Source organism: Brevibacillus borstelensis, assembly GCF_037834415.1.
GTDB classification, from domain to species: domain Bacteria; phylum Bacillota; class Bacilli; order Brevibacillales; family Brevibacillaceae; genus Brevibacillus; species Brevibacillus borstelensis_A.
The window spans coordinates 172,327-257,207 of record NZ_JAUMSJ010000004.1 but is presented as its reverse complement, the minus strand read 5'-3'; the positions used below and the strand labels follow the sequence as shown (position 1 = coordinate 257,207).

General features: G+C 52.0%; 87 protein-coding genes and 1 other annotated feature (1 of these 88 running past the window's edge). Of the genes, 75 read left to right on the top strand and 12 right to left on the bottom strand.

All coding sequences use genetic code 11. The features are described from left to right. The first annotated feature begins 426 nt into the window (after positions 1-426). The 36 genes from Q3F21_RS06690 (at position 427) to Q3F21_RS06515 (ending at position 36,311) form a co-directional block, all read left to right on the top strand. Positions 427-2,079, top strand: a complete 1,653-nt coding sequence (locus Q3F21_RS06690; RefSeq protein WP_340250711.1) for an acyl-CoA mutase large subunit family protein — start codon at positions 427-429, stop codon at positions 2,077-2,079. A 40-nt stretch (positions 2,080-2,119) separates the two neighbouring features. Then, positions 2,120-2,971 carry a methylmalonyl-CoA epimerase gene (gene mce, locus Q3F21_RS06685; protein WP_340250710.1) on the top strand — a complete coding sequence of 284 codons (852 nt, stop codon included), beginning with the start codon at positions 2,120-2,122 and terminating at the stop codon, positions 2,969-2,971. Next, positions 2,964-4,520, top strand: a complete 1,557-nt coding sequence (locus tag Q3F21_RS06680; protein ID WP_340250709.1) for an acyl-CoA carboxylase subunit beta — start codon at positions 2,964-2,966, stop codon at positions 4,518-4,520. The genes mce and Q3F21_RS06680 overlap by 8 nt, the downstream gene beginning before the upstream one ends. Positions 4,521-4,667: 147 nt before the next feature. Continuing rightward, positions 4,668-5,789: a M20/M25/M40 family metallo-hydrolase gene (locus tag Q3F21_RS06675; protein ID WP_340250721.1), complete on the top strand. Its 1,122-nt coding sequence runs from the start codon at positions 4,668-4,670 to the stop codon at positions 5,787-5,789. Positions 5,790-5,951: 162 nt separating this feature from the next. Then, entirely contained in the window at positions 5,952-7,139 is a 1,188-nt protein-coding gene (locus Q3F21_RS06670) for a DUF3866 family protein (protein WP_340250708.1), read from the top strand. Positions 7,140-7,306: 167 nt separating this feature from the next. After that, positions 7,307-7,864, top strand: a complete 558-nt coding sequence (locus Q3F21_RS06665; protein ID WP_340250706.1) for an NUDIX domain-containing protein — start codon at positions 7,307-7,309, stop codon at positions 7,862-7,864. Beyond that, a complete protein-coding gene (locus tag Q3F21_RS06660) occupies positions 7,851-9,059 on the top strand; it encodes an endonuclease Q family protein (protein WP_340250705.1) in 1,209 nt (402 codons plus the stop codon). The genes Q3F21_RS06665 and Q3F21_RS06660 overlap by 14 nt, the downstream gene beginning before the upstream one ends. Before the next feature lie 57 nt (positions 9,060-9,116). Next, positions 9,117-9,746 (top strand): stage II sporulation protein M, encoded by a 630-nt coding sequence (gene spoIIM / locus Q3F21_RS06655; RefSeq protein ID WP_340250704.1) that lies wholly within the window; start codon positions 9,117-9,119, stop codon positions 9,744-9,746. Positions 9,747-9,837: 91 nt separating this feature from the next. Further along, entirely contained in the window at positions 9,838-10,302 is a 465-nt protein-coding gene (locus tag Q3F21_RS06650; protein WP_340250703.1) for a Fur family transcriptional regulator, read from the top strand. Between the two features lie 118 nt (positions 10,303-10,420). Continuing rightward, entirely contained in the window at positions 10,421-11,551 is a 1,131-nt protein-coding gene (ald, locus tag Q3F21_RS06645; RefSeq protein WP_340250701.1) for an alanine dehydrogenase, read from the top strand. A 66-nt stretch (positions 11,552-11,617) separates the two neighbouring features. Then, a complete protein-coding gene (locus Q3F21_RS06640; protein WP_340250700.1) occupies positions 11,618-11,857 on the top strand; it encodes a DUF4227 family protein in 240 nt (79 codons plus the stop codon). 86 nt (positions 11,858-11,943) lie between these two features. Beyond that, entirely contained in the window at positions 11,944-12,831 is an 888-nt protein-coding gene (gene xerD, locus Q3F21_RS06635) for a site-specific tyrosine recombinase XerD (RefSeq protein ID WP_340250699.1), read from the top strand. Positions 12,832-12,917: 86 nt separating this feature from the next. Further along, positions 12,918-14,093, top strand: coding sequence for a phosphopentomutase (deoB, locus tag Q3F21_RS06630; protein WP_340250698.1), 1,176 nt, complete (start codon positions 12,918-12,920; stop codon positions 14,091-14,093). Between the two features lie 57 nt (positions 14,094-14,150). Beyond that, complete coding sequence (locus Q3F21_RS06625) at positions 14,151-14,960, top strand: purine-nucleoside phosphorylase (RefSeq protein WP_340250697.1); 810 nt, start codon at positions 14,151-14,153, stop codon at positions 14,958-14,960. Positions 14,961-15,055: 95 nt separating this feature from the next. Next, a complete protein-coding gene (locus tag Q3F21_RS06620) occupies positions 15,056-16,363 on the top strand; it encodes a pyrimidine-nucleoside phosphorylase (protein WP_340250720.1) in 1,308 nt (435 codons plus the stop codon). Positions 16,364-16,798: 435 nt separating this feature from the next. Then, entirely contained in the window at positions 16,799-17,266 is a 468-nt protein-coding gene (locus Q3F21_RS06615; RefSeq protein WP_340250696.1) for an Lrp/AsnC family transcriptional regulator, read from the top strand. Between the two features lie 125 nt (positions 17,267-17,391). Continuing rightward, complete coding sequence (locus tag Q3F21_RS06610) at positions 17,392-19,047, top strand: peptide ABC transporter substrate-binding protein (protein ID WP_340250695.1); 1,656 nt, start codon at positions 17,392-17,394, stop codon at positions 19,045-19,047. A 254-nt stretch (positions 19,048-19,301) separates the two neighbouring features. After that, complete coding sequence (locus tag Q3F21_RS06605; protein ID WP_340250694.1) at positions 19,302-20,234, top strand: ABC transporter permease; 933 nt, start codon at positions 19,302-19,304, stop codon at positions 20,232-20,234. A gap of 6 nt (positions 20,235-20,240) precedes the next feature. Then, a complete protein-coding gene (locus Q3F21_RS06600; RefSeq protein WP_340250693.1) occupies positions 20,241-21,155 on the top strand; it encodes an ABC transporter permease in 915 nt (304 codons plus the stop codon). A 14-nt stretch (positions 21,156-21,169) separates the two neighbouring features. Beyond that, positions 21,170-22,168: an oligopeptide/dipeptide ABC transporter ATP-binding protein gene (locus Q3F21_RS06595; protein ID WP_340250692.1), complete on the top strand. Its 999-nt coding sequence runs from the start codon at positions 21,170-21,172 to the stop codon at positions 22,166-22,168. Between the two features lie 15 nt (positions 22,169-22,183). Next, complete coding sequence (locus tag Q3F21_RS06590) at positions 22,184-23,143, top strand: oligopeptide/dipeptide ABC transporter ATP-binding protein (protein ID WP_340250691.1); 960 nt, start codon at positions 22,184-22,186, stop codon at positions 23,141-23,143. Positions 23,144-23,316: 173 nt separating this feature from the next. After that, positions 23,317-25,383, top strand: coding sequence for a methyl-accepting chemotaxis protein (locus tag Q3F21_RS06585; RefSeq protein WP_340250690.1), 2,067 nt, complete (start codon positions 23,317-23,319; stop codon positions 25,381-25,383). A 119-nt stretch (positions 25,384-25,502) separates the two neighbouring features. After that, the gene (locus tag Q3F21_RS06580) at positions 25,503-26,690 is read left to right on the top strand and encodes a D-alanyl-D-alanine carboxypeptidase family protein (RefSeq protein ID WP_340250689.1); all 1,188 of its coding nucleotides are present in this window, start codon (positions 25,503-25,505) and stop codon (positions 26,688-26,690) included. 149 nt (positions 26,691-26,839) lie between these two features. Next, the gene (spoIIAA, locus tag Q3F21_RS06575) at positions 26,840-27,190 is read left to right on the top strand and encodes an anti-sigma F factor antagonist (RefSeq protein ID WP_003387189.1); all 351 of its coding nucleotides are present in this window, start codon (positions 26,840-26,842) and stop codon (positions 27,188-27,190) included. A 2-nt stretch (positions 27,191-27,192) separates the two neighbouring features. Beyond that, entirely contained in the window at positions 27,193-27,639 is a 447-nt protein-coding gene (gene spoIIAB, locus Q3F21_RS06570; protein ID WP_340250688.1) for an anti-sigma F factor, read from the top strand. An 11-nt stretch (positions 27,640-27,650) separates the two neighbouring features. After that, the gene (gene sigF / locus Q3F21_RS06565) at positions 27,651-28,406 is read left to right on the top strand and encodes an RNA polymerase sporulation sigma factor SigF (protein ID WP_340250687.1); all 756 of its coding nucleotides are present in this window, start codon (positions 27,651-27,653) and stop codon (positions 28,404-28,406) included. 91 nt (positions 28,407-28,497) lie between these two features. Continuing rightward, positions 28,498-29,112, top strand: coding sequence for a stage V sporulation protein AA (locus Q3F21_RS06560; protein WP_340250686.1), 615 nt, complete (start codon positions 28,498-28,500; stop codon positions 29,110-29,112). Continuing rightward, positions 29,109-29,528: a stage V sporulation protein AB gene (locus Q3F21_RS06555; RefSeq protein ID WP_340250685.1), complete on the top strand. Its 420-nt coding sequence runs from the start codon at positions 29,109-29,111 to the stop codon at positions 29,526-29,528. The genes Q3F21_RS06560 and Q3F21_RS06555 overlap by 4 nt, the downstream gene beginning before the upstream one ends. Positions 29,529-29,630: 102 nt before the next feature. Beyond that, positions 29,631-30,110 (top strand): stage V sporulation protein AC, encoded by a 480-nt coding sequence (gene spoVAC / locus Q3F21_RS06550; protein WP_340250684.1) that lies wholly within the window; start codon positions 29,631-29,633, stop codon positions 30,108-30,110. A 12-nt stretch (positions 30,111-30,122) separates the two neighbouring features. Further along, positions 30,123-31,151, top strand: a complete 1,029-nt coding sequence (spoVAD, locus tag Q3F21_RS06545; RefSeq protein ID WP_340250683.1) for a stage V sporulation protein AD — start codon at positions 30,123-30,125, stop codon at positions 31,149-31,151. Next, positions 31,151-31,501, top strand: coding sequence for a stage V sporulation protein AE (spoVAE, locus tag Q3F21_RS06540; RefSeq protein ID WP_340250682.1), 351 nt, complete (start codon positions 31,151-31,153; stop codon positions 31,499-31,501). The genes spoVAD and spoVAE overlap by 1 nt, the downstream gene beginning before the upstream one ends. A gap of 36 nt (positions 31,502-31,537) precedes the next feature. Beyond that, positions 31,538-32,125: a stage V sporulation protein AE gene (locus tag Q3F21_RS06535; protein ID WP_340250681.1), complete on the top strand. Its 588-nt coding sequence runs from the start codon at positions 31,538-31,540 to the stop codon at positions 32,123-32,125. Then, complete coding sequence (locus Q3F21_RS06530; protein WP_340250680.1) at positions 32,106-33,578, top strand: spore germination protein; 1,473 nt, start codon at positions 32,106-32,108, stop codon at positions 33,576-33,578. Before Q3F21_RS06535 ends, Q3F21_RS06530 begins: the two co-directional genes overlap by 20 nt. 175 nt (positions 33,579-33,753) lie before the next feature. Next, positions 33,754-35,076: a diaminopimelate decarboxylase gene (gene lysA / locus Q3F21_RS06525; RefSeq protein ID WP_340250679.1), complete on the top strand. Its 1,323-nt coding sequence runs from the start codon at positions 33,754-33,756 to the stop codon at positions 35,074-35,076. Positions 35,077-35,254: 178 nt separating this feature from the next. Beyond that, positions 35,255-35,746 (top strand): hypothetical protein, encoded by a 492-nt coding sequence (locus tag Q3F21_RS06520; protein ID WP_340250678.1) that lies wholly within the window; start codon positions 35,255-35,257, stop codon positions 35,744-35,746. A gap of 127 nt (positions 35,747-35,873) precedes the next feature. Further along, on the top strand, positions 35,874-36,311 hold the full coding sequence (locus tag Q3F21_RS06515) for a peptidylprolyl isomerase (protein ID WP_340250677.1): 438 nt from the start codon (positions 35,874-35,876) through the stop codon (positions 36,309-36,311). A 278-nt stretch (positions 36,312-36,589) separates the two neighbouring features. Here the strand turns inward: Q3F21_RS06515 and Q3F21_RS06510 are convergent, their stop codons facing one another. Beyond that, positions 36,590-37,843, bottom strand: a complete 1,254-nt coding sequence (locus Q3F21_RS06510; protein ID WP_340250676.1) for a helix-turn-helix domain-containing protein — start codon at positions 37,841-37,843, stop codon at positions 36,590-36,592. A gap of 300 nt (positions 37,844-38,143) precedes the next feature. On the opposite strand from Q3F21_RS06510, the gene Q3F21_RS06505 reads away from it, so the two are divergent. The 10 genes from Q3F21_RS06505 (at position 38,144) to Q3F21_RS06460 (ending at position 45,317) form a co-directional block, all read left to right on the top strand. Then, positions 38,144-38,959, top strand: a complete 816-nt coding sequence (locus tag Q3F21_RS06505) for a TrmB family transcriptional regulator (RefSeq protein WP_340250675.1) — start codon at positions 38,144-38,146, stop codon at positions 38,957-38,959. A gap of 65 nt (positions 38,960-39,024) precedes the next feature. Beyond that, positions 39,025-39,756, top strand: a complete 732-nt coding sequence (locus tag Q3F21_RS06500) for an alanyl-tRNA editing protein (RefSeq protein WP_340250674.1) — start codon at positions 39,025-39,027, stop codon at positions 39,754-39,756. After that, positions 39,756-40,484 carry an AzlC family ABC transporter permease gene (locus Q3F21_RS06495; RefSeq protein WP_340250672.1) on the top strand — a complete coding sequence of 243 codons (729 nt, stop codon included), beginning with the start codon at positions 39,756-39,758 and terminating at the stop codon, positions 40,482-40,484. The genes Q3F21_RS06500 and Q3F21_RS06495 overlap by 1 nt, the downstream gene beginning before the upstream one ends. Beyond that, the gene (locus Q3F21_RS06490) at positions 40,481-40,804 is read left to right on the top strand and encodes an AzlD domain-containing protein (RefSeq protein WP_340250670.1); all 324 of its coding nucleotides are present in this window, start codon (positions 40,481-40,483) and stop codon (positions 40,802-40,804) included. Before Q3F21_RS06495 ends, Q3F21_RS06490 begins: the two co-directional genes overlap by 4 nt. Before the next feature lie 91 nt (positions 40,805-40,895). Further along, a complete protein-coding gene (locus tag Q3F21_RS06485; protein WP_340250669.1) occupies positions 40,896-41,570 on the top strand; it encodes a site-2 protease family protein in 675 nt (224 codons plus the stop codon). Between the two features lie 21 nt (positions 41,571-41,591). Further along, positions 41,592-42,347 (top strand): segregation and condensation protein A, encoded by a 756-nt coding sequence (locus tag Q3F21_RS06480; RefSeq protein WP_340250668.1) that lies wholly within the window; start codon positions 41,592-41,594, stop codon positions 42,345-42,347. A gap of 3 nt (positions 42,348-42,350) precedes the next feature. Further along, positions 42,351-42,935, top strand: coding sequence for an SMC-Scp complex subunit ScpB (scpB, locus tag Q3F21_RS06475; RefSeq protein ID WP_340250667.1), 585 nt, complete (start codon positions 42,351-42,353; stop codon positions 42,933-42,935). Positions 42,936-43,021: 86 nt separating this feature from the next. Next, positions 43,022-44,188 (top strand): D-alanyl-D-alanine carboxypeptidase family protein, encoded by a 1,167-nt coding sequence (locus Q3F21_RS06470; protein ID WP_340250666.1) that lies wholly within the window; start codon positions 43,022-43,024, stop codon positions 44,186-44,188. Further along, positions 44,181-44,771, top strand: a complete 591-nt coding sequence (locus Q3F21_RS06465; protein ID WP_340250665.1) for a nucleoside recognition domain-containing protein — start codon at positions 44,181-44,183, stop codon at positions 44,769-44,771. The genes Q3F21_RS06470 and Q3F21_RS06465 overlap by 8 nt, the downstream gene beginning before the upstream one ends. Before the next feature lie 12 nt (positions 44,772-44,783). Then, complete coding sequence (locus tag Q3F21_RS06460; RefSeq protein ID WP_340250664.1) at positions 44,784-45,317, top strand: spore maturation protein; 534 nt, start codon at positions 44,784-44,786, stop codon at positions 45,315-45,317. Between the two features lie 135 nt (positions 45,318-45,452). On the opposite strand, the gene Q3F21_RS06455 is transcribed toward Q3F21_RS06460, so the two are convergent. Then, positions 45,453-45,902 carry a MarR family winged helix-turn-helix transcriptional regulator gene (locus Q3F21_RS06455; RefSeq protein WP_340250663.1) on the bottom strand — a complete coding sequence of 150 codons (450 nt, stop codon included), beginning with the start codon at positions 45,900-45,902 and terminating at the stop codon, positions 45,453-45,455. A gap of 140 nt (positions 45,903-46,042) precedes the next feature. Further along, entirely contained in the window at positions 46,043-47,410 is a 1,368-nt protein-coding gene (locus tag Q3F21_RS06450; protein ID WP_340250662.1) for an MATE family efflux transporter, read from the bottom strand. A gap of 167 nt (positions 47,411-47,577) precedes the next feature. Between Q3F21_RS06450 and Q3F21_RS06445 the strand changes: the two genes are divergently transcribed. The 7 genes from Q3F21_RS06445 to Q3F21_RS06415 all read left to right on the top strand — a co-directional run bounded on the left by Q3F21_RS06445 (position 47,578) and on the right by Q3F21_RS06415 (position 55,661). Further along, on the top strand, positions 47,578-48,327 hold the full coding sequence (locus Q3F21_RS06445; RefSeq protein WP_340250661.1) for a pseudouridine synthase: 750 nt from the start codon (positions 47,578-47,580) through the stop codon (positions 48,325-48,327). A 160-nt stretch (positions 48,328-48,487) separates the two neighbouring features. Then, positions 48,488-49,015, top strand: a complete 528-nt coding sequence (gene resA, locus Q3F21_RS06440; RefSeq protein ID WP_340250660.1) for a thiol-disulfide oxidoreductase ResA — start codon at positions 48,488-48,490, stop codon at positions 49,013-49,015. An 8-nt stretch (positions 49,016-49,023) separates the two neighbouring features. Then, positions 49,024-50,652, top strand: a complete 1,629-nt coding sequence (gene resB, locus Q3F21_RS06435) for a cytochrome c biogenesis protein ResB (RefSeq protein ID WP_340250659.1) — start codon at positions 49,024-49,026, stop codon at positions 50,650-50,652. A gap of 24 nt (positions 50,653-50,676) precedes the next feature. Beyond that, positions 50,677-51,906: a c-type cytochrome biogenesis protein CcsB gene (ccsB, locus tag Q3F21_RS06430; RefSeq protein ID WP_340250658.1), complete on the top strand. Its 1,230-nt coding sequence runs from the start codon at positions 50,677-50,679 to the stop codon at positions 51,904-51,906. A 104-nt stretch (positions 51,907-52,010) separates the two neighbouring features. Continuing rightward, positions 52,011-52,727, top strand: a complete 717-nt coding sequence (locus Q3F21_RS06425; RefSeq protein WP_340250657.1) for a response regulator transcription factor — start codon at positions 52,011-52,013, stop codon at positions 52,725-52,727. Beyond that, complete coding sequence (locus Q3F21_RS06420) at positions 52,728-54,506, top strand: ATP-binding protein (protein ID WP_340250656.1); 1,779 nt, start codon at positions 52,728-52,730, stop codon at positions 54,504-54,506. 18 nt (positions 54,507-54,524) lie between these two features. Beyond that, a complete protein-coding gene (locus tag Q3F21_RS06415; protein WP_340250655.1) occupies positions 54,525-55,661 on the top strand; it encodes an HAD family hydrolase in 1,137 nt (378 codons plus the stop codon). Positions 55,662-55,881: 220 nt separating this feature from the next. On the opposite strand, the gene Q3F21_RS06410 is transcribed toward Q3F21_RS06415, so the two are convergent. The 7 genes from Q3F21_RS06410 to Q3F21_RS06380 form a co-directional block, all read right to left on the bottom strand. Continuing rightward, positions 55,882-56,157, bottom strand: a complete 276-nt coding sequence (locus tag Q3F21_RS06410; RefSeq protein ID WP_340250654.1) for a hypothetical protein — start codon at positions 56,155-56,157, stop codon at positions 55,882-55,884. 15 nt (positions 56,158-56,172) lie between these two features. Next, positions 56,173-57,453 carry an ArsB/NhaD family transporter gene (locus Q3F21_RS06405; RefSeq protein WP_340250653.1) on the bottom strand — a complete coding sequence of 427 codons (1,281 nt, stop codon included), beginning with the start codon at positions 57,451-57,453 and terminating at the stop codon, positions 56,173-56,175. Between the two features lie 120 nt (positions 57,454-57,573). After that, positions 57,574-59,157: a phosphoglycerate dehydrogenase gene (gene serA, locus Q3F21_RS06400; protein ID WP_340250652.1), complete on the bottom strand. Its 1,584-nt coding sequence runs from the start codon at positions 59,155-59,157 to the stop codon at positions 57,574-57,576. Next, positions 59,150-60,304, bottom strand: a complete 1,155-nt coding sequence (locus Q3F21_RS06395; RefSeq protein WP_340250651.1) for a pyridoxal-phosphate-dependent aminotransferase family protein — start codon at positions 60,302-60,304, stop codon at positions 59,150-59,152. Before Q3F21_RS06395 ends, serA begins: the two co-directional genes overlap by 8 nt. 160 nt (positions 60,305-60,464) lie before the next feature. After that, positions 60,465-60,711: a binding site (T-box leader), on the bottom strand. A gap of 327 nt (positions 60,712-61,038) precedes the next feature. After that, the gene (locus tag Q3F21_RS06390) at positions 61,039-61,971 is read right to left on the bottom strand and encodes a manganese-dependent inorganic pyrophosphatase (RefSeq protein WP_340250650.1); all 933 of its coding nucleotides are present in this window, start codon (positions 61,969-61,971) and stop codon (positions 61,039-61,041) included. A gap of 125 nt (positions 61,972-62,096) precedes the next feature. Further along, complete coding sequence (locus Q3F21_RS06385; RefSeq protein ID WP_340250649.1) at positions 62,097-62,306, bottom strand: ferredoxin; 210 nt, start codon at positions 62,304-62,306, stop codon at positions 62,097-62,099. Positions 62,307-62,409: 103 nt separating this feature from the next. Next, complete coding sequence (locus Q3F21_RS06380) at positions 62,410-63,321, bottom strand: hypothetical protein (protein ID WP_340250648.1); 912 nt, start codon at positions 63,319-63,321, stop codon at positions 62,410-62,412. A gap of 87 nt (positions 63,322-63,408) precedes the next feature. On the opposite strand from Q3F21_RS06380, the gene Q3F21_RS06375 reads away from it, so the two are divergent. The 7 genes from Q3F21_RS06375 (at position 63,409) to Q3F21_RS06345 (ending at position 69,835) form a co-directional block, all read left to right on the top strand. Beyond that, complete coding sequence (locus Q3F21_RS06375) at positions 63,409-64,542, top strand: helix-turn-helix domain-containing protein (RefSeq protein ID WP_340250647.1); 1,134 nt, start codon at positions 63,409-63,411, stop codon at positions 64,540-64,542. Further along, entirely contained in the window at positions 64,523-66,106 is a 1,584-nt protein-coding gene (locus Q3F21_RS06370; RefSeq protein ID WP_340250646.1) for a RecQ family ATP-dependent DNA helicase, read from the top strand. The genes Q3F21_RS06375 and Q3F21_RS06370 overlap by 20 nt, the downstream gene beginning before the upstream one ends. Beyond that, complete coding sequence (locus Q3F21_RS06365) at positions 66,103-66,699, top strand: CPBP family intramembrane glutamic endopeptidase (RefSeq protein ID WP_340250644.1); 597 nt, start codon at positions 66,103-66,105, stop codon at positions 66,697-66,699. The genes Q3F21_RS06370 and Q3F21_RS06365 overlap by 4 nt, the downstream gene beginning before the upstream one ends. Positions 66,700-66,802: 103 nt before the next feature. Next, a complete protein-coding gene (locus Q3F21_RS06360; RefSeq protein WP_340250642.1) occupies positions 66,803-67,453 on the top strand; it encodes a LysM peptidoglycan-binding domain-containing protein in 651 nt (216 codons plus the stop codon). A gap of 60 nt (positions 67,454-67,513) precedes the next feature. Then, entirely contained in the window at positions 67,514-68,422 is a 909-nt protein-coding gene (locus Q3F21_RS06355; RefSeq protein WP_340250641.1) for an NAD(P)/FAD-dependent oxidoreductase, read from the top strand. A gap of 111 nt (positions 68,423-68,533) precedes the next feature. Continuing rightward, positions 68,534-68,956 (top strand): hypothetical protein, encoded by a 423-nt coding sequence (locus Q3F21_RS06350; protein ID WP_340250639.1) that lies wholly within the window; start codon positions 68,534-68,536, stop codon positions 68,954-68,956. Positions 68,957-69,232: 276 nt separating this feature from the next. After that, positions 69,233-69,835: a genetic competence negative regulator gene (locus tag Q3F21_RS06345; protein ID WP_340250637.1), complete on the top strand. Its 603-nt coding sequence runs from the start codon at positions 69,233-69,235 to the stop codon at positions 69,833-69,835. Between the two features lie 93 nt (positions 69,836-69,928). Here the strand turns inward: Q3F21_RS06345 and Q3F21_RS06340 are convergent, their stop codons facing one another. After that, positions 69,929-70,675, bottom strand: coding sequence for a PIG-L deacetylase family protein (locus Q3F21_RS06340; RefSeq protein ID WP_340250636.1), 747 nt, complete (start codon positions 70,673-70,675; stop codon positions 69,929-69,931). A gap of 394 nt (positions 70,676-71,069) precedes the next feature. On the opposite strand from Q3F21_RS06340, the gene Q3F21_RS06335 reads away from it, so the two are divergent. Then, the gene (locus Q3F21_RS06335; RefSeq protein WP_425341219.1) at positions 71,070-72,302 is read left to right on the top strand and encodes a Glu/Leu/Phe/Val family dehydrogenase; all 1,233 of its coding nucleotides are present in this window, start codon (positions 71,070-71,072) and stop codon (positions 72,300-72,302) included. A 54-nt stretch (positions 72,303-72,356) separates the two neighbouring features. Here the strand turns inward: Q3F21_RS06335 and Q3F21_RS06330 are convergent, their stop codons facing one another. Then, positions 72,357-73,328, bottom strand: a complete 972-nt coding sequence (locus Q3F21_RS06330; RefSeq protein WP_340250634.1) for an asparaginase — start codon at positions 73,326-73,328, stop codon at positions 72,357-72,359. Between the two features lie 85 nt (positions 73,329-73,413). On the opposite strand from Q3F21_RS06330, the gene prsW reads away from it, so the two are divergent. From prsW to Q3F21_RS06260, 14 genes are all read left to right on the top strand, one after another. Then, entirely contained in the window at positions 73,414-74,088 is a 675-nt protein-coding gene (prsW, locus tag Q3F21_RS06325) for a glutamic-type intramembrane protease PrsW (protein ID WP_340250633.1), read from the top strand. Positions 74,089-74,495: 407 nt separating this feature from the next. After that, entirely contained in the window at positions 74,496-75,863 is a 1,368-nt protein-coding gene (ypeB, locus tag Q3F21_RS06320) for a germination protein YpeB (protein WP_340250632.1), read from the top strand. 110 nt (positions 75,864-75,973) lie between these two features. Further along, a complete protein-coding gene (locus Q3F21_RS06315) occupies positions 75,974-76,657 on the top strand; it encodes a flagellar brake protein (protein ID WP_340250631.1) in 684 nt (227 codons plus the stop codon). 23 nt (positions 76,658-76,680) lie between these two features. Next, positions 76,681-76,863: a hypothetical protein gene (locus Q3F21_RS06310; RefSeq protein ID WP_340250630.1), complete on the top strand. Its 183-nt coding sequence runs from the start codon at positions 76,681-76,683 to the stop codon at positions 76,861-76,863. 136 nt (positions 76,864-76,999) lie between these two features. Then, positions 77,000-77,662, top strand: coding sequence for a (d)CMP kinase (gene cmk, locus Q3F21_RS06305; protein WP_340250629.1), 663 nt, complete (start codon positions 77,000-77,002; stop codon positions 77,660-77,662). A 4-nt stretch (positions 77,663-77,666) separates the two neighbouring features. Next, on the top strand, positions 77,667-78,263 hold the full coding sequence (locus Q3F21_RS06300; RefSeq protein ID WP_340250628.1) for a lysophospholipid acyltransferase family protein: 597 nt from the start codon (positions 77,667-77,669) through the stop codon (positions 78,261-78,263). Between the two features lie 259 nt (positions 78,264-78,522). Next, entirely contained in the window at positions 78,523-79,695 is a 1,173-nt protein-coding gene (rpsA, locus tag Q3F21_RS06295; protein ID WP_340250627.1) for a 30S ribosomal protein S1, read from the top strand. Between the two features lie 55 nt (positions 79,696-79,750). Further along, the gene (gene fni / locus Q3F21_RS06290) at positions 79,751-80,821 is read left to right on the top strand and encodes a type 2 isopentenyl-diphosphate Delta-isomerase (protein WP_340250626.1); all 1,071 of its coding nucleotides are present in this window, start codon (positions 79,751-79,753) and stop codon (positions 80,819-80,821) included. A gap of 64 nt (positions 80,822-80,885) precedes the next feature. After that, complete coding sequence (locus Q3F21_RS06285) at positions 80,886-81,524, top strand: YphA family membrane protein (protein WP_340250624.1); 639 nt, start codon at positions 80,886-80,888, stop codon at positions 81,522-81,524. Between the two features lie 6 nt (positions 81,525-81,530). Next, positions 81,531-82,448 carry a YIEGIA family protein gene (locus Q3F21_RS06280; RefSeq protein ID WP_340250622.1) on the top strand — a complete coding sequence of 306 codons (918 nt, stop codon included), beginning with the start codon at positions 81,531-81,533 and terminating at the stop codon, positions 82,446-82,448. Further along, positions 82,438-82,620 (top strand): capping complex subunit for YIEGIA, encoded by a 183-nt coding sequence (locus Q3F21_RS06275; protein ID WP_340250620.1) that lies wholly within the window; start codon positions 82,438-82,440, stop codon positions 82,618-82,620. Before Q3F21_RS06280 ends, Q3F21_RS06275 begins: the two co-directional genes overlap by 11 nt. 54 nt (positions 82,621-82,674) lie before the next feature. Then, the gene (der, locus tag Q3F21_RS06270; RefSeq protein WP_340250618.1) at positions 82,675-83,988 is read left to right on the top strand and encodes a ribosome biogenesis GTPase Der; all 1,314 of its coding nucleotides are present in this window, start codon (positions 82,675-82,677) and stop codon (positions 83,986-83,988) included. 15 nt (positions 83,989-84,003) lie between these two features. Next, positions 84,004-84,609 carry a glycerol-3-phosphate 1-O-acyltransferase PlsY gene (plsY, locus tag Q3F21_RS06265; protein ID WP_340250617.1) on the top strand — a complete coding sequence of 202 codons (606 nt, stop codon included), beginning with the start codon at positions 84,004-84,006 and terminating at the stop codon, positions 84,607-84,609. A 35-nt stretch (positions 84,610-84,644) separates the two neighbouring features. Continuing rightward, positions 84,645-84,881, top strand: the 5' end (the start) of a protein-coding gene (locus Q3F21_RS06260; protein ID WP_340250616.1) for an NAD(P)H-dependent glycerol-3-phosphate dehydrogenase. Its footprint extends 792 nt past the window's final position; 237 of the gene's 1,029 nt are visible here — the first part of the coding sequence; it begins with the start codon at positions 84,645-84,647; the stop codon falls past the right edge of the window.

Sequence of the window (84,881 nt, the reverse complement as noted above, 5' to 3'; positions counted from 1 at the left end):
AAGCAAAAACCCTTCCCGATTGGGAAGGGTTTTTCTTGTCGCGCAGCAAAGGTTAACCACTTTACGATGTTGCACCTTTCCGGAAACGCATAAAAAGCTTTTCTGCCAAAGAGCCAGCTTGTTTCGAAAGAGCTGCCATTCCAGCTTTTTTATGGATGGCGGCCTGCTTGCCCTCCTATCATCGGAAGTAAAAGAACGTAGGAACCACGAGGGCGGCGATCATAATAAAAACCATAATTTTTACCAGTGTCGATTGTTTCGGCATACCGAACCTCCTGAATAGCGCGATTGAAAAATTTACTGAACGAAAAGTGGAAATTGTCGCGTTATTGTGTAACCCGCTGTGCTAGAATTATTGGAAGGGGGAGAAGTTCCTTCCTTCGTTTCAACAATCGGTCATTACCATGGAAAACGGGGTGTTCGCAGGTGACTACTAAAGATTGTACCGAACTGTACCGAAAGTGGCAACAAGAGCTGAATGAACGGCTGGCCAAGTCGCCCGAAAGAAAGCAGCAGTTTGCCACCTCGTCCGCTATCGAGATCGATCCGCTGTACATGCCGGATCAAATCGATGATGCTTATATGGAGAAAGTAGGATTTCCGGGTGCGTATCCTTTTACGCGGGGCGTTCAGCCCAACATGTATCGAGGCAGGCTGTGGACGATGCGGCAATATGCCGGCTTTGGTTCCGCGGAAGAAACCAACAAACGGTTTCGCTATCTCCTCGAACAAGGACAGACAGGGTTGAGTGTCGCCTTTGACCTGCCGACGCAGATCGGCTACGACTCGGATGACCCGATGGCTACGGGAGAAGTCGGGAAGGTCGGTGTGGCGATCGATTCCCTGGAAGACATGGAAGTGCTGCTCGACAAGATCCCGCTCGACAAGGTGAGCACTTCGATGACCATTAATGCACCGGCATCCGTATTGCTCGCCATGTATATCGTAGTGGGAGAAAAACAGGGAGTACCGGCGGAGAAGCTGTCAGGAACGATTCAAAACGACATTTTGAAGGAATACATTGCCCGGGGCACGTACATTTTTCCGCCTCAGCCTTCGATGCGGCTGATTACCGATATCTTCGCCTACTGTGCGGAAAATGTGCCCAAGTGGAATACGATTTCCATCAGCGGCTATCACATTCGGGAAGCCGGATCGACCGCGGTGCAGGAAGTGGCGTTCACGATTGCGGACGGCATTGCATATGTGGAGGCTGCGCTCAAGGCCGGTCTTGACATTGACCGTTTTGCTCCGCAGCTGTCGTTCTTCTTCAACGGACACAATCATTTTTTTGAAGAAATCGCCAAATTCCGCGCGGCCAGGAGAATGTGGGCCCGCTTGATGAAGGAGAAATACGGAGCGAAAAATCCGAAGTCCTGGCAGTTCCGGGTGCATACGCAAACGGGCGGTTCTACGCTGACGGCGCAGCAGCCAGACAATAATATCGTCCGAGTAACCTTGCAGGCATTGGCCGCAGTCCTTGGCGGTACGCAAAGCTTGCATACGAATTCACGCGACGAGGCACTGGCGCTGCCGACGGAAGAATCAGCCCGCATCGCGCTGCGCACGCAGCAGATCATCGCCTTTGAAAGCGGCGTGACGGATACGGTCGACCCGCTGGCAGGCTCCTACTTTGTTGAGTATTTGACGGACCAGGTGGAGGCCAAGGCCCTTGCCTATTTGGAAAAAATCGAGCAAATCGGCGGCGCGGTAGCTGCCGTGGAAGCGGGCTATATGCAGCGGGAAATTCACAAGCAGGCCTATGAAACGCAGCGAAAAATCGAATCCGGCGAGGAAAAGGTAGTGGGAATGAACTGTTTTCAGCTCGACAACGAGCCTCAGCCTGAGCTTCTTCGCGTGGATCCCGAGCTTGGCAGGAAGCAGAAAGAGCGGCTGGACCTACTCCGTGCAAAGCGGGATCAACAGCAAATTGAACAAACGCTCAATCAGTTGCGGGCTGCGGCTCAAGGGACTGACAACCTGATGCCGTACATTATCGAGTGCGTACGGCACTACGCCACGATCGGAGAAATCTGCGGGGTATTGCGAAGCGTATTTGGCGAGTACCGAGCAGTGTAGCGAAGAGCAGGAAGGTTCAAATGACAAGGGGGAGCTATTGATGGAACAGAGAATTCGCGTGCTGGTTGCCAAACCGGGACTCGACGGGCATGATCGGGGGGCCTTGGTTGTGGCGCAGGCGCTTCGCGATGAGGGGATGGAAGTGGTATACACGGGACTCCGTCAGACGCCGGCGCAGATTGCGGCGGCAGCGGTTCAGGAAGACGTGGACTGCGTGGGCCTCTCTTGTCTGTCAGGGGCCCACAATGAGCTGTTTCCGGAGGTTGTCCGCCTGCTGAAGGAACAGGGAGCGGATGACATATTGGTCGTCGGGGGAGGCGTAATCCCTCAGGAAGACATTCCCTTTTTAAAAGAACATGGAGTTGCGGAAGTTTTCACTCCGGGGACGCCTACCAGCATCACCGCCGACTTTATCCGCGCCCACGTAAAAAGAAAGCGCATGACCTTTCAGAAGGCGCCAAAAAAGATTGCCCATATCGGTATAGCAGTCAAAAATCTGGAGGCGGCCCTGCCCTTTTACATCCAGCATCTGGGGCTGACCCTGCTCGGGACGGAAACGGTAGAAAGCGAGCAGGTGCGCGTCGCTTTCCTTGGAATCGGAGGAAGCCGGATCGAATTGCTGGAGCCGACGAGTGCAGACAGCCCGATTGCCAAATTCATTGACAAGCGCGGAGAAGGGATTCACCATATTGCGCTTGATGTGGAGGACGTGGAGGAGCGTCTGCGGAGCTTGCAAACAAATGGCATTCCGCTGATCAACGAGACGCCCAAACCGGGAGCGCACGGCTCGCAAATCGGCTTTATCCATCCGAGGGCAGCAGGGGGAGTCCTGTTCGAATTGTGTCAATATCCGGATGCAGCTGCGGGCAAGGAGGAAGGCAAGCATGAGTGAAGCGATGTTCGAAAAAATCGATGAGATGTACGAGCGCAAGCGGAAGGTGGAGCTGGGCGGCGGAGACGAGCGGATCGCTGCCCAGCACAATCGCGGAAAGCTGACAGCGCGGGAACGGATTTCCCTTCTGCTCGACCCTGATACATTTGTCGAGCTGCAGCCCTTTGTCAAACACCGGGCGAGCAACTTCGGCATGGACAAATTGGACGCGCCGGGCGAAGGGGTCGTGACGGGATACGGCAAAATCAAAGGCCGGCTGGTCTACCTCTTTGCACAGGACTTTACGGTCTTTGGCGGAGCCCTTGGCGAGATGCACGCCAAAAAGATCGCCAACATCATGGATCTGGCGGCCAAAAACGGCGCTCCTGTCATTGGTCTGAACGACTCCGGCGGAGCGCGGATTCAGGAGGGGGTCGTTTCCCTCGACGGATACGGGCACATCTTTTACCGCAACTCGATCTATTCGGGCGTGATTCCGCAAATCTCGGTGATTCTGGGCCCTTGCGCAGGCGGAGCGGTTTATTCCCCGGCGATTACCGATTTCGTGTTTATGGTGGAAAAGACCTCGCAGATGTTTATTACGGGACCGAAAGTGATTGAAACCGTGACCGGCGAAAAAATTTCCAGCGAAGATTTGGGCGGCGCTTCTGTCCATTCGGCGATCAGCGGAAACGCGCATTTTACTGCCGCTACTGAGGAGGAGGTCCTGCTGCAGGTACGCAACCTGCTGAGCTTCTTGCCGCAAAATTACCGGGAGGAGCCGCCGGTCAAAACGTACAGCGGGCCAGACGGCGATTGGCTGGAAGAGCTGATCGATCTGGTCCCGGTAGCGGGCACGAAGGTGTACGATGCAAAAAAAGTGCTGGAAAAAATCGTGGACGGTGGCGAGTTTTTAGAGGTGCAGCCTGATTTTGCGCGCAATATCGTGGTAGGCTTCGGGCGCATTGACGGACAGAGCGTGGGCCTTATCGCCAACCAGCCGAAAGTGATGGCTGGCGGCCTGGATATCGACTCGTCTGACAAGCTGGCGCGGTTTATTCGGACCTGTGACTGCTACAATATTCCGTTGATCACATTTGTCGATGTGACGGGTTTCTTTCCCGGCATCAATCAGGAGCATGGCGGGATTATCAGGCATGGGGCCAAAATTTTATTTGCCTACTCCGAGGCGACTGTTCCCAAGATCAGCGTCATTACGCGAAAAGCATACGGCGGGGCTTATGTCGCGCTCAATTCGAAGGCGATCGGCGCCGACGTCGTCTACGCCTGGCCGAATGCCGAGATTGCCGTGATGGGGCCGGAAGGAGCAGCAAACGTCATCTTTGCCCGCGACATCGAGCAGAGCGCGGACCCGGTTGCAACCCGCCAGGCCAAAATCGCGGAATATCGCGAGCGCTTTGCCAATCCGTATGTGGCAGCGGAAAACGGCATGGTTGACGATGTGATCGACCCGAGGGAAACAAGAAAGTATCTAAAGCGATCGCTGGAAATGCTGAGAAACAAAGAAGAGCGCCGGCCTTCCAAGAAGCACGGAAACATCCCGCTGTAAAAGAAGCAAAAAAGGCTGGCACGACATGGTAGAAAAAATTTTTTTGCTGTATACTTGTAACGTGCAGACTATGCGATCATTTGGCATTTTCATTAGACAAGCCCTGCGGCCGCCATCCCGGCTCAGCGGGGGCTTTATTCGGGAGGAATCGTCGTGATCAACCAGGAGCGATTGCTGAACGAGTTTTTGGAGCTCGTCCAAATCGACAGTGAAACGAAAAACGAAGCGCAAATCAACAAAGTGCTGAAGGACAAGCTGATGGAAATGGGCTTCACCGTTGAGGAAGACGATGCAGCGGCCAAGACAGGCCACGGCGGGAACAACCTCATCGCCACGCTGGAAGGCACCGCAAAAGGACCGGCTATCCTGTTCAGCAGCCACATGGATACAGTCGTTCCCGGCAACGGCGTCAAGCCGCAGGTGCGGGACGGCTACGTGTACTCGGACGGAACCACGATTCTGGGAGCGGACGACAAGGCCGGGATTGCTGCGATTTTTGAAGCCATGCGTACACTAAAGGAGCAAAACCTTCCGCATCCGACGATTCAGATAGTCCTGACGGTCGGCGAAGAATCCGGTTTGGTTGGTTCCCGTGCGATGGATTCCAGCTTGCTCAAGGCAGAGATGGGCTTTATCCTCGACTCGGAAGGACCTGTGGGAGCCATTACCGTAGCGGGAGCCGGACAGTATCGAATCGTAACGAAAATTCACGGAAAAGCTGCTCACGCAGGAGTAAACCCCGAAGACGGAATCAGTGCGATCACCATTGCCAGCAAAGCAATTTCCCGCATGTCTCTGGGCCGCATTGACGCCGATACGACAGCCAATATCGGCCGGTTTGAGGGGGGCAAGGCCTACAACATCGTAACCGACTACGTGGAAGTATGGTCGGAAGCGCGCAGCCTGGTGATGGACAAGCTGGAGGCGCAGGTAAAAAGCATGACCACCGCATTTGAAGAAGCGGCCGCAGAGATGGGCGGTCAATGCGAAAACGATGTGATCTTCATGTATCACGGGTACAAGTTTAACGAAGAGACGCCAGTCGTTCAAAAAGCGATCGGCGCAGTGAAACGCATCGGACGCAATCCCGAGCTGGTATCGAGCGGCGGCGGCAGCGACGGCAACGTCTTTAACGGCTACAACATCCCGAGTGTTAACTTTGCGATCGGCTATGAAGAAATCCATACCAAGAACGAGCGGATGCCGATTGCTGAGTTGAACAAAGCTTCCGAGCTGGTGCTGGCCGTGATTGCCGAGGTGCTGGAATAAAGCGCGAACAGAACAGCGTAATACTCGCGTGAGTACCGGGTCTTCCAATAGGGAGACCTGGTTCTTTTTTTTGCCAAATTCCCATAATTTATCAAAAAAGGTACTAGTCTTTAGTGGACGGATGCCTGATCAGAAAGACTGGCGAAAGCGGGGGGATGCACAGTGCTTCGCCTGGAATCGGGGATTGTAAGGCAGGTTTTGCAAAAGCGGCAGGGCATGCAGATACTGGAATTGTATTTGCCGGAAACCGGTTTGATCGAAAACGCCGTCTCATACTCGGAAGAGCAGTATGAGGAGGGCGAAGAGCTTCTGATGAATACGACCGCCATTCGACTCCAGTTAGGCACAGGCGGGTATCATATTGTAGTGGGAAAACGATCAGAGAAAAACGTGGTCGATGTATATCCAAGCACATGGGGTCACGTCATGAAAATGCGCTATTCCCCGTGGCAAATGGCCGTGGATGCCGTGGAGGAGCAGCATAGCCCTTATCATCAGCTTTTTAGCAATGAACGAGCTTCCCTCGAAGGGACACCTGTGTTGATCGGAGAGCTCCACAGTCTGCTTCCGGCAGTTGCTTCAGCGGTGAAGCAAGCGGCCTCTGAGGTCAGAGCGGTCTATGTCATGCCGGATGGGGCATCCTTGCCGATCGCTTTAAGTCACCAGGCAGACCATCTCAAGCGAACAGGGCTGCTGAGCGGAACGATAACGACCGGACATGCGTGGGGGGGAGACTGGGAAAGCGTTTCGATTCACAATGGATTGTTGGCCGCCCGTCACGTAGCTCGTGCCGACATTATCCTTTGCATTCTCGGGCCCGGTGTTGCGGGGACAGCCACTCCATTCGGCTTTTCAGGGATGCAGCTGGCGGAAGTCATTCATGCGGTCAGCTTACTCGGAGGCGTCCCGTTTTTTATCCCGAGGATCAGCTTTTCCGATCCGCGCGAGCGGCATCTGGGCGTGAGCCATCATACCATTACTGTGTTGAAAAGGTTTGCCCTTCGACCGGTTTTCGTACCGGTACCTGTATGGGATGATGAACGCGACGAACGAATCGCCAGGCAAATGGAAGGCATCTGTCAGCAGACAGACCATATGCTCATGCATGCGGCAGCGCCAGACGAGGCCATACTGGAACGGCTGGAGTGCCTGCACGAGCTGCATTTCTCCACGATGGGCAGAAGCTGGCGGCAAGACCCGACCCCGTTTCAGACAGCCGTTTTGGCCGGGATGCTTGCGGCAAAGAGCATCCCTTGCATAAAAGATTTCTTTACCGGCGAGGCCGGTTGGTCCGCCGGGCGAGATATTCTTGCAAAGTTAGGTCTTTTTTTGACCAGGACCGAAGGGTAGCGCGAATTTCCCAGGCTTTTCCCACCATCCGAATCTGCTTTTCGTCAACGTAGGTTTTCATCCTCTCTCTCCTCCTATACAATATGGATGGGACAAGTGTCTTGCTCAAAGCATATGGGGAGCCATCCCCGTTTAGAACCAGCCCATAGGCAAAGGATGATGAACCGATGAAGGATACACAGCATTTGTATGAGAAAACGATTTCCAGTCAAACGATTTATGAAGGGAAAATTATCACGCTGAAAGTGGATGAAGTGCTGCTTCCCAATGGAAACACAGCGAAGCGGGAAATTGTCACCCACCAGGGAGCCGTTGCCGTCATGGCTTTGACGGATGAAGGCAAACTTGTGGCGGTCCGCCAGTTCCGAAAACCGTTGGAGCAAGTCATTGTGGAGCTTCCGGCCGGAAAGTTGGAGCCGGGCGAAGAGCCGCTGGCATGTGCCAAGCGTGAATTGCAGGAAGAGACAGGGTACCAGGCAAAAAGCTATACGCATCTCAGCTCCTTTTATACCTCTCCGGGATTTGCCAACGAAATTCTCCACCTCTACATGGCAACCGAACTGACAAAGGGAGAGAGCCAACCGGATGAAGACGAATTTGTCGAAGTGCTCGAGCTGACCTTGGAAGAGGCACATGAGCTCCATCGCCGCGGCGAGATCCGGGATGCGAAAACAGTAGCGGCATTGTTCGCGTGGGAAAACCGGTTGTTGCATGGAAAGAAATAAACCGGACGCGTTGCCGACGTTCTTTTGCGACATGCATATCCACGTCGGTGGAACGTGGAGCGGAAAGCCCGTCAAAATTACGGCTTCGCGCCACATGACATTGACGCGAATTCTGGAAGAGGCGTCAGAGCGGAAAGGCATGGATATGATCGGGATTATCGATGCCCACTCGCCGGAGGTGCAAGACGAGCTCCAGTATCTCATCGACGTGGGTCATGCATCGGAGCATAAAGATGGCGGTGTGCTGTACAAACAGACGATGCTGATTCTCGGCTGCGAGGTGGAGATCAGGGAGACAGCCAGGGGAGAAGCCCATTTTCTCTGCTATTTGCCGGATTTGGCAAGGATGCGGCTGTTTACAGAATGGCTTTCCAAGCGCTGCAAAAATGTGCAGCTCAGCTCACAGCGTATTCAAACCACGTTGCGGGAGCTTCAGCAGGTCGTGGCCGATGGGGGCGGAGTAGTTGTGCCCGCACATATTTTTACGCCGCATAAAGGGCTATACGGAAGCTGCACGGATTCATTGGCCGAATTGATCGATCCGAGCCTGATTGATGCAGTGGAATTGGGGCTTAGCGCCAATACAGACATGGCGGATCGTCTGCTTGAGCTGCACGGGAAGACGTTCTTGACCAATTCCGATGCGCATTCATTGGCCAAAATCGGAAGGGAATACCAATCGATTGCCATGGGAGAAAGATCGTTCCGAGAGTGGGTAAAGGCATTGCGCCGGGAAGAAGGACGCGGTGTCAGCGTAAACTACGGTCTGCATCCTCAGCTCGGCAAGTACCATCAGACAGCCTGTCAGTCCTGTCAATCGACTGAGCCGGCGGACGAGCATGGGCGCTGTCCGCAATGCGGATTCAAGCGAGTGGTTCGGGGCGTTTACGACCGGATCGCCCAGTTGGCTGATGCCCCTCTTGGAGTGCACCCGCCGTTTCGGCCGCCATATGTAGAGCAGGTGCCGCTCGAATTTATCCCGGGAGTGGGGCCGAAGCTCCGCGAAAAGCTTTACCAACGGTTTGGCACGGAAATGTCTATCCTGCATCGAACAGAGCAGGAACAGTTGGCAGCTATAACAGGAGACCGAATCGCGGAGCTGATCGTTCTGGCCAGAGAAGGGCGGCTGCAGGTAAAAGCGGGAGGAGCGGGTACGTACGGCAAGATCCTCCCGCTTCATGAGGACAAGTCATAGGCGACAGCCCGTCCGCATAAGCTGTAAAAGAATCAGCGAAGCGGGAGGCGAGCTGCTGTGCGGTCGCGAATTGGACAAACAATCCAGCTATATGCCAAAGAGCACCAATCACTATACTGGTTTACAATCGTTCTGTTTACGATGGGAATTATTTTCGGCGCGGTCATCGTCAATTCACTGCCGCTCGCGCAGAGGCAGGAGCTGTTCGGATTTCTCCAGTTCTTTTTCAGCAGTATGGGAGAAAAAGGCATCCCCGAGCCGAATGCGCACTTTCAGCAGTCGCTCGGCTACTACGCAAAAACAGTCGGCATCATGTGGGTATTGGGACTATCCATTATCGGCCTGCCGATGATTTTGCTCCTTCTGTTTTTAAAAGGAGTGGTCATCGGCTTTACGGTCGGCTTTCTGGTCAATCAGCTGCAATGGCAAGGAGTCACGTTTGCGCTCATGGGCGTATTGCCGCAAAACCTGCTGGTCGTCCCCGCTTTGATGATCGTGGGCGTAAGCGGAATTTCATTTTCTCTTCGGCTGATCAGAACCAGGCTGCTGAGCAAGCGGGATGTGATCATGCCCCATTTTATGGGGTATTCCTTGCTGGTGCTCGCCATGCTTTTAGTCCTGACAATGGCGGCGATGTTCGAGACGTTTGTCTCGCCCAAGCTGATGCAGATCGTCCTCAATCAATAATTATTCTCAAGTAAGAACTTATGTATTTGACTTCTTGGATGCCCCTCTACTATAATAGGAGCAGGTTTCGTGTGAGCGGGGAGGGGCACGCATGTTGGAAGAAAAGTTAGAGAAGATCAAGCAGCAGCTTCATTCCAAAAACTATAAACTGACGCCACAACGTGAAGCCACTGTTCGCGTGTTGTTGGAGAACGAGGAAGATCATCTGAGTGCCGAAGACGTCTATCTGCTCGTCAAAGAGAAGGCCCCTGAAATAGGCTTGGCTACTGTGTACCGCACATTGGAATTGCTGAGTGAGCTGAAAATCATCCACAAGATGAACTTTGGCGATGGAGTCGCCAGGTACGACCTTCGTGACGATAATTCCGAGTATCATCACCATCACTTGATCTGCAACAATTGTGGCTCGGTGGATGAAATTTTTGAAGACCTGCTCGTATCCGCAGAAGAAAAGGTAAAGAATGTTTACAACTTTTATATTACCGATCACCGCCTGTCGTTTTACGGCATTTGCAGCCGCTGTATCGACAAGGTCAACGTGGAGGACTTCAAGTAAAAAACTTCTCTTTAAACAGGAGAAGTTTTTCTTGTTTTAACGCTTTTTGGCTGTTAGAGATTCACTCCCGGAGGCATGATAAGGAAAGCGGAATGCCAAGCGGAGGAGGCTTGAAAGCGTGATTATTGGAGTTCCAAAAGAGCTGAAGAACAACGAGAACAGGGTGGGGCTTACCCCGGCGGGCGTAAGCGCGTACAGGCAGGCAGGACATCGGGTACTCGTGGAGACACAAGCTGGAGCGGGCTCTGGCTTTTTTGATGAGGACTATCTCGCCGCCGGAGCGGAAATATTCCACCGTGCGTCGGAAGTGTGGCAGCATGCGGATATGATTTGCAAGGTAAAGGAACCGCTTCCGGAGGAATACGGTTATTTTCGCGAAAATCTGATCTTGTTTACATATTTGCATCTCGCTCCGGAAAGGGAACTGACAGCAGAGCTGTGTGCCAAAAAAGTGGTGGCGATCGCTTACGAAACGATCCAGACAGATGACGGGTCGCTGCCGCTGCTCATGCCGATGAGCGAAGTGGCAGGACGGATGTCAGTGCAGATCGGAGCCCAATTTTTGGAAAAGCCCCATGGTGGAAAGGGCGTCCTTTTGGGAGGAGTGCCAGGCGTTCCTCCGGCGCACGTAGTCATTGTCGGAGGCGGGATTGTCGGAACGAACGCGGCAAAAATGGCCGTGGGGATGGGAGCCAAGGTGACGCTGCTGGATATTAATGCCGGCAGGCTTCGCGAACTGGATGATCTTTTCCAGGGCCGACTGCATACGCTTATGTCCAATCACTATAATATTGCCGAGGCAGTGCGAACCGCGGATCTTCTAATCGGCGCCGTCCTGATACCGGGAGCGAGGGCACCCAAGCTAGTTACAGAGGAAATGGTGAAATCCATGGCGCCTGGCTCTGTCATCGTAGATGTGGCGATCGACCAGGGGGGGTCGATCGAAACGATCGACCGGATTACGACTCACAGTGAGCCGACCTATGTTAAGCACGGAGTTGTCCATTATGCGGTTGCCAACATGCCTGGAGCTGTTCCCCGGACCTCGACAATCGCCTTGACGAATGTCACGATTCCTTATGGCTTGATGCTTGCGAACAAAGGCTACCGGTCTGCCATTGCGCAAAGCCGCGCGCTGGCTCGCGGGGTCAATGTGCTGAATGGACAAGTCGTGTACGAAGCCGTGGCGAAATCATTGGGTGTGCCTTTTGTGCCGCTGGACGACGTTCTGCAGGACCTGCCTACGTAAGCGGCCGAATGGATTTGCCAAAGACGCATATAATGGAAGGAACGATAACGGGAAGGAAGTCGGCACATGAGAATACCGGTTCGACGATTCATGGAGATATTGCGCGTTTTTCTCCTGTTTGTCACCTGCACGCTCATTTCCTACGGGATCATCACTCTCCTTACCGATAAGCTATGGTCGGGCAACCATTACAAGGAACCAAACGGGAACGCGGTGAAAGTGGTAAAGCTCGTCAACACATCGGCCCCCAAGGATCTGGACGGGTACATGGCCAGGCTGGAGCTGTTCTATCTGACAGGGGAATAGTGGGGCAATTTTCCTCCAAAAAGAGGACTTTTCCTTTTCGTGTGGAAAGCAATACAAGATACTTTTCACCTGAAGGGGACAACTTCATGGACATGCTGATTGATCATTTTATCCATTTTCTTTCCGTCGAAAAAGGGCTTTCGCCTAATACGCTCGAATCCTATCAGCGGGATATGGTTGCCTTTACCGCCTACCTGCAGGAGCAGGGAGTCTCCCGGATCGAGGACTCCACCCGGACGCAAATCATCGGATATTTGATGAGCTTGCAGGAAAAAGGCAGGGCTACAGCGACACTTTCGCGAAATATGGCATCGATTCGGGCCTTTTATCAATTTCTCGTACGTGACAAGTACATTGACAAAGATCCGTCGATCCATTTGGAAACGCCCAAAATTGAAAAAAGGCTGCCCAAGGTGCTATCGGTGGAAGAAGTGGAGCGTCTGCTTGACAGTCCGGCCATGAATCATCCCGCAGGTCTTCGCGACAAGGCGATGCTGGAGCTCTTGTATGCGACAGGCATCCGTGTATCGGAATTAGTGAACCTTAGCGTCACGGATGTGAATCTGGAAATGGGATTTGTCAAATGCATGGGGAAAGGGTCAAAGGAGCGCATCATCCCGCTCGGTTCCGTCGCCATTCAAATCGTCCGCCACTACTTGCAGGCGGGGCGTCCGCGTCTGGTGAAAGAACAGGGGGAGACGGCGCTGTTCCTGAACCATGTGGGCAAGCAGATCACCAGGCAGGGCTTCTGGAAAATTATCAAGCGATATGCACAGAAAGCAAACGTCAGAGCCGAGATCACCCCGCATACGCTGCGCCATTCCTTTGCCACCCACCTGCTGGAGAACGGTGCGGATCTCCGCTCCGTACAGGAAATGCTCGGCCATGCGGACATTTCGACGACCCAGATTTATACGCACGTGACCAGAACCAGGATCAAGGATATTTACGCAAAAACACACCCGAGAGCATAGTCTCTCTTTTTTTCCTCGTCAGACGTCTGACGACCTATCCTTACACCTGGGTACTTCAACATACTTACTTGTAGGAGGCGGTTGCATTGCCACGTTTTTCTCGTGTTTTCTTAATTGTCATGGACAGCGTCGGGATTGGTGAATTGCCTGATGCTCCCCGTTTTCAAGACGAGGGTGCCCATACGCTCGGACACATTGCCGAACGAGTAGAAGGCTTCGCTCTTCCGCATTTGCAGGCATTGGGCCTGGGGAATATTGCTCCTTTGGCAAAGGTTCCCGCAGCTGATCATCCAAAAGCCCATTATGGAAAAATGAATGAGGTTTCCATCGGCAAGGACACAACGACCGGACATTGGGAGATCATGGGCCTTCACGTATCGACTCCATTCCGTACGTATCCGGATGGATTTCCGGCCGAGCTGATCCGGGAGTTCGAAGAGCGGATCGGACGAAAGGTGCTGGGAAATAAAGTCGCTTCCGGCACAGACATCCTGGATGAGCTGGGCGAAGAGCATATGCGGACCGGCAACGTCATCGTGTACACTTCAGCGGACAGCGTGTTCCAGGTTGCGGCCCACGAGGAAGTCGTCCCGCTGGAGGAATTGTACCGCATTTGTCAGGTGGCCCGGGAGCTGACCTTGCGCGATAAGTTTGCCGTCACCCGCGTCATTGCGCGCCCGTTTGTGGGGCAGCCGGGGGCTTTTGTGCGAACGGCCAATCGTCATGATTACTCGGTAAAGCCGTTCTCGCCGACAGTGATGAATCGTTTGCAGGATGCCGGACTCGCTTCCATCGCGATCGGGAAAATCAGCGACATCTACGCGGATGAAGGGGTAACGAAGGCGATTCGGACAAAGGACAATATGGACGGCGTAGATCAAATACTGGGTACGATGAAAGAGCCATTCACCGGTCTGAGCTTTGTCAATCTGGTCGACTTTGATGCGAAATACGGACATCGCCGCGATCCGAAAGGGTACGGACGGGCGTTGATGGAATTTGACGCACGTATCCCTGAGCTGATGTCGGCTTTAACCGGTGACGATCTGCTGATCATCACGGCCGATCACGGGAATGACCCGGTTCACCACGGAACCGATCACACGCGCGAATACGTTCCGCTGCTCGTTTATCACAAAGGAATTGCCAGCGGCAGCAATTTGGGCATTCGCAACACATTCGCCGACATTGGCGCAACGATCGCCGACAATTTTAGCGTCCAGCTCCCAGCTATCGGGGAAAGCTTTCTTTCCAAGCTGTAAATACGGGCATTCCATTCAGCGCCATATCATTTCAAGAGTTTGAGAGGAGTTAGACAGATGACAACATATCAAGATGCAGTCCGTTATATTGAACCAAAACTGAGCGAAAAGCCTGCAATTGGGCTTGTTTTGGGCTCTGGCCTGGGGGTATTGGCAGATGAGATCGAAAATCCGGTGATCATTCCCTATCACGAGATTCCCGGCTTTACGGCTTCTACCGTCGTCGGCCACAAAGGCCAGCTGGTAATCGGCAAGCTGCGGGGGAAACAGGTGGTCGCGATGCAGGGCCGCTTCCATTATTACGAGGGGCATGACCTTGATGCGGTCGTCTTTCCGATCCGCGTCATGAAAATGCTCGGGGTGGAAACGATCATCGTGACGAATGCGGCGGGCGGCATTAATGAAACCTATCAGCCCGGAAACCTGATGCTGATCGCCGACCATATCAATATGACGTTCCGCAACCCGCTCATCGGTCAAAACGACGAGCAGCTGGGAGCCCGTTTCCCGGATATGTCGGAGGCTTATTCGAAATCGCTGCGCGGTCTGGCGAAAGAAGTGGCTGCCGAACAAGGCATCGAGCTGAAGGAAGGGGTATATGTCGGCCTGCTCGGTCCGTCCTACGAGACACCGGCTGAAATCCGCATGCTGCGCATTCTCGGCGGTGACGCGGTCGGAATGTCGACGGTACCGGAAGTAATCGCGGCGAAGCACATGAAGATGAATGTGCTCGGCATTTCCTGCATCAGCAATATGGCTGCCGGCATACTGGAGCAGCCGCTGTCCCACGAGGAAGTCATGGAGACGACGGAAAAAGTAAAAGCGCAGTTCCTGTCGCTGGTAAACGGGATTGTCGCAAAGCTGTAGGCACGGTTGGCAGGAGGGTATGTTATGAGACCATACCCTTCTTTACTGTTGCTCACATCGTTTGGAAGAAAGATTGTTCACGAGGTGAATAAATGATGCGTATGGTAGATATCATCGCGAAAAAAAGGGATGGCCTGGGGCTTTCCAGCGAGGAAATTCAATTTTTGGTTCGCGGTTACACAGACGGCAGCATTCCCGACTATCAGATGGCGGCTTGGGCGATGGCCGTCCTGCTCCGCGGCATGACGCCGCGTGAAACAGGGGACTTGACACTGGCGATGGCCGGTTCGGGAGAGCAGCTGGACCTGAGTTCACTGAAAGGAATCAAGGTCGACAAGCACAGTACAGGCGGCGTAGGGGATAAAACGACGCTTGTCGTGGCGCCTCTCGTGGCTGCAGCGGGGATTCCCGTCGCCAAAATGTCGGGGCGAGGTCTGGGGCACTCCGGCGGAACGATCGACAAGCTGGAGTCGTTTGCCGGCTTTCAGGTGGAGCGGACGAGGGAGCAATTTTTGCAGCAAGTCCGGGAGATCGGCGTATCGGTGATCGGGCAATCGGGCAACCTGACGCCGGCGGACAAAAAGCTCTACGCCCTGCGGGATGTGACCGCTACGGTAGAGGCGGTTCCGCTGATTGCCAGCTCGATCATGTCCAAGAAGATAGCAGCGGGTGCGGACGCAATCCTGCTCGACGTAAAAGTGGGCAAAGGCGCCTTCATGAAGACGCTGGAACAGGCGGAAACACTTGCATCTGCCATGGTTCAGATCGGGACGCAAGTAGGGAGAAAGACGGTTGCTGTCATCAGCGACATGAATCAACCCCTCGGCTTTGCTGTGGGCAACGCGCTGGAAGTCAAGGAGGCGATTGACACGCTTGCCGGTAGAGGGCCGAAGGATTTGACGGAGCTTGCGCTTGCCATCGGGGCTCATATGCTCGTACTGGGCGAGCTCGCGGCGGATGTCGAAGAGGGCCGGAAGCGTCTGGAAGGAATTATGAGGAGAGGGGAAGCTGTGGAAAAGCTTGCTCAAATGATCGAGGCACAGGGCGGCAACAAAGAAGACGTATACAATCCTGACCGTCTGCCGAAGGCGTCATTGACAGCGGAAGTTACAGCGAGCCAGGACGGCTATATTACTGCAATCGATGCCGAGACGGTTGGGCATGCGTCCGTCGTGTTGGGTGCGGGCAGGCTGACCAAGGAAATGCCGATTGATCTGGCGGTGGGCATTGCACTGACTAAGAAACGCGGGGATCAGGTGCGCAAGGGCGATGTACTGGCCACGGTACATGCCAATGACGAGAAATTGCTCCAGCAGGCAGTGGAAGAGCTGGCGGGTGCTTATGCCTACGACAGCAAGTCATTGAACAGTCAACCATTAATATACAAAATCATAACTGAATAGGTTTTCGGCAGCATCCTAACGTCGGACGCAATGTCCGGCGTTTCCCCTGCCGGAAAACTTGCTGAAAGCGTTTTCTTGAAGTGTGAAAAAGTGAGTCTGAATAGCGATTGATAAGTATTTGGCGGGCCCAATGATGGAAAAACGGCATCGTTCGGAAATAAATATACCGGCACTCGATAAAAAATACGTCTTTCTCGATAAATTTTTATTGATTAATCAACTGAATTGCGGTTCAATAGAAGAAATGATAGCTAGTGTGAAATGTTAAAAAATTATTTATTGTTCGGATTCGCTTTATAATTTTTTATAATTCTACTTGTCAAATTTCGTTGACACCGCTATCATTTCGGATTATGTTTAAAGTGACAGGCAAATTGTAAAAGATTTTTGCGAATTTCGTAAAAAACAAATGGAGGTTCTTAAAAAATCGTATTTATGAAAAAGCTGGACCATGTTGATAAGCAGATCTTGCAAATCCTACAGGAAGACGGAAGACGAGCATATACCGACATTGCTCATCAACTTGGCTTGAGCGAAGGGACCATCCGTTCACGGATTACGCGCCTGTTACAAGATGGAGTGTTTCAGTTTGTCATCCACCCTGACCCAGAAAAGCTGGGCTTGCATGTACAGGCGATCATCGGATTGACGACCAAGCTCGGGCTGCAAAACAGCGTCGCCGAGGAGCTGAGCAAATTTCCGGAGGTACGCTTTGTGGGTGCATTCAGCGGTAAGCACGACTTGATCATTCAAGCGTGTTTCCATAATAATGAAGAATTGATCACCTTTGTCAACGAACGCCTCTCACAATGTGAAGGAATTCTGGCGGCTGATGTGTCGCTGGAACTAAAACAATATAAAGATTCCTTCTCGTTCGTTCGTGATGAAGATGTGGCCATATAAGGAAAGGGGTTGGTAAGTCGGCGAAAGCAAAGCGGGGAAAGAACAGCTTTTTACTTTTCCAATTTTCTGAAAACATACAAAAAAAGAAACAGACAAAAAAGACAATGACATTGGGGGTTATTGCGTTGAAAAAAAGCGTATTTGCTCTTGTCAGCTCCGTTGCCGTTCTCGGTGCAGCATTGGCTGGTTGCGGTGGAGGCCAACAGGCTGCCACAGAACAGAAGCCGGCTGAGAACACCGGCCAGACCCAACAGCCAGCAGCGGCGCCTGCGGAGAAAAAGCCGCAAGTGCTGAAATTGAATCTCCACTCCGAACCGCCTACGGCAGACCCGGGAATCTCTGAAGATACGACATCTGCCGCAATTATCCGCGCCACCTTCGACGGTCTCACCCGCGTAGGTCCGGATAACAAGCCGCAGCCGTCTGTGGCTGAAAGCTACAAGATTTCCGATGACATGTTGACGTATACGTTCAAACTGCGTGACACGAAATGGGCAAATGGCGAACCGTTGACGGCACATGACTTCGAATACGCATGGAAACGCGCTTTGGATCCAAACACGGCATCCAACTACGCTTATCAGCTGTACTATGTGAAAAATGGTGAAGCCTACAACAAAGGCAAAGCAGGTCGCGACGATGTAGGTGTGAAGGCGCTTGACGACAAAACATTGGAAGTAAAACTGGAAAACCCGACTCCATTCTTCCTGGAACTGACCGCATTCCCAACCTATTTCCCTGTGAACAAAGCCCTGATCGAATCCAATCCGAAGTGGGCCGGGGAAGCAAAGACTCACATGGGCAACGGTCCGTTCAAGATGGAGACCTGGGAACATAAGAGCAAGCTAGTGCTCGTCAAAAACGAAAATTACTGGGACAAAGATAACGTAAAGCTCGATCGCATCGAGTTTGCCATGGTAGAAGACGAGAACACCGAGCTGTCCATGTTTGAAAACGGCGAAATTGATTGGGCTGGAGCTCCGACGAGCGCGCTGCCTACGGATGCCATCCCGGCTCTGAAAGCGCAAAATAAAATTACCACCCAGCCTATCGCGGGTACGTACTGGTACAAATTCAACGTAGAAAAAGCGCCGTTTAACAACGTGAAGATTCGCAAGGCGTTCGCGTACGCTATTGATCGTCAGTCCCTGATTGACAATATCCTGCAAACTGGCCAAATACCTGCCACAGGCGCAGTGCCGCCGTCCATGGCGCTAAAGCCTGATGGCTACTTCAAGGACAAAGATTTGGAAACAGCGAAGAAGCTGTTGGAAGAAGGCATGAAGGAGCTCGGTATCTCGAAGCTTCCGCCAATCACACTGTCCTACAATACGTCTGAGGGCCACCAAAAGATTGCGGCAGCAATCCAGGATCAGTGGAAGAAGAACCTCGGCGTCGAAGTGAAGCTGGAAAACAAAGAATGGAAAGTCTACCTCGAAGACATGCACCAAGGAAATTACCAGGTTGGCCGTATGGGATGGCTGGGCGACTTTAACGACCCGATCAACTTCCTTGAGCTTTACAGAGACAAGGATGGCGGAAACAACGATACGCGTTGGGAGCATCCAAAGTACAAGGAATTGTTGATTAAATCCAACACGGAAGGCGATCCGGAAGCGCGCAAGAAGATTTTGGCGGAAGCAGAGCAAATCCTCATGGATGAAATGCCAATTATGCCGATCTACTTCTACACCAACTCTTGGGTGCAAAAAGAGAACGTCAAAGGCGTCGTTATTGGCGGCTTGGGCGACGTCGACTGGAAATGGGCTTCGGTAGAGTAAGTTTGTTTTCCGCATTGGCATAAAGGAAATCGGTTTGCAGAGATAGGGTATATGGTCGTCCATATACCCTATCTTATGCCAACCGTTCCGATATATAAAACAGATGGCGCACAGCCACAAAAAAAGAGAGAGAAATCCGCAAGAGATTCGAACAACGGGGAATTATTTACACAGTCGATTTTTGCACTGTAACAGGCAAGCCGCAGTGTAAAGATGGGACGTGAAAGCAAAAAAATTGTAAGGGGGTAAGTTTGTTGATCCGTTATCTTGGTAAGCGTATCATTTTCATGATCATTTCGCTTTTCTTGATCGTAACGGCCACCTTCTTCATTATGAAAGCGGTGCCGGGCGGTCCATTCACTTCCGAAAAGAACGTACCCGATGAAATCAAGGCAGCTTTGGAAGCGAAGTACAAATTGAACCTGCCGCTCCACGAGCAGTATCTGGACTACTTGAAAGGTGTCATTACGTGGGATTTGGGACCATCCTTTGTTGAGAAGTCTTCCAACGTAAATGACATGATCAGCCGGGGCTTCCCAGTATCCGCCCATTTAGGAGCACAAGCCTTGCTGCTCGCGATCTTCGGAGGAATTACGCTTGGAGTAGTCGCAGCGCTCAAGCACAACAAATGGCAGGACTATTCAGCGATGCTTATCGCCGTTCTCGGCCTATCCGTCCCTGGATTTATCTTGGCATCATTTTATCAATATTTCTTTGCAATCAAGTGGGGCATCTTTCCCATTGCAAAGTGGGAAGGTTTTGAATATACCGTACTGCCTTCCTTGGCCCTCGCCGCGATGCCGATCGCTTTCATCGCCCGTCTGACACGTTCAAACATGTTGGAGGTTCTCGGGCAAGACTACATCAAAACGGCTAAAGCCAAAGGTTTAAATACAGTTACGATCACCGTTAAACACGCGATTCGAAACGCTCTTCTGCCTGTTATTACTTATCTCGGGCCGCTGCTTGCAAACATCCTGACCGGCGCATTCGTAATCGAGCGAATCTTCGGTATCCCTGGTTTGGGCCGTGAGTTTGTCATCTCGATTACAAACCGTGACTACACCGTTATTATGGGAACCACGGTGTTCTACGCGATCATCCTGGTTGTAGGAATTTTGCTGGTAGATATCGCTTATACGCTGGTTGACCCGCGGATCAAGCTAAGCGATGCAGGAAGGGAGTAATGATACATGCAACTGACGAAAGAGCATTTTGAGCCGATTTCTGTCGACCTTCGCCAGGCAGAATCCATTAAACGCCCAAGCCTTTCCTTCTGGGCGGACGTATGGCGCCGATTGAAAATGAACAAGGTAGCGATGGTTTCCCTTGTCTTTATCTTGATTTTGGTCGCGTGTGCGATCTTCATTCCGATCCTTAGCTCCAATGACTATTTTACGACTGATTTGGCAGGTAAGAACAAGAAACCTTCCGCTGAACACTGGTTTGGTACGGATGACCTAGGCCGTGACGTCTTTGTTCGCGTATGGTACGGAGCGCGCATTTCTTTGGAAGTAGGCTTTGCCGCAGCGTTTATCGACCTGATTATTGGCGTCATTTGGGGCGGCCTCGCAGGTTTCTACGGCGGCAAAGTCGATGAGATCATGATGCGTATTGCCGATATTCTGTATGCCATTCCGTATCTTCTCGTGGTCATTTTGCTGATGGTCGTCTTGGACCCCGGGGTCGGGACGATTATTATCGCCTTAACGATAACGGGATGGATTGGAATGGCCCGGATCGTCCGCGGTCAGATTCTCCAGCTGAAAGCGCAGGAATTCGTGTTGGCAGCCCGTTCTCTCGGAGCTGACAACAACCGCCTGATCTTCAAGCATTTGATCCCGAACGCTTTGGGCCCGATCATCGTTACTCTCAGCTTGACTGTGCCATCTGCCATTTTTGCCGAGTCGTTCCTCTCCTTTATCGGTCTTGGGGTATCCGCTCCGGTAGCATCCTGGGGAACTATGTCCAACGAAGGCTTGTCGGCGATGAAATACTATCCGTGGCGCTTGATGTTCCCGGCGCTTTTCATCTCGATTACGATGTTGGCATTTAACTTGCTTGGCGACGGTCTGCGTGACGCCGTAGACCCACGCTTGCGGAAATAGGAGGGACCACAGTTATGGATGAACGCATTCTAGAAGTAAATGACTTGCACGTCTCCTTCCACACCTATGCGGGGGAAGTCAAAGCTGTACGCGGCGTCAATTTTCACGTCAATCGCGGAGAAGCCGTTGCCATCGTAGGGGAGTCCGGCTGCGGAAAGTCTGTAACAGCCCAAACCTTGATGAAGCTTATCCCGATGCCGCCAGGCCAGATCAAAAAAGGAGAAATTTTCTTTAACGGAGAGAATCTTGTCAATAAATCCAACAAGGAAATGGAAGCCATCCGCGGGAAGGATATCGGGATGATCTTCCAGGACCCGATGACTTCGTTGAACCCGACTTTAACGATCGGCAACCAGATCATGGAGGGCTTGATCAAGCACCAGAACATGTCGCGCTCCGATGCCCGCAATCGTGCGATTGAACTCTTGACTTTGGTAGGAATTCCGCAACCGGAAAAACGTGTCGATCAATACCCGCACGAATTCTCCGGAGGGATGCGCCAGCGTGCGATGATTGCGATCGCTCTGGCTTGCTCTCCGCAGCTTCTGATCGCCGACGAGCCGACAACGGCGCTCGACGTGACGATCCAGGCGCAAATCCTGGATCTGATGAAAGAACTGCAAAAGAAAATGAATACATCGATTATCCTGATTACGCACGACCTTGGCGTCGTCGCCGAAATGTGCGATCGCGTCATCGTTATGTACGCAGGCAAGGTAATCGAGACAGGTACCGTTGACGACATCTTCTACAACCCGCAGCACCCTTACACAAAAGGCTTGCTGCGTTCGGTACCTCGACTGGACTTGAACCGCGACGAACCGCTCACTCCGATCTTCGGTACGCCGCCGGATCTGCTTCGTCCACCGGTTGGATGCGGCTTTACCGCACGCTGTGAATCAGCGATGCGCGTCTGCCAGGAGTACGATCCTGAATTGAATGACGTCAGCTCAACGCAGCGGGCTGCTTGCTGGCTCCAGCACCCGTTGGCACAGAATCGCGCAGGATCGTAAGAGGGGGAAAGACAAGTGGATAATCGTGATACATTGTTGGAAGTTCGCAACCTGAAAAAATTCTTCAAAATCGGCGACAATACGTTGAAAGCCGTTAACGACATCTCGTTCGAAATCAAGCGCGGGGAAACTCTTGGGGTGGTAGGGGAGTCCGGCTGCGGAAAATCGACAGCCGGGCGTACCATTCTTCGTTTGTACGATGCTACTGCAGGGGACGTTTTGTTCGAAGGCCAAAGCATCATGAAGCTCAACAACCAAGAGATGAAAGCCATGCGGCGCAACATGCAAATGATCTTCCAAGACCCGTATGCTTCGTTGAACCCGCGGATGACGGTTGGCGATATCATCGGGGAAGCGCTGGATATCCACGGTCTCGCCGCCGGACAAAAGCGCAAAGAGCGGATCCAGGAGCTGCTTTCCCTGGTCAGCTTGAACCCTGAGCATATGAACCGCTTCCCGCATGAGTTTTCCGGCGGACAACGCCAGCGGATCGGGATCGCCCGTGCACTGGCGGTTGAGCCGAAGTTCATCGTTTGTGACGAACCGATCTCCGCCCTCGACGTTTCCGTACAAGCGCAGGTCGTGAACCTCCTGGAGCAGCTTCAGGAAAAAATGGGACTCACTTACATGTTCATCGCGCACGACTTGTCGATGGTAAAATACATTTCCGACCGTGTGGCAGTTATGTACCTCGGCAAAATGGTAGAGCTTGCCGAAAGTGACAAGCTGTACGAAAAGCCGCTTCATCCATATACGCAAGCGCTTCTGTCTGCTATTCCGATCCCGGATCCGGAAGTAGAGCGCCAGCGTGAGCGCATCGTGTTGCAAGGGGATGTACCAAGCCCGATGAATCCTCCGAGCGGCTGCCACTTCCGTACGCGTTGCCCAAAAGCGATGCCTGAATGCGCTGCTGCCGAGCCGGTTTGGAAAGAAGTAGAGCCTGGCCATTTCGCTGCCTGCCATTTGTACAACTAGATTACAATGACAGGATTTCCAAACAGATTGGGAATCCTGTCTTTCCATCATGCGAGATACTGTGGCCTCCGCGAATGGATGGGGTAAATCACCCCGTTGTTTGCGTCCGAGGTCTCTTTTTCGTTTGCCATCTATGTGATCAAGACGTCAAAAGAGAGAAGGGGGTAGTTGCCATGCGGAAAGTTGGATTGCCGCATTTCCGCCCGAAAGATCTGTCGGCAGCCAAAAAGCTGAGTGGGCTGGTTGGCCTTCTAAACAGACAGCTGCAGGGTTCAATGGCCAAAAAAATGATTACCTTTGGAATTATTCTTGTTATCGTGATCATTGGTGCATTGCAATACATAGCGCTTTCCTATTCGAAAAACACCTTGATTGAGATTACGTCCAACCAGGCAAAGATGCTGGCCGAGCAGTATGCCGAAAGCATGCAAGACTGGATCGAAGACTTGAAGAGTTCATCTCTGGAAACCGCGTCCAAACGAGTGATGGCGACGGATCTTGAGCCGCTCATCATGGAACAATTCCGGCTCTTGCGCCAAGGCCATAAAGAAGTCTCGAAAATTTATCTGGTCGATTCGAGCACGGGCAAGTCGCTGTATTCGTTGACCGGAAAAAATGAAATCGACTTCAAGCAGAAGCAGTATGTGCAGAATGCTTTATCTTCCGGGGAGCCCGTTTTCTCCGATGAGGAAGTCGTGCTTGGCGCCGAAAGAAGCTTCATCTATCTGGCTGCTCCGATCGGGGAGAAAAACAAGGATACTTCCCGTTTGCTTGTCGTCGGCTTCCAGATTGACCCGATAGTCAAGAAGGCGGAAGAGATTCCGTTCATGCAAAATGGCTACGCGTTTGTCGTTCGCAAGGATGGCTTGGTCGTCGCCCACAAGGATTCGTCGCAAAATAACAGGCTGTCGCTTGCGGAAAATGGGGATTATGCCGATTTACTTGCGCTTGTGCAAAACGGGACCAGCCAGAGTCTGGAGTATGAAGCGGATGGCGTGGATTCATTCGCGGCCGTCGCTCCGATCCCCTCGTTGGGCTGGGCACTTGTCATGACGACCGCTTCCGCCGAGGTCTACGGCGAATTGAACGGAATGGGGATTACGTTTGGACTCATCAGCCTCCCCATCATTGTCTTGGCCGCCCTCTCCATCTGGTGGTTTGCGCAAAGAATTCGCAAGTCGCTCTTGGCGATAGCCCAAGACATGGAGAAAATCGGATCAGGCCATTTTGACGTACAGGTGCAGGTGAGAGGAAAAGACGAGCTGGCGTTGGTCGGGCACAAAATGAATGAAATGGCAGGCGAATTGAGAAAGCTTGTATCCCTTGTTCAAGGACAAGCCAGCCGCCTGAATACCGCCGCCGAAGAGCTAAATTTGTCGGCACAGGAAAACACCGGATCGATCCATTTCATTACGGAAAATATCTCAACGATTTCCGAAAGAGTTTCCCTACAGACAAAAGAGGTGCTTTCGGCTGCCACTACCGTCTCTGAGATTTCTCAAGGTGTGGAGCAGGTCGCGATAGCGGCAGAATCGACAACAAGGGCAACGAGCCGCACCTTTGAGCGTGCCCAGGACGGAATGAAGCTCGTCGAGAGCGTTATTTCCACCGTCAGACAGGCGAACGGAGAAGTAGAGAGGACGGCCCAGCAGATGCATGGACTGCGGGATCGTGCGAAACAAATTACGAGCATCGTAGAAATGATCAGCAGTATCGCCTCCCAGACCAACCTCTTGGCCTTGAATGCGGCGATTGAGGCAGCCCGGGCAGGAGAAGCTGGCCGAGGTTTCTCCGTTGTCGCTACCGAAGTGAGGAAATTGGCGGAGGAGAGCAGCTCCTTCTCTGAACGGATCGCGTCGATCGCACACTCAATCAACGATGAGGCAATGGACATGAGCAAGCATATGGATGAGATCGTTGCGATGGTCAGCACAGGCCTTCAGTCAGTCGAGACAGTCGGTACGGCGTTCCAGCATATCGTCGCGGACATTCAATCTGCTGCAGAGCAGAGCGAGTCCATGTCTGCCGCCTCCGAAGAGATGGCCGCGGGCAATCAGGTCGTGACGAGCTCGATGCAGAGACTTTCCTCGGTATCGGATGAAATCAACCAGTCACTGGGGGGCGTCGTGGCAACAGTCGATGAGCAGCTGAAGTCGATCGTGAGGATCAGTGAAAATGTGGAAGAACTGAAAAAACTGGCGGATGATTTGTCGGAGAATGTCAGCAAGTTTAAAATATAACAACAGACTCATTGCCAAACGAGGGCTCCCTTCTGTCTTTCAGGAGGGAGTTTTTTCCTGTGAATATTTTCCTGTTCATTTGGTGAGAATAAAACCATGAATGGAGGGAAGAGTTTGCTATGAAAAGGAGTCTGTATCTGAGCTTATGCTTTATCTTGTGCGTTGCGTTCATTTCTCCGATAGCGAAGGCAGCCAAGGAAAACGCGCCTGCGAAAGACGGACAGATGAATTTTGCGCCGCATGCGACCTCCGCCATATTGATGGAAGCGGATACGGGAACCGTTTTATTTGAAAAAAACGCAAGCGCAAAGCTGCCTCCTGCTAGTATTACCAAGGTCATGACGCTTCTATTGATCATGGAAGCGCTTGAGCGCGGAGAAATCAAACTATCGGACAAAGTCCGCACGAGCGAACGTGCGGCTTCCATGGGAGGTTCGCAAATTTTTCTCCAGCCGGGCGAAGAAATGACGGTGGAAGACATGATCAAAGGAATCGCGATTGCTTCGGGGAACGATGCCTCCGTGGCGATGGCCGAGCATTTGTCGGGGACGGAAGAAGCGTTCGTTGCGAAGATGAACGAACGGGCGAAACAGTTGGGAATGAAGCAGACCCATTTCGTCAATTCCAACGGGTTGCCTGCGCCTGAGCATGTTTCTTCAGCGCTGGACATTGCGATCATGTCCCGCGAACTTTTGAAGCACGAAACGATTACCAAATATACCGGAATTTATCAGGACTATTTGCGAAAAGAAACGTCCAACCCGTTCTGGTTGGTCAATACGAACCGTCTCGTGCGCTTTTACGAGGGCGTGGACGGATTGAAAACAGGCTATACAAGCGAAGCCAAATACTGTTTGACGGCCACCGCCAAACGGAACAACATGAGGGTCATTACTGTCGTCATGGGCGAGCCGGATACGAAAACGAGGAATGCGGAAGTGTCGACACTGTTTAATTACGCCTTCGCGCATTATCAGGTAGCGCCCCTGTACAAAAAAGGGGAGGTTGTGCAAGGGCTGAACGTCGACAAAGGCAAACAGCCGACTGTTAACGCGGTTACGCCGCATGCCGTCAGTCTGTTGATGAAGCGCGGGGAGTCCGCCGATCAGTTTGAACGCGAAGTCGTCTTGCAGTCGGACATCAGCGCGCCTCTCAGCAAGCAACAAGTGGTCGGACATATTTTTATCCGGACAAAAGACGGCACGGAAGTAAACCGGATCGACCTGTTCCCGGACCAGACGGTCGATAAGGCAGGCATGTGGGAGATTCTCAAGCGGACAACGAGAAACGTTTTGATTAGCTATTGAACCGACAGCGAGAACGCGAAAAGAATCGAGTTGCCTCGAATTGTACGATGTGGCCGCTCGATTTTTTTGTTCTTTTGTCGGCTGGCAGGAAATGGAACAAAGAGAGAAGAAAAGAGAGTGTACTACGGGATGAAGGAGTGTTTCGAGCCATGAGTCTGCGCATTATCATGGAAACCAAACAGGACGTTTTGGTTGTCCGTTTGCAAGGAGAACTTGACCATCATACAGCCGAGGAATTGCGTGGTAAAGTAGATGATCTGTTGCGCCAATCGTCGATTCGCCATATCGTCCTCAGCCTGGCGGAGCTTTCTTTTATGGACAGCTCTGGCATTGGAGTCATCCTGGGGCGGTACAAGCAGATATCGGCTCGCTCGGGGGAAATGGTCGTTTGCTCGATCAATCCGACCATTTACCGGATTTTCGAAATGTCTGGCTTGTTTAAGGTCATCAAGTTCCGCGAAAACGAAGCGGAAGCCCTGCACGTACTGGGGGTGGCGTAAACATGGCTAAACGCAATTTCATGAGCGTGGCGTTTGCTGCCCAAAGCCAGAATGAAGCGTTCGCCCGCGTCGCGGTGGCCTCGTTCATTTCACAGCTTGACATTTCGGTCGAGGAGCTGGAAGAGATCAAGACGGTCGTTTCCGAAGCAGTGACCAACTCCATCATCCACGGCTACGATGAAAATCCGGATGGCGTTGTCCGCATCTCGGTCAGCATCGATGACGGTGCCGTGGAATTGGTTGTGGAGGATGAAGGAAAGGGAATCGAGGACGTCGATCAGGCGATGCAGCCTCTGTTCACCAGCAAGCCTGAGCTGGAGCGCTCGGGAATGGGTTTTACGATTATGGAAAACTTTATGGACTCGCTTGAAGTGGCAACTGCTGTCGGGAAAGGGACGACCGTCCGCCTGACAAAACGCCTTTCCTTTGCCAAAGCATTACAGAATTAGGAGTAGTGCCTATGGGTGCCGATATTAAAAACGCCAGTCAGCCGTTTCTTACCAATGACCAAGTAAAAGAATTGATCGCCCAGAGCCAGGATGGCGATGCACAAGCACGCGAAACGCTTGTGAACAGCAATATTCGGCTTGTTTGGTCGGTTGTGCAGCGTTTCATCAATCGAGGCTATGAAGCCGACGACCTGTTCCAAATCGGGTGTATCGGTCTTTTGAAAGCCGTAGACAAGTTTGACCTCAATTACGACGTGAAGTTTTCCACGTATGCCGTTCCCATGATTATCGGTGAGATCCAGCGTTTCTTGCGGGACGACGGCACCGTAAAAGTAAGCCGGTCGCTCAAGGAGACAGCCAACAGAGTCAGGCGGGCCAAAGACGAACTATATAAACAGTTCGGGCGGGCTCCTACCATCTCGGAAGTGGCGGAAGCGGTCGGGATCACACCAGAGGAAGTGGTGTTTGCCCAGGAGGCAAGCAGAGCGCCCTCCTCGATCCATGAAACGGTTTTTGAAAACGACGGCGATCCGATTACATTAATCGATCAGATCGCAGACGAAAGCGTCAACAAGTGGTTTGAGAAAATTGCGTTGAAGGATGCAATCAGCCGATTGACGGAAAGAGAACAGCTCATCGTCTACTTGCGCTACTACAAGGATCAGACCCAATCAGAGGTAGCGGAGCGGCTAGGCATCTCACAGGTTCAGGTGTCGCGGCTGGAAAAGCGAATCCTGCAGACGATCAAAGACCAGATTGAGCATTAGCTCATCTAGGTCTTTTTTTCTTTCTATGCATGGCTTTTCGCGACACGCGCATACTAGCAAAAGCGACTTAGCGTTGGAAAGGAGGGAGCTGATGAACCAGCCGCTGTTTCTCAAGCTGCGCAAACGCTTGGCGGTCAAGCCGGATGCGACGATTACGCTGGGAGATATCTGTCAGCTGTACTGGGATGGCTCCCGCGAGAAAGCGTTGGCCCGTCTGCCTGTCTACCAGGTGAAGCCAGCAGACGGAAACCTCATCATCATCGATATTATGCAGGTCATCAAACAAATCCGCCGCGTGCATCCCGAGCTGGCGTTGGAAGTACAGGGTGCGGCTCATATTATCGTAGAAGTTTTGAACCCTCGAAAAAAAGCAAACTTCCTCATGGTCACGCTGGTATGGGTCCTGCTTTTCGTCGGTGCTGGCCTTGCCATCATGAACTTTCACGCAGACGTCAGCATGCTCCAGGTCCATCAGCGCATCCACTATTTAATCACCGGACGGACAAACGACCAGCCCCTTTGGCTGCAAATCCCTTATTCTATCGGGATCGGCCTGGGGATGATTCTGTTTTTCAACCACATCTTTCAAAAGCGAATCAACGAAGAACCCAGTCCGTTGGAGGTTGAGCTGTTCTTATACCAGCAAAACCTCGATCAATATTACATTCAGCATGAAAACAAGGAAAATGAACGGATAAAGTCATGAGCCTGTGGCAACACATCATGCTCGCAATCGTCGGACTGGGTGGAGGACTCGCTGTGGGCAGCGGGTTTGTTGCTTTTATCACGGTACTGGACATCATCCCCCGGCTTGCTCAGCTATCGAACGCGCATCGGCACATTCGCGCATTTGAGTGGGCACTAGTGAGCGGTGCCCTGTTTTTTACAACGGCGGACTTTTTCCAATGGGTTGCGAGATTACCCATTTTGTTTACTTCGATTTACGGCATTTTTGCCGGTGTCTTTGTTGGGACGCTGGCTGCTGGACTGACCGAAGTACTGAATGTCTTTCCGATCCTGGCGAAACGGCTCAACATGGACTCGAAAATACTTTTCTTGTTGATGGCGATGGTCTTCGGCAAAATAATCGGGTCGCTTCTGCAGTGGTGGCTGAAGCTATAGCCAGGCCGGTGGCAAATTCAGCCATTCATAGAATGAGGCCGGAGAGACAAGATATGGATATGTGGGCATGTTGACCAGACAGGACGAGTGGGAGGAACAACGATGGCGACGAAAGCAAAGTCCAATGGTTCGAATCAAATGACCAAACAGCTTTATAAGCAGCAAGCAGCAAAGTACCAACCCAAGCGGAATGTTCTGCTCAACTCGATTCGTGCTTTTTGGGTTGGGGGTTCTATCTGTCTATTGGGCCAGGCAATCCAAAACATCTATATCAACTTCTTCGGATTTACCGAAAAGACTGCGAGCAATCCGACCGTTGCCACGCTTATTTTTCTCTCTGTGCTTCTGACCGGACTAGGAGTCTACGACAACATTGGACAGTATGCGGGAGCGGGGTCAGCAGTCCCTGTTACCGGCTTCGCCAATTCCATCGCTTCTGCCGCGATTGAGCATCGGAGCGAAGGATTTGTCCTTGGAGTAGGAGGAAACATGTTCAAGCTGGCCGGTTCCGTCATTGTTTTTGGCGTAGTCGCCGCTTTCATAGCCGGTATTATCAAAACGGTCTGGAAGATGATCGTGTGAGGGGAGTTTGCCATGAATAATCGACCATCCGATTTTCGTGTAAGCAGACAGACCTGGCACTTCCCGAATGACGTTCGTATTCTGTCTACGGCTACCGCGGTCGGACCTAAAGAAGGAGAAGGACCTCTCGGAGCGTTGTTTGACAAGGTGTACGACGACATGTATGCAGGTCAGGACTCCTGGGAAAACGCGGAGAGACAGCTGCTCGAAGACGCGGTAAACCTCGCCTTGAAAAAAGCAAATGTGACGGGGCAGGAAATAGACGTGTTTTTCGCGGGGGATTTGCTCAATCAAAACATTACGACCAACTTTACGGCCGAGAAAGTGTCGATTCCGCTCATGGGCATGTACGGAGCATGCTCGACTTCCATGCTGACTCTGGCCAACGCCGCTGCCCAGGTCAACTCGGGGTATGCGAATAAAGCATTGGCCGCATGCAGCAGTCACAACGCGACGGCCGAGAGACAATACCGGTATCCGACCGAGTACGGCGGACAGAAGCCGCCGTCGGCACAATGGACGGTCACTGGAGCGGGGGCGGCGGTTGTCGGTACAGGTGGAAGCGGCCCGCGGATCACGTATGCGACCATCGGCAAAGTCGTCGATATGGGGATCAAGGACCCGTTTGACATGGGGTCGGCTATGGCGCCGGCAGCGGCATCTACCTTGCAGGCCCACTTTTCCGACACTGGCCGGAGCCCGAATGATTACGATTTGATTGTAACCGGAGATTTGGCGGCTGTGGGCTTTCCTATCCTCAAGGATTTGATGAAGACGGATGGATATGACATGGATCGGGTGTACAACGACTGCGGGCTGATGGTGTACTCGGCTGACCAGGATGTGTTTGCCGGCGGCAGCGGATGCGCCAGCAGTGCAGTGGTGACCTACAGCTATCTCGTCGATCAGGTAAAACGAGGCCAATTGAAAAAGGTTTTGGTTTGTGCAACCGGCGCATTGCTCAGTCCGGTCAGTTATCAGCAGGGCAACTCGATTCCCTGCATAGCCCATGCGGTGGCGATTGAAGGAGGAGGAAGCTGATGGAATATGTGATCGCCTTTGTTGTTGGCGGATTGATTTGCGTGATCGGCCAACTGTTGTTGGATGTCGGGAAGCTGACGCCTGCCCATGTAATGAGTACACTGGTCGTCGCGGGGGTTGCCCTCGATTTTATTGGCGTCTACGACAAGCTGATTGACTTTGCCGGTGCCGGTGTGACTGTTCCGATCACCAGCTTTGGCCATTCCCTTTACCATGGAGCCATATCGGAAGCGGAGCAGCACGGGTTGATCGGGATCGTCACAGGGATATTTGAAGTAACGAGTGCAGGGATCTCCGCAGCCATCGCGTTTGGATTTTTGGCGTCGCTAGTCTTTAAGCCAAAGGGATGAGCCCATTACCCCGCGCAGAGGAAGGGGGAGAAGCGCATGCCGGAAAAGCGGCGGAAGGTCATTCTCATTACGGATGGCGATCATGTGGCGCAAAAAGTGGTGGAAACGATAGCGAGAAAAATTGGGGGACGAGCGATTTCTCTGTCAGCGGGGAATCCGACGTCGCTCAGCGGCAGCCAAATGGTCGAACTGATCCAAATGACGCCGCAAGACCCCGTACTGATCATGTTTGACGACAATGGAGACAGAGGACGCGGCCGGGGGGAACAGGCTCTGGAATACGTTGTCAACCATCCCGGCATCGAGGTGTTGGGGGCGATTGCCGTAGCCTCCAATACAAAATGGGTAAAAGGCGCGACCGTAAAGGTTTCCGTGGACAACCTCGGCCGGATCGTGAATGAGGCCGTGGACAAACACGGATTCGCCGAAACGGAGCTGGGGAACCGCATCTACGGTGATACTGTCGATATCCTGAACAAGCTGAAGGTGCCCAATATCATCGGGGTAGGCGACATCGGAAAAATGCAAGGGAGGGATAGCTTGCGGAATGGTTGTCCGATCACCATGGCAGCAGTGAATTGGATACTGGAAAGGAGCGCGTTCCATGCCACAAACCAAAAGTGAAAAGAAGCGTCTGATCGTGGAAGACCTGGATGAAAACAAGGAGTACCTGAATGACAGGCTTGGCATCGGTGTAAACTTTGACGTCGGAGTCCACGAATTTACAGTCGGCCGGACCCGCGTTTTGTTGTACTACATCAACGGATTTGCCAGCGACAACGTCGTTACTCAGGTTTTGCGGGATTTGAACGACCTGCGGGAAAGAGATCTTCCAAACGATGTCTTTGAGCACTTGTATCACAAATATATACCTTACTTTCAACTGTCCAATGTGGCAACAGCCAATGAGTTTATTGACAAATTGCTCGTCGGTCAGGTTGGGCTCGTGATCGAGGGCGCACAGCGGGCCATTCTGATGGACGCAAAGGTATTGCCTACCCGCACACCGGCGGAACCGGACACCGAGCGGATTGTCCGCGGCGCTCATGACGGGTTTACGGAAACGCTTGTGATCAACACCGTATTGACCCGCAGACGCATCCGGGATGAGCGTTTGCGCTTTGAGATCATGCAGATCGGGGAACGGACAAAGACGGACGTAGCGATCGCCTATCTCAAGGACGTTGCCAATACAGAGCTGATCGAAAAATTGAAGCACCGTCTGCAAAATATTCAAATCGACGGAATTCCGATGGCAGAAAAAACGGTAGAAGAGTTTATTATCGGCAAGACGTATAATCCGTTCCCGCTCGTGCGCTATACAGAGAGGCCTGACGTAGCTGCGGTCCATCTCCTGGAGGGACACGTCCTGATCTATGTCGATACCTCGCCAAGTGTCATGATCACACCGGCCACGTACTTTCACCATGTACAGCATGCCGAAGAGTACAGGCAAACCCCGGTCGTTGGCGCGTACCTGCGTTGGGTGCGTTTTTTTGGCATCTTTGCTTCGGTATTGCTGCTGCCGATCTGGCTGCTATTGGCCATGCACCCGTCTCTCATACCTGAACCGCTTGATTTCATCGGGATCAAGAACAAAGGCAGCATCCCTTTGCTGGCACAATTTTTAATGGCTGAAGTCGGGCTTGACCTGATGAGGATGGCTGCGATTCACACGCCGTCGCCGTTGTCCATTGCCATGGGCCTCCTTGCAGCGATTCTGGTCGGCGAAGTCGCCATCAAGGTCGGGCTGTTTGCTCCAGAAGTCATTTTGTACCTGGCTGTGGCAGCAATCGGCATGTATGCCACTCCCAGCTACGAGTTAAGCCTGGCAAATCGGCTGGTTCGAATCTTTTTAGTCCTGATGGTCGGATTTTTCTCGATTCCGGGCTTGATGATCGGCCTGCTTGTCGTACTCATCGGTCTTGCGGTTACACGCTCCCTCGACACTCCTTATCTGTGGCCGTTCATTCCATTCAATTTCAAGGCGATGAAGGACGTCCTGGTCAGGATGGCCGTCCCAATGAAAAACAAGCGACCGAGTATTGTTCGTTCGCCAAACTCTTCCCGTCAATAAATATTCTGACAATGAGGGCTCCACCCATTGTCAAATACGCTTTATTATAGTAAATTGATTGATAAGCCAAAGTAAGGTAGATGCGGCAACTGTCAGGTCGTACAGTTGCCTTTCTGTATAGAGAAATGGCGCTACACACTCATTTATTCAGCAGCGTATTGGGGAGGATTTGGGGATGTATTTACACGGAACGAGTCGAGTCAATGAGAAGGGCCACCTGGAAATAGGAGGTTGCGACGTTACGGATTTGGCTGCTGAGTATGGAACGCCATTGTACGTGTATGACGAAGCGTTGATCCGCAGCAAGTGTAGAGCCTTTGTCGACGCATTTCGCGAATCGGGCTTCGCCTTTCAGGTAGCATACGCCAGCAAAGCTTTTTGTACGATGGCGATGTGCAAGCTGGTGGAAGAGGAGGGATTGTCCCTTGATGTCGTTTCGGGGGGAGAATTGTACACGGCCCTTCAGGCAGGCTTTCCTGTGGAGCGGATTCACTTTCACGGCAACAACAAGTCGCCGGAAGAGATTGTAATGGCTCTGGATGCCAGGATCGGCTGCTTTGTGGTCGACAACTTTTACGAGCTTTCGCTGCTGGCCGAGCTTGGCGAGGAAAGACAGGAAAAAGTGTCTGTGCTGCTGCGCGTGACTCCAGGTGTGGAAGCGCATACGCATGAGTACATCTCCACAGGGCAGCAGGATTCCAAATTCGGATTTGACGTAAAGAGCGGGCACGCTTTGGAAGCGATCCGCCAAGCTCACGAAAGCGAGTGGCTGCACCTGCTTGGCGTCCATAGCCATATCGGTTCCCAGATTTTTGAAACAGACGGATTTTTGATCGCCATCAAACGTTTGGCGGAATTGCTCGAAGAAGCACAGGAAAAGTTTGGCTTTGTTTCCCAGGTGCTGAACGTCGGCGGCGGGTTTGGCATTCGCTATGTGGAAGGCGATACCCCGCTTGCCCCGGGCGATTATGTAAAAGCGATCGCGGCAGCGGTGCGGGCAGAGCTGTCCGACCGTCAAATGCCTCTCCCTGAGCTGTGGATTGAACCGGGCCGAAGCATTATCGGCGATGCGGGAACCACTTTGTATCACATCGGGTCGCAAAAGGAAATTCCCCATGTCCGCAAGTATGTGGCAGTGAATGGCGGGATGACCGACAACCTGAGGCCCGCTCTCTACCAGGCGCAGTATGAAGCGGCGATCGCCAATCGGATGAACGAGCCCGATACCGAGACGGTCTCCATCGCGGGAAAATGCTGCGAAACCGGCGATATGCTCATCCGGGACGTTTCCTTGCCGAGGGCAAAAGCCGGTGACATACTCGCGGTCAGCAGCACAGGAGCATATGGCTACGCCATGTCCAACAATTACAATCGCATTCCGCGTCCGGCCGTTGTCTTCGTTCATGACGGCACTGCGGAACTGGTCGTGAAACGGGAAACATTTGCCGATATGGTAAGTCAGGACGTGCTCCCCAAAGGCTCGAAAGTGCTGCGCTAAATCTGAATCAGAACAGAACCTTCCCTCATCAACAGGGGAAGGTTTTTTCGCTAATGATCACCCAGGAAGTGGGTAAAGGCGCGACGGTTGTCCTGTTTTACGTAGACATTGTCAAATTGACGGACATAGAAAATCGTTATGGGGATTTGACCGCGAAAAGAGCGCTGCATATATTTGAGTGCACCTTGCCTGTGGTCTGCTTCCCGCCATCTACGTTTCGTTTCCCAAAGGTTCGCATGAGGAGGAATGCCGGCTGCTCTCGATCAGCTTTCAGGAGCAGGCCGAGGATCTGCGCGTCCATATCGGGTATGCGTCATTTCCCGGCCAAGACGTCGTAAAAGAGATGTACACATCTGTCAAGCATGCCGTCCATATGGCAAAATACGGAATTTCTTCTGAAAAGTACACATTTGTTACGCAGCATCACAGGCTGCTTCAAAATGAGGACATTCACACCCAGTTCATGCCGATCGTGGATCTGCGTGACGGCATGCCGCTTGGATGGGAGGCGCTTGCCCAGCAAGCCGCGTTGATGAAGAAAATGGCCAAAAGCATGCCGGGTACCGTATTTGTAGCCGACGAAGGTGGGCCGCACGGGCCGCATTTGCCTGGCGCAGTTCGGGAGTGCCGAGGCGGCTCCGGATGCATCCAACTGCTCCCCCGCCCGTGACAAGACGGGCAATCAGCAGGCCGCTGCACATGACCGTCTCACACCGCTGATCTACTGTTTTCCTTTTCTGTCCGATTCGCGTATAATCGTAGTCGTACATATTCGATACTGAAAGGGGTCCTTACATATGAGCAAGTATGCAACGATCGAATTGGAAAACGGGGGAACTGTGAAACTGGAGCTGTTCGAAAACGAAGCGCCCGGAACGGTAGCCAACTTTGAAAAATTGTCCAAAGAGGGCTTCTACAACGGACTGACGTTCCACCGAGTGGTCCCCGGCTTCGTTGCCCAAGGCGGCTGCCCGTATGGCACCGGTACTGGCGGACCAGGCTACACCATCAAATGCGAGACCCAAGGAAACCCGCACAAGCACGTTCGCGGCGCTCTGTCCATGGCGCATGCAGGCAAGGATACAGGCGGCAGCCAATTCTTCATCTGCTACGATGCTTTCCCGCATCTGGACGGCGTTCATACCGTTTTCGGACAGGTAGTGGAAGGCATGGAGCACGTGGACAAAATCAAGCAAGGCGACAAAATGAAGGAAGTTAAGGTATCGGAAGAATAGTCTTCCCTTTTTCCTGGATGTAACATGCAATATGTTTATGCCTTACTAATTAAATCGGACTACCTCAATGAGAAACTGCTTGAGAGGTAGTCCGATTTGCTTTGTAAAAGCCAGTGTCATAAAAAATCTAGCCTGATTACCATTCGGGATCTACAGACATTTTGACTGATGGAGTTTTAGTCGAAGTTTGCTCAATAACAGGGTATGAGGAGAAAAATCCTAAGAGTAAAACGGATAATAACAGGGCAAAGAACTTTTGCATATAATCACTCCTTTCTTTATTTACTATCATTGCATATATTTGAAATTTTTTCTATGATCTGAGATGAAATTCCTCTGTCATTCTCATCAATTGACCTCAATGCCAATCCAACACAATTCATCGTCTCTTTATGTTGACCTATTTGCTTAAAGATAGCTGCACTGTCCAATGTGTGATGAATTCCTTCTTCAAATTTTTCAATCGAGAAGTTATAAAAACCTTTCAGTTTATAATATTTTGCCAACTTCTCCAAGCGTCTGGGATTCTTAATGGGAGTGGAGGGGAGAAAGGAGGTCTCAGAAGCGATAAGCTCCCTTACTGTATCCGTATTTCCAACACGTAAGCAATCCTCTATGAGATCGACTACTATTGATATTCGACGTTCTTTATCAACCGAATTGAGCAGTTCTTTGTACAATTTGATAGATTTATCATACTGACCGTTCTTTGAATGGATCATCGCTTGTATATGATTCTGTTTAAAATCGGCAAATTGACTCTTTTTATACTCTTTCAGGTATACCTCAGCCAATATAGTGTCGTCTAAGTACAAATAAGCTCCTATGACCGCAGTTAAAGCTTCAGCCCTCAATGGATTGTCTGACTCGTCTCGCTCAAAAGCGTTTTTACAAAAGTGAATGCATTCATCGTATTTCTGAAGTGCATAAGCGTGTATGCCAATACGATAATGGAATTGGATATAATCGTGCGGGTGTAGGTGCTCGGAATAATGAGTTAACTCTATTCCTCGCTGGTATGTTTCTTCGAGGCAAGAAAAATCATCTCGCTCAAGTAAATATCGTTCTGATAGTGTTTTGGCAAGGTATAAAGGTATTCCATGACTTCTTGAATAGGTAATAATCGTTTCAAAGAGAAGTGATTTGATCTTTGTGTTATCTAACGTAATGGATCGCTGGAGAACGTAGTCAAGAGCTATAAAGGTATCGATTTTGGGGGATTCGAACAATGCTTTGGCACTCTTTTGGGCCAATGTCTCGTAATGGTTTTGGATGGATTCTTCTAATAGCAGCTTTAATGTTTCGGGATTGTCTGTCGTCTCAATGAAAGAAATGATGATAAAGGGATAGGGAATTTCTAATACACCGCATAGCTTCTTCCAAGTATGGAACGCTGGCTGTTTTGTTTCTCCTTTCTCGATTTTTGAGAGCACATCCTTTCTTACGCCTGATAACTCTGCCAATTGACTTAACGTAACATTTTCCTTCTGTCGATATTGATTAATAAAATCTCCTAGGGATAACAAAGTCATTTCCACACCACCTATCAATACCATTTACAAATCCAACTTACCATATATAGTAAATATTGTAAATATTTGTCGTCAATTTTTTTTAATCGATAAATTCGCTTTATTCCTGCTGCTCCGAATGTAAACTACACCCTCGCAAACTTATCGCGGTTCTTTTCATTTTTGTGACAGATCATTGTGATCAGGCAGTGCGACAACCCGGAATCGCCTATCATGCAACAAAAACCAGACCAAGGATTGACACATATTGACTGCATGTGATAAATAGTAGTTATAAATCAAACTACTAACGGGGTAAACATGGAAAAAATCTACAGAGAGCTGCAAAAACTGAACTTTTCCCTGTACGAGTGCAAAGCCTACGTAGGCTTGCTGCAAGGCTCGCCCGTTACCGGATACGAGCTAAGCAAGCGCACCGGAGTGCCTCGATCCATGATTTACGAGGTTCTCGGCAAGCTTTTGGACAGAGAGGCGGTACACATCGTTCCTTCCGATCCGGTCAAATACGCTCCGGTCCCGGCCAAGGAGATGATTGGCCGCCTGCGAAAAGGCATGGAAGAGACGCTCGATTACCTGGAGCAAGCCTTGGATTCCGTAGGGCATACGACGGAAATGGACGTGGTCTGGCATATTCGCGGTAAGCAGGCCGTGCTGAACGAGATGCTCGCGGTGATGGAGCGGAGCAAGCAGGAATGCTGGCTGTCGGTCTGGGAGCAGCAGTACGAGGCTTTGCTTCCTTGCGTTCAGGAGCTGCTCGAGCAGGGCATCTCGGTATACTCGATCCTGTTCGGCAGCGAGGATAAGCGCTTGGGGAGTACCTTCCACCACAACTACATGCCGCCCGAGGTGGTAGAGGAGCGGATGGGCGGAAGGCTCACGATCGCAGCACGGGACGGAGAAGAGGTGGTTATTGCCCACTTTTCCGAAAAGGGCTTGGCTTGGGCGGTCAAAACGACCGATCCGGCACTCGTACAGGTTGCTGTCGAATACATCAGGCACGACATCATGATCGAAGAATTGACAAGAGAGTTTGGGGCTGAAAGGCTGGAAAAGCTTTGGCGCAGCAATCGGATTTTGTCCGAGGTAGTGACCGGCAAGCGGTTCACCGAAGAGTGAACCGTTTTTTACCGGCAGATTATTAGTCGTTAGTATACTAACTTCATAAATAGGAGGAAGCAAAAATGACCAGGGCATTGTTTTTGGAGGACAGCTACAATCAGGAATGCGCTGTTTTGATCAAAGGGGTGGACGGAGAAAAAGTTATCATGGACCAGACCGTCTTTTACCCGACAGGCGGCGGCCAGGAATGCGATACGGGGGTATTGATTCAAAATGGCAGCGTCTATGAAGTCTATCAGGTCAAAAAGGAAGCGGGCCAAATCGTCCATTGCGTGAAAGGCGCCGAGACGCTGCGCGAAGGCGAGGCAGTCGCGAAGATCGACTGGCAGCGCCGGTACGGGCTCATGCGCCACCACACTCTTTTGCACGTGCTCGGAGCGGTTGTTTACGAAAATTACGGCGCGCTATGCACCGGGAACCAAATCTATCCCGAGCGCGCACGCATTGATTTCAACCAGCTGCAGGACTTGTCTCCGGACGAGGTGGAGGGGATCGTCCGAGAGGCGAACCGCATCATTGCCGAAGATCATCCGATCGCGTACCGGACGGTCAGCAGGGAGGAGGCCGAGGCGACTTCCGGCATGATTAAAACGATGATCAGCCTGCTGCCGCCCGCTGTCCGCGAGGTGCGTCTCGTGGCGATCGGCTCCATCGATGAACAGGCATGCGGAGGCACGCATGTAAAGCGGACGAGGGAAATCGGGTCTCTTGTTATTGACGATATAAAAAGCAAGGGAAAAAACAACAAGCGAATGGAAGTGCGGGCCGTCCTGCCAGCCGCGGTGGAAAGCTGATGAACAAGCAAAACCATATGGCCTCGTGGAAGCAGGGGATCCGGGATTCGGTTCCCATTGGCATGAGCTTTCTGGTCTTTGGCGGGATATTCGGAATGATGGCGCTGCAGGCAGGGATGTCCAGCGGAGAAAGCGTGCTGATGTCGTTCTTTGTCCACGCGGGCTCATCGCAATTTGCGGTTCTGCCCATGCTGGTGGAAGGAGCAGGCTTTTGGACCATGGTCATGGTCACCTTTTTCATGAATTCGAGGCATTTGCTGATGGCGATGTCTCTGGCCCCCTACTATTCCAGGCATAACCGGAGATTCGCCGATTTGATCGCCTTTTTCCTGTCTGACGAGCAGTATGCGATTACCTACAACCGGATTCGCCAGGCCGGTTTTGACAAAGCCTATATTCTTTCCGTCAGCATATTTCTCCACCTGTTCTGGGCACTCGGGACCTGGCTGGGGAGCTTGTTTGGGCAATTTCTGCCTGACCCGGAGCGGTTTGGACTTGAGTTCAGCTTTACCGCCATGTTTCTCGCGCTGACCGTCGGTCTCTTGACTTCGCCGATGCGAATCGCTGTCTTCGTTGGCTGCGGTGCGGTTGCCTGCCTTTTCAGCCTGGTGGCAGACAGTGGCCTGCACGTTCTTGGAGCGGGGCTGCTCGCGTTCGCGGTCGGATACATGCGGAAACCCGCAGCCGGAAGCAGGGAAACTGAGGAAAAGGAGAGGGTGGCTGGATGAACGGCGATGTGCGCATGCTATTGCTTATTTTGGCGATGGGTATCGTAACCTATATCTCGCGCAGGGCATTTCTCACCTTGCCGGCGTCTTTTTTCACGGCGCGGCTGAAAAACGGACTGGACATGATACCATTGGGTATTTTCGCAGCCTTGATCTTCCCCTCTCTTTTTGTCAAGGGAGGGGAGTGGACCATTAACCCGCTCTATGCGGCGGCAAGCGTGGTATGTGTGCTTGTGATGCTCCGCTGGCGAAATGTGTTTCTCGGTTTCGGGATCAGCTTGCTGCTCGTGCTCGTCGTCAAAGCTCTCGCTGCAGTTTAAGTGGTTCCGTCTCCTCCGCAAACAGACAGGCTTGTAAGCCCGGCGCTCTGCTGGTATGCTAGAAGATAGCCTTTTTACGGAGGAGAACGGAATGGACTTTGGAAATTTGTTTCACTTCGATTGGGAGACGGTGCCCTTTCGCCTGATCGCGTTTGTCATCGCTTTTACGCTGCATGAATGGGCACACGCCTTTGTCGCCTGGAAGCTGGGGGACGACACCGCCAAGCAGCTTGGGCGGCTTACAGTCAACCCGATTCCGCACATCGATCCGTTCGGATTGATCTTGATCTTGTTCGGTCCCTTTGGATGGGCCAAGCCTGTACCGTTTAATCCGTTAAACTTTCGCGGCAACAAGCGGCTGGGAATTGTCTATGTAGCTGCAGCAGGGCCATTGGTAAACTTTCTTTTGGCTATTTTTTTCATGGTCGTCTACGTCGTGGTGATGCAATCCGGCGTGCTGCTGGACATGGGCGACAAGCTAAGTCTGGCGATCAGATTGACGCTCGCCAACTGTGTCATCATCAATTGCGCGCTGTTTGTGTTTAACTTGCTGCCGATTCACCCGCTGGACGGGTCGAAGATCGTCCGGTTTCTTTCGCCGCGCCGATGGGACAGCTTTTTTTACAAGTGGGAGGTTTACGGTCCGTGGCTGTTGCTGCTGTTGATTTTCTTGCCAGCGATCAGGGGGCTGATCCTGGGTGCTCCTCTGCAATGGGCCCTTGCGAGCGTGGAAGAAATCGCCTTTTCAATCTTATCGCTGTTCTAGTCGAGAAACGAGGGAGAAGTCGTGTCATACAGCATCAAACTGGATTCCTTTGAAGGGCCGCTTGACCTCCTCTTGCATCTGATTGACAAGGCGGAAGTGGACATATACGACATTCCTATCGCGGAGATCACCGAACAGTACTTGGCAACGATCGACACGATGCAGGAGCTTCAGCTCGACGTGGCGAGCGAGTTTGTGGTAATGGCGGCGACGCTATTGTCGATCAAAAGCAAGATGCTCTTGCCGCGCAAGGAAGAACTCGTTTTCCAGCCTCATCTGGACATGGATATGGAAGAAATCGATCCTCGTGAAGAGCTCGTTCAGCGGCTATTGGAGTACAAGCGCTATAAACTGCTGGCGGAGAATTTGCGCGAGATGGAGGTCGGCCGCAACCAGGTATTTACCCGTCCGGCGGAGAATTTGGCTCCTTATGTTCGCGAAGAGGAGAACACCGTAAAAGACGTAACCTTGTACGATTTGCTGCATGCTCTGGAGAAGCTGGTCAAGCGGGTCACCCAGACAGACCCGGTGGCCAAAGTATCCCGTGATGAGATTTCGATCAAGGACAGAATGCAAGAAATCCGCCAGCTGCTGAAAGTCGGCGGCGGGATGGTGCGTTTCTTTCAGCTGTTTTCGGCGAACGCCACGCGAACGGAGATCGTCACGACTTTTCTCGCCTTGTTGGAGCTGATGAAGTCCAAGCACGTGACTTGCGTGCAGAGCAAGCTGTTTCACGACATCATGATCTGTGAACAATCGAAAGAAGGAGGCCTTTAGCTGATGGATTACGACAAGCTGAAAGGCGTCATTGAGGGGTTGCTTTTCATTTCGGGCGATGAAGGAATCGACGCCAAGCAAATTAGCGAAATCGTGGAAGTTCCTGAGGAGACGATTGTGGATCTGATCGAGGACATGAAGGCTGACTTTCGCCGCGCCGGACGTGGCATCCAGATCGTGGAGGTAGCCAGAGCGTATCAATTGACGACGCTGCCCGAGCATGTTCCCTACTTTGAACGGCTCGCTACTTCGCCCAGCCAGTCGACCCTGTCCCAGGCCGCTTTGGAGACGTTGGCGATCATCGCTTACAGACAGCCGATTACGCGCTCGGAAATCGAGGAAATTCGCGGGGTAAAATGCGAGAAAGCGCTGAATACGCTGCTTTCCAAGCAGTTGATCCGCGAAGCCGGTAGGGCGGAAGGCGTCGGCAGGCCCATCTTGTATGCCACGACCAAGGAATTTCTCGAACATTTCGGGCTGCGCGAACTGGCTGACTTGCCGGAACCGCCAGTCAGTCTGAACATCGAGGAAGCGAGAATGGAAGCCGCCGCTCTCTTTGGCAACCCGGAAGAACCTGCAAACGACTAGCCGCCACTACGGCAGATTCGGTACTAACGAATGACTCGTCCCCATATACTGGTACAAACACTGGTAACGCAAATGGGGAGGACGTTATGAACGTACGGAAAAATCTGTCCGGCGCGCTCGTCGTTTTTCTTTTTTTCCTGCTGTGGATCCCGAATGAAGCAAACGGGAAAGCCGCTTCCGCAGCGCCTGCCATTTCCGCGGAAGCGGCAGCCTTGATTGATGTAGCGAGCGGCCGTATTCTGTTTTCCAAAAACGGTTCGAAAAAAATGAGGATTGCCAGTCTGACGAAGACGATGACCGCCATCGTGGCTATTGAGCAAGGCCGGATGGAAGATATCGTTACCGTGCCAAAGGAAGCTGTCGGTGTGGAGGGCTCCTCCATTTATTTAAAGAATGGCGAGAAGCTCACTTTGGAGGAACTGCTGTACGGCTTGATGCTGCGCTCCGGAAATGACGCTGCCGTCACCATCGCGCACCATGTAGGGGGTTCTGTGCAAGGCTTTGTCTATCTGATGAATGAGAAGGCAGCGATGATCGGAATGAGCCATACCAATTTCACCAATCCACACGGTCTGGATGACAGCAACATGCATTACTCTACGGCGGAAGACATGGCAAAGCTCTCCGCCTATGCGTTGAAAAATCCGCTCTTCCGCCAGATTGTTTCCACGAAGGTGAAAAACATCTCATGGGAGGGAGAAGAGTACGACCGCCGGTTGCAGAACAAAAACAAACTCCTCCATTTATACCAGGGAGCCGACGGAGTGAAGACCGGGTATACAAAGCTGGCGAAAAGATGCCTCGCATCCTCCGCGACCAGAGACGGCAGGCAGCTGGCGACGATTACGCTGAATGCGCCTGATGACTGGAATGACTCGATGGCGTTGATGGATTGGGGCTTTCAGCAGTTTTCCAATGTCACTTTGGTCGGAAAGGGAGAGGTGATCGAAACAGCGCTGTCTGCCAAGGGGGAGGTAATCAGGCTGTCGGCGGTAAACGAGTGGGTCTATCCGCTGCGCAAAGAAGAGACCGGACAGATTCGGAAAGAGATCATGCTGACAGAGAAAAAAGTCAACCCAAAGCTTGCGGGGAGTCACGTCGGCTTTCTGCAAATATTCATCGGCGACAGTCTGATCGGGCGCGTGCCGCTCACCGTTCTGGGAGAAGCCGCGACAATGGCAAAGAGCAAGCAGCATGTGACCTTCTGGGAGCGGCTGTGGGAGATCATGGCAGGGGGGATGTGGAGTGCTTAACTTCATCTGGCTTGCCCTGATCGTGATCAGTATTGTCGTAGGAGCGCTAAACGGTCGTATCGAGGCGGTGAACCAGGCTGCCTTTGAGGGGGCCAAGACAGGTGTGACGGTTTGCTTTGGTCTGTTGAGCATTCTTGCTTTTTGGATGGGAATGATGCGGGTTGCCGAAAAGGCCGGTCTGTTGGAAGGGCTGGCCAGGCTGCTCTCGCCCATCATCGGCCGCCTGTTTCCCGACGTACCGAAAGGCCATCCGGCGCTCGGGTATATTCTCTCCAATATGAGCGCCAATTTGCTGGGCTTGGGAAACGCCGCTACACCGATGGGGCTGAAGGCCATGGAAGAGCTGCAGAAGCTGAATCCAGACAAGCAAAAGGCCACTCCGGCGATGTGCACGCTCCTTGCGATAAATACGGCCAGTATCACGCTGATCCCCACGACGATGATTGCCATTCGCATACAATACGGTTCGGCGAATCCTGTGGAAATCGTCGGTACGACGCTGCTCGCTTCGTTTGGCGCAACGCTTGTCGCTCTCGCTCTTGACCGCCTGTACCGCCACCGATACAAGCGCAAAACAAGATAAGGGGGCTCCACCATGTACCAATGGATTTCCATGATCTCACTGTGGGCCATCCCGGTCATGATCGCCTTTATTCTCGTTTTGGGCTGGAGCAGGAGCGTTCCCGTATATGAGACATTTGTAGAAGGGGCAAAGGGAGGGCTTACCACTACGATCCGGATATTGCCCCACCTGGTTGCGATGATGGTGGCGGTCACGATGTTTCGCCAGTCGGGCGCTCTTGAATGGCTGCTCTCGCTTCTCGCGCCGCTGCTGCACATCCTTCACATCCCGGAAGAAATCGTCCCGCTCGCCTTGCTTCGTCCCATAACCGGGACGGGTTCGCTTGCCGTCGCTACAGATATGATTGCGCAATACGGCCCGGACTCTTTTCTGGGCAGATTAGCCGCGACTATGCAAGGCAGTACAGATACGACCCTTTATGTTTTGACGGTCTATTTTGGAGCGGTGGGGATTCGAAATTCGGCTTACGCTCTCCGGGTCGGCCTGTGGTCCGACCTAGCCGGGGTCATTTTTTCTTTGATCATCGTATCCTACGTGTTTGGGTAAAAGGCTGGTGGGATCGGTGGTTGGTTCAGTCAGTCGCCCTTTTTAGATCGAAAAAAGGAAAGCCAAACACTCTAGCGGAATATAGAGCGTTTGGCTTTGTGCGCGAAAGCGATCAGTGGCGGGCGAAAAAACGAATCAGCTGCGCTGATTGACTGCTTTTGCGATATCGACAAGCTTTTTCATCGTCCGTACCACCTGTCGAAGCTCGTCGAGATCGACCTTTGAATAATAGCTGTTGATGAGTCGGTTATCGATAGACTCCAGCACCTTTTTATATTGCTCTCCCTCCTGGGTCAGCTTGAGAAAAAACTCGCGCTTGTTGGCGGGATTGGGCTCGCGGTAGATGAGCTGACGGCTTTCCAGCTTGGAAATGACCTGGCTGACAGCGCTTTTGGAGATGTTGAAGCTGTTTGCCAGTTCATTGGACGTAATCGACTCCCTTTGAATGATTTGGAGCATGATTATCTCTTGCTGGGTAGTCAGCTTGTACTGATCCAGCTCTTTGGTATCGTTCAAAATCAATGCGTTGAACTCGTCCATCATCTTGTGCAATTCCGCTGTTACCTGCTGATAGTGCTCGAACATCCGCAACACTCCTGAAAAAGTAGAATGAACGGCATGAATAAGGAATATGAACCATCCTTCTTATTGTAACGGCACGGTCATGAATCGTACAGCTGTTCCAAAGAAACGACGCTGGACCGAAGACAGTGCGATGCTCCGCTTTACTGATCGGGGGTCGTGCCCGCAGCGACGTTGGGAACGGCCGGCACTGGCAGCTGCAGCCGGTTCATGCAAGCAACAGCGAGAGCGGTAACTCCCTGGACGACAGGGTAGACAAGCCAGATGCCGATGACTCCGAACCATTTTGGCAAAATCCACAGGAAGGGAGGAACGAGAAGCAATCCCTGGCTGGCTATGATCAGCAGCGATTTTTTGATTTGCCCGACAGACTGGAAATACTCGGCGTAAACCAGGTTGTAACCGAGAAAGAGGTACGCCAGAAAGAACAGGCCCATCCCTTCGACGGTAAGGGTAAACAGCTCTTTAGACTGGACATCGAACATGTGGACAAGCGGGCCGGCAAAAACAAATCCGCAGCAGACAGCGAAAAGACCGGCGACCAAAGCTGTCCGCACGCTCAGCTTCAGGCTCTTTTGCAGGCGCCCGAACAGCCCCGCTCCATAATGGAAGCTGGAGATTGGCTGCAGGGCGGCGCCAATGCCGAGGAACAAAAGAACCATGACAGCGTGGATATAATTGACGATCGCATAGGAAGCGACACCCGTTTCGCCAAGCAGGTTCATGAAGGCAATGTTAAATCCGATGGTTACAACTGCCGTCGACACCTCCGCGACAAAGCTGGGAAACCCGATGCTCAAAATATCGATCAAGATTTTCGGCTGCGGGCGGAAGGAGATGACGCGGAGCGTACTGTTCTTTTTGAGAAAATGGGTCAGCAAGACGAGAAAACCAACAGCTGCAGACAGGACAGTGGCGGCTGCGGCCCCTTTTACACCCATGCCCCAGATGAAAATAAAGACGTAGTTGAATACAACATTCAGGACGGCTGTCACGATCAGGGAAGCCATCGAAAGGGTCGGGTTGCCGTCATTGCGCACAAAGACACTCAGTATATTTTCCATGACGTACACAAAGCCGAATGCAAGGAGCACAGTCAAGTAATCCTGGACATAGGGAAGGATTACTTCATTGGCTCCGAAAAGATAGGCGATCTCATCGAGCTTCCACAGACAAAGCGCGGTAATGGCAGCTACGAGCAGAACAGCAAGTGTGATGGCATGGGAAAAAATCGTTCGCGCGTGTCTGGTCTCATCTTGTCCCAACGCTATCGAATACATCGTAGCTCCGCCAATCCCGATCCAGAGGGAAATGGAAAGAAAGATGGAGAAGGCGGGAACCGCGATGTTGACTCCGGCCAAACCGTCAGGCCCTACGCCGTGACCAACGAAAATGCCGTCGACGACGATATTGACCGACATCAGCAGCATGCCGAGGACGGAGGGGATCAAATACGAAATGAAGAGCTTTCTGATAGGTGTTTCTCTTAGTTTTACGCTAGTTTCTGTCATAATGATGTAGCTCCTGTGCAAATTAGTTAAGTTAACTTAACTAAACTATAGTCTGTTTTCCCGCGCTTGTCAACCAGTTGAAAGAAACTGCCGGCAAGCAGGGAGATTTTCCGATGTTCTTGTCCACAATGGTAAGAATGGGTATGATGTTGTAGAGGTGATTCGACATGGAACGTCTACAGAAGGTGCTGGCTAATGCAGGAGTTGCCTCTCGTCGACATTGCGAGGAGCTGATCGTCCAGGGAAGAGTGCAGGTGAACGGTCAGGTAGTGAAAGAGCTGGGGACACGCGTTGATCCGGACAGAGACAAGATCAAGGTCGATGGAAAGCTGGTGCATCTGGAGAGAAAAATATACGTCCTGCTGTATAAGCCCACCGGCTATATCACCAGTGTCTCAGACCCCCAGGGAAGACGGGTCGTTGTCGATTTGCTAAAGGGGATCAAGGAGCGCGTCTACCCTGTCGGTCGTCTCGATTACGACACGTCCGGTCTGCTGCTCTTGACGAACGATGGGGAAATGGCCCATATGCTCACCCACCCCTCCTACGAGATGGACAAAGTGTACAGAGCATGGGTAAAAGGGGTTCCGACCAAAGAAAAAGTGAGCCAGCTGGAGAGCGGCATCAGACTGGAGGACGGAATGACGGCACCGGCACAGGCGAAGCTGCTGAAAACAACGCCGGCCCGTGACCGTTCCCTGCTGGAGCTGACTATCCGCGAAGGGCGAAATCGCCAGGTTCGACGGATGTGCGAGGCGATAGGCCATCCGGTATTGAAGCTGGAACGCGTCCAGTTGGGTTTTTTAACGCTGGAAGGGTTGCAGCCGGGGCAATACCGCCCGCTTACCTCGGCTGAGGTAGAGAAAATAAAGAGCGGACTTTCAGCTGATCCAAAGAGAAGGAAGCGGCATCGTTAAGCCGTTTTTTCAGACGTTCAAAATCTGTTCATATGTTGTAGGCTGTCTGAAAAAAAAGCAAGGCTATAATAGAAGGGAAATATGGGTAACATAGAGAGTTGCACACAGCCATGCCGTAAATCCGGTTACCCAAAAGATGCAAGATGGGAGCTAGGGCAGAATGGACAAAAAGAACCGTACATACATCAGGGTGGCGATCCTGGGTGTTTTGCTGGCGGCGCTCGTCTTTGCCGTCTATACCAGTTTCGTCAAGGACCCCAACGCGGTCAAAGTGGGGAGAGAAGCACCCAATTTCAGCCTGGAGCAGTTGAACGGCTCGGCTGTCACCTTGTCGGATTATAGAGGAAAAGGCGTCATCCTCAACTTCTGGGGCACCTGGTGCGAGCCTTGCAAAAAAGAAATGCCGGACCTTCAGCGGCAGTATGAAGCATACAAGGACAAGGGATTGGTCGTCCTCGGGGTGAATATCGGCGAATCCCCCGTTACCGTTGAGCCATTTACCAAACAATTCGGGATTACGTTTCCGATCCTGATGGATAAGCAATCAGAGATTACCAAGCTGTACCGGATTGTTCCGATTCCCAGCACATTTTTCATCGATCCGGATGGAAAAGTGAAGGAAATCTTTTTAGGGCCGCTCAATGAAGACATGATTACAGAAAAAGTGGCAAAAATCTTGCCTAAGTGAGGAGCAATATGGATCAGATAAAATGCAAATGCGGTCACGCCAATCCGGTCGGAACCATGCTCTGCGAGTCGTGCGGCAGACCGCTGGAATTGGAGATCAAAGGAGAAGCATCGTTCCCGGACATGCGCTATGAAGGGATGGCTCGCCGTTCACAGACGTATTCCCGGACAATCATTGACCGTATCTGGAACTACTTCTCCTCGGTAAAGGTAGCCATCGGTATTATCGTCATTCTTTTGGTCGCCTCGGCAATTGGAACCGTTTTCCCGCAACAGCAGTATATTCCTGTCCCTGCTCCGACAGAGCCTGACGTTGCCAGATTTTACACGGACACGTACGGAAAGCTGGGCACGATCTACTACACACTGGGCTTTCACAATATGTATTCTTCCTGGTGGTTCGTCACGCTTTTGGTAGCGCTTGGGACATCGCTTGTGATCTGCAGCCTGGACAGGGTTGTTCCCTTGTACAAGGCGCTAAGCAAGCCGCGCGTCAATCAGCACAAGTCGTTTTTAAAGGGACAAAAGTTTTACGGAGAAGCAGAATTATCCCCGGAAACCGATACGGCCGCATTGGTGGAAGCAGCTTCGGCAGCGCTGCGGAAAAGGGGATACCGGATTTTCCGCAACGATCAAGCGATGATGGCGGAGAAGGGCCGGTTCAGCCGTTGGGGCCCGTACATCAACCACATCGGTCTGATTATCTTTTTGCTGGGCGTGTTGCTTCGGAATGTCCCGGGCTTCTATCTGGACGAATTCGTTTGGGTGCGGGAGGGGCAGACCGTAGCCATACCGGACACGCCATACTACGTCAAAAACGTGCAATACCACACGGAGTACTGGAAAGAGGAGGAGATGGCTCAGGAGCTTGATCTCAAGGGCGGGGCTATCGTAAAAAGCTATCAGACAGACGCCATCCTCTACCTCAACAAAAATGCCGATCTTCCGGGATCCACACCGGATCTGGTCGAGATCAAAAGCGGACCGATTGTCGTCAACCATCCGATGGAGCATGAAGGACTCGCCCTCTATCAAACCGGTGTTCAGGAGATGCAGCTGGGAGCCTTGAATTTTGTTCTGGTGGACAAAAAGGCTGGCAACAAGGAAGTCGGGCCGATCAAGCTGGATCTTTACAATGTATCGGCTGAGCAGCAGGTGGCGGAAGGCGTCAAGGTTCGTGTCCTGGACTATTTCCCTGACTTTGTGATGGGCAAGGACGGAAAACCGGCGACCCAGACCAACCTGCCGAAAAACCCGATGTTTGCCCTCGAAGTCGTTTCGGAGGAGGACAACACGTCAGAAAAGCTGGTCTATCTAAGCGGATCGGTGATTACGGGAAAGGAAGACTCCCGCTATACACTTGATTTCAAAATGCCGGATCTGATCGACATCAGCGGCTTGATGGTTCGCAAGGATAAAGCTGTTCCGCTCATTTATTTCGGCTCCTTTATCTTCATGGTCGGCGTGGCGATGGGCTTCTTTTGGCAGCACCGACGCATCTGGCTCCAGTTCCACGGCACCAGAGTCATGTTGGCCGGACATACCAACAAGAACTGGTACGGTTTGAAACAGGAAGCGGGATCGATGATCGAACAAGTCAAACTGCCGATCACAATCGAAGATAAATCAAAAGCGTAAACAGCTTTGAGGAGGGTTTTAGACGTGCAGCTTGTACAATTAAGTGATTGGTTGCTGGATATTGCTTTCGTGCTGTACGTGTTGGCGTCCATTGTTTTTGTCGTGGCCATGACGGGGAAAAATTGGGCGGGACGCGATCCCAAGCAGCATGAATTAAAATACGGCCGGATCGCCTATTGGCTGGCGCTCATCGGCTTTATCGCACAGACGGGTTACGTCGTTTTCCGCTGGGTTGCGGGGGGACACAGCCCGACCAGCAACATGTTTGAATTTATGGCCTTCCTGGACTACTGTATTATCCTTGCGTATCTGATTATTTACCGCATTTACAAGCTTACCGTGATCGGCGCGTTCGTCCTGCCGCTCGGTGTGATCATGCTGGCCTATTCCTACGTTTTCCCGAAGGAAATCACACCCTTGATTCCTGCCTTGCAAAGCTATTGGCTTCACATCCACGTAACGACGGCAGCTTTGGGAGAAGGCATCCTCGCCGTCGGCTTTGCCGCGGGCTTGATGTATCTCGTGCGCACGGTACCGCAAGATGTCGCGACCAAGAGCACGTACTGGCTTGAAATCGTTTTGGCGGTCGTCATGATGCTGGCTGGGTTTATCGGAATGGAATCTACGTTTTCCCGCCTGGATCACAAAACAGTATTCGAATTGTCAAAAGAACAATTGAATTTTCAGGGTGAAATGGAGAAAATGAAGGTAGAGTACACGCTGCCTGCAATCGTCGCTCCGGAAGGGTCGAAGATCGTCCAGGCAGGTCCCATGGCACCGCTGTTTACCGCTCCAAGCTGGATGGAAGGAAAGGACGCGGCGCGAAAGCTCAATACGATGATTTGGTCCGTGATCTCCGGTTTAGTCTTGTACGGGGCACTTCGCTTGATCCTGCGCAAACGGTTGGGCGCAGCGATGCAGCCGGCCGTGAAAGACATCGACCCTGAGCTGATCGATGAAATCAGCTACCGTGCGATCAGTATCGGATATCCCGTCTTTACGCTGGGGGCCCTGATTTTCGCGATGATCTGGGCTGAAGAAGCGTGGGGCCGTTTCTGGGGCTGGGACCCCAAAGAAGTGTGGGCCCTGATCGTATGGCTGTTCTACAGCGCATACCTGCATCTGCGCTTGTCGCGGGGATGGATCGGCGCCAAGTCCGCATGGATGTCCGTCATCGGATTCGTCATCATTTTGATAACGCTTGTCGTGGTCAACCTGGTTATTGCCGGACTGCACTCTTACGCTGGCGTGTAAAGAAAATCAGAAGTCTGAAAAGCTGGTTTTGACGCCAGCTTTTTAGACTATCATCCGAGCAATCGGAAAAAGATCGAAAACAAAGGGAGCCACGAGGTGATCTTATGGAGAAAAAAGCAAGCATTTTGGTTGTAGATGATGAGGAGCGCATTCGTCGTCTGCTGAGAATGTATCTGGAGCGCGAATCTTTTCTGATTGATGAGGCCGATAACGGCGAGCAGGCGTTGGAGATGGCGTTGACGTCTGATTACGATATTATTTTGCTGGATCTGATGCTGCCGGGCATGGATGGAATTGAAGTATGTCAAAAGATCCGCGAGCGAAAAGCGACGCCGATAGTCATGCTTACGGCAAAAGGCGAGGAAACCAATCGCGTGCACGGCTTCGAGGCAGGGGTGGACGACTATGTCATCAAACCTTTTAGCCCGCGCGAAGTTGTGTACCGTGTGAAAGCGATCCTGCGCAGGTCCTCGGCAACGGCGTATCTCAAGACGGAAACCTACAACAGCCACTCGGTTCTCGTCTTTCCCGAGCTGACGATCGATCACGACGCCCATAAGGTGATTGCCAGCGGACAGGAAGTCAGCTTGACACCGAAGGAATACGAGCTGCTGCACTATTTGGCGCTTTCTCCCGACAAGGTCTTCACTCGCGAGGAACTTCTGAAGGACGTCTGGCACTACGAGTTTTTCGGAGATTTGCGAACAGTGGACACGCATATCAAGCGTCTGAGAGAAAAACTGAACCGCGTCTCGCCGGCAGCCGCACAGATGATCGCGACGGTCTGGGGCGTCGGCTACAAGCTAGAGGTGCCAAAGTAAGTGGATATTGTTCGCAGCGTAGTTGGAAAACTATGGATGACCATCATCGCGCTTTTTGCTCTGGTCCTTACGCTGTTCAGCCTGATGATTGTGCAGTCCTTTGACAGCTTTTACTTTCAGCGCCAAACGAAAAATTTGCAAAACGTGGCGGAAGGCCTCTCGCAAACCTTGTCCACGTATGCCGACAAAACAACGGCGCTCTCGGTAGCCGCCAGTTTTTCTGCCGTGCATCGCACCGGATTGATCATGGTGGATGAAAAGGGGAAGCCAATCGGGGCGAGAGCGGGCAGTGATTTTTCGTTTATCTCGGTTGAACAGCTGCTGCAAGCGCCTGAACTGAAGCTGGGCGAAGCGCTGCAAGGAAAGCACCACACGCCTGAGCGAATTATTTTTTCTCACAGCCCGGGGGATCGCAGCGGGACTGTCCAGCTTCTGGCTGTAGCTGTCCCGATCGAGCTGTCGAAGGACAAGCAGGGCGCACTTGTTATGTACCAGGCGATTGAAGATTTTGACGATACCGTGAAGGAAGTCAGGAAGCTGATATTCGTCGTGGGAGTGATTGGCTTTATTTCCACCACGGTCTTCGCCTTCTTTTTATCGTCGCGGATTACGTTTCCGCTTCGCCAAATGAAAGAGACTGCACACCGGATCGCAGAGGGCGACTTCCACGCCGAAATCCCGATCCGAACCAATGATGAGATCGGGGAATTGGCGGCTTCGTTCAACAGTATGGCCAGCCATCTGAACAAGCTGGTCGACGCCCTGTCCAAAGAAAAGGAACAGCTGGCCAGCGTTTTGCGGAGCATGGTCGACGGGGTCATCATGATCGACGAGCAAGGAAAAATCGCTGTCACGAACCCGCCTGCCGAGCACTTTTTGCGGGACTGGACGTATGAGCATCCAGACGAGCCGGTCCCGCTGCACCCGTTCTATCAAATGGTCGTCCAGACAGGGCAGGAGGTGACGGATGAAATCCCGGCACAGGGACGTATTTGGTCGCTTGTCATGATCCCGCTCACAGACCGCGAACAAATCCGCGGAGCGGTTGCGGTTGTCCGCGAGGTGACCCGTGAGCGCAAGCTGGACAAGATGCGGAATGACTTCGTGGCGAATGTTTCCCATGAGCTGCGGACGCCGCTGTCCATGCTGCAAGGGTATAGCGAGGCCATCGTGGATGATATCGCTGCCACTCCCGAAGAGCACAAGGAACTGGCACAAATTATTTATGACGAATCAGTGCGTATGACCAAGCTGGTCAATGAGCTGCTCAATCTGGCCCGGATGGAGGCGGGGCATGTGGAGGTCTCGCTGGAACAGGTCGAGGTCAGTCCGTATCTGGAACGGATTCAGCGCAAGTTTGTCAATCTGGCAAGAGAGCAAAAGAGTAACCTCCTCCTGGAAATCAACACATCGGTCACCAGCATTTGGATCGATCCGGACAAAATGGAGCAAGTCCTCACCAATTTGATCGACAACGCGATCCGGCATACGCCGGAAAACGGAATTGTCACGTTGCGGGCCCGCGGCGACCAGACACTCCTTCTGGAGGTAAACGATACAGGCAGCGGCATTCCCCAGGAAGATCTGCCGTTTGTTTTCGAACGCTTTTACAAGGCAGACAAGGCACGTACCCGCGGCAAGGCGGGCGGGACAGGCCTTGGCCTCGCGATCGCCAAAAACATTGTCGAGGCGCACGGAGGCACAATCGGCGTGCAGAGCAAGCTGGGCGAAGGGACAACGTTTACGATTGCCCTGCCTGATAAACAGAAACAGAAATAATTGGAGGAGTGAGAGAGAATGATCAAAACCATCCTGTTTGATGTAGACGGTGTCATGCTGAGCGAAGAGCGGTATTTTGACGCTTCGGCTTTAACCGTGTGGGAGTTTCTGCATAGCCCTCGCTATCTCGGTCTCGCAGGTGACGTCTTTACGGCATCCCCGGAAGAAAAAGAAATCCGCAGGGTCCGTGAACTGGTTTTTGCCAATGATGAGGTGCTCAACTTCATTAAATCGCGCGGAATCAACTCTAACTGGGATATGGTCTACCTGACTGTTGCCTATCAGATCATCCGACTCTGTGAACAGCTGAAGGCTACATTGGGGCAGAAGGTTACTGATCTGTTGACAGGGCAAATCAATCGTGCGGAGCTGGCCCGTTTGGCCGAGTGGACAAAGGAATACGCCCCGGACTTTGCGATCGAATACGCGAAGCTTACCGCCGACTTTTCGCGAGGGAATGCCCAGAAAGCGGAAATGCTGCTCTATCTCAATCAGATCGCCCGGGAACGATGCGGCATTGTCACCAATGTCTTTTCCAGAAACAGCGACCTGTGGCAGCTGTGCCAGGAGACCTTTCAGGAATGGTACCTGGGTGATGAGCGTGTAGCGGCTTCGATTGGCCGTGAAACGATGCAGCCCGGAAAGAAAGGCTTCCTGAATGATGAAATCCCGATTGTCAGCCCGGAAGAAATGATCGAGCTGTTTCGCACACTCAAGGAGAAGGGCTATACGCTGGGAATCGGGACGGGACGGCCGTCCATCGAGACTCATGTGCCGCTGGGAGAAATGAAGATACTGGAGTGGTTTGATCCCAACCGGATCGTGACGGCGAGCCATGTGCTGGAAGCGGAAAAGGAATCTCCGGCTCATGCGCCTCTATCCAAGCCGCATCCATTCTGCTATGTAAAAGGGCTGCTTGGCCTGGATACACCGAACAGCGATGTCCACAACTACGCGCTGCCTATCCCGAACGGGGAAGAAGTGCTTATCGTCGGTGATTCCCCGGCGGATTTACTGGCGGCACAGGCGATGGGATGCCGTTTCGCTGCAACGCTGACAGGGTTGTCAGGAAAGGCGGCCCGGAGCAAATTCGAAAGCGCGAAGGCAGATTTTATTTTGGACGATGTTCGAGACATTCTCTCGATTCTTGAATAAGCAAAAGCAAGTGGCCCCGTCAGCGGTATTGGTTGATGGGGCTGTTTTCATGGAAGATAAGACTCTTATGAGCAATGAGAAATCGTCGAGCCGATTCGGCGGTTCCAGCGAGTGTTGAAATGAATAGCAGGGATATTTCGATTGAAAGAAAGCATAGAAAAAAGCCGGCTCATTAGAGAACCGGCTCTTCGTTGTTTCAGATCTAGAGTAATTTCGTGCCTCATTTCCATTGAAGCGACTCCAGACAGCGGAAGCGGAAGGCTTGTACGAGGAAAGGGAGTACGGTGTCGTTGCGCACAATTACCTCGTAGCGGCCATCTTGACGGGAGTAGAAAAAGGCATCGGTATAATCCTGGTTGTTCTCAAAATAAGCCCGGACTTGCTTGAGGCGGTTGCGCATCTCTTCGGACTTCACTTCAATGGAGAAGGTGACATCGTTTTCGTTCCGCGTTTCCTGAATCTCGATCAGGCTCTGATCAAACGTGTATGTAACCATTCGTGTTCCTCCTTATTAGAAAAAGTAGCGCAGGAAAATGTAGGCGTGCGACAGGATGATGGACATGATCATCAGCGGGAAAGCCAGCTTCAAGAAGCCGAGAAAGCTGATATGGTGTCCTTCCTTTGCAGCCAAACCGGCCACAATCACGTTGGCGCTGGCGCCAATCAGCGTCCCGTTGCCGCCCAGACATGCACCGAGTGCCAAACTCCACCAAAGCGGTTCCAGATTGGTAATCCCCAATGCGCCCATTTCCTTGATCATCGGAATCATCGTGGCGACGAACGGGATGTTATCGACGAAAGCTGAAGCAATCGCGCTTAACCAGAGAATCAAAAACGATGTCTTCATGGCGTCTCCGCCGGTCAGCTTGATCGCTTCTTCGGCCAGCTTCGCGATGACGCCTGTCTCAACCAATCCGGAGACGAGCACGAACAGTCCTACGAAGAAGAAGATGGTTGTCCACTCCACTTTGCTGATCGCCTCTTCCAGATAGTGCTCTCCTGTGATGAGCAGGAGCAGGAAAGCGCCGGTAAGGGCAATCGTTGCCGACTCGAGATGCAGCATTCCGTGGAGCATAAAGCCGACAATGGTGAGGCCGAGGACAGTAAGCGATTTCTTGAGCAGCTTGGAGTCCGTGATCTCATCAAGCTCATTTAAGCTCATGATTTTGGCTTTCAGTTCTGGCGTCGTCTTGAGATCTTTTCGATAGATCAAAGCAAAACAGAAAACGGTTGCAATCATAATGACGATAACAATTGGGGCCAAGTTTGTCAGAAACGCCATGAAATCCAGCTCAGGCACCGAGCTTCCGATCATGATGTTCGGAGGATCGCCGATCAGCGTTGCCGTTCCTCCGACGTTGGACGCGATGATTTCCGAGATCAGATAGGGGAGCGGGTTCACCTGCAGCTGTCTGGCGATGCTGAATGTGACCGGTACGATCAAAAGAACCGTTGTCACATTATCGAGGAAGGCAGAAGCGACTGCTGTAATGATGCTCAGATAGATCAGGATGCGCAGCGGTTCGCCCTTTGCGGCTTTGGCGGCACGAATCGCCATGTACTTGAACACGCCCGTTTGGGCAGTAATGGCGACAAGGATCATCATGCCGATCAACAAACCGAGCGTGTTGAAGTCAATGTGCTCGACGGCCTGTTCCTGGGTGATGACGCCAAACAGGATCATCAGGATACCGCCAAACATGGCTACGATGGTTCGATGCAGCTTTTCGCTGATGATAAAGGCATATGTAACCAAAAAAATGCCGATTGCGAATATAGCTTGTGTGGCCATAAGGATCTCCTCTCGGTGAATGGATTAGTCTGGTTATAATTATAGCGATAACTTTACTAGGGGTAAAGGAAGAGCCTGGTCCAAGGACCAGGCTTCGTAACAGGAAAGCTGTCAGGAATCCTACAGCTCGATCTGGGTCACGCTTTTTACTTCCGGAAGCTCGCCCATCGTATCCAACAGCTCGGCTGTAAGCGGTTTGTCTACAGATAGCATCATGATCGCATCTCCGCCGATGTCACGGCGTCCCACCTGCATTGTTGCGATGTTGACTCCGTTTTCGCCGAGAATGGAGCCGACTCGTCCGATGACGCCTGGCCGGTCGTTGTGGTGGATGTAGAGCAGATACCCTTCGGGAGCCACGTCGATGGCAAACTCATCGATTTTCACGATACGCGCACCGTACCCGTTAAGCCGGGTTCCGGCCACCTTGCGCGACTGCTGCGTCGTTTTGAGGGTCACAGTTAAAAGGTTGGTAAACCCCCGGTTTTGCGCCGTTTTCTGTTCGGTCACTGTTATATCGCGAACCTTTGCAAGCAGAGGGGCATTGACAAAATTGACTTCTTCGCCAAGGTGGAAGGAGAGCACCCCTTTTACGACGGTACGGGTGAGCGGAGCCGTATCAACCTCGGTCAAATCTCCGCTGTACGTGATGGCAATCTCCTGAACGGAGCCGACAGTCACCTGTGCCAGGAAATGGCCCAGTTTTTCACCCAATGTGAAATACGGCTGGAGGCGCTCCATCACATGCGGCGGGATCGAAGGCAGGTTGACCGCATTTTTGAACGGCTCGCCGCGAAGCACCTTTAAGATTTCACCGGACACATCGACAGCGACGTTTTCCTGCGCTTCTACGGTAGATGCCCCCAAGTGAGGTGTAACCACTACCTGGGGCAATCCGATCAACGGGTTGTCGACAGGCGGTTCCACTTCAAAGACGTCAAGTGCCGCTCCGGCTACTTTGCCAATAAGGATCGCTTCATACAGCGCTTTTTCATCGATAATGCCGCCGCGTGCGCAGTTGATAATGCGAACGCCATTCTTCATTTTGGCAAATTCTCTGCTGCCGATCAGGTAGCGCGTTTCTTTTGTCAGCGGGGTGTGAACGGTGATGAAATCAGCCTGACGGCAAATTTCGTCTACCGTTGCGTTTGTAACCCCAAGCTTTTGGGCGCGTTCCTCGGTCAGGAACGGATCATAGCCCAGAACAGTCATCCCAAATGCTTTCGCACGTTTGGCTACCTCGGTTCCGATGCGTCCCATGCCAATGACGCCGATTACCTTGTTGTTCAGTTCAACCCCCTGGAAGCTTTTCCGATCCCACGTACCGTCGGCCAGTTTGCGGTAGGCCTGCGGAATGTTGCGGGCCATGGCCATCAGCATGGCAAAGGAGTGCTCCGCGGTAGAAATCGTATTGCCGTCCGGAGCGTTGATGACGACGACGCCTGCTTCTGTGGCCGCGTTGATGTCGATATTGTCGACACCGACGCCAGCGCGTCCGACAGCTTTCAATCGTTTGCCGGCTGCGAGCACCTCACCCGTGACTTGAGTCTGGCTGCGAACGAGCAGCGCGTCGTAGTCACCGATGACGGCAAGAAGGTCGGTAGGGGAGAGGTTTGTATTTCGGACGACTTCAACATCAGGAGCGTCCAGCAGCTGTTGGATGCCGTATTCGCTGAGCGGATCTGTAATCAATACTTTATACATGAGCAAGTAGCACCTCCTGGGCAGCTTTTACACCGGCCCCCAATTCAACGGGAGCACCGATCTGGCGAAGCGACAATTCGATGGCGGCAACGACCTGAAGGACGTCAAGGGGTTCGCAGTACCCCATGTGGCCAATACGGAAGATCTTTCCTTTCAAGTGCTGCTGACCGCCGGCGATTACGATGTTGTGATTGTTTCTCAATACCTTCCTCAGCTGCTCGGGATCGAAAGCGTCCTGCGGGTGGCAAGAAGTGACGGTAGCGGCGGCGAATTCATCCTGGGCCATCAACGGAATATTCAGCGCGCGCATCGCGGCACGGGTCATATCCCGCATGATCTCGTGGCGTTTGATGATGGCCGGCAGCCCTTCCTCCTCAAGCATCTTGCACACCTCGGCGAGGCCGAAAACGAGCGAGACAGCTGGCGTATAAGGGGTTGTCTGATCGGCAAAGCTGTTGCGATACGCTTTGAGATCAAGGTAAAAGGCGAGCGGCTTTTTCCTGTCGATCACTTCCCATGCCCGCTTGCTCGCTGCGAGGAAAGCCAATCCGGCAGGCAGCATAAATGCCTTTTGAGAACCGGTGACCACGATGTCGACGCCCCATTCGTCCATTTGGAAAGGGACTGCACCAAGGCAGCTGACCGCATCGACGATAAAGAGGGCATCGGATTTTTCGCGTACCACTTTTGCCAGCTCGCGGATCGGGTTTTGAACCCCTGTAGAAGTTTCGCAATACGTTGCAAAGACAGCTTGCACAGACGGCTTATCGGCGAGAAAGGTCGCCAGCTTTTCCGGAGTGACAGCTTCTCCCCAAGGAACATCCAGACGGTGGACGATGATGCCGTATCGCTCGCATATTTTGGCGAAACGCTCGCCAAATGCGCCGCTGACCAGTACGGCAGCTTCTTCGCCAGGCTGAAGCGTGTTCACAACGCTCATTTCCAGCGTGCTCGTTCCGCTTCCCGCCAAAACAAAGACGTCTTGCGATGTTCCGAAATAGGGACGCAGCCGATGGGCCGTACTGGCAAACAAGTCGGAAAACTGGCCGCTCCGATGGCCGATCATCGGCTGGTTCATCGCTTGCTGGACGCGAGGCGGGACCGGAGTGGGCCCGGGTATTCTCAAAATGATTTTGTCTGCAAACATGGTTATCTCTCCTCCTTGTAATCATCCATTGCGTGGAATGTAAGGAACATGACAATTGAAATGAAGTACGAAGTCAAGCCAAGGAAAATGGCAAGTGAAGGCAGCGTTTGCCGAATGCAAAAAAGCCTCCCGTTCCCACACTGCTCCCAGCTTGGAAACAGTGAGGGACGAGAGGCTTAGCTTCGCGGTGCCACCCTCATTTGTCCTTCTTTTCGCAAAGAAGAACCTTGGCAGGTACGTGACCTGAGAGATAACGGATCAACCGTTCACGCCTACTGTGATACCCGGGACATCGGTTCGGCGCAACAACTCGGAAGTGCTCATCCTAGCGCGGAACCACCGATTCGCAGCAACCATCGGCTCTCTGAGGGTTTCCAGGCTAGGCGTATCTTCGTCAACGTTGTTGAAGTATTCGCTAAGATTTGTATCTACGATAACACGGGCAATTCTAAGCGTCAAGCATAAAAAACAGAAAAAAAGAACATTGGATTTAAAAAACAACATATAGTTCGTGAAATAAAGTAATTTCGGATAGTTGAAATGTGTAAAATTAACCTAAAAACGAACGTTAAGATTTAAGTTTCCTAAAAACTGGATATTTCTGCGAAAAATGTTCGGTTTTTACCGCTCGATGCGGCGTGGAAACAAAATGCCCAGTACCGGCATTGAGGGTAAAGGGCATGTTGAATGTAGATTAGATTATGAGACAAAGCAATCGTTGAGGGGGGCAATCCTTACATGCCGCCCAGCGTATCGGTGAGCACAGGCACGATTTGTTTTTTTCGAGACACGACGCCTTTCAGCACTGCTTTGTTATCGACAAGGTTCACGTTGTAAGCTTTTTCCACTGCATGGGCTGCGCGGCCGAGAGCCAGGCCGATGGAGTCGTTGTTCAAAATATCGGTTACGACGAAGAGGAACAAATCCAGGCCCTTGTCGGAAATAATCGCAGAGAGCGAAGCTTCAAGCTCAGTCTGGCGTGCAAGCACGTCATTCACATCGACTGCGTTCACCTGAGCGATTTCCACCTTGTAGCTGCCCATTTGGAATTCTTTTGAGTCAAGGGAGATCAGCTGAGCGATCGTTTTCTCGCTCAAATCGGCACCGGCCTTTAGCATATCCAGGCCGTACGCATTCAAATCTACTCCGGCAATCTCCGCAAGTTCATGTGCGGCGGCGACGTCTTGCTCCGTACACGTTGGAGACTTCAGCAGAAGCGTGTCGGAAATGATCGCGGACAGCATCAGGCCAGCCATCGTCTGGGAAATTTCAACGCCGTTCTCCTTGTACATTTTTTTCAGGATCGTCGTTGTGCAGCCAACTGGTTCCGCGCGGTAATACAGGGGATTGCTCGTTTCAAAATTGGCGATCCGATGGTGGTCGATCACTTCTGTGACTTGCACTTTCTCAATGTCGGTAGCACTTTGCTGGCGCTCATTATGATCGACCAGGATGACCTCGCTCACTTCGTTTGCGACGGTTTCGACCAGGCGGGGGGCATCCACTTTGAATGTATCCAGCACAAATTTCGTTTCACTGCTGATCTCTCCCAAACGAACAGGCTCTACATCTGCACCCAGCTTGGTTTTGAGATCCGCATATACAATTGCAGAACAAATGGAATCAGTGTCCGGATTTTTATGTCCGAAAATAAGTGTTTTTCCCATTCTTAATGCTCCTTCGTTGTTTTTGGCGAGAAAATTATACCATGAAAAGGGGGAGAAATGCGATGAAAATGAAAAAACCCCCCACAGCTGAAGAGCAGTGAGCGGTTTTTTGTGAGCTGGGAATCTTACTCTTCCACTTTAATGGAATCGGTAGGGCATCCTTCAGCCGCGTCACGTACGTCGTCAAAAAGGATGTCCGGAATCTCAGCGCTATTGGTGTTATCGTCGAGCTTGTTGAAAGCAAGGCCTTCGTCGTCGTAATCGAAAACGTCAGGAGCCGTTGCGCCACAAGCACCGCAAGCGATACAGGTTTCTTTATCTACCCATGTGGTCATCGTGGTTTCACCTCCCATACCTGATGGTACGTCCACTGTCATAACTCATTGTATGCTCTGTCTGGAAAGATTTCAAGAATGAATCGTATCTAAAAATGTACGACTATCGATAAAGCGGTATTTCAGGTGCCTTCAGGCTGCTGTAATGCTTGCCTTGAACCTCTTTGAAATCACCGTTGTGCACCGCATCTGTAGCTGTCAGAAGGCGTACGGCAGCGTCGGCGTCTTTTATTCCCAGGTTCTTGGCATCGTCAGAGCCAAACAGCAAGTCGATGCGGGCGGTCAAATCCTCGGGGTTGTAATCCCCCCATTTCTTGTGACCGGCGATGGAAACAGCCGCGATGTAAGTCTTGTAGTGGAACGGCAGCTGCCTCCACTGATCTGCGCTCACATTGGCAGGGACCTCTTTTGGCAGCGACTGCTTGGTAACATACGCAGACTCCCAAATGGCCAGGGAATGGTAAACCTGCTCGCTTGCCTTGTACCAGTTGGTCAAGGACAGTCGGGCAGAGATATCAGCCGGACTGAGAGCATTACTATTCTGATCGGAGAGCAATTGCTTCATACTATCCAAATAAGCCCGCACGCCAGCCTGAAATTGGCTGTGGGCTTCGACGAGCAGCGGAGACGTTGGCAGGGGAACTTCCTTGCCCAGCTGTTTGTCGGTTTGCTTGGCGGCCTGGAGCAGCTGCTCGAGAGCATCCTTTTTGGCTGACCTGTCCAGATTCGGCCAAGCCTCCATCTTCTCGAAATGAGCCCGTTTCAAGTCGAGCACAGGGGCGTAAACGGCGTAGTAAAAACGGATAAAGTCCTGCTCGCTGTAAAGCTTTTGCTCGCGCAGTTGGCGTTCCCGCTCTGCTTCCAGCTTCTGTTGTTCGAGAGCGGCCGTTTGCTGTGCATCTATTTTTGATTTCATATAGTAAGCACCGAAAAAAAATCCGCCAACAAAGCAAGCAAGTGTTATGATGATCATGTAGGCAAAGATAAATTCTGACTTCGACAGACGCTTGTTCATACAATCCTCCACAGTTGTTACGATTAAGGGATAATTCGAGCTGCTGCAATTTGCGCGGCAGTATTCCGATATGCAAAAGGAGTACCCATGAGCAGTCCATCTCTTATTGAGCGGGAATGGGCTTTTATACGTTCGCTGACCGTTACCGGGATGCTTCCCTTGGCAGGCGAGCGGACAGTCCAGGCCCTGTATTACATATTGCGAGGCAGAAAAGCAAACCAGACCCTGCAGGACGTTCATTTATACAGCCTTTATCCGTATTATCGGATGTTTCCCCGTCTTTTGAAAGAGGAATGGGAGAAAATTGTTTATAAATTGCAAGAGGATCAATTGCTAATCCCGATCCCTGCAGCGCAAAACGCCAGAAAACCGTCATTTTTTCTGACGGAAAAAGCCCGGCAGATCGCAGCCGAAGGGGAAAGGGAGTACACCTTTTCGTACTGGTTTGAGCCATTTTCTCAGGCAGATGTCGCAGAACAGGTTGAGTCGTTTTGGCTGCGGCTGCATCTGGTTGTTCAAACAGTCTCACACCTGCTGGAACGTGATTTGTCCTTCCAGCCGATCGTGCAGGAAAAACGGACGCAGCGTTGGGTAAAAGAGCGTCTGGCGGAAAAAGCGCAGAGAGCCCGCTGGACCGAGGGCCTGGCTAAGGAGTTGTTTCACTCCCTGACTGGGCTGCCCGAACCAGTCCAGGAAATGATCTTTCGCCGTTTTTCAGGCGTTTCCCAATCAGGACTTACACTGGCTCAGCTCAGCCTGTTGAATCGCGAGGCTCCTTCTTATATTCACGTGCAGTTCCGCTCGGGCCTGGCCCGGATGATTCGTGCGATCCAGGAAAAACGCGCAGACTTCCCCTTGTTGTCGACACTCTTGGAAAACGAAGGAGACAAGGACCCCCGCCTGACCGAAAGCGCTTCGTTGACGTACGTTTTGGCCAAGCGGGGATACAGCATCGACCAGATCGCCAAAAGGCGGAACATCAAGCCGAGTACAGTTGAAGACCACTTGGTGGAAATCGCGTTGCGCTGTCCGGAGTGGGACTCTTCCCGCTATCTTTCAGCCGATCTGGCAGAAAAAATTGTCGAAGTCAGCAACAGACTGGAGACGAGCAGGTTGAGGCTGGTCAAGGACCAGCTTGGAGCTGGCGTGTCGTACCTGCAGATCCGGCTGGCCCTGGCGAGAAAGAAAGGAGGAGAAGAGCATGCAAAAGGAGACGCCTGACCACAGAATCAGGGATCTTCTGCGGCGTCATTTCGGCTTTTCCTCCTTCCGGCCGGGGCAGCGGGAAATCATCAAACGGATTCTTCAGGGCCAAAACGTGCTGGGACTGATGGCCACCGGCGGGGGCAAATCGGTCACGTACCAGCTTCCGGCCCTGTTTCTTCCTGGGACTGCGGTGGTCGTGTCACCGCTCATTTCTTTAATGGTGGACCAGGTGCAGCAGCTACGCGGAAAACGAAAAATTCCGGCTGCTTATATCAACAGCACCATGGACCCTGCGGAGACAAGAGAGCGCCTTTTGGAGATTGGACGAGGCGTGTACAAGCTTGTCTATGTATCGCCTGAAAAATTGCAAAGTCATGCAGTTCAAAAGGCGCTGATCAGAGCCGGAGTGTCGATGCTGGCGATAGACGAAGCCCACTGCGTTTCTCAATGGGGCCACGATTTCCGCACAGACTATCTGCGTCTGCCGCAGGTGGTGAAACGGTTGGGCTCTCCCCCCGTGTTGGCGGTGACGGCTACGGCAACGCCGGGGGTTACGGATGAGATTCGCGAACTGTTTGGAATCAAGCCGGAAAATGTCGTTGCTCAGCCGCTTAATCGCGGGAATATAGCCATGGACATCATCTTTGCCGAGAACGAAGCAGAGCGAAGGCGGATGGTGGTGAATGCGATCGAGGAACTGCAAGGTCCCGGCATCGTCTATTGCAGTACCCGGCAATCGGTGGAGGTGCTTGCAGCGGAGTATCAGCTTTTTGGGAAAAACAGGGTGCACGCCTATCACGGCGGAATGAACAGCATGGACAGAATGGTCGTGCAAACGCAGTTTTTGCGGGGAGAGCTGGATGTGATCATCGCTACCAATGCGTTTGGCATGGGGATCGACAAAGCAGATATTCGCTATGTGCTGCACTATCATTTTCCGGCAAGCCTGGAAGCCTATGCACAGGAGATCGGGAGAGCCGGAAGGGATGGACAAGCTGGTTATGCCGGGCTGTACTACGTCCCGGAAGACCGGTTGATTCATACCCATTTGCTGGAAAAGGAGTACCCCACTCAGGATCAGGCTCTCCGTTTCTTGCAAGGCTTGTCGCAAGCCGGGGCAAAGTCCGTCTCCGAACTGGCGATGGACGAAATCCCTGAAGAGATGGCGTCTCTGTTGTTTTTCTATGCCGAGCAGTCAGGGATCGTCAGCGGCGTCGCCGCGGGACGCGCGGAATACCGCTACGAACTAAAGGAAGCCTCCGAGCAGCCGAGCCTCCAAGAGAAAGCGGCCCGGATGATCCAGACGATGGAGAAGCCGAAGCGGCTAAAGCGCCAAAAGCTTCTGGAAATGCTTCGCTGGCTTGCGGGAACGGAATGCTATCGGATGCGGCTCAATGAATACTTTGGTGAACGCGATCACTCTTTTCTGGCTGCCTGCTGCAGTCACTGCGGTCTGGACTGGGCTGTCTATTTGAATAAGGCTGCTTCCCGCGGTAAAACAACAGAGAAAAACGAATGGAATCTGAGGGAGGCATTGGAAACGCTTTTGCCGAATAAAAAGGGAGGAACCATCTTTTGAAGCAAGCGCACCATGACCTTGACGATGCGACACTGCGATTCAATCTTTGGCTGACGCAAGTCGTCGTAATTGGTGTCGCCCTGTTCGGCAGCCTGTTTGTTCACGGGTGGGCAGGCACTCTGGACTTGTTCCGCTTGCCGGCCCCTGGAGCATTTCTTTGGGCGATTCTCGTTGCTGCATTGGTCGTCGGGTCAAGTATCGTCATGGATCGTTTTTTGCCCCGCAGCTGGCAGGACGACGGGAGTATCAATGAACGTATATTTACCGGCCTCTCCATCGGCAGGACTGTCATTCTTTGCTGCTTGATCGGCTTTGGCGAGGAATGGCTGTTTCGCGGCGTCATACAGGCGTTCATCGGAAACCTGTGGACGAGTGTCTTCTTTACGCTGGTTCACGTTCGCTATTTGTCCAAACCGCTGCTTGTCGGGAGCGTCTTCGTCACCAGCTGGCTGTTGGGCTGGCTGCTCGAGGCAAGCGGCTGCCTGCTGCCGTCCATCCTGGCCCACATTGTCATAGACCTTCTGCTGGCCCTGTATATTCAACATGGATGTTCCGTGAGAGGAGGAACCTGGAATGACACTGGACGAGAATAAAGCACAGCCCGTGAGCACTGAAAGCTCGGAGCTGGGAGCAAATAGTCAGCAGCGAGGATTGCCTCCGCGTAGAACTAGGCATAAGCAAGCCGGAGTGTTGAGGATGCCTGCTCTTTCATTCAGGACTGTCCTTCAATCGGGGCTTGCCGTTTTTGGAACCTTGTTTCTGATTTTAATCGGCTTTGAATTGTACAAGGCGTCGCAGACCGTACCAGGAGCTGTTTCCATAAAAGAAAAAGCGACAGGGTCAGACGCTTCCCGAGCCGAGACAAGTCCAATCGCGGCCTCTTCAGAAGCAAGGGTACATACTCCATCAACTTCAGGCCAAGCGGAAGGAGTGGAAAATGCCGGGCAGCAGGCAAATACAGTAACAAAGCCGAGTGCCGAAACAAAGCAGGATGCCTCCCAACGTGCGGGTGAAGCAAGCAGGTCTCCTACCGCAAACAAGTCCAAAGCCAGTACCTCCACGATAAAAGACAAGCAGGCAGAAAATAACGTACAAGGTGAGGCTCCGGGGAGCAAACAGACAGCTGCACCAGCAGCAAAGCCTGGGGACGGGGAGAAGCAACAAGGTTCCTCGCCGCAGCCTGAAGTGAAGCAGCATAAGGTAAAAAAGGGAGAGACGCTTTTTCAGCTTTCCCGTCTTTACTACGGTCATAACAGCGGGGTAAAGAAAATAGCGGGCTTCAACGGCATCAGTGCAGAAGCGCAGCTGATGGAAGGGCAAATCGTAAAAATTCCGCTTTCCCGGTAATGAGCCGGGAACGTCTGGGGAAACATAACCGGAAACCAGACAGACAAGGTGGAGTGACCATTGACATTTGACACCGTGATCATTGGTGGCGGAATCGCAGGTTGGCAGGCTGCCATTCAATTGAGCCGATGCCTGCGCAAGGTAGCGGTGATCGATGACGGTGGGGGGCGGTCGTCCGCGGCCAAAATGTACCGAAACCTGTTAGGATTCCCCTCCGGGATAAGCGGCGATGAATTGCGCCAGGCAGGACGCAGCCACGCTGTTCGTTTCGGAGCGGAACATTTCGAGGATCAGGTCATTTCGCTGACGCAGGATGCAGATCAGCTCTTTCGCGTGGAAACAAAGCGGGGACGAAACGCGATTCAGGCGCGAACAATCGTCTTGGCAACCGGAATTGCCGACCCCTTCCCTGAAATCGCCGGTTTACAGGAGTGTCTGGGCATTTCCGTTTTCATCTGTCCCGATTGCGACGGGTTTGAAACCGTCCGGAAGAAAACAGCGGTGATCGGCAAGGCAAAGCAGGCAGTCCGGATGGCAGATGAGCTTTTTTACTATACGGACAAGCTGCACCTCTTCATCTCGGTTGAGGGGGAAGAGAAATCAGAGCTGGACAGTGTCAAGGATTGCCCGTATCCGTTTTGGCTGGAACCGGTAGCGACGCTCGAACACCGAGATGGGGAAGTGAGCTGTTTGCATTTGGCGAACGGTGAACAGTTCGCGCTGTCGAGAGTTTTCCTCGCATTCCCCGGTGCGCGTGTGGAATCCCATCTGCTGCGGGCGTTTCCGGTTGAGATGAATGAAAAAGGGCATGTACTGGTAAATCCCCGGACCAAAGAGACCAGCTATCCCGGCATCTGGGCGATCGGGGATGTGGCCGCCCATTCGCAGCAGGTAGCCATTGCGATGGGAGATGGATCTCAGGCGGCGATATGGATACATAAACGATTATTACAACAGGATTCTAAATAGAAGGATTGCATGGTTTCAAGTGCAATCTTTTTTTATGGGTTGATAGGCACAAGTGAATAGGAAAGCCATATACTTTGATAGCAAGTGAGGCTTGAGGAGGATGGGGGAGAAATGACGGCGTATTTCAAGGATTTGCTGGCCGGCGTTCTTGCCTGGTGGTCTATAAACGGTGCTTACAAATTGTTCCCAGTCAAGGGAATGGATGAACGGGGATGGGAAGACGGGATGGCATTGCTGATGTTTAAACCGATTGAATTGATCATCTCTGTGTCCCTGTTTTTCATTGCTTCGTTTTTGTGGGGAAACCCATTTTTAACCCATTTTCTCCAGATGCCGCTGCGGACGTTTTCGATGGATGGTCTTTTGCATCTGATCATGTGCGGGTATTTCGCGTTTATCGCCTACATCCAGTATGTGAAGATGCCGTTTCCGACATCTGGTTTGCTGGTCATTCTCGCGCTTGTTGCGATCATCAAGTTCAAGCGACAGCGGGCGCACTATACCGAAATTGCGCAGCTGTGGCGAAAGAAGTGAAAACGCAAATCTTTCCTGGGAAAGCGCAGGAAGCGACACCCCCTAACATGGCAAAGGAGCCCGTTCGCCAGTTTTCGACACGCCCGAAGTGTCTCTGCGTTTGAAAAGACGGGCAGAGAACTATATACTTGTCCATAAATGTGATATGATATGAGTATGACCGAAATGAAGGAAAATGGGTAATCTGCTGCCAGGTATTCGTCGGAAAATGCGGAGAACTCTTACAGGCTTTCATTCATAATTTGTAGTACGACTGGATGGCGAGGAGGGACGGTCATGCGTGTTGAACGCCTTGGTCAAGACAAAATACGAATCTTTCTCACGTTCGACGATTTGTCAGAACGAGGAATCGAAAAAGAGGACATGTGGCGTGACATTCCCAAAGTTCATGAACTGTTCAACGATATGATGGAGCAGGCTTACCAGGAGCTTGGTTTCGAAGTGTCGGGTCCTGTGGCCGTTGAAGTGTTTGCCTTGCCAGCTCAGGGGATGGTCGTAATCGTAACTCGCGGAAAAACAGGCTCAAAGAGCGAGAAAGAAGAGGAAGAGTACGACGAGGATGAAGTGTACGAACTCGAGGTTACCCTCGAGGAGAGCGATCTCGTCATTTATTCCTTCCGCGACTTTGAGCATCTGGTTGAAGCAGCTCATCGGATAAACGCATTTCTGATCAACGGAGGTTCGGCTTATTTCTACCAAGGGAAATACTATTTGGTCCTCGAGGAGCTCGACTTGGATCAGGAGCGCTACCAGAAAATGATTGCGATCCTCTCTGAATACGGAGAGGCGACACCTACTACCGTATATGTTTTGGAAGAATACGGAAAAGTTGTCGTCGCAGACGATGCTGTCAAGGAAATATGCAGGCACTTTACCTAAATACATTGCGTCGCATATGCGCGTTTAAGAGCACCTAGTTACGTGAACTAGGTGCTTTTCCTGTTTTGCTGTTTCGCCAAAAAAATACGGCCGCTATGTGGCGATCCCGCTGAAAAGGTCTGTTTCTTTTTCCCCGTCTGCGGCTTTCAGGTGAGGGCTGCCGACAAGAATAAAATGATTGACTGAGCGGACATATGTCGTGTCACCCTGCAGGACGCCGGGAAAAACTCGATTGACTGACAGATGCTGTGTCCGATGGGCAGTCAGAGCTTGCGCCACCTGCGACACATAAGCCGGAGCGGAAATGATCGTGGTAATGTTCTCAATCGGATCGGTATGGGGAGGAGATGCAACGCCAAAACGCTGTTCCGCAGCGTGTGTGACGTAATACAGTTTCTGCGTCGTGGAACCGGCAGGCAAAGCTTGGACAGCCCTGGTCGTCGCTTCAGATATCGCCTGATGGTCCGGGTGTCCGGAGATGCCGTGGGGTGCAAACGTAATCACAATCTGCGGCTTGATTCGTTCGATCGCTTCCGTTATTTTCTGCACCCGCTCATCCAGAGGAGCATGGGATACTTCTTTATCCCGGTAGCCCATGAATTCCACATTGGAAATACCGAGGATAGAAGCGGCCTTGCGCAGCTCGGCTTCCCGAACAGCAGGCAGCTCTGCCATCGTGCAGATCGGCGGATCTCCAGGTTTGCCTGCCTCGCCTCTGGTTGCAGACAAAAGGTGAATGGATACGTCAGGCTCGGCAGCGTACTTGCAGATGGTGACGCCAGAGGTAAAGGTTTCATCATCGGGATGAGCAAAAACGAACAGGATTTTTTTCTCTTTCATGATAAACCTCCGATTGGCAGCATGGGATGCAATATTTATTATGGCATAGAAAAGCGGATTTGACAGTCGGCGAAGTGCATCCAAGGTAATGTTTGTTGGATAGAATGGGCAAGCTAACGACACGTCTGACAGGAGAGTCAGCTTCCTCAAGTTGCTGTCAGGACAGGCTTTCAAGCATATGCAGCTGCTGCATAATCTGCTGAAAAAAACGTGTCGGGACTAGCCTGAAAGTGCCTCTTCCGCATGAAAAGGGAATTTTCATCTTCTCATCCCTGATACAAGCGTGTATACTTAACGATGGGTTTACCGACAACTATTTTGAGGTGAATAAGTAATGGGTAATCACGAAGTGGTAACCGAAAACACCCAAGGGAAAAAAGAACAACAAGAAAGCATGAACTTGCTGCACTCGACCCAAACGGTGATCAAAGAAGCATTGGAAAAGCTAGGTTACCAGGAAGCAATGTACGAACTCTTGAAGGAGCCGTTGCGCGTTCTGACCGTACGTATCCCGGTTCGCATGGACAACGGAGAAGTAAAGGTCTTTACAGGCTATCGTTCTCAGCATAATGATGCAGTGGGTCCTGCCAAGGGGGGCATTCGTTTCCACCCGGATGTTACAGAGGATGAAGTTAAAGCGCTTTCCATTTGGATGAGTTTGAAAGCGGGTATCGTCGATCTGCCGTATGGCGGCGGTAAAGGCGGTATCATTTGTGACCCGCGTGAAATGTCGTTCCGCGAACTGGAGCGCCTGAGCCGCGGTTACGTTCGCGCGATCAGCCAAATCGTAGGGCCGACAAAAGACATTCCAGCACCAGACGTGTTCACCAACTCGCAAATTATGGCCTGGATGATGGACGAGTACAGCCGCATCCGCGAGTTCGATTCGCCAGGTTTCATTACAGGAAAACCGATTGCACTGGGCGGTTCCCACGGCCGCGAAACAGCTACCGCGAAGGGTGTGACCATTTGCATTCGCGAAGCTGCAAAACGCCGCGGCATTAAACTCGAAGGCGCTCGCGTGGTCGTTCAAGGCTTTGGCAATGCCGGAAGCTACCTGTCCAAATTCATGCACGATGCGGGCGCGAAAGTCGTCGGTATCTCTGATGCTTACGGTGCCCTGTACGATCCGAACGGTCTGGACATTGATTACCTCCTCGACCGTCGCGATTCTTTCGGCACAGTTACCAAGTTGTTTACCAACACCATTTCCAACAAAGAATTGCTGGAATTGGAATGCGATATTCTCGTTCCTGCTGCGATTGAAAACCAGATCACGGCTCAAAATGCACACAATATCAAGGCGCAGATCGTGGTCGAAGCAGCAAACGGACCAACTACTCTCGAAGCTACAAAAATTCTCACAGAACGTGGAATCCTGCTGGTACCGGACGTATTGGCAAGCTCCGGCGGGGTTACGGTTTCTTACTTCGAGTGGGTGCAAAACAACCAGGGCTACTACTGGTCTGAAGAAGAAGTCATTGAAAAGCTGGAAAAAGTACTGGTTAAAGCGTTTGAGAATGTATACTCTCTCGCGCAAACACGCCGCGTCGACATGCGGCTGGCCGCCTACATGGTGGGCGTACGCAAAATGGCTGAAGCTTCCCGCTTCCGCGGTTGGGTGTAAGACCGGCTTTCCTCCGCAAAAAACCTCCTTGCTTTATACGCAAGGAGGTTTTTTTCATTGCTCGAACAATTGCTGAAGTTCCTGAAAGTCTCTGGTTTGCTGCAGGGCAACCATCAACTTGAGACGTGCCTTTTGCCCGTTCAAACCGTTTGAAAACAGGATGCCCATCTCCTTTAGCTGGCGGCCGCCGCCTTCGTATGCGTAAACATCCTGCACCTGCCCATTGAAGCAGCGCGAGACGAGGACGACCGGGACGTTTTTGTCCAGCAGTTCCTGGAGGACGGGAATGATGGCGGGTGGCAGGTTTCCCAGGCCGAACGCTTCTATGACGACACCGTCGACCGGCTGCTCCAGCAAAAAGCCGAGCCAGCGGGGGTCCATCCCAGAGACAGCCTTGAGGAGCGGCACATTGGCTTCAGCGCTGGCGATCGGGTAGTACTCCCTGACCAGTGGAGCGTGGTGATAGCTGACGCTTTTCTTTGAAATGGTTCCGATTGGACCGTATTGCGGCGATTGAAAGGTAGCCACGTTGCTGGTATGGGTTTTAGTGACGTGTCTGGCAGCGTGAATCTCATCGTTAAACACAACCAGGACACCCTTGTTCCTGCTTTGCGGGTCAGCGACCGTTCTTACGGCGGAGATCAGGTTTACCGGTCCGTCCGCTCCGAGCTCGTTGCTGCTTCGCATCGCCCCCGTCACGACGATCGGCACGGTCACAGGCAAGGTAAGGTCGAGGAAATAGGCGGTTTCTTCCAGTGTATCGGTTCCGTGTGTGATGACGACCCCGTCGTAGCCGTGCTGGCTCAACTCTTGTTGAATGAAGAGGCGCAGCTGATTCATAATGGCAGGAGTAATATGAGGACTTGGCAAATTGATATGGTTGATCATCGTTACGTCAGCGTGGTGATCCAAAAAAGGCAAAATTTTTTCTACGGCATGATCTTCCAGAGGCTTGACTCCATCGGATGCGTCAACGGACATGGCGATTGTACCGCCTGTGTTAATGACTAAAATTTTCTTTTGCATAAAGTCTCTCTCCTGTAGCGGTTTTCAAGTAACCAGTATTCATGGTACGATGAATACTAGTCTTGTGTAAAGGAGCAATACTCAGATGCTTGCTGTCATCGGGGCAGCCATAGCCCCAGGTATCGCCATCCTGAGTTATTTTTATCTCCGAGACAATCTGGAGCCCGAGCCGATCTCGATGGTAATTCGTTCCTTTGTTTTCGGGGTTCTTCTAGTCTTTCCGGTTATGGTCCTGCAGCATATTATGCAGACCGAGTGGAACTGGCAAAATGAGTTGGTTGCAAGTATTTTTCAGTCAGCGGTGGTAGAAGAATTTTTCAAGTGGATGGTTGTGTATTTCACTGTTTATAAACACGTAGAGTTTGACGAGCCCTATGACGGGATCGTGTATGCGGTAGCTATCTCCCTCGGATTCGCTACGCTGGAAAACCTGTTTTATCTGGTGCTAAATGGGCTGGACATTGCGTTCTGGCGCGCTTTTTTGCCCGTTTCCAGTCACGCTCTTTTCGGGGTGTGGATGGGATATTACTTGGGAAAAGCCAAGTTTTCGGGAAAAGCAAGCCTCGAGCTGAAGCGGCTAATCGTTTCGCTTGCATTGCCGATCATTTTGCACGCGCTGTACAACACCATCTTTTTGACGACAGAGTACTGGATCTGGATTATCGTTCCCTTTATGCTGCTTTTATGGTGGCAAGGGCTGAAAAAAGTGCAGCGCGCCCACGATTTCGGTTCTAAAACACTGACTTCCCGTCCACAATAAATAGCGAGGAGGAGAAGTAATGTGCCTAGGAGCCAACGAACCAAAGTGACGATTCGCTGCAACGAATGTGGAGAAAAGTTTACGCTCCGTGGACGGCGGGAGCCGGGCGGAGAAATTGAGACGGGCTTTAAACAATGCCTTTGTAACAACGACAGACATTTCAGTATACAGGAACAGCCCTGACAGCCAGCGTTCAATCCCTAATCCAATACCTTCCGCCTCGTATCTGAATAGAGGCACAGAGAATCGGCACAAGGATGCCGGTTCTTTTTTTCTGTGCAGGTCGGATGGAATCGTGCATAAACATTTCCGGCTCCACTAACACTATGCAAAGATTGCATGATATGTCAAGGAAATCGGCAGACATATATTTTGTCGTTAAAAAGTGAAAGGGGGACTGTTACAAGATGGTTTATGGAGCGATTGCACGTGTTGCCTTGCCAGTCGCACTGGTTGGTTTGGTGGGAGCCGGAATGTGGGGCTACCAGGAGCACAATGAAAAGAACTCGGTGCTGATCAAGGCGGAAAACCAGTATCAGCGCGCATTTCATGATTTAAACCACCATATTGACAAGCTTCATGATGAACTGGGGAAATCTCTGGTGATCAACTCGCGGCGTCAGATGACCCCTACCTTGACAAATGTTTGGCGCCTGGCTTACGCGGCTCAATCAGATGTAGGGCAACTGCCCCTTACGTTGATGCCATTTAACAATACGGAAGAATTTCTGTCCAAAGTTGCAGATTTCTCTTACAGGGTAGCCGTTCGCGATCTGGAGAAAAATCCGCTCACTGATCAGGAATACAAGACGTTGAAGAGCCTGTACAGCAATGCCAAAAGCATACAGAAGCAGCTTTTGCACGTTCAGACCAAGGTGATAGACAAACGACTGCGCTGGATGGATGTTGAGACCGCGCTCGCATCCGATGACAAGAAGTCCGATAACACCATTATCGACGGCTTCCGAACGATCGAAAAGAGGGTTCAGGAATTTCCCGAAGTAGACTGGGGCGTAGGCATCAAGAGTCTGGACAAGAAAAAGCAGCAGCGCATCAAAGGAATCGACGGCAAACCGGTTTCCAAGGAAGAAGCGCAAAAAATCGCGCTGGCCTTCACGGGGTTGGATCCGTCCACGACAAAGGTCGAAGTCGATGAGAACGGCAAGGCTGAGTCGTATTCCGCATACAGCGTCAGATTGACCTCCTCCAAATCGCCGACGCCCATTCAAATGGACGTCACGAAGCGCGGCGGCAAGGTAGCCTGGCTAATGAATGAGCGGGATGTGGGCGACCAGCGGATGTCGATGGAGCAGGCTGAAGCAAGTGCCAAGAAATTTTTGGCGGCCCATGGGTTTTCGAATATGGTGGTAGCCGAAAAAGACGGCTATCAAGGCATGGCTGTCATGACCTTTGTACCTGAGCAAAATGGCGTCCGCATCTACCCGGATGCAGTCACGGTGAAAACCGCGCTGGACAATGGCAGCGTAGTCAGCTTCAATTCTACCGAATACCTGTACAACCATAAACAGCGGATCCTCTCCAAGCCGAAGGTGACTGCAGAAGAAGCGAAGAAAAAAGTGAACCCAAGTGTGAAAGTCACCGACCAGCGGCTTGCGCTCATCGAGGGAAAGAACGATGGAAATGAAGTAATGTGCTGGGAGCTTTCCTGCAGCTTTGAAGGAAACTCGTACATGGTCTACATCAACGCAAATACCGGCGAAGAGGAAGAAATTGTAAAAATGACCACGGGAAAAGAAAGCCCGTATACACAATAGGAGCGACGCAAAGGGAAAGCCGAACGGCAGCGGTTTTCCCTATTTGCCGTTTGTCGGCCCCGCGGGTTATAATGGAAGGCATGAGGAGAAAAAGGGGGATACGCATAATCATGTTGCTGCCTAGAATCGGACAAACACTCCGCCTTAACCTCGTCGATGCCTGGGATGAGAACCGCGATCATACATTAAAAACGAGAGTGGCCGACCTCAAGGGCGACACCGCTCTCATTGAGCTTCCGATCAGCGAGAAGACAGGGCGAATGGCCCCTTTGTCGGCCGGTATGGAATGTGATGTATGGTACATAGGAGAAGACGGCTCTCGCTATGAGTTCCGCTCGACAATTATCGGCAGGCAAACGGATAACATCCCGGTCCTGCTGCTCAGCCTCCCCAGTAAAGATGCGGTCATACGAAGTCAAAGGCGCAATTACCTTCGCATTCAAACGGCTGTCGAGATCGCGGTAAAAATGAACGACCCGCTGAGGCAATACCATTTTCTCGCCCGCACAGTTGATTTGAGCGGGGGCGGACTCTCCTTTACGTGCGAAGACAACATGCGTCTTCAGGAGAAAGACAGCCTGGAGTTATGGCTGTCGCTCCCAAGCAAAGCAGGTCAAGTGCACCACGCCTTTGCCGAAGTGGAAATCGTACGTCAGAAACCCGCGGATGAAAAGGGCAAGCATCAATGGATTTCGGTGAAATATACCAAAATCAGCGAAGCAGACCGGGCAAAAATTGTTCGCACTTGTTACGAGAGACAGTTGGAAATGAGAAAAAAAGGCGTACTGGAATAACAACTGCTGAAAGGTGATGCCGAATGGCCGACGACTTCGACCAGCAATATGCCCGTTTCTCGAGACGAATCGAAAAAGCAATGATCCTCCTTATTTTTATCTGCGCATTTTTAGTCTTGTCTGGCGAATTGCTGCTTTCGTTTGATCCGGTGCGCGCCTTCCTGTTGGAAACAGAACGTCTGGAAGGCGTGTCGCATATTCCATAAGGGTTTGCGCATGCTTCCATACTATGGTACTATTATAGACAACATAGAGAGTTGAGAAAGTTATGAAAGGGCTTCGACAGAAGCTTTTCTTGTTTTTGTATCTTTCCGGCACTCATACATAGCGGGTGAGCACAGAATGAACATTGCAATAGACGGCCCGGCGGGAGCAGGGAAAAGTACTGTTGCCAGGATGGTTGCAGAGAAGCTCGGTTACCTGTACATCGACACGGGCTCTATGTACCGGGCTTTGGCCTGGGCTGCCTTGGAGCATCGGGTTGAGATAGAAGACGAGCAAGCTGTCTCGGAGTTGTTGAAAAACAACGGTATTCGCCTGAAGCGAGATTCTTCCCAGCAGCGCGTTTTTTGGAACGAGGACGATATTACCGATCACATCCGGACACCGCACGTAAGCCAATACGCATCGATCGTGGCCAGCTATGGTTCGGTTCGAGAGCAGATGCTCGTTTTGCAGCGGCAACTGGCCCGCGTCGGCAACGTCGTCATGGATGGGCGAGACATCGGGACGCATGTACTGCCCGATGCGGAAGTCAAGATTTTTTTAACCGCGTCCATACGCGAGCGTGCCGAGCGGAGATTGAAGGAATTGCTGCAAAAAGGGCACCAGACTGATCTTGCCGAGCTGGAGGACGAGATAGCGGAGCGGGATAAACGCGATATGGAGCGGGAGGTTGCTCCACTGCGGCAGGCAGAGGATGCGGTTCTCGTAGATACAACAGGAATGACCATTCCTCAGGTTGTCGATCGAATTCTACAAATTTGCAAGCGATCGGGTGTGTAGGAAAGTGAGTTACTATCGTGCTTTTCGAGGCTTGTTCCGCTTCATATTTTCTACATTTTACCGTTGGCAAGTGATCGGTGTCGAACATATACCTAAGGAAGGGCCTGTAATTCTTTGCTCCAACCACCTCTCATTGTGGGACCCGCCGCTACTCGGAAGCGGGATCGACCGACAGGTGCATTTCATGGCAAAGGAAGAGCTGTTCCGAATCCCGGTGTTTTCCTTTCTGATCACAAAATTCGGCGCCTTTCCTGTAAAAAGGGGAGCTGGCGACCGTGGAGCGATCCGTGCGACTCTCAAATTGCTGGAAGAGGGAAAAATCTTTGGAATTTTCCCGGAAGGCACTCGCAGCAAGACGGGAGAGTTGGGTACCGGCATGCCCGGTGTCTCCATGTTTGCCCTGAAATCCGAGGCGGTTGTCATACCAGTGGCCATCATCGGGCCATACAAGTTGTTTCGGCCGATCAAGATCGTCTACGGAAAGCCGCTAGACCTCTCGTCGCTGCGGGAGAGAAAGACGGACTCCGAAACGCTGCGCGAGACGACCGAATTGATTATGAGCCACATAAAATCGCTGCTGGAACAACATCGTTCTGCGTAAGGCGGAATAGAAACAGCAAAGGGTAGAATACTAACTTTGCTGGAACTTCCTGGCTTGTCAGCTAACTGTCAGCCATTTGGCGTCAGTTACAAATATACATGCTCCCGGTTCTTATACAGTGGAGGTTTAAAAAGGAGGATAAACCGGCTGGAATGACAGCCTGTTTCCTGCAATCATGCAAACCTTATGGTTGTCTCGCTTTTTAAACCGCCTCTTGCTAGACGCTTGGGACTTGATGGTATCGAAGGAGGTTTTACTCATGATGGAAGAAAGCAACGTAAGCCTGACGGATGCAACAGTTATTTCCGTTGGTGATGTAGTTAAGGCTACGGTTACCAAGGTGGAAGAAAAACAGGCATTGGTAGACGTGGGCTACAAATACGACGGGCTGATTCCGATCAGCGAACTTTCTCCGCTGCACGTGGAAAAGGTGTCCGATGTCGTTTCGGTAGGGGACACGTTTGACGTAAAGGTAATCAAGCTTAACGATGAAAAAGAAGAGCTGGTTGTGTCCAAAAAGGCAGTCGCCATGGAAACGGCATGGAGCGATCTTGAGCAAAAAATGGCTTCTGGCGAAGTGATCGAAGCCGTCGTTAAAGAAATCGTCAAGGGCGGACTCGTCGTTGACGTAGGGGTGCGCGGATTTATCCCGGCCTCTATGGTGGAGCGCCACTTTGTCGAAGATTTCAGCGAGTACAAGGGCAAAAACCTTCGCTTGAAGGTCGTTGAAATGGATAAAGAAAAAAATAAAGTGATCCTCTCCCATAAAGCTGTTCTGGAGGATGAGGCGAAACAGCAAAAGAGCGCTGTTCTGGATCAACTGCAACCGGGTCAGGTGCTGGAAGGCACCGTGCAGCGCATGACCGACTTTGGCGTATTCGTGGATATCGGCGGGGTTGACGGACTGGTGCACGTGTCCGAGCTGGCATGGAACCGTGTCGAAAAGCCTTCTGATGTCGTGAAAGAGGGCGACAAGGTACAGGTAAAGATTTTGAAGATTGACAAGGAAAATGAACGGATCAGCCTGAGCATCAAGGAAACGCAGCCAGGGCCTTGGGCTGAAGCCGCCGAAAAATTCAAGGCTGGCGACGTGGTTACCGGTACGGTAAAGCGCCTTGTTTCCTTTGGCGCATTCGTAGAAGTGGCGCCGGGCATTGAAGGTCTCGTTCATATTTCCCAGATCGCGAACCGCCGCGTAGCGACTCCAGGCGAAGTGCTGAAGGAAGGCCAAGCGGTCCAAGTGAAAATTCTCGACGTTGTGCCAAAAGAACAGCGCATCAGTCTCAGCATCCGAGCGGTGGAAGAAGACCGTGTAGAGCAGGCAGAGCGTGCAAGCAAACGAGAGCAGCAGCAGTTCCAGCAAGAAAACAACCAACCTCTTGGTGTGACACTTGGCGAGCTGTTTGGGGATCTGAAAGAAAAACTGAAGTAAAAAACAAGGGGATGCGCCTGGGCGTGTCCCCTTTGTTTATGACTGGGAGGCAATCATGGACCGTTCGAGCCGGAAAATGGACCACATACAGTTTGCGATGGAGTCCAGAGAGGAAAGGAAAACGATCTGGGATGACATATCCTTTGTACCCAACAGTTTACCGAATATACATTATGGCAACTGCAATCTTGCTGCCTCCCTGCCTCCCTTTCATCTGGCTTCTCCCTTGCTGATAAATGCGATGACCGGAGGCGCGGCTGCAACCATTGCGATTAACCAAAAGCTGGCCGAGATCGCCCGCGAAAGAGGCTTGGCCATGGCTGTGGGCTCGCAGATGGCTGCTTTGCGCGATCCATCCGTCAAAGAAAGCTACCGGATCGTGCGACGCGAAAATCCTTCGGGAGTCGTCTTTGCAAATCTCGGAGCAGAAGCAACTGTTGAACAGGCTCTGCAGGCCGTAGAGATGATCGAGGCCAACGGCATTCAGATTCACCTCAACGTTATGCAGGAGCTGCTGATGCCGGAGGGAGACCGCGACTTCCGCGGGTATCTGGACAACATCCGGCGGATCAATGAACAGGTGGGAGTACCCGTGATTGTCAAAGAAGTCGGATTTGGCATGTCCAGAGAAAGTATGGAAAAACTCGCGGAAGCCGGTATTTCCATTATGGATGTGGGAGGCAGGGGAGGCACCAATTTCGCCAGGGTTGAGAACCGGCGCCACCACATGCCGATGTCCATGTTCGAGGAATGGGGCTTTACCACCCCGGAAAGTCTGCTGGAGTCTGCTGCCCTTCAATCAAGGGGAATCTCCTTTATCGCTACGGGAGGAATACGTCACGGGCTGGATGCAGTCAAAGGAATTGCATTGGGAGCGGCCGCTGTCGGCATGGCCGGTTCTTTGTTGCGGCTGGTTCAGACGACGTCGCTGAAGGAGTGCCTGGAGACAGTCGATCTTTGGCATCACCAGATCCGCGTGGCCATGACGGCGCTTGGGGCGGCATCTATCGCCGAGCTGCAGCGGGTACCTGTCTTGGTCACCGGAAGAACAGCAGAACGTGCCCGCCTCCGTGGATGCATCCCAGAGAATTACGCCAGAACAAGAGAGGGCATGCGAGATTCCTGATTCATGAAAGCGAGAGAAATGAGGCATACTTGGGGAAGACAACCGCACCTAGAGGGAGATGAACATGAACGACGGAACGCTGGCGATCCTTACCCAGTGGTGCTTCCTCTGCCTGATTTGGATGGGTGTTTTCGACGGAGCGCTGCATCGCTGGGGGATCAAGAGAGCTGGAGCATTGGCAGTAGTGACCCTTTTTCTAGTCTGTACGTTTGTCAACTGGCGGCTCTATGTTTTTCCAGCCATAAGCGTCAGCATCAGCGGAGCGATCCTGCCCTTTCTTTGCGCTGGATGGCTTTATTCGCGCCAGCAGAACGGGCCCAAAAGAATGTACGTGATTATCGGAGCAGGCGTCGGGACAGTGCTGTTCTGGTTTCGCTGGCTGCTCTTCACAGATCCGATTCTCGCGATATGGGATGTGAGATGGATGCTGCCTGTGTGTGCTGTTTTCGCCGCTTTGACAGTCAGTCGTTCAGGAGTGACGCAGATGTTCTTGCTCCTCCTTTCCTTGTCCCTAAGTGATTTGCTGTACTCGCTCTACGAGTGGAAGCTCACGGGCTCCTGCCTAGTCGGCAACGAGTATGCCCACGATCTTTTATGGAGCGCGTTCTCGCTGTGGGGAGTGTGTGCGGCAAGCTGGGCATTGGCGAGATTGCTCTTCCGCTTTGCGGGGAGGAACACTTCCAATTCAGACAGGAACAGGTGATGCTCATTGTTTCAAGAACTGCTCTCCAACGAATATGCAATCCCTCTCTCTTTAGGCATTGGGTTCGGCATCGTCTGCCGGGTCTATTTGCTGCAGACCGACTACCGGCAGTATCCAACCTATCCGCATGGCAAAATTATACACATCGCGCTTGGGGTCATTGCCGCCGCTCTCGGAGCTGTGGCGGTTCCCGCCCTGTTGAAACAAAATTACACAGCGGTAACCTTTTTAACGGTCGCTGCCCAGCAGTTTCGCGACGTGCGCAACATGGAGCGGACCACTCTGACCGAGATCGACAAGCGGGAGATGATCCCCCGCGGAGGTCCTTATATCGAAGGGATCGCCATGGTGTTCGAAGGCAGAAACTACCTGGTGATCTTCACTTCCCTGATCACGACCTTTGCCACCGTCTTCTTCAACTGGTGGGGAGGAGCATTGGCCGGGCTTGGAGCATTGCTTGTCTCAAGATGGCTGAAGTCGGGCAAATATCTGTCCCACATCGTCGAGGTAGTGCCGGCGGAGGTGAAAATCGATGGAAAAGACTTGTATGTCGGCGATATTTATATAATGAACGTAGGGCTGCGCGATTCGCAGGAAATTATCAAGAAACACGGGGTAGGGTTTATCCTCGTGCCAAAGGATGCGAATGCCAGCGTCACAATCGCTCACCCCGGACAGCGCCAGGCCATTCTGCATGATGTTGCCGTGCAAATGGGGCTGTTCACCGATGAGGGAGAGCCATCCCTGACCCCGCTGATCAAAAGAGATCTGTCAAGCGGGCGCTTGGGCGTATTTTTGCTTCCCCAAGTCCTTGACCACGAGCGGACAAAAATCGTGATCGAGTCTGTGCCGATCTTGGAAAGTGTGTTCCGAAAGCCGCTTGAATCGCCGGCTGCGGCAGAGGGAGGCGTTCATGGCGGGTAATATTATGGCCATCGTTACGACGAAAAAAGAGCAAGTGGCTGGAGGAGCGCCCATTTTCGCGGTGGAAGACAAGGAAAAAATGCAGCAGACGGCCTTTACCCTGGAAAAAATTTTGAATGCCATGGTACACGAGTTGAATGAGGATACCCTAATCATTGTGAGTCACAAGTAGTGTGTGGTATGATTGTCTAGTTAAAAACAGATACGAGAGAGAGTGTTGTCAACTATGGGATTGCCAGTGGTAGCCATTGTGGGGAGACCCAACGTGGGCAAATCCACGATATTTAATCGATTGGTCGGAGAACGGATTGCCATTGTAGAGGACAAGCCAGGCGTTACCCGGGACCGTTTGTACGGGAAAGGCGAGTGGCTCAATCAATATTTTCACGTGATTGACACGGGAGGTATTGAATTCGGAGAGACCGACGAAATCCTGACGCAAATGCGTTATCAGGCCGAGCTTGCCATTGATGAGGCGGATGTCATCATCATGGTCACGGACAGCCGCACAGGCGCGACGGATGCCGATCTGGAGCTGGCGCGCATGCTGAACCGTACGAAAAAACCGGTCGTGTTGGCCGTCAATAAGGTAGACAATCCGGAAATGCGTGCCGAGATATACGAGTTCTATACATTGGGTATTGGAGAACCATTTCCCGTATCCGGCAGCCATGGTTTGGGACTGGGAGATGTCCTGGAGGAAGTCGTCCGTCACTTCCCTGCGAGGGAAGAAGAGGACCAGGCAGACGACGTCATCCGCGTCTCGATCATCGGACGCCCGAATGTGGGCAAGTCATCCTTGACGAACGCCATTCTCGGCGAAGAACGCGTAATTGTCAGCGACGTTGCCGGAACTACGCGCGATGCGATTGATACGCCGTTTGAACGCGACGGACAGCAGTACATTCTCGTGGATACGGCTGGTATGCGCAAGCGTGGAAAAGTGTACGAGACCACGGAAAAATACAGTGTGATGCGGGCGATGCGTGCGATTGAGGAATCTGACGTGGTACTCGTGGTTCTGAACGGGGAAGAGGGGATTATCGAGCAGGACAAAAAAATTGCCGGATATGCGCACGAGGCTGGGCGCGCCGTCATTATCGTCGTGAACAAATGGGATGCGCTCGAAAAAGACGACAAGACCATGAATCGTTTTACGGAGCTGATCCGCGAAGAGTTTAAATACCTCGACTACGCTCCGATCTTGTACGTGTCGGCGAAGACGAAACAGCGCGTTCACACCATTTTGCCAAAGGTAAACCAAGTGGCGGAAGCCCATTCGATGAGGGTCCCGACGTCGGTTCTCAACGATCTGGTGACAGATGCCACGATCATGACACCGCCCCCATCGGATCGCGGAAAGCGCCTGAAAATCAACTACGCGACGCAGGCGACGGTCAAACCGCCTACTTTTATCCTATTCGTCAACGATCCGGAACTCATGCATTTCTCCTATGAGCGTTATATAGAAAACAAAATACGGGAAGCGTTCGTCTTTGAAGGGACGCCGATTCGTATCTGGACGCGCAAAAAAACATAGGGAGAGGGAACTACCATGGTGTATTTGTCCTTGCTGATCAGTTATTTGATCGGGTCAGTCAGCTTCAGTTATCTCATTGCCAAAAAAATTGCGGGTATCGATATACGTTCGCACGGCAGCGGCAACGCCGGCGCTACCAACACGTTGCGTGTTCTGGGGAGGGGGCCGGCTATAACCGTGTTGGTTTTGGATGCTTTGAAAGGTCTGGCCGCAATGGGAATTACCCATTTGTTGACTGATGGCAATGCACTGGCGTACGCTTTGTCTGGCTTGTTTGCCATCATTGGACATAATTGGCCTGTCTTTTTCGGATTCCGCGGAGGAAAAGGGATTGCCACAACAGTAGGTGTGGCATTTGGCTTTTCTCCGCTTGCCTTTCTGACTTCGGTCATTATTACGATTATTGTTATTGCAATCACGCGCTATGTTTCACTCGGTTCACTCGTATTGGTAACCATGCTCCCCATCTTTCTTTACGTATTTTCCAAGGAGCCTGCATTTATATGGGTGAGCACGGTATTAGCGATCTTCGCTTACATTCGGCATTACAACAATATCCGAAATCTTCTCTCAGGCAAGGAACGAAAGCTGGGGGAATCTGCCCAGCGTCCGCTTAAATAAGTTTCAAGACAATATCCAAAGTGGAGGGGGAACTATTGAGTTTACAAGTTGCAGTTATTGGTGCGGGAAGTTGGGGAACGGCCCTCGCATCCGTTTTTGCTTACAACGGCCACCATGTCACTTTGTGGATGCGGGATGCAAAGCTGGCTGAGAAAGTAAATACATTGCATGTGAACGAGAAGTATTTGCCGGAGACTCGCCTTTCCTCGGAAATCGTTGCGACGACAGACATAAAAGAAGCGGTGCAGGGGAAGCCGGTCGTCTTGCTTGCG

Bases quoted from the DNA above. Each gene is read 5' to 3' on its own strand.
- mce (WP_340250710.1), top strand. From the start codon at position 2,120: ATGGAACAGAGAATTCGCGTGCTGGTTGCCAAACCGGGACTCGACGGG.
- Q3F21_RS06680 (WP_340250709.1), top strand. From the start codon at position 2,964: ATGAGTGAAGCGATGTTCGAAAAAATCGATGAGATGTACGAGCGCAAG.
- Q3F21_RS06665 (WP_340250706.1), top strand. From the start codon at position 7,307: ATGAAGGATACACAGCATTTGTATGAGAAAACGATTTCCAGTCAAACG.
- Q3F21_RS06660 (WP_340250705.1), top strand. From the start codon at position 7,851: ATGGAAAGAAATAAACCGGACGCGTTGCCGACGTTCTTTTGCGACATG.
- Q3F21_RS06650 (WP_340250703.1), top strand. From the start codon at position 9,838: ATGTTGGAAGAAAAGTTAGAGAAGATCAAGCAGCAGCTTCATTCCAAA.
- Q3F21_RS06640 (WP_340250700.1), top strand. From the start codon at position 11,618: ATGAGAATACCGGTTCGACGATTCATGGAGATATTGCGCGTTTTTCTC.
- xerD (WP_340250699.1), top strand. From the start codon at position 11,944: ATGGACATGCTGATTGATCATTTTATCCATTTTCTTTCCGTCGAAAAA.
- Q3F21_RS06625 (WP_340250697.1), top strand. From the start codon at position 14,151: ATGACAACATATCAAGATGCAGTCCGTTATATTGAACCAAAACTGAGC.
- Q3F21_RS06620 (WP_340250720.1), top strand. From the start codon at position 15,056: ATGCGTATGGTAGATATCATCGCGAAAAAAAGGGATGGCCTGGGGCTT.
- Q3F21_RS06615 (WP_340250696.1), top strand. From the start codon at position 16,799: ATGAAAAAGCTGGACCATGTTGATAAGCAGATCTTGCAAATCCTACAG.
- Q3F21_RS06600 (WP_340250693.1), top strand. From the start codon at position 20,241: ATGCAACTGACGAAAGAGCATTTTGAGCCGATTTCTGTCGACCTTCGC.
- Q3F21_RS06595 (WP_340250692.1), top strand. From the start codon at position 21,170: ATGGATGAACGCATTCTAGAAGTAAATGACTTGCACGTCTCCTTCCAC.
- Q3F21_RS06585 (WP_340250690.1), top strand. From the start codon at position 23,317: ATGCGGAAAGTTGGATTGCCGCATTTCCGCCCGAAAGATCTGTCGGCA.
- Q3F21_RS06580 (WP_340250689.1), top strand. From the start codon at position 25,503: ATGAAAAGGAGTCTGTATCTGAGCTTATGCTTTATCTTGTGCGTTGCG.
- spoIIAA (WP_003387189.1), top strand. From the start codon at position 26,840: ATGAGTCTGCGCATTATCATGGAAACCAAACAGGACGTTTTGGTTGTC.
- spoIIAB (WP_340250688.1), top strand. From the start codon at position 27,193: ATGGCTAAACGCAATTTCATGAGCGTGGCGTTTGCTGCCCAAAGCCAG.
- sigF (WP_340250687.1), top strand. From the start codon at position 27,651: ATGGGTGCCGATATTAAAAACGCCAGTCAGCCGTTTCTTACCAATGAC.
- Q3F21_RS06560 (WP_340250686.1), top strand. From the start codon at position 28,498: ATGAACCAGCCGCTGTTTCTCAAGCTGCGCAAACGCTTGGCGGTCAAG.
- Q3F21_RS06555 (WP_340250685.1), top strand. From the start codon at position 29,109: ATGAGCCTGTGGCAACACATCATGCTCGCAATCGTCGGACTGGGTGGA.
- spoVAC (WP_340250684.1), top strand. From the start codon at position 29,631: ATGGCGACGAAAGCAAAGTCCAATGGTTCGAATCAAATGACCAAACAG.
- spoVAD (WP_340250683.1), top strand. From the start codon at position 30,123: ATGAATAATCGACCATCCGATTTTCGTGTAAGCAGACAGACCTGGCAC.
- spoVAE (WP_340250682.1), top strand. From the start codon at position 31,151: ATGGAATATGTGATCGCCTTTGTTGTTGGCGGATTGATTTGCGTGATC.
- Q3F21_RS06535 (WP_340250681.1), top strand. From the start codon at position 31,538: ATGCCGGAAAAGCGGCGGAAGGTCATTCTCATTACGGATGGCGATCAT.
- Q3F21_RS06530 (WP_340250680.1), top strand. From the start codon at position 32,106: ATGCCACAAACCAAAAGTGAAAAGAAGCGTCTGATCGTGGAAGACCTG.
- lysA (WP_340250679.1), top strand. From the start codon at position 33,754: ATGTATTTACACGGAACGAGTCGAGTCAATGAGAAGGGCCACCTGGAA.
- Q3F21_RS06515 (WP_340250677.1), top strand. From the start codon at position 35,874: ATGAGCAAGTATGCAACGATCGAATTGGAAAACGGGGGAACTGTGAAA.
- Q3F21_RS06510 (WP_340250676.1), bottom strand. From the start codon at position 37,843: ATGACTTTGTTATCCCTAGGAGATTTTATTAATCAATATCGACAGAAG.
- Q3F21_RS06505 (WP_340250675.1), top strand. From the start codon at position 38,144: ATGGAAAAAATCTACAGAGAGCTGCAAAAACTGAACTTTTCCCTGTAC.
- Q3F21_RS06500 (WP_340250674.1), top strand. From the start codon at position 39,025: ATGACCAGGGCATTGTTTTTGGAGGACAGCTACAATCAGGAATGCGCT.
- Q3F21_RS06495 (WP_340250672.1), top strand. From the start codon at position 39,756: ATGAACAAGCAAAACCATATGGCCTCGTGGAAGCAGGGGATCCGGGAT.
- Q3F21_RS06490 (WP_340250670.1), top strand. From the start codon at position 40,481: ATGAACGGCGATGTGCGCATGCTATTGCTTATTTTGGCGATGGGTATC.
- Q3F21_RS06485 (WP_340250669.1), top strand. From the start codon at position 40,896: ATGGACTTTGGAAATTTGTTTCACTTCGATTGGGAGACGGTGCCCTTT.
- scpB (WP_340250667.1), top strand. From the start codon at position 42,351: ATGGATTACGACAAGCTGAAAGGCGTCATTGAGGGGTTGCTTTTCATT.
- Q3F21_RS06470 (WP_340250666.1), top strand. From the start codon at position 43,022: ATGAACGTACGGAAAAATCTGTCCGGCGCGCTCGTCGTTTTTCTTTTT.
- Q3F21_RS06460 (WP_340250664.1), top strand. From the start codon at position 44,784: ATGTACCAATGGATTTCCATGATCTCACTGTGGGCCATCCCGGTCATG.
- Q3F21_RS06455 (WP_340250663.1), bottom strand. From the start codon at position 45,902: ATGTTCGAGCACTATCAGCAGGTAACAGCGGAATTGCACAAGATGATG.
- Q3F21_RS06450 (WP_340250662.1), bottom strand. From the start codon at position 47,410: ATGACAGAAACTAGCGTAAAACTAAGAGAAACACCTATCAGAAAGCTC.
- Q3F21_RS06445 (WP_340250661.1), top strand. From the start codon at position 47,578: ATGGAACGTCTACAGAAGGTGCTGGCTAATGCAGGAGTTGCCTCTCGT.
- resA (WP_340250660.1), top strand. From the start codon at position 48,488: ATGGACAAAAAGAACCGTACATACATCAGGGTGGCGATCCTGGGTGTT.
- resB (WP_340250659.1), top strand. From the start codon at position 49,024: ATGGATCAGATAAAATGCAAATGCGGTCACGCCAATCCGGTCGGAACC.
- Q3F21_RS06425 (WP_340250657.1), top strand. From the start codon at position 52,011: ATGGAGAAAAAAGCAAGCATTTTGGTTGTAGATGATGAGGAGCGCATT.
- Q3F21_RS06415 (WP_340250655.1), top strand. From the start codon at position 54,525: ATGATCAAAACCATCCTGTTTGATGTAGACGGTGTCATGCTGAGCGAA.
- Q3F21_RS06410 (WP_340250654.1), bottom strand. From the start codon at position 56,157: ATGGTTACATACACGTTTGATCAGAGCCTGATCGAGATTCAGGAAACG.
- Q3F21_RS06405 (WP_340250653.1), bottom strand. From the start codon at position 57,453: ATGGCCACACAAGCTATATTCGCAATCGGCATTTTTTTGGTTACATAT.
- serA (WP_340250652.1), bottom strand. From the start codon at position 59,157: ATGTATAAAGTATTGATTACAGATCCGCTCAGCGAATACGGCATCCAA.
- Q3F21_RS06395 (WP_340250651.1), bottom strand. From the start codon at position 60,304: ATGTTTGCAGACAAAATCATTTTGAGAATACCCGGGCCCACTCCGGTC.
- Q3F21_RS06390 (WP_340250650.1), bottom strand. From the start codon at position 61,971: ATGGGAAAAACACTTATTTTCGGACATAAAAATCCGGACACTGATTCC.
- Q3F21_RS06385 (WP_340250649.1), bottom strand. From the start codon at position 62,306: ATGACCACATGGGTAGATAAAGAAACCTGTATCGCTTGCGGTGCTTGT.
- Q3F21_RS06380 (WP_340250648.1), bottom strand. From the start codon at position 63,321: ATGAACAAGCGTCTGTCGAAGTCAGAATTTATCTTTGCCTACATGATC.
- Q3F21_RS06375 (WP_340250647.1), top strand. From the start codon at position 63,409: ATGAGCAGTCCATCTCTTATTGAGCGGGAATGGGCTTTTATACGTTCG.
- Q3F21_RS06370 (WP_340250646.1), top strand. From the start codon at position 64,523: ATGCAAAAGGAGACGCCTGACCACAGAATCAGGGATCTTCTGCGGCGT.
- Q3F21_RS06360 (WP_340250642.1), top strand. From the start codon at position 66,803: ATGCCTGCTCTTTCATTCAGGACTGTCCTTCAATCGGGGCTTGCCGTT.
- Q3F21_RS06350 (WP_340250639.1), top strand. From the start codon at position 68,534: ATGACGGCGTATTTCAAGGATTTGCTGGCCGGCGTTCTTGCCTGGTGG.
- Q3F21_RS06345 (WP_340250637.1), top strand. From the start codon at position 69,233: ATGCGTGTTGAACGCCTTGGTCAAGACAAAATACGAATCTTTCTCACG.
- Q3F21_RS06340 (WP_340250636.1), bottom strand. From the start codon at position 70,675: ATGAAAGAGAAAAAAATCCTGTTCGTTTTTGCTCATCCCGATGATGAA.
- Q3F21_RS06335 (WP_425341219.1), top strand. From the start codon at position 71,070: ATGAACTTGCTGCACTCGACCCAAACGGTGATCAAAGAAGCATTGGAA.
- Q3F21_RS06330 (WP_340250634.1), bottom strand. From the start codon at position 73,328: ATGCAAAAGAAAATTTTAGTCATTAACACAGGCGGTACAATCGCCATG.
- prsW (WP_340250633.1), top strand. From the start codon at position 73,414: ATGCTTGCTGTCATCGGGGCAGCCATAGCCCCAGGTATCGCCATCCTG.
- ypeB (WP_340250632.1), top strand. From the start codon at position 74,496: ATGGTTTATGGAGCGATTGCACGTGTTGCCTTGCCAGTCGCACTGGTT.
- Q3F21_RS06315 (WP_340250631.1), top strand. From the start codon at position 75,974: ATGTTGCTGCCTAGAATCGGACAAACACTCCGCCTTAACCTCGTCGAT.
- Q3F21_RS06310 (WP_340250630.1), top strand. From the start codon at position 76,681: ATGGCCGACGACTTCGACCAGCAATATGCCCGTTTCTCGAGACGAATC.
- cmk (WP_340250629.1), top strand. From the start codon at position 77,000: ATGAACATTGCAATAGACGGCCCGGCGGGAGCAGGGAAAAGTACTGTT.
- rpsA (WP_340250627.1), top strand. From the start codon at position 78,523: ATGATGGAAGAAAGCAACGTAAGCCTGACGGATGCAACAGTTATTTCC.
- fni (WP_340250626.1), top strand. From the start codon at position 79,751: ATGGACCGTTCGAGCCGGAAAATGGACCACATACAGTTTGCGATGGAG.
- Q3F21_RS06285 (WP_340250624.1), top strand. From the start codon at position 80,886: ATGAACGACGGAACGCTGGCGATCCTTACCCAGTGGTGCTTCCTCTGC.
- Q3F21_RS06275 (WP_340250620.1), top strand. From the start codon at position 82,438: ATGGCGGGTAATATTATGGCCATCGTTACGACGAAAAAAGAGCAAGTG.
- der (WP_340250618.1), top strand. From the start codon at position 82,675: ATGGGATTGCCAGTGGTAGCCATTGTGGGGAGACCCAACGTGGGCAAA.
- plsY (WP_340250617.1), top strand. From the start codon at position 84,004: ATGGTGTATTTGTCCTTGCTGATCAGTTATTTGATCGGGTCAGTCAGC.